This is a genomic window from Haloarcula mannanilytica, assembly GCF_005406125.1.
Taxonomy (GTDB): domain Archaea; phylum Halobacteriota; class Halobacteria; order Halobacteriales; family Haloarculaceae; genus Haloarcula; species Haloarcula mannanilytica.
Genome location: NZ_BIXZ01000008.1, coordinates 57,672 through 158,458, shown reverse-complemented (window position 1 = coordinate 158,458; position 100,787 = coordinate 57,672). Strand labels below are relative to the sequence as shown.

Here is a 100,787-nt window from a genome sequence, read left to right as displayed (position 1 = left end):
GCCACAGCGGTGGGGTTGCCTCCCGTACCCATCCCGAACACGGAAGATAAGCCCACCAGCGTTCCGGGGAGTACTGGAGTGCGCGAGCCTCTGGGAAATCCGGTTCGCCGCCACCATTCATATCTTACAGCTCACTCAGGAGAGTCATCTCTCCTGAGTGGGCTTTCCGTATTTATACAGAGCGACAGCCACGGCAGTACCACAGCAGTGGCCATCCCCAGTAGTCACAACGCGGTCCGATATGAATTCTTAATACTACACCGGTGCTGAGTTAATATATGGGCGTAGTCAGCATCTCGATGCCGGACGAACTGGAGGAGCGAATCGACACGTTTGCGGACGAACACGGGTACACGGGCCGTAGCGAGGTCGTGCGGGAAGCGGTCCGGAACCTGATGGGCGAGTTCGAAGACAAGCGACTGGAGGACCGGGAACTGATGGCGGTCGTCACCGTGTTGTTCGATTACGAGACGACCACGGTCGAGGAAAAGATGATGCATCTGCGCCATGACCACGAATCCATTGTCGCGTCAAACTTCCACAGTCACGTCGGGGATCGGTACTGTATGGAGCTGTTCGTACTGGAGGGCCAGCTAGAGGACATCTCCGCGTTCGTCGGCAAGGTCCGGGCCACGAAGGACACGCTGTCGGTGGATTACTCGGTCTTGCCGGTCGACGACATTAACATGTTCTCGTGAAACGGCATCGACGGCGGAAAACCCTGCCGAGAGTCTGGAGTCCACGAACCGTTTGGGCCCTTCAGTAGGCGTTTAAGTCGGGCGCGCGTAGCCGGCGGCGATGAAAGACTCTATTCTCGATACAATCGGGTCCCCGCTGGTCTCGGTTCGTGCGCCGGAGGGGGCGACGGTCGCAGCGAAGGTTGAGTCGTTCAACCCCGGTGGGTCCGCGAAGGACCGGCCGGCGAAGTACATGATCGACGACGCCGAGCGAACCGGCTCGCTCGAACCGGGTGATACGCTCGTCGAACCGACGAGTGGCAACACCGGCATCGGGATGGCGATGGTCGGGGCGACGAAGGGATACGACGTTGTGCTGGTGATGCCGTCCTCGAAGTCCCCCGAGCGCCGCCAGATCATGAAGGCCTACGGGGCGGAGATCGAACTCGTCGAGGGCGACATCTCCGATGCGAAAGAGCGCGCTGACGAACTGAGCGAGCGCGACGACTACGTCCAGTTGCGGCAGTTCGACAACCCGGCGAATCCGAAGGCACACTACGAGACGACGGGCGAGGAGATCATCGAACAGATCGGCGATCGAACGGTCGACGCGTTGGTGGCGGGCGTCGGAACGGGCGGCACGATCACCGGCACCGGCCGCCGACTGCGCGAGGCGTTCCCCGAGATGGACATCATCGCCGTCGAACCGGCAGACAACGCCGTTCTCTCCGGGATGGAACCGGGTACCGGCGAGGACAGTTTCCAGGGGATGGGACCGGGCTTCGTTAGCAACAACTTGGACACCGACCTGCTTGACGACGTGATTACGGTCGAACTCGCGGACGCGGAAGACGAGTGCCGCCGACTCGCCCACGAGGAGGGTATCCTCGTCGGGCAGTCTTCGGGTGCGTCGAATCTCGCCGCGAGAGACGTAGCCGAACAGCTCGTCGCGGACGGCGTTGACGACCCGCTCGTGGTCACAGTGTACTGGGACAGCGGCGAGCGGTACATGTCGACCGGGATGTTCGACTGAGAACGTATTCGTTCTATGCGCGCGGGAGCGTGGCCCGAGTCAGGCCCCGAACTCCGATTCGGTCACTCTAACGACGAGCGTGTCGTCCACGTCCCGCAGGTCGTAGTCGGGAATCGTCTCGCCGGTCCGCGTCAGGAGCATCGGCTCGACGAGTTCGGGTGGCTGCTCGGTTTCCACAGCCTGTGTGTCGGGCGCTCGGTCCGTATCCGCTACTGATGAGGCTTCGTCGTCACTGTCGCCGTCTACGTCCGACTCGACGATACCGTACACCTTGAGAAAGCGACCGGTGTCCGCGGGCGCAACGTCGTCGTCCCGGATCGCCGCGGCGAGGTCCCGGGAGAGCCACTCCGTCTCGCTGATCGATGGGTCACGGACGAACGCGGCGTCGGCGAACCGGACGAGATACCAGTTCAGGTCGTTCAAGAGTGCTACCGCCGAACCGAGGCTCACGGTGTCGACGGCGACAGTGTTCGCGAACGGCTCCTGCAGGTCGTAGGTGGCGAGTGCGTTCCGTGCGGTCTCGCGCGAGAGGAGTTCGTACCGGAGGTTCACGCCCTCGCTCCCGACGAGACAGACCTGCGTCATGGCTCAACCCTGGCCCGCCCCGGAAATTTAGCTTTCGATGGGGACCACGACGCGGTCCCGAGCACAGGACTCGGCGCGCTCGAACAGGTCGTCGGGCTCGGCCGCTTGAACCGCTTCGAGCGAGGCATTGGTTTCCGGATGTGACGGCGCAACGCGGTTACAGCCGGTGTCAATTGTCGAGTCCTCGAACGTCCCGATTTCCCGGGCGTGGCCGGTGATCTCGGACTTGTCGACGGTGAGGTTCGGCCGGTGTACCGGGAGCGTCGTCGCGGCGTCCGTGACGGCGATGTTCGCGCTCGTCTGGCTGGATTTCTGTCCGATGGATTCACCGGTGACGATGCCGACGGCATCACATTCGTGCGCGATAGCTTCGGCGACCGCGAGCATGAACCGGCGGAGCACGAGCATCCGGAGCGCCCCGAGGTCTTGCGAGAGGTCGGCGACGACATCGCCGGCGTCGACGACGTTGACGGACAGGTCGTGACCGGGCGCGTACGACGCGAGTTCGGAGACGGTCGAGAGCGCGCGCGCCCGATGGTCGGGGCCGCCGTAGTCCCCGAGGTCGGCGTAGACGGGGATCACGGGTGCGCCGCGTTTCATCAGCTTCCAGGCGGCGACGGGCGAGTCGATGCCGCCGCTGACCAGCGCGACGACGGGTCGCTGGGTACCAAGCGGGAGGCCGCCGGGGCCGGCACGTTTCTCAGAGAAGACGTACGCTTCGTCGGCGCGACACTCGACGAACAGCTCGAAATCCGGGTTGTCGAGGTCAACGGTGGGTTCACCACCCAGTTCCTCGATAACTTCCCAGACGGCGGTGCCACCGTCGGATTCGATGTCCGTACTGGAGAAGGGGTGTGCCTCGGCTGGCCCCGCTCGGCGGGCGTTGACGGCGAAAGCGCCGCCGTCGTACTCTGCCCGCGCGGTCGCGGCCAGAGTCTCTTCGATCGCAGACAGCGTCGGGTCGACAGTGGTAACGGCCGACGCGGAGGTGACGCCGAACGTGTCGGCTGCGGCCGCGGTCACGCCCTCGGGCTGGTCGGTATGGACGAACAGCCGGTTCCGGCGCTGTTCGATGTCACCGGTCAGGCTGCGCGCGTCGAGCATCGCACGGATGTTGTCCGCCAGTTGCCCCTCCATCTTCCGGCGGACCTGTTCGCTCTTGACGCCGAGTTCGCCGTGGCGGACGAGCACGCTGTCGGCGTCTGGCGGGTGCATGCCCGCGAGTTGACTGCCGGCGAGTAAAGGGGTGTCGCCTCGCTGCCTCAGAACGTCGAGAGGTTGCCCTCGATGACCTGTCGCGTGATGTCGGTCACGTCGGCCAGTTCGTCGTCGATTGCGGCCTGGATGTCCGCTTCGACATCGCCGACCGCGACGCCGTCTTCGGTGACGACCGTCGCGTCGGCGACGTGGGGTTCGTCGATGGGCGACCCGATCTGTGAGAGCAGGCGCATCTGGACTTGCCGGATGCCGTCGACCTCGCTTGCGACGGACTGGGCGATCTCCGTCGACAGGAGGTTGTATATCTTCCCGATGTGGTTGACGGGGTTCTTCCCGGATGTCGCCTCCATGCTCATCGGACGGTTCGGTGTAATGAGGCCGTTCGCGCGGTTCCCGCGGCCGACGGAGCCGTCGTCACCCTGCTCGGCGCTGGTGCCGGTGGTCGTGAGATAGATCGATTCGGCGTCGTAGTCATCAGCCGTGTTGACGTGGACCGTCACGTCCCGGTCGGTGTACTCCTCGGCGAGGTCGGTGACGAATGCTTCCACGTCCGAGACAGCGGTCTTGTATGCGTCGAGGTCGGGAACGTGTTTGTCGACCATCGCGACGGCGACGGTCACGTCGATGTGGTCGCCCTCGCGCTTGCCCATCACCTTCACGTCCTGGCCGACAACGGGGTTCGCCTCGGCGTAGTCGCCGGTTAGCTCCTGTTCGGTGTTCCGGACGATCTGTTCGGTTTCGGTCAGCGGCGCGTGGCCGACGCCGTAGCTGGTGTCGTTTGCCATCGGGACCGCTTCGTCCTCACCGAACACGGTCTGGAGGTCGCCCGACCCCTCGCCGAGTTGCACGTCGACGATAACGTCGGAGCCGAGATCGAGATGGGGGAACTGCTCGTCGAGATAGTCGCGGGCGGCCTGGAGAGCGATGCTTTCGGCAGGGATGCGCTCGCCATCGTACTCCTTGGTCGCACGGCCGACCACGAGGAGGTAGATTGGTTCGAGCACTTCGCCGCCGCCGTAGGCGGGCGCGGCGGTCCCGGCGACGAGCTGGGTCTCGTCGGTGTTGTAGTGCAACACCGTGCCGAACCGGTCGATGTACGTCTGGGCCAGCGCCCGCGACACTGTCTCTGCAACCCCGTCACAGATGGAGTCCGGATGGCCGATGCCCTTGCGCTCTACGACTTCGATGTCCTGATCTTCGACGGCGAGTCCGCTCGCGGGTTGGACGTGGATGTTCCGCTCAGTCATTACCTCGACTTCGGTTGGCCGGGTTCTATAACTTACGGGAACAGATGCGTGTGAAATGATTACTCGCTCGCATCACCGAGCAGCATCCCGAGGTAGGAGGTCCGCTGTTGGTCGTTCGGATCGAGGTCGAGATCCCGAAGTACCTCGTAGGCACCTTCCCGCACCGACTCGATCTCGTCGTCGGTTTCCCGTTCGACTTCGACGAACTCGCCAACGTCGTCGACGGCGTCGAGCGTGACGTGGTACCCGCGGACCTCGTACACTCGGCGGTTCTTCCGGACCGTGGCCGCCGGCTCGAAGCCGAGATATTGGACAATAGCGTCGATGTCGTCACCGTCTTCCACGCCGGTTTCGAACTCCTCGCGGCTCTTGGACTCCGCTTCGAGAAGCGGCCCCTTGTAGGTGATTTTCGCCGTCGTTTCTCCTTTCCTGGTCTCGCGACGGACCCGAAACGCCTCGTCGGTCTCGGCGAAATCCCGGTGGGGTGCATCATAATACGTGTCCTCCTGAATGACCGTATCCACCTGCACGGCCCCGAGTTCGTCGAGTCGGTCCGCGACGGCCTTGATGTCCGCTGGCACTTTCACCTCGACTTCGTACATACCCTGTGGCTTGGTCGGACCGTTGAAAAGCGCTCCCGTCGACCGCGTCATTTACTGTGTCCGCTCTCCCGGGTAGTAGTATGGCCGGTCGCTACGCACCGATCGACTCTCCGGACGAGACGACCCTCTTCCCGTATCACGACCTGACGCCGCCGACGGTGGCGGCGGTCGCACGCGCCCGGCGACGTATCCGCCAGCACCTCCCCGAAACGCCTTTGGTCCGAAGTGAATCACTCTCCGAAGCCCTCGGCGCAGAGGTACTGCTCAAGCGGGAGGACACCCTCCCGACCGGCGCGTTCAAGGTCCGCGGTGGCGTGAACCTCGTCGCGTCCCTGGACGAGGAGTTCCGAGACGCCGGGCTGCTCGCCGCGAGCACAGGGAACCACGGGCTATCTATCGCCTGGGCCGGGCGCGAGTTCGACGTGCCCGTCACTATCGGTGTCCCGGAAGACGCAAACGCCGGCAAAGTCGACGCACTGGAGCAACTCGGCGCAGAGGTCATTCCCTACGGCGAGGACTACGACGAGGCCCGCGAACACATTGAGGAACTGGCCGTCGAGCGCGAGGCGCGCTACGTCCATTCGGGCAACGAACCGAAACTGATCGCCGGGGTCGGAACAGCGGGCCTCGAAATCCTTGACGAGCGGCCCGATGTCGACCGCGTCTTCTGTCCGGTCGGCGGCGGCTCCGCCGCAGCCGGGTACTGTCTCACGCTGGGCGCGATGACCAACGCATCCGTCGTCGGCGTCCAGGCCGAGGGTGCACCGGCGATGTACCGCGCCTGGCATGAGGAGACGCTGGAGGGACTCGACAGCGTCGACACTATCGCCGAGGGCGTCGCGACCCGGGTCCCGTTCGCTGTGCCCACGGACATACTGCAGGAGGGGCTCGCCGATTTCCGGCTCGTCTCCGACGACGCCATCGCTGACGCCGTCGCTCGCCTGTTCGAGACGGATCGCATTGTCATGGAAGGAGCCTGTGCGACCGCGGTCGCCGCGGCGCTTCAGGCCGGCGACGAACTCCGCGGTGAAACAGTAGTGCTCCCCGTTTCTGGCCGGAACATCGACCGCGAGAAGTTCGCCCGGCTGCTCGCCGAGCGCGAGTACTAGCCGAGCGTCAGGAACTTGCTTGTCCGCTGCTGGCCGGGAAACGTTGTCCTTAAGAGTGCCACGACTGACGAACAGGGTATGAGCAACGAGTCCGAGACTGAAGTCGATGAGGAAACCGCAGACGAAGAAGAGCAGGCAGAAGGCCTGCAGAAAGGCGATGTCATCAAGCTCGCCTACACCGCCCGCACCGTCGACGGCGGTCAGCTTGTCGACACGACTGACGAGGAAATCGCCGAGGACGACGGTATCGACACCGAACAGCAGGATTTCGGCCCGCGAACCATCGTGCTGGGCGAGAACCACATCTTCCCGGATGTCGAGCAGGACATCTACGGCAAGGCGGTCGGCGACGAGGGGACGGTAACCGTCGCCGCCGCCGACGCCTTCGGCGAGTACGACGAGGAAGAGGTCCGAACGGTCTCGAAGGACAAGATCCCCGAGGACGACCGCTACCCCGGCGCACACGTCGACATCGAGGGCGAGCACGGTCACGTCGAGACCATCATCGGCGGCCGCGCGCGAGTGGACTTCAACCACCCGCTGGCCGGCGAAGATGTCGAGTACGACTACGAAATCCTCGAAGAGGTCACGGACCGCGAGGAGAAGGCCCAGGGCATCATCAAGATGATGCTCGACATGGAACTCGACGTGTGGTTCGAAACCGACACCGTCGAGGAAGAGCAGCTCGTCGAGAGCGAGGACGAAGACGAAGATGAGGAGTCCGAGCCCGAGTACGAGACCGTCGAAGTCGAGAAGGACACCCTCTACATCGAGGCGACGCCGCAGCTGACGATGAACCAGCAGTGGATGATGGGCAAACAGCAGATCGCCCAGCAGCTCACCCAACTGCTCGACATCGACCGCATCATCGTGCAAGAGGAAATCGGTGGCGGCGGCATGGGCATGCCCGGCATGATGGGTGGCATGGGCGGTGCCGGCGGTGCTGACATCGAGGACGCGCTCGAAGACGCGGACGTGGACGCCGAGGAGATCGTCGAAGAGATCGAAGGCGCTGAAGAGTAACGCCGCAATCTCGCCGGCGATTCAGCGGTAGTAAACGACTGCGGGCGGTTCAGCGGTACCGAGCGGGAGCAACAGCTATTTTCTGACGGCTGTACGGGAGCAACGATTATACGCTCGACACGCTATCACTACCCATGCGTGTGTCGCTGGTGTACCCGTCGTTGCTCGCGGTCCCGCCCGGAATCGCGTTCGGCGTCGGGACGTACGTGCTGACTGCAAGCGCCGCACTTGGACTAGCGGCGGGCGTCGGTGTCGGACTCGGACTGTTCCTGTTGATACTCGTCGGCACAGAGTTCGGGTCGACAGATAGAGAGCCACAGCCCGGCCGCGAATAGAATCAAGCGATGTCGCGGCTGGTGTCGATGCTGACCTCTTCGACGAGGTTGAGCTTGATAACGTCGGTGGGGGCGCGCCCGCCGCGGAACTTCGGAATCGCAAGGCGGTTCTCCACCTCGTCACCGGTCGTCGTCGTATCGAGCTGGAATACCACGTCGGCGAAGTGTTCGGTCGTATCTCGAAGCGGCGGCACGTCACGGCCGTCCAGGCAGTGAACGATAGCGAGGCTGCCGGTGTTGACGATGTGGTTCTGCAGGTCGTTCATGAACGCACGGAACCGCGAATGTGGCTCCTGCGCCTCCAGTACGTCGAGCGGGTCAACGATGAGGTTTGAGGTCTCCGGGAGCGCCGAGACGAGCTTGCCAGCGTTGTCAAGCGGCGCTTCGCCGGAGATGTGTCGTACCGTCGGGTCGCCGGTGTTGGCCGGTGTCTGCTCGATGCTCGCGATGACCGACTCGGCGGTCCGGTCGAGCGAGAGCCACAGGGTCCCGCGCGTGGCGGTGAGTTCGTACAGGAACAGCTCCGCCTGGCTAGCCGGCTGGGCAGACAGCACGACGATGCTCCCGGCAGGGATGCCACCGTCGAGCTTTCTGTCGAGGACATCGATGCCCGTTCGCAACCGGTTGACCATGCCATTGAAAATTCATTCATCCACGAGATTAAGTATTCCGCTTGGTGAGAACGTTCGCTATATCGATGTATTTTGGCGTCGTTAGGTCAGATGCCAGCGGTCTCGACACTGCTGGAATGTGGACCGTTCTGGGACAAGAAAGCAGGTTCGAGGGGTCGACGGACCCATCACTGCTGACGAGTACCGTCAGGACGGGTGGTGCATCGAGCATCCGAGCCATCGCCGCTGTTTTAGCGGTGTCGGTGAGGCTCTGCCGGCGTGGCTCGCTCACGAGCACTGTCCTGTCAGCCGCCCGCAGCGGGCGGGCGGTGTCCGGGCCAGCGCCCGCGGGACAATCGAGGAGGACAGGGCGATCACATCGGGAGAGGCTGTCGAGAGCGCTCCCGATAGCTGCCGCAGATGCGGTCTGACACGGAAGTACGTCGACGTTCTCGACGGTTGCGGCGCGCTGGGCAACCGCCGTCGGCCCAGTCGCAGACGTGATATCGTCGATTCCGGGTGTCGGGTCGACGCCGGCACGGTGATGGAGGTTCGGCATGTCGCGGTCGGTGTCGACGACTAGCGGCCGTCTGCCCATCGTCCCCAGTGCCTGTGCGACCCCGAGGGCCACCGTCGTCTTCCCACAGCCGCCTTTGCCGCCAGCGATTGCGAGCATACCGTGGCTGGCCTCGCTATCGCTTTTGAACCTACGTGTGCGGTACGAATCGAGACTTCGACGCCCGAAAGCGAGCGAGAAGGGCCGACTTATCGTGGTTGCCCGTCGCCTACTTTTCATACCGCGTACTGTGCTATCTTTAGCAAGGTGGTATTTTTGCGTGCCATCGCTCCGGTGGGGACTTATCAAAGACAGTCCCTACGAAGGGGGATTGTAGACAGTGATGCGGTCGCCGTCAGTCGATGTTAGCCCGGCTATAACAATACCGGTAGACGCGAACGGCTGGGACATGAACTTACAGCACGAGCGCATCGAAGCCTCGCCGCCAGCGAGTACGATGAGCTTCTGTCTCACGACCGACCTCACGGGGAACGGTCGGCCGGATGTCATCGTCGGCGCGCTCGGTGACAAACACGAGGTCCAGTTCCCGCTCGTCGACAAGTCAGTCGATTTGCTGTCCGTCTTCGGCATGGGGCCGGTGGCCCGCCGGCTCCAGACGAACGTGTTCTGGTACGAAAACCCCGGGTGGGAGCGCCACGACGTTGCCAAGGCACCGAAGCTCTCCGTCGGCGGTTCGCTCGGCGACATCACGGGGAACGGACGGCCGGATCTGGTCGCCGGGCAAAACATCCACAAGCACAACCTGTGGTGGTTCGAGATACCGGACGACCCGCGAAAGCAGTGGCCGCGTCGCCTCATCACCGACGACTTCGAGAAGTATCACGACACCGCCGTAGCGGACGTGGACGGCGACGGCGAAAACGAGGTCGTCGGGCTGTCACAGGAGTCAGAGACCGTGTTCTACTACGATATTCCCGACGACCCGACACGAGAGCCGTGGCCCGCGGCGAACCGCCACATCGTCGCTGAGAACCTCGACGTTGAGGGTGTCGCTGTCGAAGATGTCGACGGCGACGGCGAGGTCGAAATCGTCGCCGGCCCCAACATCTTCCACCGGATGGCTGACGGCTGGGACCGGGAATCGATTGCCCCGGACTGGAAGTGTACCCGCATCGCCATCGAGGACTTCGACGGCGACGGCGACCTGGAGATCGCCCTGGTCGAGGGCGACGAACCGTATCTCGACGACCGTCCGGCCCGACTGGGCATATTCGACCCGCCCGAGTGGGATCTGACGCTGCTCCACGATGACCTCTCGAACCCCCACAGCCTCGACGTGGCGGACTTCGACGGCGACGGCAACCCCGACATCTTCGTCGCAGAGATGGGCCTGGAGCCGGGACACGAACCGCGACAGTTCGTGTTCCACAACGACGGCGCGGGGAACTTCGAGCGGAAAGAACTGGACACCGCTATCCCGACCCACGAAGCGAAGGTCGTCGACCTCGACGGAGACGGTATCCCTGACATCGTCGGCAAGGCATACACGGAACCCCGTGTCGATGTCTGGCAGAGCAGCCCCTGACGAGTCGCCCTGTAACGGGGTCTGCAGCTACTTCTGCCGCTGCGCCCTTCGTGACCCTGTTTTCGAACCTGTGCAGCTGTTTTCTAAACAGAACATGACGCTGAAGACGACGGTCCTGTTCCCGTGTCGGGGGATTCAAGACCGTCCGGAGCGCGGTACCGAGTGAAATGCGGCACGATCACATCATCAGCGCGAAACAACTCTCGCGGGGCGACATCGAGACGGTGCTCGACCACGCGGCCGACATCGCGGCTGACCCGGGGGCGTTCGCGGACCGGCACAGCGACACGCTGCTTGGCATGCTCTTTTTCGAGCCGAGCACCCGGACGAAAATGAGCTTCACCACGGCGATGAAGCGCCTCGGCGGCGACATCGTCGACATGGGTTCGGTGGAGTCCTCAAGCGTGAAGAAAGGCGAGTCACTGGCCGACACCGTCCGCGTCGTCGAGGGCTACACCGACGCGCTCGTGCTCCGCCACCCCATGGAGGGATCGGCGAAGATGGCGAGCGAGTTCGTCGACGTGCCGCTGGTCAACGCTGGCGACGGGGCCGGCCAGCACCCGACACAGACGCTGCTCGACCTCTATACCATCCGGGAAAACGCCGGCTTCGACGACCTGACTATCGGTATCATGGGCGACCTGAAGTACGGGCGGACGGTCCACTCGCTGGCCCACGCGCTTACGACCGTCGACGCCAGACAGCACTTCATCAGCCCCGAATCACTCCAGTTGCCACGATCGGTCCGCTACGACCTCCACGAGGCCGGCGCTGGCATCCGCGAGCACACCGAACTCGACGAGGTGCTTCCGGAACTGGACGTACTCTACGTAACGCGAATCCAGGCCGAGCGCTTCCCTGACGAGAGCGAGTACCGCGAGGTCGCGGGCCAGTACCAGATCGACGCCGAAACGCTGGAGGCGGCGAAGGACGACCTGACCGTGATGCACCCGCTCCCGCGCGTCGACGAGATCGCCCACGATGTCGACGAGACCACCCACGCCAAATACTTCCAGCAGGCCCACAACGGCGTCCCGGTGCGGATGGCCCTGCTGGACCTGATGCTCGGAGGCGACCAATGAGCGACAACGACCAGCAACTCCGCGTTTCGAAGATCCGCAACGGTACCGTCATCGACCACATCGCGGGCGGGCAGGCGCTGAACGTCCTGGCGATTCTCGGCATCGACGGGACTAGCGGCGACTCCGTCTCCGTCGCGATGAACATGCCCTCGGACCGCTTGGGCCACAAGGACGTGGTCAAGGTCGAGGGCCGGGAACTCTCCCAAGACGAGGTCGACGTACTCTCGCTCATCGCGCCCGCGGCGACGATCAACATTATCCGTGACTACGATGTTATCGAAAAGCGCCGCGTCGAGCGCCCCGCTGTCGTCGAGGGCGTCCTCGAATGCCCGAACCACAACTGCATCACCACCGAGGACGAACCCGTCGCCTCGCGCTTTGCCGTCGGCGACGACGGCGTCCGCTGTGAGTACTGCGATACGATTATCCGCGACAACCTGCCGGCCCACATTCTCGCAGAGTAGGCCGTCCCCGTTCCCGGCCTGTCCCATCCAGACTACTGCAGCCAGATGCTCGCAAACGAGTCGAAGTAGTCTTCGCCGGTATCGACCAGTACGTGGTCCGCACCGAGCGCGGTGACACGGTTCGACACCGAGTCGATGTGGGCGTCGAGCCGCGACTGGTACGTCTCGGCCAGCGAGCCGCTGAAGTATGACCGGCGTTTCTCGTCGCTCTCGGGGTCGGCAAACAGCACGTCGCCGACCACGCCGGGGTCGCGCTCAGTCGGTGCCACGACCCGAACGAGCAATACGTCGACATCGTTGCGCGCGAGCGCGGCGATACCCGACTCCAGTTCTTCCGGGTCGGTCAGACAGTCGCTGAACACGACGACGAGCGAGCGCGAGCGGATACGCTTCGCATAGGCCTCAAGCGACGACTCGAAGTCCGCCGTCCCCTCCGGCGTCACCTCGTTCAATTGGTCGATGAGCGAGAGGAGTTCGCCCCGATTCGACTGGCCCGTGTCGATGCGGTCTACCCGGTCACGGAACGTACAGAACTGGAAGTCGTTGTTCTCCTCGGCGGTGAGGTAGGCGAAGCCGAGCCCGAGCTTGGCGGCGTACTCGAACTTGTGGATCTCCGCCTCACCGTAGTCCATCGACGCACTCGTATCGACAAGCAGGTGGACGGTCAGGCTCCGCTCCTCCTCGTACTGCTTGATGAAATACTCCTCGGTGCGGGCGAACAGCTTCCAGTCGATGCGGCGCGTGTCGTCACCCGGCGAGTACCGCCGATAGTCGCTGAACGTGAGTCCCTCGCCGACCCGCGGGGACTCCTGGTCGCCCTGCCGAATCGAGGTCGTCTGGCGATTGAGCGCTGCGGTGAACCGCCCGAGTTCGTCGAGGAAGTCCGGTTCGATAGTCACGGCTGTCCCTCCAACTGCCGCTTCCCCGCGCGCCGAACCGCGGTCACCGGATGGCTCATTCCAGCAGTGCGGCGATGAGGTCGTCGGCCGTCCGGCCCTCCCGCTCGGCCCGGAAGTCCACGATAATCCGGTGCCGGAGGACGGGCGCGGCTAGCGCCTCGATGTCCTCGCCGGTGACGTGCGAGCGGCCCCGGAGGAACGCCCGCGCCTTCGCCGTCTGGACGAGCGCCATGCTCGCCCGCGGACTGGCACCGAACTCGATGTCGTCGGCCTCGCGGGTTCGGCGGACGAGCTGGACCGCCCGGTCGCGCAGGTCGTCGGCGATAGGCATCTCCCGGACGAGCTGCTGTATCTCCTGTATCTCCGAGCGGGTCAGCGAGCGCTCGACGGGGACTTGTTCCGCACCAGCGGTGTACATGTCGACGATGGTCCGCTCTTCCTCGTAATCGGGGTAGTCGACCAGCAGCTTCAGCATGAAGCGGTCAGTCTGGGCCTCCGGGAGCGCGTAGGTCCCGGACTGATCGATGGGGTTCTGGGTTGCCAGAATGAAGAACGGGCGCGGCAGTTCGTAGGTCTCGCCCGCGGCGGTCACCTGCTTCTCCTGCATCGCTTCCAGCAAGGCGGCCTGTGTCTTCGGCGTCGCCCGGTTGATCTCGTCGGCCAGCACGACGTTGGCAAACACCGGCCCCTTCTCGAAGACGAACTCGCGGCCGCTGTCGGTCTCGCGGATGATTTCGGTCCCTGTGATGTCGGAGGGCATCAGGTCGGGGGTGTTCTGGATGCGGGAGAACTGGAGGTCGGTCACCTCCGCGACCGTCCGGACCATCGTCGTTTTCCCCAGTCCGGGGTTCGATTCGAGCAGGGCGTTGCCGTCGGCCAGGATACAGACGAGCAGTTGCTCCAGTACCTCCTTCTGGCCGACGATCCGCGTGCCGATCTGTTCGCGTGCCTTCGCGATTTTGTTCTGTAGCGCGTCGATGTCTTGCTCTGGGCTCATGGGTCGGTGTCTGAGTCGTCTGCGTCTTGCTCTCGGATTCTGAGATTGTACTCGCGGATGAGATCAGCGTCTTCGACTTCTTCCTGGGGTGCGAAGCCAGCCTGTTGGCTGTCGACTGTGCCGCTCCCGCTCCCCGGACCGCCGGTGTCAGACGACGGGAACTCCTGGCTGCGGTCAATCTCTTCATCGCCCCCCGTCGAATCGATCTCGGCGGTGAGGTTCTCGTCGCCGGCCTGCACGTCCTCGCTGTCACCGAGGATCGCGTCGCCGTCTTCGAGCCCCTCGTATTCGCTGGGCCGGTCGTTCGGCGACTCGGTCTCCGCCGGGCCGCGGTCGAGCAGGCCGATGTCGACGACGGCCACCTGCACCGTCGCCAGGCTCAGCAGGACGATGACGACGAGGGTCCCGATGAGCCGCCGGCTGTCGACGAGCGCGACGCTCGAACTCTGTTTCAGGCCATCGAGCACGTCCTCGTAAAGCCGGGCCGCCATCCGCGTTTCCGCCCCGTCATCGACCGCGTCCCGCGCCGTTCGGAGCGCGTCGGTGATGTTCGCGTTTGCCGCCTCGAACTGCTCGACGAGCGGCTGTCGGACCCGGTACAGATACTCCCCGAACAACCAGAACAGGCCGACGGCGATGCCGGCGACTGCACCCATCGGGAACGAGGCTCTCGGGATCGAGCGGCCGACGGCCGCACCGATCCGCTCCGTCACCGCTGTGGGAACCGACAACTGCGTCGGGAGTTCGGCCGGTGCGAGGACCGTCAGGAGGACATTCATCACGAGAAAGAGGAGCACCGCATCAACGACGGCGTAAATGAACGCGGCCTTCTTGCCCTCACGTCTGACCTCGGCGAGGGCGTCGGCCATGCGCTCACGTGCTTGCGCCCGTTCGCCCGTGGACGGGTCCTCGTCGCCGGTCTCTTTCTCAGTGTCTGGCTCCGCCATCAGTAGTCCTCGCAGGTCGGGTCCGGCGTTTCCATCCGGTTGCAGATCGTGTTGATATCGTCTCTAAGCTCCTCGTTCTGGGACTCTAACTCGTCGATGTCGCTTTCGAGCGTGTCGATCTCTGACTCCAGGTCGTCGATATCGTCTTCGAGGTTCGACACCTGGTCTTCCAGTTCATCACGCTCTTCTTCCAGGTCCTCATTCTCGGACTCCAGATCGTCAACCGTTGATTCGAGGTCCTCGACATCGTCTTGGAGATTGTCGCGCTCGTTTCGGAGGTCACTGACAGTCCCCTCCAGTTCCTGGACTCGGTTCTGGCTCTCGCGGAGTGACTGGCGGGTCTCCGCCAGCTGGCTCTCCGTGGCGTTCAACTGCGACTCCGTCTGGTTCAGATTGGTTGCGACTTGATCTACGTCTTCCGACCGCGTCTCCAGTTGCTCTTCGAGGTCGCTGACGCGTGTCCGCGTGGCTTCGAGATTGCTTCTGGTCTCATCGAGGTTCTGCCGGAGTTCGGCGTTTTCCTGCCGGAGATTCTCGTTCTGGGTCCGCAGTTCGCTTGCGGAGTCCTGATACAGCACCGTCGCGCCGCTGGCTCCGACCATCGAGAGGACGATGCACACCACGAGTCCGATGTTGATACGGCGGCCGATTGCGCTCACGGGAGACCACTCTCCAGGGAGGTGCGACCGCGGTACACTTGAACACGGCGGGCAACCACCTCGCCGGTGAACAACAGGAGCGCGCCGAGCAGCGCGACCCAGTCCCAGGTGTCCCGGACCGTGCGGACGCGGGTGGATTTCTGGCGGGCCTGTCTGGCGATCTGTTCGCCCTGGCTCGGACTGAACGCCCGCCCGCCCGTCGTTTCGACGAGCGAATCGAGGCTGTCGCTCGGGCCGAACGTACCGTACTCGACGGGGTAGTTCGCCGCGTATTCGGTGTCGAGTATCGTCTGATACCCCGCCTCCCGTGGCGTGAACTCGCCGCGGTACCGACCGTCGCCGACCTGGCGGAAGGACACGTTCGACGCATCCGGTCGGGCATCGCCCTGGTAGGTCAGCGTCGCCGGGCTTCCCACTCTGGCATCGCTGACCGCTGTGACGCCGGTCTGCGTGCGCATGGGGTCGCCCACCGCGTAGTTGACGGACTTCGTGACGACCAGCGAGTCCGGCCGTTCGAGCAGTCCGCCCATCGTGTTGTCGTCGTCGTAGGCGGTGATCGAGACGACGCGGCCCAGCCCGAACCGCCAGGAGGCGATGGCCGGCTTCCCGTCGGCGGTGGCGACCTGGTAGTCGGCCCCGGGCTTGACCTGGACGTTGTTGGCCTGGCCGGGGTTTGCCGTCAACTCGACGCCGGAGGTGATGAACGTGTCCTCGGTGACGATGGTGAGGTTCTCCCCCTGGTAGCGCCGCGAGGAGCCGCCAAACAGGAGCCGGAGCCGCTCGGTCTCGTCGGCGGCGAAGTACGAGCCACCGGACTCGCTTGCGATCTGGCGCATCGTCGGGACACCGACCCGCTTGCCGACGCCGACCGAGACGACCCGTGTCCCCTCGCGGCCCAGTTGGTTGGCGACAGCCGCGGGCGGGCCGAGCTGGTCCTGGCCGTCACTGAGCAGGATGATCGTCCCCTCGCGGTCGCCAAGCAGTTCGTCGGCCCCCTGGAGGCCGACGGCGATGTCCGTCGCGCCGCCGCTTTCCAGCCGGCGTATCTTGTCTTCCGTGTCCGGCCGGTTCTGCCCGAGCGCCTGCATCTCCGAAACGCGGTAGGCCCTGTGGTTGAACGCGACGACCCCGACCTGGTTCTCGTCGCCCAGTTGGTCGAGCACGTCCAGCGCGACGGCTTTCTGTATCGACAGGCCGCCCTCGGCGCTGCCGGAGACATCGACGAGGATGACGATGTTCGACTCGCCGCCGGTGGCGTTCCCGACCCGGACCGGGAGCATCGAGCCCACCGGCGACGTTTCGTAGCCGCCGTTCTCGTAGGCGTTGTCGCCGCCGGCAACGACCAGCCCGCCGCCGTTGATGACGAAGTCCTGCAGGGCGGTGGCGTTCCCGATGTTGCCCGACGGCGTGTCCTGCATAACGACAGCCGAGTAGTCGTCGAGGTCCGCCGGCACCGACGAGGCCGTCGAGACGTTGTACAGCGAGTCGAGGTAGTTTCGCAGTGGGTACTGACCCTGTGAGACGTACAGCACGTCGGGTTGTTCGACGACGCGGACGCTCGTGTAGAACACGTCGTTTCGCGCGTACTCGTCGTCGCCGGATAGCGTCGCCGTCACGCGGTGTGAACCGAGTTCTTCGAACGTGTGGTCGACGGTGAGCGTCCCGTCGGGCTGGAGTTCGCTTTCAGTGACCGTCTCGCCGTCGATGGTCACCTCGACGGGCACGGGTTCGCGGACGTTCACGCCCTGCATCGAGACGGTGTACTGGGACTGGACGCCGCGACTCACCGTCGACGGTCCCGTTATCGCTACGGCTCGCTCGGTGCGTGGGGACTGCGGGGTGACGCTGTGGACGGTCGCGTTGAGCGAGGCGGCTTCCTCCGCCGCCATCGCCAGACTCCGGCCTTCCGTGACCCGGCCGTCGGAGGCGAGGACGACCGTCCCGTTTTCTCGAAGGTTTGCCGCGACGCCGTCGCCGATCCGCGAGTTCGATCCGCTGCCGATCGTCGCTCGCGTCACGGGAACGCCCTCGCCTTCGATGTCCTGTACCAGTTCGTCGGTCGTGTTCGGATAGATACCCATGCTCGCGGATTCATCGGTCAGTAGCGTCACGCCCGGCTCGCCCGGCGTCTCACGGGTCTGGACGGTGTACGGCTCCATCGCGGCGAAGACGAGCAGGCAGACGATGAGGACGCGGCTGGCGAGCAGGAGCCGGCGGCTCCGGTTCGACGCCGACCGCGACCCGCCCTCGCCACGCCGGATGAGATACGCGAGGACGCCGACTGCGACCGGCAGGGCCAGCAGCGGCCAGAGGTGTTCGACGCCGACGGTGAGTCCCTCCGTGAGCGTGTAAGAAACCGCCATCAGAGGTCACCCCGCCGGCGCAGATAGCCGACCTCGACCAGTGCAAGCACCAGCCCGGCCAGCGCGAAGTACTCGGTCAACGGCTGTGGCACCGACCGCTGTTCGGTCCGGGTCAGGTTCCCGGCCGTTCCCGAGCGCTGGTCGAGTGCGTCGACGTTGGTGCTTGACTCGCCCTCGTCCAGCAGCGAGGCGCTCACCTGTCGGCTCTCGGTCCGGTAGAAGCCCGCTCGCTGGAGCGGCACCGAGGTCCCGGTGACGGAGCCGGACGGTCCTTCGACGGTACTGTTGCCGAATCGGACGGTCTCGCCGGTCTCGTGGTTCAGCGCCGGGAGCTGCTCCCTGTCGGCCAGGTAATACACCGCCCGCTTCCAGAACACGGGGTACTGGTAGTTGAACTTGAAGCTGGACCGGTCTTCGATGTAGCCGTAGTACATGATTCGCCCGCCGTTTCGCTCCTCGGTCGCGATCAGGGGCGTCCCGTCGCCCAGTTGCACCTGGGCCGATCCGGAGCGCAGCGAACCCGACACGTACTCGTCCGGGGGCTGGAAGTCGATGCCGCGGGTGAGCTGTGTCTGTGCGGTCTGGCCCACTGTCGCGCCCGTCCGGATTTCGCCGGGCTCGATGAGCAGGAGGTCCTGGTACCGCTGTGGGAGTTCGTCCTGTGCGAGTACCGCCACACCGCCGCCCTCTTCGACCAGTTCGCGCCCGCTCTCGACGTTACCAGGGAGCAGCGAGCTCTGCTCGACGTTGCTGTAGAGGATCACGTCGTAGTCGCCCTGTATTGTCGTCGGCGGTTGCCTGACCGTCACGTTCACCCGGTCGACCACCGACAGTGCGGTGATCAGGTACCGGTTCCGGTCGTTTGTCAGCACCAGCACGTCGACTGCTGTATCCTCCGGTGCGGCGACGTAGACGCTGTTGTCGGTGGCGAAACTGTCGCCCGGGCTGAGCTGGGCTTCGCTGCCCCCGGCCGGAACCGGCATTGTCACCGAACCCACGTCGTCGGGACCGAGCTGAATCTCCTGTTGGGTATTGCCGAGCCGAACGGTCCGGGTGACGGCCGAGTCGCCGTAGTTTTTCACCGATAGCGTCACTTCCGAGCCGGAGAACCGACGGTCGATGAAGCCGACGTTCCCGTCGCCCCCGCCGTTGAACTGCTGGAGGTCGACAGAGAGCCCGCGCCCGCGCGCCGTCGTGACCGCGGTAGTCCACTCCTCGCCCGCGAAGTCACTCAGGATGACGATTCTGGCGTTCTCGCCGGCGAGCGAGGCCGCCTGCGAGATAGCGCCGCTGAGCTCTCCCGGCGCGTCTGTCGGGCTGAGTCCGTCCAGTGTTCCCCGAGCCGCTGTCGGCGTGCCGCGCTGGAGCACCACCTCGCCGCCGTTCGTCGTCGTGACGATAGAGGTCGTTCCCGTCACCTCCTCTCGGGCGGCTGTGAGGGCCCGCTGGAAGCGCGTCTGGCCGTCGGCGTCGGTCCCCATGGACGCGCTCGTGTCGACGACGATGACCGTCTCCTCAACTGTCGCTCGCTCGGAAACGGTGACGTAGGGCGACGCCAGCCCGACAGCGAGCACTAACACGACAAGCACCTGCAACAGCAGGAGCAGGCTGCGGGAAATCCGTTCGAGAAACGGCGTCGACGACTGCTGGCGCTCTTCGGCGACGAGAAACTGAAACGTCGGCAAGGTGAGTTCCCGCGGATCCGGTCGGATCAGGTACAGCACCACTATCGGCACCGCAAGGAGGAGGGCCGCCAGTCCCAAGGGGGCGAGCAAAACGTCCGAGAGGACCATTGTCTGTGTATCAGGCGGGGGTGGCATTTATCTTGTGACTCCGATGACACCACTGTGCGGGCATCCGTCGACGCCGTCTATTTGCGTCCCGGTGGCGAACGGTCCGTATGCCTTTCAGTCGCGCCCGCTCCGAGGAAATTCTGCGGGCACTCGTTCACGAGGTCAGAGCGGAACGGCTCACGTTCATGGCGGGGTCGATAGCCTACCACGCGTTCCTGTCGATCCTCCCGCTGTTGTTGCTGGTGCTGACGTTCGTCCAGCGGACGGAGAACGTCACGCTGCGGGCCTCCATTGTCGGCATCATGGAGGCCGTCCTCACTGCACAGGCCAGCGGCGTCATCCAGCAGGGGCTGACCGAGGCCGATGCGTCGGTATCACTGCTTGGCGTGGGCTTTCTCCTCTGGGGGTCGCTGCGTATCTTCCGCGGGCTTGACACGGCCTTCTCGGACATTTACGAGACAGGCGCGTCGAACACCTTCCTCGACCAACTCGGCGACGGATTGCTCCTCCTCGTAACCGTCGCCGTGGCGATACTTAGCGCCAGCGCGCTCGGCAGCGTTCTGCCGAATGCAGGGAGCGGTCTGCTGTGGACGGTCGTGGGCGGGCTGGTCCGGGCCGCCGGGCTGTTCGTCGTCTTCTACCCGATGTACTACATCTTCCCGGACACCGATGTCTCACCGCTCGAAGTCGTCCCCGGCGTCGCCTTCGCCGCCGTCGGCCTCACGATTGCACAGGTCCTCTTTACGACGTTCAAATCCGGGTCGACAGGCGGGAACATCATCGCCTCTATCCTCGTCCTGCTGACCTGGCTGTATATCATCGGGCTCGTGATACTGCTCGGGGCGGCTATCAACGCTGTCCTCTCGAACCGCTCGGAGGATGTCGACATCGACCCTCTCGTCGGCGGTGTCGCCCAGCAAAACACCGACCGAGAGACGACCATCTCCCGCGGGGCGCTGCTTGCGGAACTGGATGTACTCTCCGAGCGACTCTAGAAGGGGAGCGGTGACCTCACAGTGGAAATAGACGACAAACGAACCACCGTCGACTGCCCGGAAACAGCCGTCGTCGACCGTTCGTCGGACGTGTTTGGGCTCGACCAGTCCGTCGCACTCACGCTCCGATGGTGGCCGGAGGAAGAGTAATCGAAGCCTGCGAGTCAGGGCTTCACCGTCTCCAGCACCCACGCCTCGGGCGTTTCCCGACGGACCTCGAACGGGTCGAAGGCCTCCCGCGGGGCCTCGGCGAGTCGGCCGAGGAACTGCCCGACCGGCGTCGGGTCGCGGTCGCTGACGAGGACGAACGACTCGCCGCTGTCCAGCGTGGTGAATCGCTCCCGGACCCGGTCCTTGCGCTCCTGTGGCGGTAGGTCGCGGATATCGACAGTCGGATCGACCGTCACCTCGCCGGCGGTGTCGAGAGCCGACTCGACGGCATCGCCAAGGTCGGCGACTGAAGCGGGTACGTCGCCGGGCGCTGGCGTCCCCTGCAGGTCATGCGAGAACGGCAGTTCGGCCAGCACATCGGCGTCGAGGTCCGCCAGTGCGTCCCCCGTGAACAGGTCGTTCGGCTCGCCACAGCAGTCACAGACGTACTCGGCCATGTTGACGACGGTCCCCAGCACCGGTACGTCGTTGTCCCGGAACAGCTCCACCGTCCGGCTGGTGTCGCTGACGCTCGCGTGAAACGGCGTCGTCACGACGACCACGCCGTCGACCGGAACCTCCTGGAGCGTCGTCAGCACCACGTCGCCGGTCCCCGGCGGCAGGTCGAGCACCAGTACGTCGTCGTTGCGCCAGGCGGTGTTCTCGAACAAATCGTCGAGCGCGTCGTGGGCCATCGCGCCGCGCCAGGCCAGCGGCGCGCCGCTTTCCATCAGGCCGACGCTCATCACGTCCATATCGCCAGTCCGAACCGGGAGCGGGTCGCCTTCCTCGCTGGAGTGGACCGGACCGCTCACGTCCAGCAGTTCGGGGACGTTCGGGCCGTGGATGTCGGCGTCGAACAGCGCCACGTCGCTGTCGGCGGCCAGCGCACAGGCCAGATGCGTGGCGACTGTTGACTTGCCGACGCCGCCTTTCGCGCTGGCGACGGCGATGACGTGGTCGAACGACGCGACGCTCGCGTGGTCCTCGCTCGTCGGTGTCGTCCGTTCGACGTGGACGCTCTCGACGCCGTCCACGTCATCGACCGCGTGGAGCATCGCCTGGACGACCTGCGTGCTCGTCTGGCCGTCCAGCGCGGTCAGGTCGGCCTCGATTGTCACCTCGCCGTCGGCCGCGTCGATGTTCTCGACGAAGCCCGCGTCGAACACGGAGAGGTCGGCGTTCGGGTCGCGCACGTCTCGCAGTGCGGTTTCGATGCGGTCGGTCAGTGTGGTGGGCGTTCCATCAGTCATCGTCAGAGGTCGGGCATCCGGTTGAGTCTGTCTTCGCCGGGCAACAGTCGGGCATCGTTTTCCAGCGCACCGCCGAACTGCCGGCGGAACCGTCCGGGGTCCGCTTCGAGGGAGCGCTCGGCGGTCTGGCGAACGACGGTCGCGGGGTCGTCGGTGAGTTCACGCAGTCGCTCGCGGGCACGGTCTTCGTCGACGCCGCCGAGCATGTGGGCGGCCCACTCGCGGACCCGCTCGCTGTCGTCGCGGCTCTGTTCCAACAGCAGGTCGGCCATCGCCTCACCGCGGAGTTTGAACAGCGAGATGGCCGCGTTGCGCCGGACGGCGTGGTGGTCGTCGTGGACCGCGTCTTCGATGTCGTCCTCGTGGGCCTCGCGGTCGACGTTGTCCAGCGTGACGACGGCCTCCGCCCGGACCCAGGGGTCGGGATCGTCGAGTAGTTCCACCGCGACCGCCGCGGCTCGTTCGCCGCCGTGGGCCGTCAGCGCTTCGACGGCGAACTGGCGCACGTCGCTGTCGTCGTCGGTCGTCGCGGCGCGGGCCAGCGCCGCAACGATCTTGTCGGTGGTCGCGCGGTCTTTCAGTTCGAGGGCGGCCCGCCGGCGGTCGGTCTTCGCGCCGTGCTCGATATCGGACAGCAGCGACGCCACTGCGTCGTCTTCGACGGGTTCGGTGTCGCTGGCGGCCAGTTCCTCCGGCGTGGCCTCGCCGATGGTCACGTCCTCGCGGGACACCTCGATGTCCTCAAGCGCCTCGATGTCGGTGTGCAGGCCCGGGCTGCGCTCGGGGTCTAGCTGCGGGTCCGGGTCTTCTTCGAGGTGCTTCTCGAACTCGTCGTCGTCGTGACAGCCCGTCATTGCTGTCCCTCCTGGACGAGTGCGGCGATGCCGAGCGCGAACGGCAGCGCCCGCGGGAGCGACGCCGGGACGCCGGCGAACGCGACCAGCGCGACGCCGGCCAGCAGCGGCCAGCGTCGGGTTCGACTGGCTGCGCTGGCCGTCGTCACCGCACCGGCAGCCGCCAGCCCGACGACCGGGAGGCTCGTCCCGACGACGCCAGTGCCGGTGAGCGTGACCGCGCCGGTGACGAACGGGACGGCGCGGCCGACGGCGACGACGACGGCGAACGCAGCGAGTCCGCCGATAATCGCGCCCCAGTCAGCCGTCGACAGCGACCGCCAGTCCGTCGCCGCAAAGGCCGGCGTCGATGCGATAGCGAGCAGTGCCGCGGTCGAGGCCACCGGCCGGAGACCGGTCCAGCCGCCGACGCCGCTCGCCAAGCCGATGCTGAGTGCGGCAACGAGCAGCGCGGTTGCGCTGGCCGAGACGAGGTCCAGCCGCTGACCCGCAACGGCCGCGACGGTCGCCGTCCCGAGAACGATTGCGACGGCCGCCGGTAGCGCCGCTGCGCTACTGACAAGCGACAGCAGGCCGAACACGCCGACGAACAGCAGTCCGGTGCCGGTGAGCGGGTCGGCGTCGGTGACAGCCACGGCAATCGCCGCGACTGCGACGACAGCCGTGGACGCGACCGTTGCCAGGCCGGGCGAGACCGGGACGCCCCCGTACCCTGGGGCGTTGACGAACAGGACAGCGAGGTAGCGGGCGGCGACCGCGACGGCCCCAGCGCCGACCGCGATGTCCGCAAGCGAGTGCCGCCCGCCGGAAAGCAACGGCCTGACCCGTTGCTGAAGTGCCGCCGTCATCACTGGTCCTCCAACCGCGTTGCGAGGTCGTTGCGGTCAGCCCGGACGAACGCCTCCAGCAGTTCGCCGAAGCCGCCGTAGATGTCGGTCCCGGGTTCGTCGGCCAGTCGGTCGGCTACGCCCGCGGCCGCGTGCCCGAGGTGGCGGTCGTGGAAGTCCAGCCGAGCGATTGCGGCGTCCTCGCCGACGGCGGCTTCCCGGCGGGCCAGGTAGCCCGCGAACTCCAGTTCGTAGGTCAGGGCGTCGTGGTTGTCCCGCTCCTCTTGATCGATCTCCAGGCCGTAGTGGCTGTAGGCCCGCGAGAGGTCGAGGTTCACGTCGTTCCAGGAGTGGTCCGGCCGGTACTTGGACTCGTACAGCGGGACCGGCGGCCCCTCCGATTCCAGCGAGCCGTCGGTGCGGTCCGTGTACTCGCTGTAGCCCAGTTCGAAGATATCGTTGTAGCGGGCCGCGAGCGTCTCGTAGTCATCGTCGGTGGTCAGCGACGGGACGGATACGTCCAGACTCGTCCGGTCGAAACACGCCCGGAGGTCAGCCTCAAGCGTCCCGTCGGCCGCCGCGCCGTGGAACGACTCCTCGGGGTACTCGAACGCCTTGGCGAGCGTGGCGTACACCGCACCGCGGGCGGCTGCGTCCTCGTCGATGTCGTCCATCGGGTCAGTGGGCGTCGTCGCCATCACTCGGCCCCCCGCGTGCGGTAGATGCCGAAGCTGGTGACGCCGATCACGGCGACGATGGCGATGCCGGCGACGGTCCACAGCAGCGTCTCGTAGGGTGGGCCTTCCGGGCCACCGCCGAACGGGTAGTAGTGCCACTCGCTGACGGCTTTCTGGCCGGAGCGCTCGCCGTTGGAGCCGTTCCAGACGGCGAAGGACACGTCGAGGTCGCCGTCGGTCCGCAGGTCAGTCCGGTTCTCGCTCGGCGCTTCGAGCGAGCGCGAGTAGACCACTGTCCAGGTGGCGTTCCCGCCCGTGCCCTGGTGCGTCGCGTTCGCCTCCACGGCAGGGTTTTGGAACGGCGTGGTCGAGCCAGCCCCGCCGGCGAGCAGTTCCTGGGTCCCGGTCGCTCCGCTCCAGTACCAGACGTTGACGCGGTTGTCCGGGCCGCCCATCGCTATCGGCGGCCGTGAACTCGTGTTCGCCGGGAACTGGACCGCGACTGCGTCGGCGAACTCCCGCGTACTGTTCGCGTTCATGTCCCGGGTCGCGTCCTGCCACTCCAGCCGGACGTACAGGCGCTGGTCAGTGCGGACCGCCTGCACGTCGACTGTCTCGACGGTCGTGTCGTCGGCGTTCGGGACGCTGCTCGGGGCGCTCGAAAGCGGCACGTCCGAGGCCGGGACTTCCTCCCAGCCGTCGGCGGTCGGCTCGGCGAGGTTGGCGTCCGATACGTCCCTGACCGGAATCTCGTGTGCTGGCCGGGCGCTGGCCATCGGTGCGGCCACGGTCGAGACGAGGACGAGCGCCGCCAGTACTGTCGTGAGTGCGATTGTGCGTCGGTGGTCAGCCATCGTTGACCACCCCCCGAGTACGCTCCGGGGCGGCCAACTCGGGCCGCTCGCGGGCATCGCCCGCTCGCGTTTCCGAGCCGCGTAGCGGCTCGCTACTCATCGTCGAACACCTCCAGTCGGTACTGTTTAGCCGGGTTCTTGTCCTGGAGCAGTTCCATCAGTTCGCTCTCTCCACCCTGTCGGACGCGCTGTCGGTGGGCGTCGATGGTGTCGAGCGCCTCGTCGACGCCGTCGCCGAACAGATTCCGGAGGTACTGCCGGGGAATCCGGTCGATGTCGACCGTCTCCCCGTCCTCCGTGTGCTGGCCGGGAGCGAAGGGCGGAATGTAGTAGACGTTAGGCTGCGTGCGGAACTCCGGATGCAGCGGCAGCGCCACCTCGTACTCGTTGACGAGCTTGTGGATTGGCCCCTCCTCGTCGTCGAGGAAGCCGACCAGTCGGAGCTGTGGCGGGCACTCCTCGGCACAGGCCGGGGCGAACGTCTCCCCGTCCGGGCCTTCGCCCTCGATGCGAGGATAACAGAAGATGCACTTCTCGGACTTCTTCGAGACGGTGTTGTAGTACACCTTCTTGTACGGACACCCCTCGACGCAGTAGCGGTAGCCCCGACAGCGGTCCTGGTCGACGAGGACGATACCGTCCTCCTGGCGCTTGTACAGCGCCGAGCGCGGGCAGGCCTCGACACAGGAGGGGTGGGTGCAGTGGTTACAGATGCGTGGGAGGTAGAAGTAGTAGCTGTTGGGGTACTCGCCGGCCCCCTGGTCCTCGTCCCAGTTTGGCCCCCATTCCGCGCCGTCGCGGGGCCGCAGCGGCTCGTCGCTGCCCTCGTACATGATCTCCTCGTGGTTGAACTCCCAGGCGCGGCCGTAGTCCTCTTCGTCGGGAATTTCGCCGGGCGAGCGGTCCGAATGCTCCTCGGACTCCCAGCCGCCGCCGGAGTCCTCCCAGCCACGGGGGTAGCCCTCGCCGGGCTTGGTCTCGACGTTGTTCCAGTACATGTACTCGCTGCCGCCGTCCTCCGTCCAGAGGTTCTTGCAGGCGATCGTACACGTCTGGCAGCCGATGCACTTGTTCAGGTCCATCACCATCGCGACCTGGTGGTCGACGCCGTCGGCGACGTTGACCAGCGTGTCCTCGTCTCCTTGGTCGTCCTGTTGGTCAGTACTCATTCGGTGTCACCTCCGGCGGGCCGCACGTCCACGCGCACGTCGCTGTTGACCCCGGTCGGCCCCCAGTAGTTCGGGAAGAAGTACAGGTGCTCCCCCGTGTCCTCTGGGTACTGCACCAACTGGGTCGGCTTCATGTACATCGGGACGAGCGTGTTGAAGTTGTCCCGGTCGGGGTACTGGAACTTCTCCCAGGAGAAGAAGTGCCGGACGGTCCCCGGTTCGCTGGAGGGGTATATCTTCGCCTGCACCTCCACCGCACCGAGGTCGTTGTACACCTCCACGGTGTCGCCGTCCTCGATGCCCCGCTCCGCGGCGTCCTCGGGGTTCAGATACACCACGGGCTCACCGCGCTGGAGCCTGAGCATCTTGGTGTCGTCGCGCCACGTCGAGTGGATGGACCACCGACCGTGGGGCGTGTTGTACGACAGCGGGTAGTCCCCGCCGGTGTCTTCGGGTCCTTCCTTGTGGGTCGGAAGCTCCTCGCCGAGTTCGAGATACCAGTCGTGGTCGATGTAGTACTGCTGGCGGCCGGTGAAGGTCGGCCAGGGGTTCTTGTCGTGGACGTAATCCTGCCACGGGACGTACGCCTCGCCGTCTTTGATGTCCGAACTCCAGTGGTCGCCGGCAGTGAGGAACCGCTGTGGCTGCTCGTCGATGTCGTCGAAGGTAATCTGCTCGTCGCTGTCCTCGGGGTTGGTCTCCTCGGAGTGTTCGAGGATGAACTCCGCGGCGGCCCGGTCCTCGACGAGTGCTTCCTCCTCGTCGGTCTCCCAGTCGCGGACGTAGTCATCGTGGATAGTCGTGAGGTCGATAGTCCGGTCGAACTGCCGGTCCTCGATCGGTTCGACGCCACGCTCCTGGGCACGCTCCTGTATCTTCTCGGCGAGCAGGCGGAATATCTCCCAGTCGGTCTTGGCCTCGCCGAGCGGTTCGACGGCCGGCGTGAACGGGTGCACGTAGGTGTGCATGTCCGTCTCCGAGAGGTCGTGTTTCTCGTAGTGGCTGGCCGCCGGCAGGACGATGTCGGAGTACATCGCCGTCGAGTCCATCCGGAAGTTGATGTCGACGACGAGGTCGAGTTTGGGCCAGAGCTGCTCCTCGACGGCGACGTTGCCCTTGGCCTGGTTGAAGTAGTTCCCGCGCCAGACGAACATCGTGGACGGGTCCGGTCGGCTCCCGTCCTCGCGCTCACTGGGGTAGACCGGCATCCAGCCGTTGTCGATGGACTCGCGGATCTTCTCGGCGGTGTCCGGGTCGGTGTTGTCGAGGATACCCGCGTGGAAGTAGGTCCACAGCGTCGTCGGGACGCCGCGGACGTTCCCGGTCGGGAACGAGAGCACCTGCCAGCCGTGGAACGACCAGATCTTCTCCTGGCCGACGTAGTGGTCCAGCCCGGTCCCGGGGTCGCCGAGGTTCCCGGTCAGCGTCACGAGCAACTGGATGGCGCGGTTGCCCAGGTCGTTGTGGTACCAGTCGTTGACGCCCTTGCCGTGGATGATCTTGGCCGCGTCGGCCTCGGCGAACTCGCGGGCGACCCGCTGGTAGGTGTTCTCGCCGACGCCGGTCTCTTCGTGGACGACCTCCGGCGTGTACTGGCTGAGTTCGTCGGTGAGGTTCTCCCAGACCGACCGGACCGCGACGCTGCCCCCGTCGGTGTCGACACTGCGCTCGACCGACAACTGCGGGTCGAAGTCGAGTTCGATGCTCACCGAGTGGTCGTTCTGCCCGTCTCGTTCGCCGAGCGACCCCGGCGCACGCCGGAGGTTCCCGTCGGCGTCAACCATGACGAACACCTTCTCCGGGTCGTCGGCGTCCTCGGCGAGGCCGACCTCGCTCGCCCGGAGGAACTTCCCGGTGTCCTCCCGGACGAGCAGCGGCATGTCGGTCTGCTCTTTGAGGTGTTCCTCGTCGTACAGCCCCTCGTCGACGATGGTCTGGGCCATGCCCAGGGCGAGCGCAGTGTCGCTGCCGCCGTGGGGCGAGAGCCACTCGTCGGTGTGGATGGCCGTCTGGGAGTAGTCCGTGAAGATACCGACCCGTTTCGCGCCCTCGTAGCCGGCGTCGAGGAAGTACTTCGCGTCCGGGATGCGCGTGACGTTGATATTCGACCCCCAGGCGATGATGTAATCCGAGTTGTGCCAGTCGGCAGATTCGGCGTTGTCCGTCTGGGTGCCCCAGGTAATCGGCTGGCCCGGCGGCAGGTCCGAGTACCAGTCGTAGAAGCTGTGCGAGACACCGCCGAGCAGATTGACGAGCCGGCTCCCGCTGGCGAAGGAGACAGGGGACATCGCCGGAATGGGCGTGAACCCGGAGATCGCGTCGTAGCGGCCCGCCTGCACCTCGTCGATGACGTGGTCCGCGATTTCGGTCAGCGCCTCGTCCCAGCTAATGCGCTCCCACTGACCCTCGCCACGCTCACCGGTGCGGCGCAGCGGGTGGAGCACACGCTGGTCGGCGTTGACGTAGTCCGTGTAACAGGCCCCCTTCTGACAGCCGCGCGGATTGGGGTCGGGCAGGCTCTCGTCAAAGGTCGGGTAGTCGCCGGCCTGTTCCTCGCGCCAGACCTGGCCGTCCTTGACGTAGACGTTCCACGAGCAGGAACCGGTGCAGTTGACGCTGTGGGTCGAGCGGGCCACGGAATCCCAGTCCCACTCGTCCCGATAGAGGTCCTCCCAGTCCCGGTAGGGATAGTTCCCGATGGGGTCGTCGACGGCCTCCAGACCGTCCATGCCGTTGTCGGCGAAGGACAGCCCCGTCGCGCCCAGCAGCGACGCGGCTCCGAGGCCGCGCACGAAGTCGCGGCGACTGATTCCCGCACTGTCCGTCTCGTCGTCGGTCAGGTCGTTTCTACTCATTGGTGATGAACACAGTCCCAGTCGCGCAGGCAGCGCCAGCGATAGCCAGCACGATGCCGGTCGGCGTGCTGCCCCCGACCTCAAGGCCGGTTGCGACCAGCCCGAGGCCGACCAGCTTGCTCGTCGTATCCAGCAGGCGATACTGTCGTTCGGTGAGTTCGACGGTCGCGGTCATCCATCTCCCTCCGGTTCGGAACGCTCCGTTTCATCGGCTTCTGGGCCGCCGTCCGCGGCCACGTCGCCCTCCCGGGACGGCGACGGTTCGCCATCGCGCAACAGCAGGTACGTGATGCCGCCGAAGACGGGCGGGACGATGAGCAACGCGGCCGTCAGGATGGGGTTGACCACGTTCGTCGTCGTCCCGAGCACCTGGTCCGCGAGGATGTTGTTCATCCCCGCTATCGAGGCGATCATGATGAACGCGACGGCGGCCACACCCACGCCGGTCTGCCAGGCCCGGTCCAGCGGGTCCGCGGTGAAGTGGGTCGGCTCCGTTCGGTCGATAAAGGGCCAGGCGGCGACGGCGGCAAACACCAGTCCCGGGAGGACGATGCCGCCGACGAACTCCCCGTTGATGTGGGCCGGGCCGATGTTGAAGCTGATCTGTGGCAGGAGCTTCAGGAAGCCGTACACCCACATCAGGAACCAGTCCGGCATGATGAGCTCAGGCGTGGACGCAGGGTTGTTCGGGCCGTACTCGGCGACGTTGTGGACGGGCAACAGGCCCGAAAGCGCCGACAGCGTCGCCGCCGTAACGAAGAACACGACGGCCGACACTGCGGCCTGGTTCGGGAACGCGGGCAGGCCGATGATGATGTCGTCGTTGTCCTCGTCGACGGGCTGGCGGCCGCCCGTCACGTCGCCCTCGCGCGGGGCCTCGGTGTGTTTCTGCCGGATGAGGATGGCCATGTGGACGGCCAGGCCCACGGCGATGGCCGCCGGTATCACGAGGACGTGCAGGAAGTACAGCCGCGGGATGGTGGCGCTTGAGGGGAACTCACCCCCGAACACCACTTGGCCGAGGAAATCACCTGCCAATGGTATTGATATCGTGAGGTTGTAGCCGATGCTCGTGGCCGTGGCGGCGAACTCGTCGAACGGCAGGGCGTAGCCGGTGTAGGCCGCGCCCATCGAGAGGGCCGCGAGGCCGGTCCCGACGATCCAGTTCGGCTCCCGCGGGTTGCGGTACGCACCGGTGAAAAACACCCGTAACATGTGCAACCCGATAGAGGCGACAAAGAGGTGGGCCGCCCAGTGGTGGAGCCGACGGATGAACATCCCGAAGGGCACGTCGTAGGTGATGTGTAACACCGAAACGAACGCCTCGGGCATCTCCTGGCCCTGGAACTTCTGGACGCTGCCGTCGTACTCCACGTCGGAGGTCGAGGGCTCGAAGAAGAAGCCGAGGAAAATACCCGACAGGACGAGCAGGAGGAAACAGAACAGTGCCACCTCGCCCAGCAGGAACGAGTCCTCGGCCGGGAACGCCTTGCCGAGGAACTTCTGGCCATTCTCCAGGTCCAGCCGCGTGTCGAACCAGTCGTAGACGGCTTTGGCGCGGGACATTATCCACCTCCGGGGCCGACTGGCCCCTCAAAGTCGCCGGTGGCGACGAGGAATCCGTCGCTGGTCACCGTGATCGGCAATTGTGGGAGCGGTCGCCCCGGCGGACCGCCGCTGACCGCCGCCCCTTCCAGCACGTTGAATTTCCCGAAGTGGCAGGGACAGACGACCAGGTCCTCCTCGCGGTCAGAGACCATACAGCCGGCGTGGGTACACACCTTCGAGAACGCGGCGTAGCCGCTGACGGTGAACCCTTCCGAGATATCGCTGCCGTAGTCGGACTCGGCGTAGCGCACCAGCAGCGTCGGCGCGTCCTCGATCCCGGGCCGTGGCTCCGGAAACACGGTAATGTGCTCGCCTTCGGAAAGCCGGTCCTCGGTGATGCGCTCGCCCTCGCCGTCGACGAGGTGGATACCGTCGGAGTACACCGGCCCGCTGTATCCCCGCTCGAACACCTGCGTGGTGCTGGCAAGCGGGGCGGCGAGGCTGGCCACAGCGGTCAGGCCGCCGACGGTCGCGAGGAACTTCGCGAAGTCCCGGCGTCGGAGTTCCGCGCGGGCGTCCCCGTACAGCGTCGGGGACGTGCTGGCCCCGTCACACGAGCAGTCGTCGCCCTGTTCCTCGTCGTCGTCATCGGGTTTCGGATACTCGATCATTCGTGCCCCCTGAGTTCGGCGACCTCGACGTGTGGCATGAACCAGGCGTAGTACGCGACCGTCGAGAGCGCGAGCGAGAGGAACATCCCGGTCGCGTACAGCCCGAAGTACTGGGTCCGGGCGAGCGTGAGGTACTCGCCGGTGAACAACGCCGCGAAGACGATAGACAGGACTGTCAGCCCGCTCATAGCGACGAGCCCTTCGATGGCGTCCGAGGCGTCGTGGTACTCGACGACCCAGCGACTCTCCGTGTCGAGCCACGGCAGCGAGACGGTCCCCCCGTCAGTGACCGGCTCGGCGTCGTCCGGCGGTCGAACCGCTCTGTTCATGAACTGATGGGCGGCTGTCAGGACGCCCACCAGGACGAACAGTGCGACCCAGACGACGACACCGACCTGGCTCGGCGATAGTTTGTTCGGCGTCTCTACCGGGCTATCTAGCGGCCGGATGTCGCTGACGCTCTCGTCGATAGCGATCTCTTCCGATGGTGGCTCGCCGTGCATGGCGACGTACCACATCGGCAGCAACACCGCTGTTATCAACAGACCGATGAGTATCGTGTTGCGTCTCATAATCTTGTGGTATCTCGGTTCGTCAGCGATTCAATCGGCTGCGGCGTGTCGCTGTATTCGGGGTTTGTCCCAGGACCCCGATGAACTGCCAGCCCGACATCTTAGGCCCATTATATGGCGGCTTTTTATGCGAACATGTTCGCATTGACCTTCTTATGGGAGCCGAACCATCCACAAAACATGTCGGGCCGAATGCTCGCCGAGGTCGAAGTGTTCGGTCCTCGGTCGTGTCAAGTGCAACCGCACGCTGACGACGAGTGGTCAGTGTCGTCGGTCTCCCGGAGCGTACGGAGTGGTGGTACCAACCGTGTTCTCGAAGAGTTCACTCTGAAGGGTGGTCATGACTCTCCGAGAGTGCTACAGAGCGAACGCCAGACTGTGGACCACATCTTCGCGTACGACCAGCGACACGTCTTCCAACTGTCTCGGGCGGCCGAACAGGGCTGTGTGTGTGAACGTATCGAAGCGGCCGGCTGCGTCGTTCAGGAGTTCTCGGCTGACACCGAATCTATCGTTGTTACGTTTCTCGTCGAGGATATGCCGACCCTACGGGAGATTGTCGCCGATCTCAAGTCGGAAGGTGAGACCGTCAAACTCCGGCGACTGCTGGAAGACGCGTCCTCGGAGACGGACCGGCCAGTCGTGCTCGACCGTGCGAAACTGACCGAGCGCCAGCGCGAGGTCCTCGGTCGGGCCCACGAGATGGGCTACTTCGAGCACCCGCGCGAGGCGACCGCCGGCGACGTGGCCGACGCGCTGGATATCTCCACTTCAACGTTCACAGAACATCTCGCTGCCGCCCAGCGGAAGCTTCTCGATGACTTGCTTGACACCTGCTGATTGGGCCGTCTCCACTCGTGTCAACGAACGAGGGTCATTTCACAGCAGTTATCCCAGCCGGCGAGCGAGGTGCCACCGCCGCCGATGACACAGGAATTGGTACCTCTTGCACGAACGCTGTCGCTGCCGTACTACGAAAACGCCCTCCCAGCACACGATCAGTTTCACGCCAAACGGGTCCGAGATGTCGCGCTTCGGTTAGCGGACACCTGTGACCGACCGGTCGACCGGGGGGTCCTCGCCGCCGCGGCGTGGCTCCACGATATCGGCCGGCCCCGCGAGCGCTCGGGCGAAATCGACGACCACGACGAGTGGGCCACCGCGGAAGCCGCGGGGCTCCTCACGGCCGAGTCGGTGCCCACCGACCGCATCGAGGCTATCAAACACTGCATCCGAACGCACAGTATCCGGTCCAGTTCCCCGTAACCGGAAACGCTCGAAGCGAAACTCCTCTTCGATGCCGACAAACTGGACGCCGCCGGGGCACGCGGGCTCGTTCGCATGGCCTGTATCGTCGGCGAGCGGTCGGGACGAACGGGCGAGAAATACGCCATCATCGATGACGCGGCAGGTGCCGAACTGCCCTCGTCGGATGTCCCGGATATCGAACTCCTGCGGGAGTGGGCACGGGAACGCCTGGATAGGCTGTATACGCCGCCCGGTCAGCGGCTCGGTCGAACCCGACGAGAGTTCATGGACGACTTTTTCACGCAGTTCGCCGCCGAAACCGGGGTTACGGGCGACCGGTGACACACCGTTCGTAACCGGTGGCTCTGGAAGCTAGAACCCTTTACCTTCGCCCGGCGACATTGCAGCCATGACCGAGTTCGACGCCGAAAAGTTCGAGGAGAAATACGTCCACTACTTCGAAGAGCTCGAAACGGCGTACTCGAACGCATATCAGGAGCTGCACGGCCAGTACGACTCCGAGATTCTCCGCGGGATCGACCGGCAGATTCTCAGCGAGAGCGAGCCGGTGTACGAGGGCGACGGGACGTTCCACATCCGACTCCCGGACGATACCGCGACCCGCGCACAGTCCCTGCCGGGCGACGAAGCGAGCTTCGAGACGGTTCTGTCGGCGTTCACTGACGCCATCGAACGCGAACTCCGTCGACTGTTCGAGTTCGAATAGTCGTCGCTCAAAGTAGTCGGATACGATCCTCCGATCAGAGACCATGCGCGGCCTGTCCCGGCCAGCACACGCCACCGGTTACTGGCGGATCGAAAACACCAGAATCAATGCAGTTCCGGTGCTAGTTTAACTAATTATAGAAATGGCGACCGATTCAGATCTTCACTGTCTCTTTACCGCACCCGTCGAGGAGCACGACGACTCGTACGTGATCGAGATTCCGAAACAGGAGGTCGAGCTGGGAACGCTGGCCCCTGAGACCCTGTACCGGATCGCACTGTTCCACTCCGATGTCGTGCCGCCCCAGTCCGAATCCGAGTCCCGGTCACAGCCCCAATCCCGCTCCGAGTCCGAGCCTCAGCCACAGGCCCGACCCGAACAGTCCGAATCCCGCTCCGACGAGCCGACCGGCGAGCCGGAGTTTGCCCCTACAGGCCCGCCGGTTGCCGAGGGCGAGACGCGCGTGGTCGAGATCGACAACATCGGCGACAAAGGCGACGGCGTCGCGCGCATTGACGGCGGCTACGTCGTCATCGTCTCCGATGCAGAGGTCGGCGAGCGCCTCCGCGTCGAGATGGAGCAGGTCCGCGAGAACGTCGCCTTCGCGGAGGTCGTCGAGCGCCTGCCGTACTACGAGTGAGACGCTGGGGTCGCTAATTCGGCTATCGAGCCGTCGCGGGTCCTCGTGAGTCGCCAGCCACGCAGCCGAGGGTATATTTCCACGCCGGCTGTCATACCGGGTATGGGACACGATCACGACGGGGACGCCAGTCACGGCGAAGGAGGTCACAGCCACGCGGACCACGACAATGGTCACGACCACGGCCATGGAGGCCACGACCACAGCCACGAGGACCACGCCCACGATGACCACCATGCTCACGACGCCGAAGGGGTTGGAATCGGCGTTCTCACGGTCTCCTCCTCGCGAACGCTGGACGACGACCCGGCCGGTGATGTCATCGCCGAGGCCTGTGAGGACGCGGGCCACGAAATCGTCGAGCGCCGTCTCGTCGCCGACGAGATGGATGCCATCGAGGATGCCGTCGCCGCGCTGCTCGATGACGGCGTCGACGTGGTCCTGACGACCGGCGGGACCGGACTCACGCCCGACGACGTGACCGTCGATGCCATCGAACCGCTGTTCGACCGGCCGATACCCGGCTTCGGCGAGCTGTTCCGCTGGCTCTCCTACGAGGAGGTCGGGCCGATGGCGATGGCCTCGCGGGCGACCGCCGGCGTCGTCGACGACCGCCTGGTGTTCTGTCTGCCTGGGAGCGAGAACGCCGCCCGGACGGGCGCGGAGAAACTGGTCGCACCGGCCGTGGGCCACCTGCTGGGACTCGTCCGGCGGTAACGCGGACCCGCACGGTTTTGGGCCGGGGTCGGCTACGGGTAGCTATGTCCGAGGAGTTCACGCACGTCGACGAGGAGGGGGACGCCCAGATGGTCGATGTCGGCGACAAGGCCGAGAGCCAGCGCCGCGCGGTCGCGCGCGGCCAGATTCGACTCACTGAGTCCACGCTGGCAGCCATTGACGCCGACGAGGTGGAGAAAGGCGACGTGCTGACGACGGCACGCATCGGCGCGATACAGGCGGTCAAACACACCTGGGAGACCGTGCCGATGTGCCACCAGATACCGATCACGAACGTCGAAGTCGAGTTCACCGTCGGCGATGAGGCCGTCGAAATAACGGTCGCCGTCGAGACGGTCGGGAAGACCGGCTGCGAGATGGAGGCGCTGGAGGGCGTGACGACCGGTCTCAACGTGGTCTGGGACATGGTGAAGGCCAACGAAAAGGACGAGGACGGCGAGTATCCGACGACGGCAATTCAGGACATTCGTGTTGTCGAGAAGACCGTCGAGCGCTGAGTCCCGCGGAGCGGGCCACAGCCAGCCCGGTTACTCGGGTAGGGACACCCGCTGTACGTACACCGTCGCCGGGCTCTGCAGGACGATATCCATCCCAGCGAACTCGAACGACACCGTCAGGTCGCTGTCCGGCGCGGGGAACAGCGCTTCCAGCACGTCCGCGTCCACAGTTTCTGCCAGCGGGGGCAGGTCGATGGGGTCACAGTCGCTTGCTGTCGAGACGGCTCGGACGAGGACTTCGGTGATAGATTCGTACGGCTCGGTCACCGAGTCCACGACTTCGCCGCCGTCTTCGGTACCTGACATCTCCTCGTATCAGTCGCTCGTCTGTCTTTCACCGTCCTGGGCTGCGGTCGCCGAGGCGGTCGTGATGGCTCCGACGGGGAGTTGGTACGCGAGCGGTGTCTCCCGGACTGTGTCCTGGTCGCGGCTCCAGGTGATGAGTCCCGCGGCGCTGAGCTTCGGGAGGTGGATGTGGTGCAGGTGGACGCGCGCCCGGTGGACCGCGTCGGCGTCGTCCTCGTCGACTGCGAGGTGTGTGGCCACGTCGGTTATCGATACCTGGCCACCCTCGTCGAGTAGGAAGCTCAGGACGGTCCGCCGTTCGTCGTTCGCTAGGCAGTCGAATACCGAGCTCCAGTTCAGTGTGTCTCTCTTGGACATCTGTTAGGGAGACGGACCGGAAGGGTAAGGCGATATTACCTGTTATTTCACCCATTTATATGCGGATGCCTGTTATCCGCGCCACTTCGGCGAGTCGAACATGACCGCGCGGAGTACCTTGTTCGTCGCGCGGCGGATGCTCTCCGAGACGGACTGTTCCGAGACGCCGAGTTCCGCTCCGAGTTCGCCCAGCGTCGTCCCCCGTGGTACTTCGAAGTAGCCCGATTCGACGGCCAGGACGAGCGCCCGCCGCTGTGACTCGGTCAGGTCGAACACGTACCCGTCGTCGTGTTCCTCGGCGAGCGTGTACACGCGCTCCAGCTGGAACACGATGCCGTTTTCGGTACAGAAGTTGTGGAAGTTCGTGAGCCCGCTGTGGTCGTCGAACCGGATGCGGAAGAACCACTGGTCATTGCCCCTGGCCTCCAGAATCGTGGCGTTCGTCTCCGACATGCCGTAGATGAGGCTCTCCACGTCCTCGGCCCACTCGACGCGGTAGAGGGCGCTTTCCCCGACGCGGTCCAGCGAGCGGAGCTCGTGGACGTACGTACTCGACTCGACGGCGGCTTCGAACTCGTCGAACGCCCCGCCGTGGACCCAGATGTACGGCATCACCCGCCCCGATGCAGGCACCACCCGCTCCATCTCTACGTGTGTGTTGTCTCCTCTGGCCAGCACCTTCCCGAGAATGAATTCGTCCGAGTCGATTGTGAACTCGGCGACCACGGTCATAGCGCCGCTATGCTCCAGGCGGTAATCAATGTAAGGTCGCCGTCCGTCGCCCGCCCACGCCGTACCGTGGGAGCCAGACACTGCGTCGGCTACTGCCCAGCGGTGGCGCTTTGGCCCTGCGGTCAGGAACAAGGCCTATCTACGTTCCTGTGTTAGAGCCGCCCATGCACGTGCTGGGAATCGTCGGCCACTCCGAGACGGGGAAGACCACGCTGGTCGAGCGGCTGACCGAGCGCCTCGCTCCGTCCGGCCGCGTCGCGACGGTGAAACACTGTACGCACCCGCCGGACGTGGACACGGACGGGAAGGACACCGCGCGCCACCGTGACGCCGGCGCTGCCGAGACGGTCGCGCTCACCGACGACGGCGAGTGGTACGCCACCGGCGAGTCGCGGACGCTCGATGAGACGCTGGACGCGCTCGCACCGGACTACGACTACGCGCTCGTCGAGGGGTATTCGGACGCGGCGATACCGAAGGTCGTCCTGGGCGACCGCGAGGCAGCCGACCCCGTTGTCCACCGCGCACCCCACGGCGCGGACGCTGACCTCGATGAAATCGTCGTGGCGCTGGAGGAACGGGACCCCTACATCACGCTGGAGACGCTCGTCGCAGATATCAAGCGGGACCCGGACGAAGCCTACTCCGGCGCGATTGCGACCTTCACCGGGCGCGTCCGCGCACAGGAGGAGCCGGAGGACCCGCCCACAGAGTTTCTGGAGTTCGAGCGCTACGACGAGGTCGCCGCTGAGAAGATGGCCGCGCTCCGCCGGGACCTCGAAGCGCGTGACGGCGTCTACGCGGTCCGCCTGCACCACAAGACCGGCGTGGTCGAGGCCGGCGAGGACATCGTCTTCGTCGTCATCCTGGCCGGGCACCGGGGCGAGGCGTTCCGCGCGGTCGAGGACGGCATCAACCGTCTCAAGGAGGAAGTGCCGCTGTTCAAGAAGGAGGTCACTGTCGACGAGGAGTTCTGGGCGCACGAGCGGTAAGTCGGCCCTTTTACTGGAATTAGGCGCTAAGTCCCCTTCCTCAAGGAGCAACGCAGGGAGCGAAGCGACCGAGTAGCGCAGTAGGGAGGGGATACAGCGCTGCACGATTCTCAAACACGTTCGTCGCCCGGCCCACGCAATCACAACTCTTATTTATGTATTTTGTGTATAATATGTTGTGACAACTCGCAAAAACATCTCCATCCGCGACGACCAAGAGGAGTGGATTCAGGACAATCACCTGAATCTCTCCTCATTCGTTCAAGAGAAACTGGACGAACTTATCGAGGCACGAGAATCATAGATGCACTACAACTACAAGTATCGGCTTGACCCACCGGAAGCCCTCGCGGAGACGCTTCTGCACCACGTCGATACTTGTAGGCAACTGTATAACCACGTCCTCTACAAACTCAACGAGTCAGACGAGATTCCCGCCCGCTACAAGGTACAGGGCACACTCCCCGACCTGAAATCATGGTGGGACGACCTCGGAGACGTTCACTCGAAAGTGTTGCAAATGGTTGTCAAGCGCGTCTACGACAACCTCTCCACACTGAAAGCGCAGAAAGAGAACGGACGCGCCGTGGGGATGCTCAAGTGGAAACTGCCCCGAGAGTATCGGTCGTTCACCTACAACCAGTCCGGCTTCAAACTCAAGAATACGAGTGGTCGGCCCGTGTTGTGGTTGAGCAAAATCGGAGAAATACCGATTCACCTCCACCGAGACATTCCCGAGAACGCGACCATCAAGCAAGTCTCGGTCAAGCAAGAATCTACGGGCGAGTGGTATGCCACGTTCGGCATTGACGTGGAAGAATCCACGCCCGAGAAACCAGAGACACCCGAGAAAGTCGTCGGGATTGACGTAGGCATCCTGAAGTACGCTCACGACACCGACGGGTACGCTATCGAGAGTCCTGACTTCAGCGACGAGCGCGAGCGGTTGGAACGCGCACAGCGCAACCTTTCGCGGAAACAGCACGGCTCTGCGAATTGGGAGAAACAACGCCGGGTCGTGGCCGAACGACACGCCGAGTTGAAGAACAAGCGCCGTGACTTCCTCCACAAACTCTCGAACTACTACGCCCGCGAATACGATTTTGTGGCCGTAGAGAATTTGGACGCGAAGGGTTTGGTGGAACTACCGGGCAACTCGCGCAACCGTGCGGGTGCGGCGTGGGGGATGTTCCTGCGGATGCTCGAATACAAGTGCGAGCGCGAAGGAACGCACTTCGTCGCCGTGAACCCCCGTGGAACGACGAAAGAGTGTGCATCCTGCGGCGTTTCGACTGAGAAACCGCTGTGGGTGCGCGAACATTCATGTCCGTCGTGTGGGTTCGAGGCGGACAGAGATGCGAACGCGGCGTGGAACATTCTTTCTCGCGGCCTCGAAGACGTAGGAGTGGGATACTCCGAATCAACGCCTGTGGAGACTGCGCTCCCTGTGGACACCGTTGTGTCTACAAAGTGCGTCGTGGAAGCAGGAAGCCCCTGCCTCAAGGAGCCGCCGAAGGCGGCGAGTAGGCAGGGGTAGTTCACTCGGTCCCTACCGCCACGGCGTCGCTCGCAGTGCGTGGACTATCAACAGCGTCCCGAGCGCAACGCCGAGCAGGACGACAGCTACGGGCAGCGCCGCGTCAAGGCCGTCCGAGATGAACGAGGCCCAAATCTGGACGGGGAGCGTCCGCGGGTAGTATGCAAGCATCATTGTCGCGCCGAACTCGCCCATCGCACGCGCGAAAGTCAGCACGAGGCCGGCAAGCAGGCCGGGCTTTGCGAGCGGAATCGTCACCGAGCGCATCGTCCCCACCCAGTCGCGCCCGAGCGACCGGGAGGCCTCTTCGAGGTGGTCGTCGATGCCATCAAAGGCCGCCTTGGCGGTGACGACGAAAAACGGCGACGCGACGAACGTCTGGGCGGCGACGACGCCCAGCAGCGACCGCGTCAGCGCCAGGTCGGTGAGGCCGCCGAGGCCGTTCGGGCCGACGACGGTCAGCAGCAACATCCCGCTGACGACCGGCGGGAGGACGAGCGGCAGGACGACGGCCCCCATCGCGGCGGTCGCCAGCGCGCCGGTGTTCTTCGAGAGCCAGTAGGCCAGCGGCAGGCCGAACACGACGGCGATGGTGGTACTGCCGAGCGCGGCGACGAGAGAGGTGATTGCGGCGTTGATGACGTACGTCTCCGTCAGACTCGAAAACAGCGCCGTCGGGGAGTACGTGAGCACGAGCACCGCCACCGGGACGACGAAGTACAGCAGCAGCACCGCTCCCAGGACGGGGACGAGTTCGCGTACCCCGACCGTGTGGCCGGCCCTGGTCTCACTGCGTGACAGTGCTCGGGACATCTCCCACTAGTCGAGGATACGCCTCGCGGACGGTAAATCCGTGTGGTGCGAGCCAGTCACTGGCGAGGACTGTCTCGAAGGCTGTACGCGCTGCTCCGTCGTCGTCACGCCGGACGGCACCGTACTCGATGGGGCTGCCGGTGAGTGTCGTGCCATCCGACAGTTCGTAGCTCGCGGCCTGATACCGCTCTGCGTGAGCGGGGTCGCCCAGGTGTATCTCCGGCGTGAACTCCCGGAAGGGATAGTCCCGCTCGATAGCCATGCTCCGGTAGACGAAGGCGGCGTCGACGGCCCCGGTCTCGAACTGCGCGAGCAGTTGCGTCTCGGGGTAGGTCTGGTCCGGCGAGAGAACCGCGTCGGCCAGTCCCGGTTCGTCGTAGTAGTCGGCGGCCAGATCGAGCACGAACAGCGTCCGGTAGCCCAGCGGGTCGAGCGTCGGGTCGGTCCGGCCCAGTGATACGTCGTCCCCCCGGAGCGGGCCGTACCACGGGTCCGCGTCCGCGACGCGCGCACCGCCGTCCGTCTGTGGATTGTACGCCAGCACCAGCTCGTTGCTGGCGACCACGGCGTGCCAATCGGTGTCCATGACCCGGTCGAATAGGGCCGGGTCCGCCAGCGCGACGATGGCCGGGTCGCGCTTCCCGTCGGCGACCAGGCGCGCGGCCTGCACCGAGCCCCGGGCTTCGACAGCGAGACTGACATCCGTCCCGGACTGGAGCGTTTCGCTGGCCGCGTTCTGTAGACTCCCCGCGACCAGCACGTCTACGCGCTCCTGCCCGAACGCCCCACAGCCCGCCGTCGCGGCGATACCGCTCCCCAGTGCCGCCAGCACCGCGCGACGGGTCCGTTGGGCCATTGTTCGCTTATTTCTCGTTGGCGTACATCGGTGTTTGGGTCGGTCCCAGTATTGACAGGGTGTCTTTACCGTCACCGCTCACCGCAAATTTATAACTAAGTAGTATTACCTAGTGATTATGACGCAGATAGCAGCCGCCCGAAACGGGACCGTCACTGAGGAGATGGCGCGAGTCGCCGAGCGGGAGGGCGTCGACCCGGAGTTCGTCCGCCAGCAGGTCGCCAACGGACAGGCGGTTATCCCGTCGAACGTCGGCCACGACGCGCTCGACCCGATGATTATCGGTCGGGAGTTTGCGACGAAGGTCAACGCAAACATCGGCAACAGCGAGGAAACAAGCGACATCGAGGGCGAACTGGAGAAGCTCCACACCGCCGTCCACTACGGCACGGACACGGTGATGGACCTCTCGACCGGCAGCAATCTCGACGAAATTCGGTCGGCTAACGTCGAGCATTCCCCGGTCCCAATCGGAACGGTCCCCATCTACGAAGCAGTGAAACGCGCCGGCGATGCGAGTGACATCACCCACGAACTACTGCTGGATGTCATTGCGAAGCAGGCGAAACAGGGCGTCGATTACATGACCATCCACGCTGGCGTCCGGATGGGACACCTGCCCCTGACCGACGGCCGGAAGACGGGCATCGTCTCCCGCGGCGGCTCCATCCTCGCACAGTGGATGGAGGAAAACGGAATGGAAAACCCCCTGTACGCGAACTTTGAGGACATCTGCGAGATATTCCGCGAGTACGACGTGACCTTCAGCCTCGGCGACGGGCTCCGCCCGGGCTGTCTCGCCGACGCCGGCGACGACGCACAGTTCGCCGAACTGGACACGCTCGGAGAACTCACCCGAACGGCTTGGGACCACGACGTGCAGGTGATGGTCGAGGGGCCGGGCCACGTCCCGATGGACCAGGTCGCCGAGCAGGTCACGCGCCAGCAGGAAGTCTGTGACGGCGCCCCGTTCTACGTGCTCGGCCCGCTCGTGACCGACGTTGCGCCCGGCTATGACCACATCACGAGCGCCATCGGCGCGACGGAAGCGGCGCGGGCCGGTGCGGCGATGCTCTGTTACGTGACTCCCAAAGAGCACCTCGGCCTCCCGGAGCAATCCGACGTGCGGGACGGCCTCGCGGCCTACCGCATCGCCGCCCACGCTGCCGACGTAGCCAACGGGCGAGAGGGCGCGCGGGACTGGGACGACGCGCTCTCGGAAGCGCGGTACGCCTTCGACTGGCGCGAGCAGTTCGACCTGGCGCTTGATCCCGAACGCGCCCGGGAGTACCACGACCAGACGCTTCCCGGTGACAACTACAAGGAGGCACGCTTTTGCTCGATGTGTGGCGCGGAGTTCTGCTCGATGCGTATCGACCAGGATGCGCGCGAGGACGGCGAGATGGACGCAATTGAGGCTGACGCCGACGACCGAACTGACCCCGCCGACTCCCCTGCAGCGGAGGTGAACCGACCGCCGGTCGGCACCCATGACGGGGCGGATATTCCCGACCCTGACGGCGAGACACCCACTGACACAGAGGGCCGTGCCGACGATTAGCACGGCGATAGTTCTTTATAACTGGTATTCGTTTATTGAAACGATGCAAAAGAAACTCATCGCCCTGGTCGCGGTCATGGCGCTTGCCCTCGCGTACTACGTCAAGCGGTAAGCCTGCTCGTATCGGCTGTATCGCCCCTGAAATGTACTGTCGGCCGCCCTGCCCGCTGGTCCTCTGTGGCATCGCGGGGGTGGAATCGAACCCCGCCGGTCGGCGGTATTTTTTCGGCTTCTGCGCCCCCAGCGACAGCGCCGTCGCTTTCCGAACCCTTACCCGGCGAACCGCCGTACCAGCGTGTATGTACGGCGTCGTCACCCGTAACGAGGAGGAGACGGAGTGGTCCGAGTTCGACCGGGCGTTCTACGAGGTCAAGGACGTGACCGGCCGCGCTGTCGAACCGATCGAAGGCGCGGTGAACATGGTGTCCTGCTTCGGCGACAACGCGGTCGAGAGCGAGGAGGACCTGCTCGCGTTCGACGACGAGGGGACACCGGCGACCCGGAACCAGCCGTACTTCGACTGGACGTACGTCTGCCCGACCCACGACCGCTACCGCGAGGGCCTGCTCGATATCATTGAGGAGGCAGCGGCCGTCAACGAGGACGTTCGCCTCGACGACGTTGGGTTCCCACGAGACGAGTACTGCCACTGCGACCGCTGCGAGCAGCGCTTCGCCGACAGCGAATTTGAGGACTGGTCGGCCTGGCGCAGTAACGTCATCACGGAGTTCGTCGCCGCGGCCCGCGACCGCGTTCCCGGCGACCTGTATCTCACGCTGTATCCCGACCCCTACCCCGGCCACCTCGAAGCCCGCTCGGGCGTCGCCGTTGACGACATCGCCGAGTACGTCGACGAGTTCGTCGTCCCCATCTACGACATGGCGTACTCGACGACCTACTGGCTGGAGATTCTCGCCAAGGGGTGGCAGGACCGGCTCTCGACGCCCTTTAGCATCGAACTGTACGCCGTCGATGTGGACGTGGACGACCTCTCGAAGGCCGTCGAGGTGGCCGAAGAGTACGCCGAGACCGTGCTGTTCGGCTACGATGCCAGCAACGCCCGCGCGACCATCCGGCGGATGAACGCCGACGCGCGTGAGGGGCAGTCGTTCGGGCCAGAATAGATACCCGAAACGAATATAGTAGTGTATACTTGACATATACGCATGAGTACGACGATCCGGGTTTCCGAGGATACCAAGGCCCTTCTCGAACGGCTGAAGCGAGAGGGAGAATCGTACGACGAGCTTCTGGCACGGTTGGCTCGTGATGGCGATTCGATGGAATCCGGGGTGTGGAGTTCGGAAAAAGCCGATGCCGCACGCGAACGGCTCAAAGAGTCAAAGGATAGCTTCGGGCGGGATAGATGACGTTTCTGGACACGTCGGTTATTATCGATTATCTCGAAGGCGTCGACTCGGTCGTGACCTTCGTCGACGACCAAGACACTCTTTTCACCGCCTCGATCTGTGTCTACGAGGTTTTAGAGGGAGAAGTATTCGGACCCGGGAAGACGGACGTATTTCAGACCCGGCAGGCCTTTGGGCGCGTTCAAGCACTCGATTTCACGGAATCGATAGCAATTGAGGCAGCGAATCTCCAGGCGGACCTCTTGGACGCAGGAACGCCAGTGTCGCCCAGAGATACGATGATAGCCGCGACTGCGCAGTCGACAGGCGACATACTTGTGACCGTTGACGATGATTTCGAGGCTTTCAGCGATACGATGGACGTTGTTACGCTTTCCTGACGAAAGACTACGCCCCGCCGCCGAATCGCTGTCCGCGCCACGTCAGAATCTCCTCGCGGTCGCGCGTATCGGCCGGCAGTTCATCGAACCACCGGGCCTCGCTGATCTCCTGATCGGGGTCGTCGACGGCGATGTCGGTCGTCTCCGCCCGCGCCTCGTACACCGGCAGGACGCCCCAGGCCATGTTGCCGTCGCAGTAGAACTCGACCCGTCCGAGCATCGCCAGCCCCTCGATGCTCGCCTCGATGCCGCTTTCCTCGCCTAACTCCCGCAGTGCGGCCTCCTGAAAGGACTCGTCGCTGTCGAGTTCGCCGCCGGGGAGAACCCACATGTCGACGCCTTCGTGGCGGACGAGCAGGAGTTCGCCGGAGGGTCTGTAGGCGAGCGTGTGTGCACCGTAGGGCGCGCCGTGGTCCCGTGCGGCCATGGCAACGTCCCGAAACCGGTTTCGCGGGACGTTGCGGTGGCGCGTGAACTCGACGTAGCCGCTGTAGCCCTCCCGGAGCTGGTGATACGTCTGCTCGGCAGTCTGGCACGCGCCGTCGGCGAGAAACCACAGGTCGTCGACGCTCGTCATCTGTCCGAACGCTGTGTCAGCGCCCGTGGTGAGGGCGACGAGTATCCGGGGACCCCTGCCGTGCTGCTCATGGCAAGCAGTTGGCGCGAGGTGCCTATAAGCCTTCGACACGGAATCAGTCCCTTTTTGACGAGCCACCGAGTACCGCCGGGTATGGCATTCGAAGAGGACGACAGCGTTATTCTCCACGACGAGCACAGCGATTACGACGGCCAGGAAGGCACCATCACGCAGGTCGTCGAAACCATGTTCGGCGACGCCAACTACACGGTTTCCTTCGAGGACGGCCAGGAGCAGGGCGTCCCCGAGGACAACCTCGAAGCCGCCGAGGACGAGTAGGGCCTCGATGTCGTCGGTTCCGTTCCACTACGTCGACCTCCGGACCTTCTGCTACGCGACAGAGGACGGCAAGCGTGTCGAGGGAGCGCTCCGGACGTTCCTGCCGGAGGACTACCCCATCGAACGCGCACAGAGCGAGGGGCACTACGGCGACCGCATCGTCGTCCTCTCGGCCCGCGTCGAGAACGCGGACGACATTCGCCACGTGCTCACGCAGGTAGCGTCAGCGCCGGACATCGACGCCGTGCGTGCGGAACTTGACGACCGGGTCGACGACAACTGTTCGTTCTTTCTCACTTTCGACAAACAGACCGCGTTTGGCGGCGATGTCGAACGCGGGGACGGCATCACGCTCCGGGCAAAAGTCGAGGCCTACCCCGCAAAGCGGGAGAAAGCCGTGGCGAACGCTCGCGAACTCCTAGAGGAGTTGTGATGTACGAGGCCGTCTACGCCCACCCCGACGGCGACAGCACCGTCGCCCGGCACGTGCTGACGGCCGCCGACTCGGGCTATGACGGCATCGTCGTCAGGAACCACGGCGACGCACAAGCGGACTACGACGCCGACGAAATCAGCGACGCGTACGACATCGACGTTGCGGCCGGCGTCGAGGTCCGGGCCGAGGACCCCTCGCGGGCGAGCGGCTTCGTCGGGAACTACCGGAGCGACCGGACGGTTGTCGTCGTCCACGGCGGCGACCGCCGCATCAACCGGTTCGCGGTCGAGCAACCGACCGTCGACGTACTCGCTCACCCGATGCGCGAGGACGGCGATTTCAACCACGTGCTGGCGAACGCGGCAGCCGACAACGGCGTCCGCGTCGAGTTTGATTTCGGCCCAGTGCTCCGGGCCTCCGGGGGCAGTCGCGTCCGGGCCATCAAGGAACTCCGGAAGCTCAGGGAACTGGTCGAGGATGCGGGTGCGCCTTTTGTCATCTCAGCGTCGCCGACCAATCACCTGCAAATCCGTGCGCCGCGGGACATCATCGCCGTGGGCGAGACGATCGGTTTCGACGCCGACACCGTGCGCGAGGGGCTGGCAGAGTGGGGTCGGGTCGTGGAGCGCAACCGCGAACGCCAGAGCGACGCCGTCATCGAACCGGGCGTTCGGTTGGAGGACGGCCCAGACGAAGTCGGTGATAACGGGGAGTAGCTACGCTGTCGATCTGTTGACCACAAGGACTGCAAGTAGCCACATCGCACCGCTCATTGTCCTCCGCCCCAATCCCGGCGTATGAAACACCTCCCGAAACATCTCCGGCCCCGATGGCGCTATCTCGCCGTCGGCATCGAGACGTGGCCGACGGCGTCACTCGACCGCCGGGCGTTCCAGCGGGCGGTGTGGTACGCCGCACAGAATCTGCTGGGTGACACCGGTAGCGCCGAGACGGATATGACAGTCCTCCAGTTCCACGACTACGACGGCACGGCTGAGGCAATCGTCCGGACCAGACGCGGCCAAACGGACCCGGCCCGCGCGGCGCTTGCCTGTGTCGACAGCATCGACGACGACGAGGTTCGGGTCCGTGTCCGGGGGATTAGCGGCACCGTGCGCGCCTGTGAAGAAAAGTATATACGCGGGCCGCCGGAACCCACTGAACAGAGACACGTCGTGTTCGAGAACGCAGACCGGGGGGCTACGGTTCGGCCGCCGCGCTACGATGTCGAAACGGCCTCCGACGGCGCGTTCGTCGGCGCGACAGCACTCGATTTCCGATAACTATGCAGGGACAAAACCAACAGCAGGCCTACGACCGCGGGATCACTATCTTCTCCCCGGACGGACGCCTTTACCAGGTCGAATACGCCCGCGAAGCGGTCAAACGCGGCACAGCAAGCATCGGCGTCAGAACGAGTGACGGCGTCGTTCTCGCCGTGGATAAGCGCATCCGGTCGCCGCTGATGGAGCGCTCCTCCGTCGAGAAGATCCACAAGGCCGACGACCACATCGGCATCGCCTCGGCCGGCCACGTCGCCGACGCTCGACAGCTCATCGACTTCGCCCGCCGGCAGGCACAGGTGAACCAGCTGCGCTACGGCGAGCCGGTCGGCGTCGAGACCCTCACCAAGGAAATCACCGACTACATCCAGCAGTACACGCAGGTCGGGGGCGCGCGCCCGTTCGGCGTCGCGCTCATCATCGGCGGCATCGTCAACGGCGAGCCGCGCCTGTTCGAGACCGACCCCTCCGGGACGCCCTACGAGTGGAAGGCCCTCGCCGTCGGGGCCGACCGCGGCGACATCCGGGACTATCTTGAAGAGCACTACGACGAGGGCATGGACCTCGACGAGGGCGTCGACCTCGCGCTGGCCGCTCTCGCCTCGGTCAACGAGGACGGACTCACGCCGGAAGGCATCGGCGTCGCGACGGTCGATGCCGACACGGAGACCTTCGGTCAGCTGACCGACGAGGAGAAGGAAGCCCACCTCGCGGAGGCCGACCTACTTGACACTGGCGAGGAGGAGGTCGACGCGGACGACGAAGACGACGACACCGAAGAGTAACGCTTCCGACGGCCCTCGCGGGCGACTGGACTTTCTCCGTCACGCAGTAAGGCCTTTAACTGGCCCACTGCTACCAACGGGTATGATATCGCTTGACGAGGCGGTGACGGCGCGCCTCGAATCCCACGGTCAGCGGTTCGAGGTACTGGTGGATCCGGACGCTGCGCTAGCGATAAAACGTGATGACTTCGACGGGGACCTCGAAGATGTCATCGCGGCAGAGGACGTGTTCGAAGACGCCTCGCGGGGGGACCGACCGCCCGAGAACATGCTCGAAGAGGTGTTCGACACTACCGATCCGATGGCGATTATCCCCGAAGTCATCAAACGGGGCGAAATCCAGATCACGGCCGACCAGCGCCGCGAGATGCAAGAGCAAAAGCACAAACAGCTCATCCAGCGGATCACGCGCAACGCGGTCAACCCACAGATGGACGACGCGCCACACCCACCGGAGCGCATCGAGTCTGCGCTCGAAGAGACGGACTTCAGGGTCGACCCGATGGAGCCCGTCGAGGCACAGGTCGACGACGCCCTCGATGCGCTCCGGCCGGTCATTCCCATCCGGTTCGACGAGGTCACCGTCGCCGTACAGGTCCCAGCGGACTACGCCGGGAGCGCCCAGGCACAGATCCGGCAGTTCGGCGACCTCGAACGCGAGGAGTGGCAGTCCGACGGGTCGTGGGTCGGCGTCATGACGTTCCCAGCCGGCCTGCAAAACGACTTCTACGACGTGGTGAACGAACACACCAGTGGCGAGGCAGAGACCCAAATAATCAAAGACGAAGACGACATCAGTACGCGCGGCTGACGCCGCGGCGTCGCGTTACCCCTTCTTGAACCCCACCAGGAAGCCGGCGGTGAATCCGGCACTGACGGGTAGTGCCGAGAGCAGCGACATGACCCAGGACGGCGGCTGGGCCGCCGCCGCGTCCCCGGCCGTGCCGGTCGCGTTCTGTGCGGCCCCACCTATCGCGTTCCAGTTCACTTCGAGGATACCACGCGTCTCCAGGAACTTGAACAGCGCCAACTCGATGCCGACGATGACGGCGATGAGTTTGGCGACTTTCTTCGCGGCGAACCCGATGATGCCGCCGATGAGGCCGCCACCACCGAATTCGAGGCCCATCTGCTGGAGGCCCAACCCATCTAGTTGCAGTACGAACTCACCCATACCGCGTACCTGACTGCCTGTTTTTAAATCCTTTGTGCTCCCCTGGAACTCTCTTTTTATACTCAGGTACGAACCAGGGGGAACCGAACCACTGCTAATAGGATTCTCCCGTAGAACTCGGGGAAATATTTTCCACACGATGCCATTTCTTTACTCATAACCAAAGATTTGTATGCGACGGACGAATCCTTCTTATTGTTCAGAGATGGCAGACGAAACACCCAACGACGATATGGACGACGGGGATGCGGGGACGATTACCGGGGATGCGGAGAGGATTACGTCGCGGAACAACCACGAGTGGTGGCCGAACAAGCTGGATTTAGATATTCTCGACGACAACACCAGCGACATCGGTCCCTACGGTGAGGACTTCGATTACGCCGAGGAGTTCCAGAAGCTCGACCTCGAAGAGGTGAAAGCGGACCTCAAAGACCTGATGACGAGTTCACAGGACTGGTGGCCCGCCGACTACGGCCACTACGGGCCGCTGTTCATCCGGATGGCCTGGCACAGCGCCGGGACGTATCGAACCACTGACGGTCGCGGCGGCGCGGCCGGCGGGACACAGCGCTTTGCGCCGCTCAACAGCTGGCCAGACAACGGAAACCTCGACAAGGCGCGCCGGCTACTCGAACCGATCAAACAGAAGTACGGCCGAAAACTCTCGTGGGCTGACCTCATCATACTCGCAGGGAACACCGCTCTCGAATCGATGGGCATGGACACGCTTGGCTGGGCTGGCGGCCGCGAGGACGCATTCAAGCCCGACGAAGCCGTCTACTGGGGGCCCGAAGACGAGTGGGAAGCTCCCCAGGACCAGCGCATCGACGAGGACGACGAACTCAAAGAGCCGATGGGCGCCACCGTGATGGGGCTTATTTACGTCGACCCCGAGGGACCGAACGGCAACCCTGACCCGCTCAAGTCGGCCAAGCGGATCCGGCAGGCGTTCGGCCGCATGGCGATGAGCGACAAGGAGACGGCCGCGCTCATCGCCGGCGGGCACACGTTCGGTAAATCTCACGGTGCCACCGACGACGACATGGGTCCCGAGCCCGAGGCCGCTCCCATCGAGGAGATGGGGCTGGGCTGGCAGGACTCCGGACGCGGTTCGGAGACGACCACGAGCGGTATCGAAGGGGCCTGGAACCAGTGGCCGACGATGTGGGACACCTCCTATCTCGACAACCTGCTCGACTACGAGTGGCAGCTCACGGAGAGTCCCGCCGGCGCGAAGCAGTGGGAACCGGTCGACGAGGAGGCATACGACACCGTCCCGGACGCCCACGACCCGTCCGAGAAGCACGCGCCGATGATGATGACGACGGACGTTGCTCTCAAGCGCGACCCCGAGTTCCGCGAGATCATCGAGGGCTTCCGCGGGAACCCCGCCGAGTTCCTCGACGCCTTCGCGCATGCGTGGTACAAGCTGATCCACCGCGACATGGGGCCGCCCGAGCGGTTCCTCGGCCCGGACGTTCCCGAGGAGACGTTCATCTGGCAGGACCCGCTCCCCGATGCTGACTACGACCTGATCGACGACGAGCAGGCTGAGGACCTCAAAGCGGAGGTTCTCGACTCGGACCTGTCCGTCTCACAGCTTGTCAAGACCGCCTGGGCGTCGGCGTCGACGTACCGCGACAGCGACAAGCGCGGCGGCGCAAACGGCGCTCGCATCCGGCTAGAGCCACAGAATAGCTGGGAAGTGAACGAGCCGGCGGAGCTGGAGACGGTGCTGTCGACCCTGGAAGACATTCAGGATGAGTTCAACAGCTCCCAGCCCGGCGAGACGCGAGTCTCACTTGCCGACCTCATCGTGCTTGGTGGCAACGCGGCCGTCGAGCAGGCAGCGGCCGACGCCGGGTACGACGTGACGGTGCCGTTCGAACCAGGCCGGACGGACGCCACGCAGGAACAGACTGACGTTGATTCCTTCGAGGCACTCAAGCCGGACGTGGACGCCTTCCGGAACTACTACGGGGGCGAGTACAACGCGCCGGTCGAGGAACTTCTCGTGGACAAGGCCGACCTGCTGGACCTGTCAGCCTCCGAGATGACGGTCCTTGTCGGCGGACTGCGCACGCTGGGCGCGACCTACCAGGGGTCGGACCTGGGTGTCTTCACCGACCAGCCGGAGACGCTGACCAACGACTTCTTCGTGAACCTGCTCGACATGGACACGACGTGGGAGCCGGTCTCGGGCGAGCGAAACGTCTACGAGGGCCGCGACCGCGAGACGGGAGAAGTCAAATGGAAGGGGACCCGCGCAGACCTAATCTTCGGCTCGAACTCCCGCCTTCGCACGATTGCGGATGTCTACGGCAGCGAGGACGAGGAAGAGACGTTCGTCCAGGACTTCGTGGACGCCTGGAGCAAGGTCATGAAGCTCGACCGCTACGACCTGGAGTAATCGCGGCTGCGACCCGGTTTTGCGGTTTTTGCGTGCGTATTGAATCAGCTATCGGAGCCACCCCGGGGGTTAAATAATCGGACACCGTAGTTTTCCAACGAGTGACGGCGACACACACCACGGAACGAGCGGTCATCGCGAAACGTGTCGACAGTGGCACCGCCGACACCGAAGAGATTCGGGACCTCGCGCGGGCGGCGGGGTACGAGGTCGTCGACGAGATCACACAGACCAGGACGGAGGACCCGGCGTACCACCTCGGCGAGGGGAAGGTAACGCGATTGAGCAACGCGGTCGCCCGCGAAGGGGTCGCTGTCGTCATCTTCGATAATCAGCTCGGCCCGTACCAGACGTACAACATCGGGAACGAACTCCCCGAGCGGGTGCGCGTCATCGACCGCTTCCGGCTCATCCTCGAAATATTCGGCCAGCGGGCCCAGACGCGGAAGGCCCAGCTCCAGGTCGAACTCGCGGAGCTTCGCTACGAACTCCCGCGGGCCGAGGCCAAAGCGAGCCTGGCCAAACGCGACGAGCGACCGGGGTTCATGGGCCTCGGCGAGTACGACGAGTCCCGCGAAGAGGACATCAAAAAGCAGATCGCCAACATCCGGGACGAACTGGAGTCCATCGAGGAGACCGAGCGCCACCGCCGGGAGCAGCGCCGGGAGTCCGGCTTCGACCTCGTGGCCCTCGCGGGCTACACCAATGCCGGGAAGTCGACGCTCCTGCGACGCCTCGCCGACGACCTCGATGTCGACGAGAACGACGACTTGCATCCCGACCTCGATACGACGGCCGAGAGCGAGGACCGTCTGTTCACGACCCTCGGGACGACCACGCGACGCGCCGAGGTCGGCAAGCGCGAGGTCCTTGTCACCGACACTGTCGGGTTCATCCAGGATCTCCCCCACTGGCTCGTCGAGTCGTTCAAGTCCACGCTCGGGTCGGTGTACCACGCCGACCTCGTCTTGCTCGTCGTCGACATCTCCGAATCAGTCGAGGAGATCCGGGAGAAACTGGTGACGAGCCACGACACGCTGTACGAGCGCAACGAGGCCCCCATCGTCACGGTCCTCAACAAGACCGACATGGTTGACGACGAGGAAATCCGCCGGAAGAAAGACGCCCTCTCCTCGCTGGCCCCGAACCCCGTTGCCGTCAGCGCAAAGCAGGGGCTGAACATCGATGACCTGGCGGACCGCATCGACCACGAACTGCCGGATTACGAGCGTGAGCGCCTCGTGCTCCCGATGACCGACGACACGATGAGTCTGGTCTCATGGATTCACGACCACGCCAGCGTCGACACGGTCGATTACGGCGACCAAGTGGTCATCGAGTTCGAGGCGCGGCCGGCCATCATCGAGCAGTCCCGGTCGAGAGCTGGGGAACTGGTCGGTGCGTCGGCCTGACTGCGGTCACTCCGCCGTTGCTTCTCGCTGCCACAGCACCTGCGGGATGCCGTCCAGCAGGTCCGTTGCGACCAGTCCGTAGCCGCGGTCATCGACGACGCGGTCGCCGACGCTGCCGACGGTGTAGGCGGCGATGGCGGCCGCGTCGATCGGGTCTTGAACGCAGGCGAGTGCGCCCGTCACGCCGGCGAGTACGTCGCCGGTCCCGCCTACCGTCATGCCCGGATTGCCCGTGCGGCTGACGCGGGTCCGCTCGCCGTCGGAAATGATGTCGTAGGGGCCTTTGACCAGGAGCGTCTGGTCGAGGTCCGCCGCGAAGGACTCGACGAGATCTGCGCGGTCCCGCCAGTCGTCGGCGGTCTCACCGCCCATATCTCGGAGTTCGCCTTGGTGGGGCGTGCAGATGAGTTCTGCGTCCGTTTCGATATTCGGCACCACCGACAGCGCGTCGGCATCGACGACCGCTGTCCCCTCGAACTCGGCCAGCAGGTCTCCGACCGCCTCCAGCGTCGCGTCCGCGTCGCCCAGTCCCGGTCCGAGAAGAAGGGTGTCGTGGTCGGCCGCCAGGTCGGCGAGGCGGTCGACGTGTGGCGGTGCGAGGTGGTCACCGTCGAACGGTCGCAGGATAAGGTTCTCGCTGTAGGACTGGATTTCGCGGGCCACAACCGTCGGACAGGCGACCCGGACGAGGTCGGCCCCGCCCCTGAGTGCAGCCTGCGCCGCGAGCGCTGGCGCGCCGGTGTAGGGGCCGCCACCGACGACCAGCACTTCGCCGTTGTCGCCTTTGTGGCTCGCGGGGTCCCGTTCGAGGCGCGTGAGGTCGCCCCGCTCGACGAACAGCTCCGCCGCGTCGGGGATGCCGATGTCGGCCACGGTGACCGGCACGTCGAGGTCCGGCAGGCCGGGCTTCGTGTCGTGGAACGTGACGACGTGGTCGGTGTCGACGGCGTTGTCGGCCAACCGTCCCGTCTCCGCGTCGAGACCGGACGGGACATCGACCGAGAGTACGGTCGCGTCGCTCTCGCTCATCGCCGCAGCGGCCGTCGCTTCCGGTTCCCGGAGGTCACCGGCGATTCCTGTCCCGAGCATCGCGTCGACGACCACGTCGGGCGTTCCGAGTTCGAACGCCGAGGCATCTTTGACTGTTTCCGTAGGGTACTCGGCGTGCTGGAGTGCTTCCCAGTTCTCCCGGGCAATCGTCGTCGAGATGGCGTCAGGGCGGCCCAGCAAGAGCACGTGGAGGTCGTAGTCGTCGAGAAAGCGGGCGGTGACGAGCGCGTCCCCGCCGTTGTTCCCCCGCCCGGCGACGACGGTGACCGCATCGCCCGGGTCCGCGAGGGCACGGACCGCTCGTGCGACGGCGTGACCGGACGACTCCATCAGCTGTTTGCGCGGGACGCCGAGGGCGGCGGCGTTCTCGTCGACGACACCCATTTCGGAGCCAGTGAGCATACTCGCGGCTTCGGTCGCCAGTGAAGTAATGCTACGGGACGGCGGCCTACCAGCGGACCTCGAAGCCGTCGATGCCGTCGGGGTCCTCGTACTCTACTTCGACATCGGTCACGTCTGCACGGTCGCTTCCTTCGTGGCAGAACTCGACCATCGCGTCCACATCGTCTTCGGGGCCTTCGAACACCGCTTCGACGCGGCCGTCGTCGAGGTTCCGGACCCACCCGTCGACGCCCTGGTCCTGTGCGCGCTCCCGCGTGGTCGCTCTGTAGTAGACGCCCTGAACACGACCGGAGACGAACACGTGTGCTCGCGTGCGAGCCATATCCGGGGGTTTGCCGTCGTGCTCTGTTATACTATCGCTCCACCACACCGCGTCAGTTCTCGTCACTACCCGTTCGGAGATAATGGAAGAGGTACGTCTGCGTGTAGCCGGCGTACTCGCCGCCGAGTGCATCTCGGATGGCCCGGGACGTGTCGGTGTAGTTCCCCCGATCACACTCCGGGTAGTACTCCTCGATGGTCGAACGGATCCACGTGTCTAGCGGGACCGCTTCGAGGTAGCCAAGCGAGAACAGCAAGATGCAGTCCGCGACCTTGTCGCCGACGCCGACGAACCGGGTGAGCGACTTCCTGGCGTCCTCGTAGCTGAGGCCCACGGTTTCCTCGGGGTCAGCCTCGCCGGTTGCGACCATTTCCGCAGTGCGCTGGACGTACGGCGCGCGGTAGCCCAGTCCGAGGTCCCGAAGCCGCTCCTCCGTCGTTTCGGCCAGCGCATCGGCCGTCGGATAGGCGTTGTACGTCCGGCCGTCGAATTCGACCGCTTCGCCGAACGCATCCCGGAGCGACTGCTGCATGCTGTGGATCCGCGCGACCCGCATCTGGGCCGAACAGATGAACGAGATGAGGGTCCCGAACGGCGGGTCCTGCACCAGCCGCATCCCCCAGAACGTATCATAGGCCGACTGGACCACGTCATCCTCTGGCGCTGTCTCCCTTATTGCAGGGAGGTCATCATCGAGGCGAAGCAGGCGTCTGAGGTCCCGCTCGGCGTCAACTGTCGACTCCCATTCGAGGTCCCCGTTTCGTTGGCGGACGCGGAGGACCGCTGGCGACCCGTCACGGCGGACCGTCGTCCAGTACCACGCGTCGCTGCCGGTCGCCCCGTCGCGCTGATACATTGTGCCGTCCTCCCGGTTCCAAAGGTAGGACTGTCCGCTCTCGACAGTTGCCTGCAAATCGATACCGCCGGCCAGTGACCCGACATCGATGACGCCCTGTTCCATTGTCTGTTCGGAACGGTCCCGCAGGTAATGGCGTTACGAGTTCCGTTCACACGCTTGGTGGCATCTCTCCACCAGCAGTCTTTATATCTGTTCCATCTGTCACTGATTTTTGCCGTTGTGATGTCTCGCGTCGCTCGCGCCTGTGGTACTCAACGGTGCTTTCCGTCCTTCTATACCACGATATATGGGGTGTGGGGTGATCCCCGATTCAGGGCTAACCTTCATTATATTGGAAAACGAACATGCGTGTATGAATTGCCGAGTTGTCGTCGAGGCCGCAGTCCCAGTGTACGACGTGGCGTCCGCGGACGAGGCAGTTCGCATCGCCATCTCGAAGACGGGGGAGATGCTGAATCCCGATCTCAACTACGTCGAGATCAACATGGGTGATCGCCACTGCCCGCACTGCGGTGAGACGCTCGAACCGGCCTTCCTCGCTGCAGACGAGAGCCTCGTCGCACTGGAACTGGAGATGACTGTGTTCAACGTCGAACGGGACGAACACGCTGCCCGAATCGCCCGCAAGGAGATCGGGCAACGGCTCGAAAACATCCCGCTCGACGTGCTCGAAATCGAGGAGATCCCGGAGGAATCCGACGAGGGCGAGTCGTCCACGGAGACAGCGTCGGCTGAGGACTCGTCGTCGAGCCAATCCGAGGACGAGTCGGACGACGTGTTGCCCGAGTTTGAGGAACTGATCGACGAGTAAGCGGGACCGACGGGGAGCGTCGTGTAGCTTCGTTCCTCTTGAGCGTATGGCGGTTCTGATACGAGCCTGACAGTAGTTATCCAGTCACTAATGGCGTCGCTCTCCGGGGAACACTGCGTAGAAACTACGGACGAGCGTTAGTCCGCGGCGGCAGAAACAGGCTCTTTAGCTTCGTCAGACATTTCAGATGCAATTCCATCAGCAATCGCAAAGACAGCGGCCTTGTGGTCAGTTTTCGACTTGTGAATCGATGTCGGCTTGACGCCCAGTTCCTCGTATTCGTCGTGGTCTACTTCTGTCCCGGATTCGGCTTCGTAGTGGTTCTGTACCTGTGCAAGCAGGCCGTGAAGGTGGATGAGCTCCTGCTTTTTCATAGTCAACCCAAGGTAGCAACTCGAAGGTTATAGTACTACTCTGATGAAGGTTAACACACGACTCTGCCTTTACTCCGTAATAGTTTATGGATATTTCCTGCAACGAAATATATTGTGAACAGTTGTGTCTGAATTTTATTATCCTTATAACAGCGTGTCCACGTGGTCTCTCGACCTGAACCGCGATGATAGACCAGTCTGGTGCGAGACTGCTGCGTTCTTCCACTGCTGATTGGGCGGCTGTCACCCAGGATTATAGGCTGTCTACACCTACTATCGGTATGGACAAATCCTCTCTCCCGTCGGAATCCGACATCGGACGGGTGGCGCTGACCGTCGCTGAGTCGTCCCCGGTCGTTGATTTCTATCGTGATGTCGTGGGGCTGACTGTTCTGGATTCGGGCAGAGACCGGACGGTACTCGGTGTGGGCGACCGGGAGCTTCTGGTACTGATCCATCGGCCGGACGCACCGGCGAGAGGTCCGGCAGGGACCGGGCTGTACCACATCGCCTTCCGCGTTCCGTCGCGATCCGCATTGGGTGATGCACTCCGCCGTATCGAATCGGTGTGGACGCTCTCCGGTGCGTCCGATCACGGCGTTAGCGAGGCGCTGTATCTATCGGACCCGGCCGGAAACGGCGTCGAGATATACCGGGACCGGCCCAAGGAGTCGTGGACTGAGACGCCGTCCGAGCATGTCGAGATGGGGACAGAACCGCTTGATATGCAGTCCGTTTCCGCCGTTGGGACCGGCGAGCAGTCGATGCCCGCCGGGTCCGATATCGGACACGTGCATCTGGAGGTCTCGTCTGTTGCGGCCGCCCGGTCATTCTACGCCGACGCACTCGGATTGCGAGTCAGAGCTACGTACGACGGTGCGGTGTTTCTGGCGGCCGGCGACTACCACCATCATATCGGCGCCAACGTCTGGCAGGGGCGATCTGAGCCCCATCACGGGCAGGGACTGGCTTGGTTCGAGGTTCGGCTGCCCGACCGAACGAGCCTTGATGCGGTACGCGAGCGTCTCCGCCGGTCCGACTACGCCGTCTCTGAAACCGACACCGGCATCGCGGTGCGGGATGGCGACGACATCGAACTCCGACTGCGAACCTGAAATCGGGACGTTTCGGCACACTGATCGATGTGCCAAGTCAAGTATCTCCGCCCGCTACCTGGGGTATGCACACAGCACGGCGGCTTGCTTCAGAGGATGGACGAATGGGAACAGAACCAGATCGGGAAATATTGACAGGACGCAGCCACCAACTGGGAGAAAAACGATGAGCGGCCCACACCAGGACCAACAGCTCGTAACCGCGGGAACTGCGCTGTCAGAGGCCAGCGCGGCCGCGATACTGGTCCACGGCCGAGGTGCGACTGCCCGAAGTATCGTCCAGATGGGGGCGGAGTTCCAGCAGGAGGGGCTGGCACTGCTTGCACCCCAGGCCGCGCGCAACACCTGGTACCCCAACTCCTTCCTCTCGCCGGTCGAGCAGAACGAACCCGGTCGGACATCGGGACTGCAAACCATCGAGGACGCTATCACCGAAGCAGAGCAAGCCGGAATCCCGACCAAGCAAGTCCTCGTCTTGGGCTTCTCACAAGGTGCCTGTCTCGCAAGCGAGTTCGTCGCCCGCAACCCACAACGCTACGGCGGCCTGGTGGCCCTCAGTGGCGGTCTCATCGGCGAAACCATCGACGAAAGTGAGTACGAGGGTGACATCGAGGAGACGCCGGTGTTTCTGGGCTGTAGCGACGTTGATCCGCATATCCCCGAGGAACGCGTTCATGTCACCGCTTCGGTCTTCGAACAACTGAACGGAGACGTAGAGGAACGCATCTACGAGGGAATGGGCCATGGCGTAAACGAGGACGAAATGGAATACGTCTCATCGCTTGTCGCTGACCTCGTCAGCTAGATGGTTCGGCCGCGGTACTTGCCGCGGTGAGCGGACAGACAGGGAGTTACCGGCCCCTCACCGCGAGACTTAGTGGTTGGCAAACTCACACACTGTATGGGGCTCTCCCGTCGGCAACTTCTCGTTACGTTCGGTACCGGTGTGACTCTCGGCAGCGCCGGCTGTGTGGGAGACGACAATTCGGGTGCTGAATCCGCTGGGACCGGTTCCGCGTCCGGAGCCGATACCGGGCCCAGCGCAGTGTCGACGGCAACCGACCAGTCCGACGGGTCCAAACCGCCGACAGCTGACAGCCGACTGTATCTGGACTACGACATTAGGACTCTCGAAGAGAGCATTGTCAGCGGCGGCGTTCCCAAGGACGGGATCCCGGCCATCGACGACCCGACGTTTGCCGACACGCCACCGGAAACGCTCGATCCGGACGACCCAGTGTTCGGCGTGGTCCGCGATGGGGAAGCGAAAGCGTACCCGCAGTACATTCTTGTCCACCACGAGATCGTCAACGACACTATCGCCGGCGATTCTGTCGCCATCACCTACTGCCCGCTGACGGGCACTGCACAGGGGTTCGAACGCGGCCCGACAGAGTTCGGCGTCTCCGGACGGCTGGTGAACTCGAATCTGACGATGTACGACCGGGGCACCGATAGCTGGTGGCCACAGATGCTGGCGACGGCGATTAAAGGCCCACTAACGGGCGAGTCGCTGCAGGAGTTCCGAGTGATTTGGACGACGTGGAAACGCTGGTCCAGCGCCTTTCCGGAAACCGCTGTCCTGACCGAAGACACCGGCTTCTCACGGCGGTATGGTGTCGATCCGTACGGCCAGTACAACGAGACGCGTGGCTACTATTCGAGTACTCGGACGCTGTTCGAACCGCTGCAAAGCGATGGGCGTGCCCATCCGAAGGCCGTCGTTATCGGGTCCCGGACAGCGGTCGGGGCGATTGCGTTCGACAAGGAGACGCTGCTCAGGCAGCGTGTGCTGACCGGCCGCATCGAGGACACACCGTACGTGGCCGTTGCCGACACCGCCTTAGAGACTGGCTACGTCTACGCGAACCCGGGGTCGGTGACGGTCGAAGCGACAGATGGCGGCTACGTGATTGACGGAACGACACACGACGCCGATTCACTGCCGCTGGACCGCTCACTGGCCTTCGATGCGATGTGGTTCGCCTGGGCTGGCTTCTATCCGGGGAGTGCGTATGTCGACTGACAGCACGCCGAGTGAGCCCGGTATAGCCGCCAGAATCGAAGGCTTGCTTCGGAGGACGGCTATCGCGCTCCGGGGGGCACTCACCCGCAACGACGGGCGAGTAACGCTGGGCGTGACGGGACTGTCGTACTTCCTGTCGTATCTCGTCGGCCTCAGACACCTCGGGTTCGGCCAGCCTGGATACGAGATCTCAGTCGTCAGTAACCCCCTCACTCGTGCGTTCCGGCAGGTCGGACCGTTCCAGTGGGAACCGGTCGCGCTGGTAGTCGCCGGCCCGGTCGAACTGCTCGTCGCGCCGCTGAACATCCTGCTTGGCGGCGTCCTGGCAACCCTGGTCGGACTCAACTTGGCCGTCTCCGTCGTTGCGTGGCGCGGCCCGTCAGCCTGCCGTCTCGGCCCAGGCGCAGGGGCCGCGGCGGGCCTGCCGGGTCTGCTCTCTGGATTCGCCTGCTGTGGTCCGACCGTTCTGCTTGTCGTCGGTGTTCAGGCGAGCGCTGGAATCCTCTCGCTGTTTCAGTGGCTCCTCCCTATCACTGTCGTGGCACTGCTCGGCACACTTCTCTGGGTCGGGAATCGAGTCGAGACAGGTGATGTAGGTAGCACCTACTACTGAGAGACAGCTGGTAGCTACAGACTACCGGCCCGAGTAGCGGGTGGACCTTTTTTCCCTCGATTTGAGGGAAACATATAATTACTCCGTATGACCCAACTAACAGTATGACCGCTACCCTCGTGAGTGAGGTCAACCGACCCTACGTGCCGACGGGTGGGGCGAAACTGACCGCTGAAATCGAAGTCGAACCCGGACGGCTGGAGGAACAACCCACGCGACAGATCGCTCTCTGCATCGACGCGAGCGGGTCGATGGCGGGCGACGACATCAAGCAGGCGCGCGCGGGCGCTGAGTGGGTGTTCGGACTGCTCGACGAGGACGACTACATCTCGATCATCGCCTTCGACAACGAGGTCACGACGGTACTGGAGCCGACGCGGTGGGGGACGCTTTCACGCGAGACGGCAGTGGACGCGGTCGCCGATATCTCCGCCGGCGGCGGCACCGACATGTACAGCGGCCTGCTGGAAGCGAAGGCATCGCTGCGTGATTTGCCCAGCGACGACAGCACGGCCCGGCGGGTCCTGCTCCTCTCTGACGGGAAAGACAACTCCCACGACCCGGAGGCGTTTGGCGAACTGGCCCGCGAAATCGACAGCGAGGGCATCCGAATAAAGGCGGCCGGCATCGGGAGCGACTACCGCGAGGAGACCATCCGGACGCTCGGGACCGTGGCCCGCGGCGAATGGACCCATCTGGATGCCGCCGGTGACATCGAGTCGTTCTTCGGCGACGCGGTCGAAGAGGCCGGTACCGTCGTCGCGCCCGACGCCCGCCTCGAACTTGACGTGGCCGACGGCGTCGAGGTCAGCGAGGTGTATCGGTCGCTCCCACAGACCCAGTCCGTGGACCCTGACTGGGAGGACAACGCGGCCGTCGTGCCGCTGCCCGACCTCCTCGAACGGGAGACACAGCGGGTCGTACTGAAGATCCACGCACCAGCCCACGACCTTCGGGACTCGGTGTCCCTGGCCGATGTCACGCTGAATGCCGGTGGTGAGACGACCAGGGAATCCATCACGGTTGATTACACCGAAGACGAGGCGAAACTGGCCGAACACAACGAACAGGTCGACGTGGACCACCGCCAGACGGTCATCAAGACCGAACTCGGCAAGGGCAACGTCGCCGAGGCACAGACCCAGCTAGAGCGGATGACGCGCATCCACGGCGAGGACACCGAGGCCGTCCAAACGGCCGAGCGGGAGACACAGATTGTGATGGAAGGTGGCCGCAAGGAACAGAACAAGGCGACGAAGATCGTCACTGACGACGGCATCCAGAAGTGACTCCAACAGCCCACGGGGTCGGCAGCGGCGTCGCAGGTTGGAGCGACAACTGACGCATGACCTGGGAACCTGAAAGCGGTGATGTCATCGCCGGCCGGTACGAACTCGGTGAGTTCCTCGGCAAAGGCGGGTTCGCGAAGGCGTTCCGCGCCAGAGACATCGAGACGGGCGAGACGGTTGCCGTTAAATACCCCAACTACACCGAGTCCCAGAACGACCCCGACATCATCGAGGAGTACTTCAAAAAGGAGGTCGGTTCGCTTGAGCGCATCCGTCGGGCCGGCGGCCACGAGAACGTGATGGACTACTACGACCAGGTCACGGAGCGCGACGTTCCGTTCCTGGTCGTCCAGCTAATCGTCGACGGGATCGAACTCGACGAGGTCATCGACCAGCACGGGCCAATCGACGACAGCGAGCAGGTCCGCCAGATCGGCATCGACCTCTGTGACGCGATGGGCTTTCTCCACGAGAATGAAATCGTCTATCGGGATCTGAAACCCGAGAACGTGATGCTTACGCCGGATATCACACCCACGCTCATCGATTTCAACACGGCGACGGGGTTCGACGCGACGGGAGACCCGTCTTCCGGGAACACTGGGACGACGATTCTGGGGCCGTTCAAGCCCCGCGAAGTCGCCGAGGCCAGCCGGACCGACGTTCGGCAGGGACCGTGGTCGGACGTGTATTCCATCGGGAAGATACTCCTGTTCCTGCTCAAGGGCAGCGTCCCGAAGAAAGACGGCGTGAACCCCCAAAATTTCGGGGCCGACTGCGAGGACTACCTGGCGGAAATCGTCGAACGGGCCACGCAGACGCATTACCGGGACCGATACCGGAACGCGACAGTTCTCAAACAGGTTCTCGAACGGCGCGACCCCACGCCGCCCGCGACGGCGTCGGTGACGTATATCCAGGCTGACCGGCAGTTCACGGTTGAACCCGGTGATACCATCGGCCGAGAAGGGGCGAACGGTCCCCCCGCATCGATAACAATTGAGGACCCACAGGGGGAGTACATCTCCTCTGTGCAGGTCCAGTTCGACATCGAGGACGGCGACTGGTACCTCCACGACCGGAGCCTCAACGGCACGTTCGTCCAGAAAGGGGCCGGCTGGCAACGGGTTCTTTCGACACCCGGGCGCGACCGCCTGCGCTCCGAGGGCGAGGACCCGACCGACAGGCACGGCAACGTCCCGCCGGAGTCGGTCGAACTCACGGACGGTGACCTGGTGTCGCTCGTCCATCCGACCTACGGCGTCACGTTCGAGTTCCATCCGGAGGAGTCATGAGATACAGCACGAATTACGACATCGGTGACAGGAAGCGAGGACAGGGTATCAACGAGGACAGCGTCTCACTGGTGGTGTTCGAGGAGGGACACCGGGACGGGTACCGCGGCCAGGACAGGTCACGGTCCCCGAACGCGCCTACAGCGGGCGACGGGACAGCCGACGCTGCGATAGCGGCGGACGCTGCTGATACAGAAACGTCTGAGACGGACAATACGGATACGTCTGAGACGGATGAGACAGATACGCCCGACACTGACGGCGACAGTCGGCCGATGAACCGCTCGGCCGGCGTGTTTGTGGTCGCCGACGGTGCCGGCGGGCACGACGCGGGCGACATCGCGTCGTACATCACGACCACTATCGTAGCTGAACACCTTGCTCCTGTGGCGATCCGGACAGCCCGGAGCTATCCTGGCGGCTTCGACGTAGATGTGGCCCGTGATGTCCTCCCGGACCCGCCCGGTGAGCAGGAACTCGAAACCGCGGTGTCCGAGGCGATCACGGCGGCCCACCGGGAGATCATCCGGTACGCCGACGAGACCGGGACTCAATCCTACACGACGGTTGTCGCGGGGATCTACGCCGACGGCAAACTCCACTACGGCTGGGTCGGTGACAGCCGGGCCTACGTCGTCAACGGGGCGCGTGGAACGATTTCGCCACTGACCAGGGACCACGCTGTCGTCCAGGAGTGGGCCGACAGCGACGAAATCGACTCCGTCGAGGCCCACGTCCATCCGAACGGCAACGAGATCACGCGCGCGTTAGGCGGGTCCGGCTACGAGGACCCCGACGAGGCGACCGTCGAGGTGGATACACGGACGGTCAGGCTGTACGCCGAAGACACGGTGCTTGCGACCAGCGACGGACTCATCGACGCACAGACCGATGCGCCGGAGCTGTACGAGGAGTACGTCGACTCAGACCACGCCGACGCGGTGGCCGAACGGATCCGCGAACGGGTCGTCACCGACGACGAAATCCGGGACGTTGTCCTCGATGCCCCATCGCTCGATGCGGCGAGTCGTGAGTTCGTGTCACTGGCAAACGACCGCGGCGGGAAGGACAACATCTCTGTGCTCATGTTTGCCGACAGCGCTCTCCCTGAAACGCCGGAAAGCGGCGGGATGCCGGTTCGGAATATCGACCCTGATATCGACGTGTCCGAACGCGATACGGTTATTATGACAGACGAATAGAGAGAAAGTTTCGTGGGGCAAGTATTTTATTTCTTGGCTCTTTAGAGCCTAACGAAACCCATGCCTGAACCCGACCGCACCGTAAAATGCCCTATATGCGACGAGGATTTCGATCCGACTGTCGCCGGTGGGTGGTGTACGAACCCGGACTGTGGCGAGTGGCAACACACTGACAACACCGCCACTGAGTTCGACGCTGACGACGGGGGTCCGAGCGATGCCGACCTGATAGCGGAAGGCGCGGACGACACACCCTCATCAGAAGGCGCGAGTGATGCAGCCACCGACGTAGATGAGTCCACTGGTGACGCTGACGGAAACGAGGACATGTCGGCGGCCGAGGCATTTTCTTCGGACACTGCAACAGCCGAACGCACGGACGAGACGGCAACAGAGGGCAAAGCGGAAGACAACGCCGAGGATATCCACCGGACCGAACCGGCCGCTGACGGGGATACTGACCAACTCACCGAAACCGGCGATGACTCTGACAGTGCTGGCAACGATGACGAGGCCGACGGCGTTGACGAAACCGGCGAGGCTGACGAGGCCGACGGGGCTGAGGAGACCGACGAGGCTGACAAAACCGGCGAGAGCCCCACATCTACTGACGAGGATCCGGAAACAGACGACGAAGCGACGATCACCTGTCCGGACTGCGAACGGGAACTCGACGCCGACGCGAATTTCTGCATCGATTGCGGTGCCGACGTACAAGACATCACGCCAGGTGACGACGGATCACTCGACGCCTGCCCGTCCTGTGACACCCCTGTCGACGACGATGCGAGCTTCTGTGTCAACTGTGGGGAGGACCTAGACGCTCACCGCGGCGAGAGTGACACGCCGACGGCCGATTCGGCGTCCAGCCCGTCGACGACCGACGAGACGGCGGCTGAGCCAGCGACCGCTGGCAACGCTGTCGAGACGCTTGCGTCACAGTCAGACGACGAACCGGTGCCTGACACACTCGTTCTCTCCGTCGAAGGTCGAGACATCGCCGTCGAAGACGGGGACCGTATCGGCAGAGAAATCCGGGCCGCGCTGCTTGACGCCGGGCGGCCGGAAGACGAAGCGGTTCGGATCCACCGTGAACACGTCCGGTTCGACCGCCAGCCGGAGGGGTTCTACTTAGTCGACCTGGGTGACAATCCGACGCGGCTGAACGGAACCCCGATGCAGAAAGGCGACCGGGAGCCGGTCGAACTGGGCGACGAACTCGAACTGTCCGGTGTCGTCACGATGACGATTCGGGCGGCGTAACCACCCATAGTTAAGCGGCCGGTCGGGAAACATCAGACCGATGGAGCGTGGTCGACTGGGGTCGGAACTCCGCGAGTCCGCCGCACTACTGCGAGCCGAAACCTGGCTGTTCGTCGGCATGGGTTTGGCATGGGTCGCCTACGGCGGCTGGGTGATCGCAACTGGACGAGTATTGGGTGCTCTCGGGCTTGACGGACCTGTTTTCTCGACGGGGGGTGCCCTCTCGTTTTGCACTGTTCTTGCTGTCGGTCTCTGGCTCGTCGGTCCGGGGCTGGTGAGTGTCGCGCTGATCAATCGTCGGCTCCGGAACAGGCACGGGAACCTCGTCGGCGCGTACCGGTTGGACCACCCCAGCCTGTTGCTCGCTGTTCCCGGGTGTGTCCTTCTGGGCTGTCTCCTGTTGCGTGTCATTCTCGGCCAGTGGCTGCCGCTTACGGTACTTGCGGTGGTCGGGTCAGTGCATCTGGTCGTTCGGACCGTCGCATACGGACACCGCGTGTACACGCTTTCGTCCCCGCCGTTCCTGTCGCTGCTGGTGTTCGTGAGCGCGGTTTCGTTCGGGGTTGCGTGGCTCGTCCATGCGATGACGGAACCCGGCCTGTCCCCATGGATAGCGGACGCTGGGGTCGGTCCCGTGGTCGAAACGATGCTGCAACTGTTCGGTCTCCCGGCAGCACAGGTCGGCGCTGTCTGCATCGCCGTTCCCGGTGTGCTGGCGAGTGTGTACCTTCTGGTCCAACTGCTGGCCGGGGCCGTCGTCAGAGCCCGTGCGCCGCTTGCGAACCCGCAGCGTCGCCCGGACCAGCGGTTTCCGATCATGCCACCGGTCGACAGTCCGCGGGACGCTGACGAGACCGCGGTTGTCGAGCGTGCTGCCGACACTGAACCCCGTGAACAGCCTGTGGACGAGACCGACACAGCGGACGAGGCCGACGACGACGCCACGCCGGCACACACCGGGACGCGCGTGTTCTCGCCCGATGAGGTTGCACAGACGCAACCGCCTGCTCACGAATCAACACAGGGCGACGGTCAGTCTCCGGAGGACGCCACAGCGGAACCAACGGCTGTGAAGGGCGAGACCGATACGGAGGCGTCGACGGCCACGAAGGACGATAGTGACGCGGCCGACACCGCCGACGGTGATGTTGAAGAAGACGCCGCCGACGAGGAGTGGATCGACGACACGGCCGTTTTCACGCCGGGCGGGCGCGACGACGGCCCGTCTTACTGTGGCGAGTGTGGCGAGTCGCTCCCGCCTGCTGCTGACACCTGTCCGTCCTGTGGTGACCCAATCGATGGGTGAGACGGCTAGCGGTTCGAGATGGGGATATCACCGAGTGCAACGGTGTACTGTGTCGACTGGGCTGTGCCATCGTCTGGATACACGAGCACAGTCGTAGTGACGGTGTCAGGTCGTTCCCCCGGCGGAAGCAGCCACGACTTTGTCACCGCTCCCGTCTGATTCGTCGCTAACCGCTCGGTGCTTGCACCTTCGTTGAGTGTTTGTCCGTTACGGGTAGTGACGCTGTCGAGACGAACGGCCGCGGCATCGGACGCGGTGTTCGTCACGTTCACCGTGAGCGTGAACCGCCACCCATCGTCCGCTGTGACGACAGATGCGGACTCGATACGGGCCGTTACCGCTGACTCTTCGAGAATCGGATCACCGACGCCGGCACCGGTCGGTTCCGCCGTCGGGGTCCCGGCGGCCGTTTCGCCGCCAGCGTCGCCCGTCAGATGATGCCCCATCATACTCCCGAAGGTAACGACCTCGATGAGGATCGGCAGGCCGATCCCGACGATGATGAGGAGTCGTAGTAGCGTTTTCTGCTCAGGACCGTCAACGTCGTCAAACATGATGAGAGTGGTTGTGAAGTAGTGTTAGACGGGAATCGGCGGACTACCGGGAGCGAACAGGCCGTCAGCGACCATACTGGCCAGCGGCGGCCCATAGGCGATGACGATGAGTAGGAGTGCGATAGCCGTCCAGAGCTTGTAGTTGTCGAGGATACGCGGGCTGTGGTCCGGGCCGGACAGCGGCTCCGGGATATTGCTGTTGACCGACAGCGTCCCGCCGCGTCGAGCCAGCAGGGTGTCGGCCATCACGATGAGGAACATCGCAGCGCCGACAAACAGCAGGAAGCCGCCGATGGCGATCTGGAGACGCATTTCGCCGACCGTTCCGGCGACGCCCTCAAACGCGAACTCGTCGTACGTTGGCTCCGCAGTCCGCCGCGGGATGCCGGCCAGACCAGCACGGTGCATCGCGTTCGACATCAGCGCCATGCCCACGAACCAGACGTAGGGCTGGAGCGTAGCGATACTGCGCTGTCGGAGTTTCTTCCCGGTGATCTGTGGGACCAGCCAGTAGCTGATGGCCATGGCCGTCAGCGCAAACGCAGTTCCGACGGTGAGGTGGAAGTGGCCGGGCACCCAGATCGTGTTGTGAATGAGGTAGTTGATGTTCATCCCGGCGTTGATCATGCCGGAGAAGCCGCCTGCGGCGAACATCAGACCGGCGAGCATACAGCCGGAGAAGGCCGGTTTGTCCCAGGGCAGGTCCCGGAGCCAGGAGAGGTAGCCGCTCGCACCCCGCTGGCGAGCACCGTGTTCAACCGAGGCGACCACGGTGAACGCGGTCAGCAGTGACGGCAACAGCAGGAACATCGTGTTCGTCATTGCGATGAATTTGTAGCCCGAGGGGATGCCAGGGTCGGTGTACTGGTGGTGGAAGCCGACTGGGGTCGAGAGCAGCAGGAAGGCGACGAACACGACGCGAGCCAGCGGGTCACTGAACAGTCGCCCACCGGCCAGCTTCGGCAGGATTGTGTACCAGACGAGGTACGCTGGCATGAGCCAGAAGTACACGACCGGGTGGCCGAAGTACCAGAACAGCGTCCGCGTCAGCAGCGGGTCGATGTTCTGGATGAGTCCGAGCGACCACGGGATGAGGAAGACGACGACCTCGACGGCGACGCCGATGGTGGAGATGTACCACATCAGCATCGTCGTCAGGACCATGAACGTCTGCAGGGGAATGCGTTCGCCGGGGTTCTCCGAGCGCCAGTCCCACAGCGCCTTGAAGTACGCTAGCCCCGCGACCCACGAGCCGACGATGATGAGCGCGGCCCCGATGTAGAACGCCGGGTGCGCTTTCATCGGCGCATAGAAGGTAAACAGTACGTCGGCTTCGAGGTCGTGCCCCAGAATCGACGGCGAGCCAACGATGCCGCCGATGATGGACACGGCCGCGAGCACCGTCCCCGTGAGCATTATCCAGAAAGCCGACCAGGCGATGCGATGTGGCAGTTCGCGTTCGAGACTGTTGGCGACAGCCCAGGTGAACAGTCCCGCGATGAAGAAGGTGGTAAACACGAGCGCCAGCAGGACGCCGTGGCCCGTCAGAATCGTGTAGTAGTCAGCCGAGCTGACGAAGCCCCGGAACACGCCGGTGCGATGAAGCGCCTGTATGACGCCGAACAACGCACCGATACCGAGGGCGGCAAACGCCACGAGGAACTCGCTACGGACGAGCTTCGACGTTTTCGGATAGGAGTCGACGAACACCATTACTGATCCGCCTCCTCTTGGGCCTGTGCATCATCTTCGGGTTGCTCGATTTCCTGTTGCTGCATATCGTACTCCTCTGGCGGGACGACTTCGACGGAACCACCCATCGTGTGATGGGCCGCACCGCAGTATTCGTGACAGACGAGCCCGTAGGTTCCGGGTTCGTTGAACCGGGCCGAGACTTCGGAGACCTGCCCCGGAATGACCATCGTGTTGATGTTGGTTTCAACCACGGAGAAACCGTGTGTCACGTCTGCACTGGTTACTTTGAACGTCACGTTCGCACCAGCGGGCACGCGAATCGGCGTGTCCCCGCTGCCGGGCACGAACTGGAACTGCCGGGCGACGACGTAGACGGTGTACTGGTCCTCGCCCTCCCTGACGACGCCGGGGTCGTCGAACGGGGTTCCGGTGTTCCCGTTCTGGACCGCCTGTGCGCTTATCTGTCCGCCCGAGTCGTCGACCATTCCGACGCCGACGCCGACCGACCCGTACGCGATGGTCGCGATGAACCCGACGATGAGCAGTATCGCTGCACCGAGCCAGACTTTTTCGAATCTATGAACCTGCATGGTATCACCCGATGATTGAGACACGGCCGAGGAACTCGACGAAGTACATGAACACCCACAGCAGGCCGATCAACACGAAGTAGAAGGCGACCAGTGCCGCCGTTCCCTTCGGGTCGTACTCGTCGTGTCCCAGTTCGACAGCCGGTTCGGTTTCCGCAGCCTCCTCAACAGGCTCCGGGCCGGTCGCCCGCCGCAGTTCGCCACCGCCACCCGTCTGTGGCGGCCGTCCGTTCTGGCGGCGTCGCATCGCGACTGCGAACAACAGCGGCGAAAAGAACGCGAGCAGAACCGACCCCGAGAGAAGCCACTGCGGGCCGGAGAGTTCGATATCGCCACCCTCCTGCCCGCCTCCGCCGCTACTGCCGCCACCGCTGCCGTCGAGCGGGCCACCGACAACGACAGCGCCCTTCATGCCGAGCGATGCGTGGGGCGTACAGACGTACTTGTAGATGCCCGTCTCTTCGAAGGTGTGGCTGTAGGTCGTGCCGGCTTCGCTGACCGGGTCACCGGAACTGAGCGGCCCGTCGCCGTCCGAGACAACGTTGTGGCCGCCGCCCTCGCCAGTCCAGGACCACGTCACCTCGGTTCCGGGCGTCACCCGCACTGCGGGCGGGTCGAAGGCGAACGCACCGTTGTTGCCCTGTGCGCCGACCGATATCTCGACGCTGTCGGCGTCGGTTCTGTCGACCGTGGTCCCGTCGAAGTTCGACACGTTGTCGAACCAGCCGCCGTAGTCCGGGTTCGCCGGCGGGCCTTGCTGCTGTTGGCCGCCGGAGCCACTGCTGCCGGAGCTACCGCCGCCGGGCCGAACGACGACGGCCCCTTTCATACCGAGCGCTTCGTGGGGCGTACAGACGTACTTGAAAATCCCCTCCGACTCGAACGTGTAGCTGTAGGTCGTGCCGGCCTCGCTGACCGCACCGCCGGAGTCGAGGGGGCCGTCGCCGTCGGAGACGACGTTGTGGCCGCCGCCCTCGCCGGTCCACTCCCAGACGACCTCCGTGCCGGGATTTACCATCACCGCCGCCGGGTCGAAGGCGAACGCGCCGTTGTTGCCCTGTGCGCCGACGGAGATAGTGACGGTGTCCTCGCCACGGCGGTCGACAGTGCCGTCGTAGTTCGATACGTCGTCGAACCAGCCGCCGTAGTCCGGTTCCTCCTGTGCCGTTGCCGTGCCGGTCGCGGCCAGCGCCGCTGTCCCGGCCGCGGCACCGACGAACTGTCGCCGGTTCAGCGCCATCTTCGCACCCCCAGTACTTTGGGCGAAGTTGGCAGCGCGGTGCCACGAGTTTCGTACTGTACCATGTCTGGATGGACCGATTATCAGCCAAAAAAGCCCCAACCGTTTTTTCAGCCGCCAGGAACGGCCCACTGATTTTTATATGCCCTCTAACCTACGGCCGTGTATGTCTGCCTCAAGCCCCCGAATCGTCACATTACTGGCGCTGCTCGGACTCGCGCCGGTTGCGTACTACATGCAGGGAACCGGGCGCTCAATCGTTGCACTTTCGCTGGTCAGCGTCGTCATCATCGCCGGTAGCCTGTTCTGGATGACAAAACCATCAGAGTCGAGTACGGTCTGACATGGTGTTCGGGACGGCGGGGCTGAGCTCCGGTGAGACTGCCGGAATCGCGGCGTTCGTCGGGTTGGGACTCGTCGGCAGTGTCCACTGCCTCGGGATGTGTGGCCCGTTAGTCACCACCTACGCCGAGAGACTGGATGACGGCGGATCGGTCTCCGGCCACGAAATACGCCAGCACGCTTTGTTCAATGTTGGCCGGACGCTGAGCTACGCGCTTGTCGGAACTGTGCTTGGCGGTGCTGGGAGTGTTCTGTACGATGTCGCCGGGCTGGCACGCCTCGGGACCGCCGTCCGGGGGGTCGTGGGAGTGGTCGTCGGGCTCGTTATCATCACCGTCGGCCTGGGGTATCTCTCGCGTGGCCGCGCCGTCGACGTGGCCCGGTCGCTGCCGCTGGTCGGCGACCTGTTCCAGCGACTCTCCGCGTCGCTCGTCGACAGAGTCGACCGGTGGGTCGACGGTCCGGGGATGGTCGCGCTGGGCGCGATGCACGGCCTGCTCCCCTGTCCGTTGCTGTACCCGGCGTTCCTGTACGCGTTCGCGACAGGCTCCGCGCTCACCGGCGGGCTCTCGCTGACCGCGCTCGGTCTCGGGACGTTTCCGCTAGTGTTTGCCTACGGGACCGCCTTCGGCACGCTGTCGCCGGGCCATCGCACAACGCTGCACCGGGCGCTTGGCGTCGTCTTCATCGTACTCTCGCTCGTTCCACTGTCGAACGGGCTGGCGGCGTTCGGTATCGCTGTCCCGAAACCACCCCTGCCGATGCCCTGGACATGACCCACTGCACGCTCTGTGACCTGCCGGTCGACACGCCCGTTACTGACGAAGCAGTCGAGGGGACGTTCTGTTGTCGCGGCTGTCTGGAAGTCGCCCGGACGCTTGATGATCCGGCGAACCAGGACCGCGACGCGGCCGATACTGGACCCGACCCGGACGACGCTGACGGCGAAACGGCCTTCCTCTCCGTCGACGGGATGCACTGTGCGACCTGTGAGGCGTTCCTAGAAGCACGAGCCACGGACCACGACGGCGTCGCCGCTGCAGCCGCCAGCTACCCGACGGGGACGATGAAGCTCACCTACGACCCGGACGCGCTCTCCGAGTCGGACCTTCCGGACGTGGTCGCGGGCACCGGCTACGACGCCAGCCCCCAGGCCACGGAGAGCGACGACGAGTACGAACAGGAGGGGCGTCTCATCGTCGGCGGCTTCTTCGGGATGATGACGATGCTGTGGTACGTCCTCTTTCTCTACCCCGCGTATCTCGGTGTCGACCAGTCCCTGTTGCTGTTTGACCCGGCGGGACAGGCGGGCGACTACCTGCTGTGGAACATGGCCGTGATGACCGGCGTCGTGGTCGGATACACCGGCTGGCCGTTGCTTCGGGGGGCGTACGTCAGTTTGCGCGCTGGCCGGCCGAACATGGACCTGCTGGTGGCGATGGCCGCCGGGACCGCCTTCCTCTACAGCCTCGTCGCCGTCATCCTGGGCCACATTGAGGTGTACTTCGACGTGGCGACGGTCATCGTCATGGCCGTCTCCGTCGGCGACTACTATCAGGACCGGGTCCGGCGTGGCGCGCTTGACCGCCTCACGGAGTTCACGACACAGCGGGCCGACAGCGCCAGGCGTCGCACCAACGCGGGTCACGAAGCGGTCGACGTGGGGGCGCTGTCTGCCGGTGACGAAGTCGTCGTTCGCTCCGGCGAGCGAATCCCCGTCGACGGGACTGTCGTCGAGGGGACCGCTGCCGTCGACGAGTCGCTCGTCACCGGCGAGTCCCTGGCTGTCCGGACGACCGTCGGCGACGAGGTCATCGGAGGGTCGCTGGTGACCCAGGGCGGGGTCGTCGTCCGGGTCGGGCCGGACGCAGAGAGCACCATCGACCGGCTCACGAACCTGCTGTGGGAAGTCCAGTCCACTCGCGGCGGCGTCCAGCGACTGGTCGACCGCATCGCCGCCGTCTTCGTGCCGCTGGTGGTCATCCTGGCAGTCCTCGCCACCGGCGGCCACCTCGTCTTCGGAGCGACACCCACGGACGCGATGCTGACCGGGCTGGCGGTGCTCGTGGTCTCCTGTCCCTGCGCGCTGGGGTTGGCGACGCCGCTGGCGACCGCGGCCGGCATCCGCCGGGCGCTGGACGGCGGGACCGTCGTCACCGGTGACGCGGTGTTCGAGACGGCGACCGACGCGGACGTGGTCGCCTTCGACAAGACGGGCACGCTGACGACCGGCGACATGGACCTGCTGGAGCGGGCCGACGAGCGGGCGATGGCTCGGGCGGCCGCGGTCGAGCAGTTCGCGGACCACCCCGTCGCCGAGGCAGTGACAGACGCCGTCCCGGTTCCCGACGCGTCAGTCTCCGGGTTCGAGCAACACCCGGGTCGGGGCGTCAGCGCGACGGTAGACGGCGAGCGCGTCGCCGTCGGGTCGACGGCACTGTTCGATGACCTCGGCCTTGACGTACCAGCCGTCCTCCAGAAGCGGTGCGAGCGTGCGATAGAGAACGGGCGTGTCCCGGCGCTCGTCGGCTGGGACGGCGAGGCGCGAGACGTGTTCGTCGCAGGCGACAGGCTCCGCCCGCACTGGGAATCAGTCGTCTCGACGCTCGCCCGGGACCGCGATGTCGTCGTCATCACCGGCGACAGCCCTGAAGCCGCCACGCCGTTCGAGCGCCACGAGGGAGTTGAGGAAGTGTTCGCCGGCGTCCCGCCGGAGGCGAAAGCCGAGGTCGTCGAGCGACTGCAGTCCCGTGGGACCGTCGCGATGGTCGGCGACGGGAGCAACGACGCTCCGGCACTCGCTACCGCTGACGTGGGCATCGCTATGGCCTCGGGCACGTCATTGGCCGCTGATGCAGCAGATGCAGTCGTCACGGCGGACGACCTGCGGGCCGTCCCGGACGTGTTCGCGGTGACGGCTGCGACGCGCTCGCGGGTCCGCCAGAACCTCGCGTGGGCGTTCTGTTACAACGCCGTGGCGCTCCCGCTTGCGCTGCTTGGCGTCCTGAATCCCCTGTTTGCGGCCCTGGCGATGACGGCCAGTAGCTTGCTCGTTGTCGGGAACTCCACGCGGACACTGGCTGGCACAGCCTCCTACAGCGATTCGGGTTTCGAGAACCCGGCCACGACACAACACCCGGCAGCGGCCGACTAACACTACACTGTCGACCGATAGCGTGGCATCGACCGCCGTTATTGCCTGTCGTTTGGTAGCACGTCTGAAACAGATTTAATATATCACCGGTTCAGGTTATATTTACGTCGCATTCACCGACGTGGTGACCCATGACCTACGCAATTCCCGTTCCCGCGCCAACGTCGTTCGCTCGCTGGCTCTACAGCGGGCGGTCGGCTATCGAACGTAGCCTCGCCGCTACGGTCGACTATGCACCCCTTATTGGGGGACGGGCCGCCGCGGACACCCGCTCGGTGAAGATCCCGTTCGTGGCATCATAGCCCAGTTCGCCGCCGTGGGACCGGCGTCCCACTCACGGACGCCGCACTGCGGCAGCGATTCGACCTGATCACCGTCGAGCGGTGAGCCTCTGCTTCCCGCTCGGCCGCTCCACCTGAGAGGCCCACACCGTCCAGTGTGGTCTGGCGGCGTTTCGCCACTCGTCCCGGAGCCTGTACTGTCCCGTTTAGCCATCTCGCTGTCCAGCCGTCGGGTTCCCCATCGTCCCGATGCGGGAATCCTCGACCGGCCTCGCAGGCCGGACGCACGCGCCCGCCACCCGCGCAGTCCCCGACCGACGCGACTCGACCGGCGAGTGCCCTCCGGGTCCGGTTCGACTCCGGCCGTCGGCGTTATGTCGCTGCAAGCGACTTCCCCGACCGAGGTATCGGCCGACGTATCACTGCGCGTCCCGCGTGGCGGGTCCGAGACCCTCGAAGCCGGTGTCGCTGGCGTCCTCGCGGCCGTCGACGGCGTCGAAGACGTGACCGTCGACCGGGTGACGAGCGTGCGGCCGACCTGGACCGACATCCGGGTCGACGCCGACGTGTCGCTGACGCTGCGGGTCGACGACGACCGGAACACCGCCGACGCCCGCACCGAACTCCTCCAGGCGGGGTTCGGCGTGATGGCGGTCAATCGCGTCGACGTGACCGGTGACGCGTAAGCACGGCCTCCACCCCATTCCTTCCCGAAACCAGCAACAGAAGCCGGGTCCCCGGTCGGCGCAGGTTCGACAGCTTCTGGACAACGTCGCCGAGGCAGTCGAAGGGAAAGCACAGCCAACCGCCGGTACGGCGTAACGCTACTCGTCGGTCCAGAGCGCGTCAGAAAGGGTTCGCTGGACCGCTTCCTCGCCGACGGCCGTGGCGAGCGTTTCGAACCCGTTGCGCTCGACGGGGTCGTTCGCGTTGGCGACGAGGCGGGAGACGATGAACTCCGGGGTGGACTTCCCGACGGTGCCAAAGCGTGGCTGGTAGTCGACCTGCAGATCGAGGTCCTGATTCAGTCCTTCGGCGAAGATGCCGTCGACGCGGGCTTCAGTCGGGAGGGGTTCGAGGTCGTCGGCGAGGTGGGTGACGAACACGCCCAGCGCGTCGCGGTCGACGGTTAGCGTCACCAGCCCATGCAGCAGGTCAGCAGCGGAGCCGGGTTCGGTGATAGCCTCGAACTCGTCGACGAGCATCAGCGTCCGGTCGCTCTCGGTCAGGGGCGGCACGACCGACCGCAGCGTAGATTCGAGCACGCCGGCGTTGAACGATGCGTGCCGGCGGTGGAACACGACGGTGTCGACGACGCCCACCTCGGCGGCCTCGGCGGGGACCGGCAGCCCCATCTGTGCGAGTAATTGCACCTGACACAGCGTCTCCAGCAGGGTCGTCTTCCCGCCGGAGTTCGCGCCGGTCAGGACGGCTACGCGGTCGCCGCTTGGCGGCTGGTTCGCCCGGTCTAACTCCAGCGTGTGGTCGCCGATGGCGTACGTAATCGGCTGGACGCTCTCCATGTCGGCGATAGTCAGATTCCGGGCCCGCTTCACCGCGATGGTCTTGCGGTCCTCGACAAAGGTGGGCCGCGTCAGGTCGAAGGCGATGGCAAAGCGCGCCAGCGACACTGAAAAGGCGATGTCGTCCACCGCCTCGACGGCGGCGTCGATGTCCTCGCGGGCGTCCGCGAGGTCGTCTTCCAGCCGGTCGGCGACGGCCTGTTCGCGCTCCTGTACGTCGCTTCGGAGGCCACTCCGGAGTTCTCGGAGCGCCACGTCAACGAAATCGCGGGCGTCGGTCGCCTCGCGGGGCATCGCGTCCCGGACCCTTGCGGCGTCAATGCCCGTCTCGCCCGTGACGTGCCGGAACAGCGCGTCTTGGAACTCGTCGGGCCGACGTGCGCCGTCCTGGACGGCCTCGACGACCTCCATCGAGGCGGCCGCGAGGTCCTCGATCTGTCCCAGTTGGTCGCGCAGACGGTCGAGTTCCTCGTCGGCTCCCTCACCGACCGATTCCCCGTCGCCAGCGAGGCCGGCAAGCGCCGCTCGGCCAGCCGACAGTGACTCGCGGTCGATTGTCGCCAGCGGTTCGAATACGCCGCGTTCGATGCCGGTGTCCCGGAGCGCGAGCGCCACGTCGACCGCGGCCAGTTCGCCCCCGGCGGCGTCGTAGGCGTCGAACGCGTCGAGAACGGCCCGCTGGTCGTCCTCGGAGAGGTCGGCCCACGTGTCCCGCGCTTCGAGTACGTCGTCGAGCCGCTCGTCCATCGCCTCGCGGGTCGGCAGCGGCGTCAGCACCCGGATGCTGTCAGCCGCGCCCTCGGTGACCGCGTACTCCTCGGCGAGGTCGAGCAGTTCCTTGTACACGTCGCGGGTGTCTCTGGTGGCGAGCAGGTCCATCGACTCGGCCCCGGTCGCCCGCCGGAGGATGCGCGTCGCTCGCCCCCGGGAGAGGCCGGCCGTGGTTAGCGCGCGTGTATCCGCCGACTCGATGGCTTCGATGGCCCGCTCGACGCCCAGCTCCTCGGAGAGCAGCTCGGACGTTTTCGGGCCGATGCCCCAGTACTCCTCCAGTCGCATGGGCGGGTGGAGAACGGCGGCCCGCTTAGGCGTTTTCAGTTACCGGGCTCGTCGTCGTCGATACTGAACCGCTCGTGCAGCGGCCCCGGCTCGCCCCGGGCCTGTCGGTCAGCCCGGCGGGCCGCACGGCGTGCTATAAGCACCCCGAGTACAGCCGGAATTGCGAGGACGAGCGACACGAGTGCCGTCTGTTCGGAGACGACCGACGGCCCGTCCGACAGGAGCACCTCGTATCCAACGGCGAGAACGACGACAGCAACGCCGGCCACGACGAGATACAGCCCGCGGGCCAGCACTTCACTGGGGTTGCGCAGCCGCGAGAGATACGCCGCCGGACCGAGCCAGCCGGTTAAAAGGACGCCGACGGCCACGCCGAGTGAAAGGTCCCCCACGACGATGACGACGGCGTACAGCACGAGGGGCGCGATAGCGACGCCGAGCGAGAGGCCGGTAAGCGCGACGGCCCACGTCGGCGTGCCGGAGTCCATCGATTCAAGCGTCTCAGTCAGTTGTTCGTCCAGCATCTCGGCCTGCTCATCTGTGAGTAGTGACGCCTCACAATGTGGGCAGGCCATCGCTGTCGGCTCCAGCGACTCGCCACACTCCGGGCAGGCGGGCTCGGACGCCTTGCGCCAGTCGGCCATATCTCCCGTTGCGTGTGAAGGGGCTTGAGTCTCTCGGCAGTCGTCGATTCTTTCGGTACTATCCCGCCCTGAACTTTATACCACAGGATGGGCGAATTACACAATAATGAAAGACGTGCTCTCCAGAATCGGTATCGGGTCAGCGACAGTCGAGACGATACTGCCGACGGATACTGTCAGGGCCGGCGAATCGGTACAGGCTGATATCCACGTCGAGGGCGGGTCGACGGCGCAGGACATCGACGCGGTCTACTTCGCCTTGGAAACAGAGTACAAGTCCGACGAGGGGTACAAGGACGCTATCATCGACCAGTGGCAACTCACCGAGCCGTTCACCATCGCGGCCGACGAGGAACGCCGCTTCGAGACCACCATCGACATCCCGCGCGAGACCCCGGTAACCACGCGCTCGACGGCCGTCGAAATCGAGACCGGCCTCGACATCTCGATGGCCGTCGACCCCGGCGACGAGGATTACATCGAGGTCGAACCGACCCACCGCACGCAGGCGGTGTTCGACGCGCTGGATTCGCTCGGCTTCACGCTTCACTCCTCGTCCTGTGAGGCGACGGCCGGGAGCCTGTTTACTTCTTCGGCGAGCTTTGTTCAGGAGTTCGAGTTCCGGCCACAACACGGCGAGTTCGCCGGGGAAGTCGATGAGGTCGAAATTGTCCCGGTGTTCGACGACGATGACCGGCTCACGGTGTACGTCGAGGTCGACCGCAGCGGCGGGCTGCTCTCGGAGATGACCGACACCGACGAGCGCCACACGAAACTGACCATCGAAGCACCAAAGCCCGACGCCGACGCGGTCGAGCCACAGCTGGAAGACCGGATTCGAGAACTGAGCTAAGTTGGCGTCGCGGCTGCCGTCAACCCCAGAACGAGTGCGTGCGTGCGTACTCCCGCTCCTGCCGGAGGATGTCCCGGTAGAACTCGTCTTCGTCCTCTCGCAGGCGGTTGATGATGCGGGCGGCGTTGTGCGGGCCGACGCCGCGGGCGGCCAGCGCGACCACTGCCCGCTTCCCGTGGCTCTGGACCAGCGAGCCCGAGCGATAGGCCCGTTCGGTCATTTTCTCCTGTTCCTCGTCCTTGTCGTCGGTCCGGACCGCCGAGACGACTTCCTCGGCCCAGGGGTTCAGCGCGGCGATGCGGGTGGAACCACATTGTGGACAGGACGGCTGGTCGCGCACCCGCTTGACCTGCTGTTTCCGGTCCCAGTCCTTGCAGTGCAGGCACATGAGGATAACGCGGTCGCTCTGGATGCGCTCCTTGACGGTCTTGATGACGCTGGCGTCGGCGTTCTCCGGCGAGAGGAGTTCCCGCCCGGAGGAGTTTCCGCCGGTTCCAATCGGCGTGTGCTCGCCCACCGTTTCAAGCGCCACGTCGCCGCGCTGGATGTCTCGGAGGAGGTCGGCCGTCGCTTCGATAGCCAGGTCCTCGTGGCGCACCTCTCGCAGGGCTTCGTCGTACATCGGCGTGTCCTCCAGGGCCGCCAGCAGGCGGTCGCGGCCGAAGTCCGTCGACCCGCGGCCGCGCCAGCGCTTGAGCGAGCCGAACTTCGTCGCGACCTGCGCGAGCTTGAACTTCAGCGCGTCGGCGTTCTTGAGGCTCAGTTCGATCAGCGCCGGGAGGTGGTCGGGGTCGGTCTCCTCGATGACCTCGATAACGTCGCCGGCGGTGATACGCCGCGGGACCTCAAGCGTAATCCGGTAGGGGTCGACATCCATCGCCACGGACGACCCCGCACGCTGGCCGAGCAACGCTGAGAGCACCCGACCCAGCGTTTCGTTGATTTTGTGGCCGTAACAGGCGTTGACGATGACCTCCCGGCCGTGGAACTCCACCACGATGGTCGTGTCGTCGGGAATCGGCCCCTCGTGTTTTTCGACCTGCGAGAGGCCGTCAGCGACGGTCTCTGGCCCGGCGGCGTAGCGAGTCGCCACGTCCTTGGCGACGGCAGCAGTCTCGGCTCCGTCCTGTAGCTGTCGACCAGCCACGCGGCGGAGTTCACCGACCTCCGCGGCGACAGCTCTTGGAACGGGTATCTCCTGGCCGACCCACGAGGGAACCTCACCGGCAGGGTCCTCGATGGGCGAGACGGTCACGACTTCCTCCTCCTCGTCGATATTCGTGATGCGCCACATCTCGCCGCGCTGGACGAACACCTCGCCGGGCGTGGCGAAGTTGACGACGAACTTCTCGTCGAGCGTTCCGACCTGCTGGCCCGAGGCCACGTCCTCCACGTCATAGGTGGCTTCGTCGGGAATCATCGAGAGATTCTGATAGAAGTACTGCCAGGTGCCGCGGCGCTTCTCCAGGGTGTCCCGGTCCTCATCGAGCCAGATGACGTTGTTCGCCGCCAGCTCCTCGATGACTTGCTTGAACTGGGCCTCATCGAGATCCCGGAACGGGTACGCGCGGGTCAGTATTTCGAAGGCCCGCATCGCCCGTATCTCGCCGGTGTCCATCACCAGTCCGGCGATCTGGTTGGCAACGGTGTCGAGGCTGCCGTCGTGGATTTCGGCCGGCTCGACGTCGCCGGCTTCGGCTTGCCGCGCTATCGCCAGTGCCTCCAGCGTGTCGTCGGTGTCCGTCGTGACGACTGTGCCCGAGGACACGAGGTCCCGACGGTGGCCGGCGCGGCCGACCCGCTGGACGAGGCGGGACACCTGCCGGGGGCTGCCGTACTGGACGACGTGGTCGACGTGACCCACGTCGATGCCCAGTTCCATCGAGGAGGTACACAGCAGGGCGTCGAGGTCACCGGCCTTGAAGCGGTCCTCCACGTCGATTCGCGCTTCTTTCGACAGCGAGCCGTGGTGGACGCCCAAGTCGGTCCCGAGTTCCTTGAACCGCGAGCCAAGCGCTTCGGCGGTCTGGCGGGTGTTGACGAACAGTAGGACCGACTCGTGGTCGTCGATGCGGTCCGCGATGTAGCGGACGTGGCTGGCCGTTCCCGCGTCGGTGACGAGCGTGCTCGATAGTTCCTCGTCACGGTCGGTAATCTGCGGTCGAACCACTTCGATATCCAGCCGGCTGCCGATGTCCACCTCCACGATGGCACACGTCCGGCCGCCGGTGAGAAAGCGGCCGACCTCGTTGGGGTCGCCGACAGTCGCCGAGAGCCCGATGCGCTGGAACTGCCCGGACAGTTCTCGGAGCCGTTCGAGCCCGACCGTCAACTGTGCGCCCCGCTTGGATGCAGCGAGTTCGTGGACCTCGTCGATGACGATATGTTCGACATCTTCCAGCGCGGTCCGGAGCTTCGACCCCGTCAGCATCGCCTGCAGCGTCTCGGGCGTGGTCACGAGCACGTCCGGCGGGTCGTTGGCCTGTTTCTGGCGCTGGTAGTCCGTGGTATCGCCGTGGCGAACGTCCACTTCCAGCCCCAGCGTCTCGCCCCACCAGTCCAGTCGCTGGCGCATATCGCGGTTGAGCGCCCGCAGCGGCGTGATGTACAGCGCGCCGATGCCAAAGCGATCCTCGGACTCGGCCAGCGCGTCGAAGACCGGCAACATCGCCGTCTCGGTTTTCCCGGTTCCGGTGGGCGCGACCACCAGCGCGTCCCGCCCGGCGGCCAGGGTCGGAATCGCCTTCCGCTGGGGGTCGGTCGGCGTCGTGAAGCCGCGCTCGGAGAGGGCGCTCCGCACCGCTGGCCCGAGCGCAGTAAAGGCGTCGTCGCCGCGTGCGACCCCGTCAGTCATCGCCCCTTTCTAGCGACTACACCGGGTTAAACACGTTGTGTCACCCCTTCTCGCACACCGTCGGTAACCGACACTGTGGGCGGTGTGGGAGAGCGGCGGGTACAGCCTTATACCGTTGCCCGGAGATATGCGGAACCATGATGGACGCCTCTGCCACTTCGGCCGGTGATGGCCTGTGAACACGCTCGATGAAATCGAACGGGCGGTCAAGGATACGGCCCATTACGTCAGCGGCAACCTGGCGAACTACGCCAACAGATCGGCCGGTGAGAACCCGAGCGGCGAGCAGCAGGTCGGCGGGGACGTGTGGGCGGATGACCTGTTTTTCGATGCGCTGGCCCACATTGACGGCGTGGGTGCGTACGCGAGCGAGGAACGCACTGACATTGTTGACTGCGGCGAGGGCTACAGCGTCGCTATCGACCCGCTCGACGGGTCTTCGAATCTCGCCTCGAACAACTCCGTCGGGACGATAATCGGCATCTACGACGCCGAACTGCCGGCCCCGGGGCGCGAGATGGTCGCGTCGGTGATGGTCCTGTACGGGCCGTACACGACGCTGACAATCGCCCGCGCCGACCGCGATGTCGTCCAGGAGTACCTCCTCCGTGACGGCCACAGCGAGCGCTGGGGCCAGTTCGTCCTGCCCGACGAAGCGACGGTGGTCGGCTTAGCGGGCAAGACCGGCGAACGCAGCGACGCGTTCAACGACATCGCGCAATCGTTCGAGCAGGACCTGAAGCTCCGCTACGGCGGGGCGACCGTCGCCGACCTGGCGCAGGTACTCGAATACGGCGGGCTGTTCGGTTATCCAGCGACGACGGCCTATCCCGACGGCAAACTCCGGGTTCACTTCGAATCAGCGCCGCTCGCGTACCTCGTGGAAGCGGCCGGCGGGGCCTCCAGCGACGGCTCGCAGTCCTTGCTCGATGTCGAACCCGACGGCATCCACGACCGCACGCCAACCTTCCTCGGCAACAGCGAACTGATAGATAAACTCGAAACGGCGCTGTCGGAAGCGTAAGCGGGAATAGATGCCCGGATCAGACCTGCTGGTAGGCTCCCAACCGCGTGCCATCGAGCAGGAACGCCTCAACATCTACCATCCCCTCGGGCAGGAACGGGGCCAGGAACGCCTGACCATCGACGTTGACCCAGGTTCCCCCGGAGCGGTCGTTAAAGGCCGGGAAGACGACGATATCCGGCGAGTCCTGGACCGCCCGGTCGAACCGTTCGACGAACGGGTCGGTCACGAGCGCGCCGCGGAGCCAGGCCCGCTCCTTCTGTGTCCCGCCGACGCTGTCCTCCAGCCGGACGACCGGATGCTCGTGGCCGACACAGAGAACGTCGGCGTTGAGCACGTCCGGCGCGGGCCAGGTGTGGCCGTGGGCGAACCCGACAGCGCCGATCCGGGTCCCGTGTCCCGGCGTCACCTCGATATCGGCGTCGAAGTCGGCCAGGACCGGCTCCAGGTCGCTGTCGTGGTTCCCCTTCACCAGGGTCACGGGCACGTCGAGGGCGTCGAACAGTGCTTCGAGTTCCGCCCGCTCGTCCTCGAAGGGGTCGCCTATGGCGTGACCCAGGTCACCAATGACCACCAGCCGGTCGGCACGGGCGCGCTCTAGGCACTCCAGCAATCGCTCCCGGCGGTCCGCGGCGGCCGACTGGAGTTCGACGCCCTCGTATCTGAGCCCCGCCTCGATGCCGGCGTGGTAGTCGGCCACCGCCAGCAGTCGCTCCCCGTCAGTATCAACTGTGGCCGCTGGAACGCCGGGAAGCGGTTCGACACGCATCGCTATTGCGTTAGCTGTGGGGCGAGAAAAGCACCGCGGTGACGGCGTCGGCTCCGCTCCGGTCCCGCCGTCCTATATCGGCGTGAGCTTCCCGTCGTCGGGTTCGTAACACCGACCGCCCATCAGGGCGTCTTGAATGGCGTCGTCTACCGCATCGGCATCGGCCCCGTAGCGGTCGACGACCGCGGCCAAGAGCTCCTCGCGGTCGGCCCCGCTGCCGTCGTCGAGTTCGTCCATAACCGCCATGACGGCGTCTTCGAGGTCCACGTCCTCGGCCGAGTCCGCAGCGTCGTCAGCCGTCCCATCGGCACTGCCCGCGGATTCACCGGCCGTGGTTTCGTCGGCTCCAACCTCTGTTGCCGTCTCCGGCGTCTCTGCCGGCGCGTCGCTCGTGGCCGCATCGGCGTCCGGCTCCGGTGACTCGTCGCCGGCCGGAGCCCCTGGTGACTCCTGGGCCGGCTCGGCGTCGGCGGCGTCAGCGGGCGCACCTGCATCTGCCGCGTCGGCCACCTCCTCCGGGTCCGGCGTCTCGATGCCGGCTTCGCCCGGTTCCTCGACCTCCGTCCCTGTCTGGAAGTCAGTGCCGTACTCCTGCTCGATTTCCTCGCGTTCGTCCTCGTCCAGTTCGAACTCGGGGTCGAATTCGCCGAGGTCGTCGTCCGATTCGGGTTCTGACGACGATTCCGGCTCGTCTGGTACCGTCTCATCTGCGGTCGCCGGCTCGCTCGTTGCCGGAGATTCGTCCACGGACTCGCCCGGAGCGGGCGTCGAGGGGGCGTCCTCGCCCGCGGACTCGCCGGCGGTCGTCTCGTCGGCTCCGGCGTCGGTCGCGGTTTCCGGCGTCTCTGCCGGGGCGTCGCTCGTGGCCGCCTCGGCGTCGGGATCCAGCGCTTCGTCGCCGGCCGGCGCGCCCGATGATCCAGGGGCCGGCTCGGCGTCGGCGGCGTCAGCGGGCGCACCGGCGTCCGCCGCTTCGGCTGCGTTGTCGTCCGGTTCGCTACTGACCATCCCGCTGGACTCGTCTATCTCCACATCGTCGGCTGTCGTTTCAGGCGTGGACTCGTCATCTATCGCCGCGTCGATGTCTTCGCCGGTTGTCTCCGGTGTGGAAACGTCAGTATCGAGGTCGAGGGATGCAAGCAGCGGAATCGGGTCGTCGGACCCGTCGTCCGGTGACAGCGACAGCCCCGTCGCTTCGTCCGTGTCACCGGCGACGACACGAGCGGCGTCGAGCGCCGTCGTGCGCAGTGCGTCGAGATAGTCGCCGGTCGTGCCGTAGTGGTCCAGTGCGAGCGTGATGCCGGCCGCTGCGCTCTCGTCGATGCCCTGATCGAGCAGCGACAGTCTGAGCTCGTCGCCCGTCAGGCCGGCCTGTTTCGCGCTTGCCATTCGGCCGATGCGCGAGACGGTCTGTTCGGCCGCCTGGACGACCCAGCGGTCCCGCGTGTCCGCGTCGACTTCGCTGATACTCTCGGGCCGGACCGAGGTGAACACCCGGTCGCTGTCGTCGGGCTGGAAGGTGCGGGCCTTGCCCGTGACGGCGACAAACATCGGCGGGTCGGCGGCTTCGAGGAAGGCCAGTTCGTCGGGCTGGTACTGGCCGGCATAGATTACAAACGGGCCGGTCGGGTCCACGACGCGGGCGCGCAACACGTCGTCGTTGACCTGTTCGAGTTCGGTGAGGACGCCGACGAGGAACAGGCGGTTGACCCGCGCGCCGGTCGGCGTGACGACGTAGTTCGGGGCGCGCTCCTCGTCGGATTCGGAATAGGAGAAGTCGGCGTCGTCGAACTCCGCGGCGAACAGACGATGGGCAACTTCCCGGCGGCCGGGGCCGCTGTCTCCGGATTCGCTCATGTGTCCGCCTCCTGAAGCAGGGTCCGGGCACGCGTCGCCGGGTCGTCGTCTGCCTCGGTAAATGTCGAGGCGGTGAGGTTCGCACCGTACTCGTCGACCGACAGCGACCCGCGGATGACGTACTCGCGGCCGACGATGCGCTCGCTGATGCGCTCGGCGACCACTTCTTTATCCATCGCGTCGCGGGCGTGCTCGCGGGCGTCATCAAGGTCACCGCCGTACACCCGGGCGGTCAGTTCGTCGTTGAGCACCGCGGTGACGGTGTCCGTACCGTCGTCGAGAATGGCCTTCGTCCGCAGGTCGTCCTCGCCCTCGACGGCGCCGTGGGAGCGACACTGGCCGTTCTGGATGACGCGGCCACACTCCGGACAGCGCTCGATGAGGCCGGAGCCGTCCCGGACCTCGATGACGTTGCCGGCCAGTTCCACGTCGAACAGGCCGCCACTCTCGACGGCTTCGCGGATTGACATCCGAGGGGCGTCTTCGGCGACTTCGACCGTGCGGTCCAGCGCGGTCACCGTCGAAAACTCCGAGACGTTCACCGAGGGCGCGCCGCGGAACTCCCGGACGAACGTCTCTTCGAGGCGAGCGGACGCTCCTTCCTTGATTTCCTCGTGGGGTTCCCAGTCAGTGAAGGGGAGCCGCCCACTCTCGTCGCCGAGAACACCGCTGAGAATCGTCGTCTCGCCGTCGCGGCCGTCGATGACCTTCTGCTCGCACTCCAACACTTGCACCTCGACGGTGATGCCGCGGTCGCCCGGCGCGAGGTCCTGCAGCGCGGCGTGGCCGCCGACCTCGTAGTCGATGTCGAGGGTCTCGTCGACCACCTCGGGGTCGGTGCTGTCGCCCAGATTGAGCTCCGGCTTGCCGTCCCACTCGCGGACGCCGGCGTTGCCCAGCTGGACGGTCTGGCCGGGCTGGAGATCGCCCGAGAAGCCGTCCCAGGCGGTGTAGGATATCTTCCCCGTCTCATCGGCGAGTTCGCCCTCGCGGATGACGTGTTGTTCCCCGTTGTACTGGATGGACCGGCGGCCCGACGTGAGTACCACGGCGGTGACCGTCACGTTCGAGTCGTCGGTCGAGACCTCGCTGATGGCCTTGCTCGACGGCGTGCTATCGCCGCCGGAACCGCCATCGCCGTACTTCCGTCTGAGGCTCTGCTTTGCCTCGTCCATCGGGACGGAGTAGTTTACGAGGTTCTCCAGGTCGCGTGTGACCTCCTCTTTGTCAACACCGAGGTCGGAGGCGAGCTCCTCGGCATGGTCTTCGAGAGACATCGACCGACGGTTCGGCGGGAGCACTCAAAAGCGTTTTCGGCCGGCCGCGCATGACACGGTACTTCACACCAGGGTAAAATCGCCCACAATTCTTATTTATGATACTGTAATCTCTCAGGATATGAGCGCTGACTGTGTTGGACTGTTTCGAGCGGCTATTACGACTGGTATTAGAGCTATTCGACTGATCGGGATTGAGAATGTCAAGAGAAATAATTCAACCAATACCCCGGAGGTCTGAACATGGGTAGCATGTTCGGGTCGAAGCCATCGGAGTCCCACGTCATCTGGCGGAGCGGCCGGAACAACGACGGCACGAAGAAGTTCGACTTCGAGTACCTGGAGCTGTGGGCCGCTCATTTCGGCGTCGACTTCGAGCAGTTGACCCGCGTCGACCACGACCGCGGGGACGAACCCCGCGAGCAGTTCGCCTGCGTGTTCCGCTGGTCGAAAACCGGCGGACAGGAACTCTCCGTCGGCGACGAGGAGTGGACGATGGGCTCTCAGCGCAAGCCCCGCACGTTCCTCGAAATCGACGAGGAAGGGATGGTCAGACTCCGGGGCTGGAGCACGGAGACGACGCTCGACGTGGACGAGCTGGTACTGAAAAAGACGGTGCTGAAGCTGAAAACTGCCGACGGCACCGTCAAGAAACTCGACGTTCGGAAGCTCTCGAAGCAGCCTGAGACCACCTCCTCCTGATCGTAACCCGCAAACCGTTTGGCCGGCCAGTGGCACGAACGAGTATGCACGTCGTCGTCAACGCCGCCATGAGTGTCGACGGGAAGCTCTCCTCGCGCCGCCGCGAACAGATCGCTATCTCCGGCCCGGACGACTTCGACCGCGTCGACCAGCTCCGCGCCGATAGCGACGCCGTGATGGTCGGCGTCGGTACGATTCTCGCCGACGACCCCTCGCTGACCGTCGACGACGCCGACCGCCGCGCCGCCCGGACGGACCGCGGCGACCCGGAAAACCCAGCGCGCGTCGTGGCCGACTCCCGCATCCGCACACCACCGGACGCCACAGTACTGGACGACCGCGCCCAGACCTACCTCCTCGTCAGCGAAGCCGCACCGCCGGATTTCATCGAGGAGATGGAAGACGCCGGCGCGTACGTCATCGCCGCCGGACAGGACCGGGTCGACCTCACGACCACACTCGCAAAACTGGAGGGCGACGGTATCGACCAGCTCATGGTCGAAGGCGGCGGCGAGCTCATCTTCGGCCTGCTAGCGGAGGCGCTGGTCGACGAACTGTTCGTCTACATCGGCCCGAAGGTCATCGGCGGTCGGGACGCGCCGACGCTGGCCGACGGCGACGGCTTCATCGAGGACTTCCCGGAGCCGGAGCTGGCCGGCGTCGAACAGCTCGACGACGGCGTCTTGCTTCACTGGGAGCTCTAGAACTGGCCGGCAGAATTAGTGGTCGTGGCCGGTCAGTTCGGCGAAGGACTGCCCGAATCGTTCCTCGAACAGTTCGCTCGTCTCTTCTTCGAGTGCGACGATCTCTTCGTCGGGCTCGCCCTGGGCGTGGTGGACGGCACTGTGAATCCGCTGGGTCATGCCGAACATCGCGATGTCGCCGACGACCTGGGCGTCCGTCTCCTCGGGTGACTCCCGGAGAATATCTACGAGTTCGCTCGGGACTGTGAGTTCGTCGCTCTCCTCGCCGTCGTCGATAGTCAGCGTGACAGTGTCGGTTGCCATGCCGGAGAGTCGGTCGTCCCCACTAAAGGGTCTGTGGATGTAGCGATGGACAGAGAAACAGACGCCTAGTCGTCGGCTTCCGCGGCGGCTTCGGACTCCGCCTGGGCGGCGGCTTCGGCCTGCGATTCGAGGTACTCGTCGGCGTCGATGGCGGCCTTACAGCCCATCCCGGCGGCGGTGACGGCCTGCTGGTAGTGGTAGTCGACCACGTCGCCGGCACCGAAGATGCCATCCACGTCGGTCGCGGTCTGGTCGCCGCCGGTGCCGCCGTGGGTCTGGATGTAGCCGGTGTCGTCCAGTTCGACGCCGGTGTCTTCGAGGTAGTCGGTGTTCGGCGTGTGGCCGATGGCCACGAAGACGGCTCCCACGTCGAAGTCGTAGGTCTCGGTGTCGGGGTCGTCGAGTTTCTCCGAGGGATGCCCTTCGTCGTTTTCCGCCAGCGTGACGTGATCGACGCCCTCCTCGGCCGAGCCGTGGATCTCAAGCAGTTCGGTGTTACGGAGGATTTCGATTTCGCCGTCGTCGACCTTCTGCTGGACGCGGTCGATCCAGTAGTCCTCGGCGCGGAACTCCTCGCGGCGGTGGGCCAGATAAACGGTGTCGGCGAACTTCGTGAGGAAGTGGGCCTCCTCGAAGGCGGCGTCGCCGCCGCCGACGACGAGCATGTCTTCGCCGCGGAAGAACGCGCCGTCGCAAGTCGCACACGTCGAGACGCCGTAGCCCATCAGGTCGTCCTCGCCGGGGACGCCAAGTGTCCGGGCGCTGGCCCCGGAGGCAGCGATGAAGGCGTCGCAGGTGTACACGTCACCATTGGACAGTTCCACGCGGAACGGCCGCTCGCTGTCGTCGATGTCGGCGACGATCCCGTGTTCGAGTTCGGCTCCGAACCGTTCGGCCTGCTCCTTCATATTATTGATAAGTTCCGGTCCGGAGAGGCCTTCGGGAAAGCCGGGGAAGTTCTCGACTTCGCTCGTCAGCGTGAGCTGTCCGCCCGGTTCGTCCCCCTCCAGAACGAGGGGGTCGTTGTTGCTTCTGGCGGCATAGATAGCTGCTGTCAGTCCCGCTGCGCCGGTGCCAGCGACGATAAGTCGTCGGTGTTCGACCGATTCTGTCATTAACTGAGTTAGACTATCTGGCCGTATTTAGCTTGTGTTGTCGTGCGCCGAACCCGAGACGGGACGACACGCTTAGGCCCTTGCCGTCGCTCCCTGGGGATATGGCCGCCGACCTCGAAGAGAAGACCGACCGTTATGAGGGACTGCTCGCGGAGGCACTCGATGCGGCATCAGTTGCACCGCCGGACGGGACACCGATGCACGACGCCGCCCTGGAGTGTGAGGAGATGGCGGCGTCGTATCTGGAGGACGGTCGCCACTTCCGGGACGACGACGATCTGGTCAACGCCCTGGCGTCGTTCTCGTACGGACACGCGTGGCTGGACGCGGGCGCTCGTATCGGCCTGTTCGACGTGCCGACCGAGGGACACCTGTTTACGGTCTGAAACTATGGTCGAATTTGGGTCCCAGTTCGGAAACCGATTAAGTGTCAATAGTCCTCCGAATCGCCTGGGTTTCCATGAAACCGACCAGACGCAGTATCCTGCGGAGTATCGGTGCCGGAACAGCAGTCGCAGTCGGTGGCGTCGGTGCCGTTAGCGCCGCACCGCCGAGTGAGGGCGAGACGATTGTCGACATTGCTTCGAGTGACCGCCGGTTTACAATCCTCGTTGAAGCGCTCGGGGAAGCAGGCCTTGTCGGGGCACTCGACGGAAACAGACAGCTAACAGTGGTCGCACCGACGAACGAGGCGTTCAGAGCCCTGCTGCACGAACTCGGTGTTTCCAAGACGGAACTCCTGCATAAAGACAACCTCGCGGATATCCTCTTGTACCACGTGATACCGGGCCGCCGCAAAGCGAACTCTATCGCCAACGTCTCCCGGTTGCCGACACTCAACGGCGAAAACATTGAGGTCGATAACGTGGATGGAGCCGTACGCCTTGATGACCGAGCCGATATCGTCGACACGAACAATGAGGCCTCCAACGGCTTCGTCCACGCCATCGACGGCGTGTTGCTGCCGTAACCCGGCCTACCCAACATCCTGAGTACGGACGTGACGGCCGGCCAGAACTGCCGCTCCCACCGACTACCTTGCCCGACCGCGGCCAGGTCGACTCGGGTCCCCGATGCTCTCCGCTGACGGATAGCTATCGCAGTTGCGTTCGGAGGCAGCTACCATGCATTCGGCCAGTGGATATACCTATGCCCGGAGAGTGTAGGGAATTGATGGAGGGTGTCCTCTGGTACGTTCTCTCCGGGACCCGCGGCGGGCCGAACAGAGCCCGTATCCTCAAGGCCCTAAAGCAACGGCCCCGGAACGCCAACCAACTGGCAGAGGATCTTGACCTCGACTACAAGACGGTCCGCCATCACCTCGACGTGCTGCTTGACAACGGCGTCGTCGACAACACCGGCGGCGACTACGGGTCCGTCTACACGCTGACGGACAGGACCGAACAGTACTGGGACACCATCGAGGAAATCATCGTGGAGATCGAGTGACAATGGCTGAAAACGGCAACGGAGTCTTACAACGGGCCGGCATAGGGGGGCACAGATGGCAGTCTGGATGACCGCGGCGAGTGTTGCGTCCGCGCTCAACGTCGTCGTGCTGGTCGTGTTGCTGTCGGTCTGGGCGCGGAACTACCTGGCGGTGCGCTCGAAACACGCCCTTGGACTGACCGTCTTCGGGCTCCTGTTGCTCGCCGAGAACTGCTTGTCCGTCTACTACTACGTACTCGACCCGCAGGTCGCTGTCCTGTTGCGAAGCGCCGCCCCCGTCGCCGGACGTGCGATGACACTCGTTGCCGTCCTCGAACTCGGTGGTCTGGTGTTTCTGGCGTGGATTGCCCTCGATTGAGCGGCCGAAGGGACACTCCACGAATGGGGCCTATCTACCCAGGGCCGTTTGTATCTGGAATGTAACTGTAGTCAAACTGTGCCGACTGGTAACATCGCTTTTTATAACACATCATCCCCCAACGGTGTGCGGAACCACACGCTGACTCCCCCTGATTCGGGACTCATTGGACGGTCCCGGTCGCGTTCAGGCGGTGGCAAACCGCGGCGAGGGCCGGCCGTCCGAAGGGCCGCTGGCTGGCCCACCCAGCGCCGGAATCCCACATATACGTGTTGCGCACGAGAAGTCGGTTACTACCAACAAGATTATATACTACTGCCGAGGGCCGTGTTATCTCCTATCACGGCTTCGTCCGGCGATTCTTGCGAAAAATCGGCGAAAGGTTTATATACTTTACGGACTAACTATAGGGTAAGACAGTTTCCCCAAACGGTCTTAAGATTTCTGCACCCGGCAGAACAGGACTTCAAATCATGAGTGAATCAACAACGCGGACCAGTACGCGAGAACGAGACGAGCAGCTAACAGAACAGTCGACCGAGCAAGAGGCCGTAGAGGCCTGTCCGGAATGTAGCGGCAACGTCGTGACTGACACCGAACACGGCGAAACAGTCTGTGAGGACTGTGGCCTGGTCGTCGAAGAGGACGAGATCGACCACGGCCCGGAGTGGCGCGCCTTTAATTCCGCCGAGAAGGACCGCAAGTCCCGCGTCGGCGCGCCGACGACAAACATGATGCACGACAAGGGCCTCTCGACAAACATCGGCTGGCAGAACAAGGACGCCTACGGGCGCTCCCTCTCCAGCGAGCAGCGCCAGAAGATGCAGCGGCTCCGCACCTGGAACGAGCGGTTCCGCACCCGCGACTCCAAGGAGCGCAACCTCAAGCAGGCGCTGGGCGAGATCGACCGGATGGCCTCCGCACTGGGACTCCCCCAGAACGTCCGCGAGACGGCAAGCGTCATCTACCGCCGCGCGCTCGGTGACGACCTGCTTCCGGGCCGGTCCATCGAAGGTGTAGCGACATCTGCGCTGTACGCGGCCGCCCGCATGGCTGGGAACCCCCGGTCGCTCGATGAGATGGCCCGCGTCTCCCGCGTCGAGAAGATGGAGCTCACCCGGACCTACCGGTACATCGTCCGTGAACTCAGCCTCGAAGTCCAGCCGGCGGACCCGGAACACTACCTGCCGCGGTTCATCTCCGACCTCGGACTCAGCGAGGAGACCCAGCGACAGGCCCGGGACCTCGTCGAGGGCGCTCGCCAGTCGGGGATGCTCTCCGGCAAGTCCCCGGTCGGCATCGCCGCCGCGGCCGTCTACGCCGCCGCACTGCTGACGAACGAGAAGGTCACACAGAGCCAGGTCAGCGACGTGGCCGACATCTCCGAAGTGACCATCCGAAACCGGTACAAGGAGCTCCTCGAAGCCGAGGACCTTCCGGCCTAACATCTGGGTGAAGGCAGACCGGTGGGGAAACGCCAAGGCTTTTTATCATTGATAGTGTGTGTCAGTAACATACATGGAGGAAGCGTATGTGCGGTTACTCTGTCCTGAGTGCAAGAAAGACTGGGAGTCGACGCCGACGAACCTCCCGCGACACGACACGACCTATCACTGTCCGAACTGTCACGCGAGCCATCGGCTCGCCGTTTTCACCCGCACGGAAAACGACTTGCAGACGCTGAAAGGCCTGCAGTAGCTACTCGCTCGTCGCCGAGCGTGCGCCACACGCCTCACAGCGGAGCAACAGCGCGCCCTGCTCTCGTTCCAGTTGGGTGTCCGGTAGGCCACACTCAGAACAGAGCACGAACTCATCGACGTAGTCATCGATAGATGCCGCGATGCGGTCGGCGTCGAACTCGCCGGTCAGGCGCGCCCGGCCGCTCTCGTCGATGTGACCGCTCGTCCCCAGGTCGTTCTGGAGGAACTTCATCACGTGGTCGTCCTCGCGCCCAAGTCGGGAACACGTCGACTGGAAGTTCTCGTAGACGGTGGCGTTGCCCTCCTGGCGCACATCCGGATCGGGGACCTCGAAGCGTTCGCTCGTGCCGTCGATCTCGGGTGTTTCCTCCATCGCCCGGTCAAGCATGTCGTCGTATTCCATACGCGTACGTCACGGAGCAGTCGACAAAAACTTTTCATACGGATTGTTGTAGATTATCCCCGGAACGTGTCGACTCTGGGGTCGACACGTACGGTAAATTGCTCCAACAATCCGTATCAGCCGGCGGCCGTCCGTTATCGCCAGGCGGTAAGTGTACAGGTCTCGTCCGCTACCATCGAAATCCAGCTGTCATCGTGGGCAATATCGGCGATGACGAACCGCTGTTGGCCGTCGACATCGTCGACAGCACACATCACATCAGACGCAGTTCCCGACCGACGGGTGGGACGTTCAACCTCGTAAGACACAATTGTTTATCTAGGATGTGCTGTAATGAATGTGTCGTACTGGTTTCGTCTTTTGATACTCTGAGACCTGAGTGCTCACCACATGGAACAGCTCTCATCCGGCTATTTCCGTTGTGGGTATCAAGGATTCTCGAAGTCCACGGGTAGAAACGGCTGTTCTGCACTGCCGTCAGAAGTGACTGGTCCGGTCAGGGGGCGAGCCGGTTCTTGCGCCCTTTCATCTCTCGCTCATAGTACTCGAAGGTCTTGGGACACCAGTCCGCGGCCAGGTCGAGCATCTCCTCGGTCATCTGCCGTATCTCCCACTGGGCGTCCGCCGCGGCCCGCATGTCCGCGACGTGCATCAGCATCCGGGCGTTCATCGACATCACGATGTTCACCTTGGTGCCGATGGGGAGTACGAACCGGGCGTCTTCGGGGGGCATTCCCAGTTCAAGCAGTTCCTGATAGGACTCGACGGCCTGCTCGATAGTGTCTTTGAAAATTTCCGTGCGCTTCTCGAACTCCGCCTCGGAGATGTCTGATTTCTTCTGGTTCCGGCCGACCCAGTCCGGGTCCGTCGCGGACGGCGGCGTCACGACCAGTTCACCCTCGCGGACGGCCTCGGGGTCAACGTCGTCAAAGGAGACGTACCGCATCGACTGCACGTCGAAGGAGACGTGTCGGTGGCGGGTGATCTGTGCCATACAGGAGCGGGAGACACCTTTGACTGCGAAGGTCGCCTGTGCGTGCTCGAACGGGCCGAAGTGGCCGTGGCTGAGCAGATGGCCGATGAGCGTCTCTTTCTTTTCGTCGATGGTGTCGCCCTCGATGTCGGCCATCGTCTCTTCGAGCGATTGGCCGCCGACGAACTCGTCACTGTAGTCGTTGCGGGCCGCTTTGCAGATGAGGTCCTCGGGGTCGTCTGTGGCTTCAAGCAGCGTTACGTCCATATCGGGTGGGTGACCCCGAGCGGCAAAATACTTCCTCACCGGACCGGCGAGACAGCGGTCGAACTCCCTGTGGTGTCAGATTTGCTGCCAGTCGGTCGGCTCGCCGGCAAGGCCGAGGACGCGGGCCTCGCGGCCACCGCCTTCGGCGTCACGTACGTCGACCATCCCGTCGAAGGCCTGCTTGATGACCTGGAGCGTCTGGTCGTCGTGAGCGCCGGAATCGATAGTGAACACGCCGATGTAGCCCGCGGAGTCCAGCCGCGAGGACAGCACGTGACAGAACTTGAAGACGGTCTTCTTGTCGGTGTAGGTCAGCATCGTCGACAGCGACACGAGCGCCAGACGGCCCTGTTCGTTGCCGGCGTTGTGCAGCCCCTCCAACGCTTTCGTGATGCCGATCCCGATCCCGGTCAGGTCGCCGGGCGAGGAGACGTGATGGACGTGGGCGTTCCCGATTGCGTCCTCGTTCGTGCCACCCTCGCCTCGGCAGTCGATGACGCCGAGTTGAGAGTCATCGAGGTCGGGAACAAGGGATCGGAACTCCTCGACGACGCTACCCGCGCCGTCACCGGTCGTCACGACCACTGCGCCGTCCCCCTTGCGCAGCCCGTCGGCAAGTATGTCGTGTGCGAGTCGTTCCTTCCCGCTCATTGCCGGCCCGGAGATCAGGATGCTGGACCCTGGCCGGACCTCACTGAGCGCATCGAACTCTAGTACTGAGGTGAGATCATACATTGTTTGTCGCTCAGTTGTCGTCATCGTCGCTCAGTCCGCGAAGCGTTGCGATGAAATCGGAATCGTCTTCGATGCCACCCAGCGTCTCCGAGAGGTCGTCTCGCATCTCCGCGACGCGTTCGGTTAATTCGTCATACTGGTCGCTTTCCGCCAGTTCCGCGCTCGATTTCGTCGCTTCGAGTGTCGCCTGCTTCTCGACGAGTGCGTAGTACTCCTGTAGCAGGGAGTCGTACTCGGAACGGTCGAGCAGATTGTCGACCGTCTCGTGGAGCTGTTCGCTGCGAATCGGCTTCGATAGGTAGGCGTCAAAGCCCATCTCCAGAATGTCGAAGTCCGGTTCGACGGCGGTGACCATCGCTACTCGACAGCCCAGATCCCGCTCGCGAATCCGTTCGAGCACTTCGTCCCCGGAGAGCCCGGGCATCATCCGGTCGAGTAACACCACGTCGACATCCGCGTCCAGTTGCTCCAGGCCCTCGTCACCGTTCTGTGCCATGCGGACCTCATACTCCTGTTGCAGCCACAGTTTGTACGTCTCGGCAACATCTGGTTCGTCTTCGACAATAAGCACCACAGGTAGGTCCGAATCTGACATAATGTTCTACTATCCCCCGTTTGCATATCCACGTACATAGCCCTGTGGGTGCGTCATTGCGGCCGGTGACAGAACGATACCCACATCCGGGACGACGGCCAACAGACGGCTAATGATTCGAAACCTCGCCCGCGGCCAACAGGTGTTCACGAGTAACGTCTTCCTCATCACCGGGGACCGCACTGTTCTTGTGGATGTCGGCAACGAGTTCGACGTGGTGTCGGCCGTTGCGGACCACACTGACGACCTTGACGCCGTCATCGTCACCCACACGCACTACGACCACGTCAATAATCTCGACAGCGTCGTCGATGCCTTCGACGTGCCGGTGTACGGCTACGACACCGACCAGGACGGTATCGAGCACGCCATCGCCGACGACGAGACGGTCCAGTTGGGCGACCACGACTACCGGGCGCTGCACACCCCCGGCCACAAGGACGACCACCTCTGCTTCTACTCGGACGCTGCGGGGGTCCTGTTTGCCGGCGATCTCGTGTTCGCCAACGGAAGCTTCGGCCGGACTGACCTCGAAGAGGGCGACCGGGACCTGCTCGTCGACAGCATCGAGCGGGTGCTGTCCGTTGTCGACGAGGACTTACAGGCGATGCACACCGGCCACGGGCCGAGCGTCACCGACGCGCCGTATCAGGACATCGAACTGGCGTTGCAGGCCGCGCAGTTCTGACGACAGCGCAGAAAGGACAGTGTTTCATAGTGATTATTGTAGATTATTTCCGGATAGCGCCGCCCACGGGGCCGGCGCATACCGGTAAATCGCTACAATAATCACTATCACTCGAACGCACAGGCCAGTAACGCGTCGTAGGCGTGGTCGTACGCATCGGCGACAGCCGCCGGGTCGCTGCGCTGCTCGCTGTCGAGGGCGGGGAGTCGCACCGCGGCGGCCTGCTCGATGAGGTCGACGACCTTCGGCACCCGCTCCTCCAGTTGGCCGTCGCCGGGGCCGCCGGTGGCTATCTGGCAGGCCTTGCTGTACCGGTCGCCGTCGTAGATACGGGCACGGCCCGGTTCGACGACGGCCACGGCGTCCGGTTCGATCCCAGACAGCGGCCGGGCCACGTCGCCGTAGGACTCGACGACCGCCCGGTCCGTCGCCTCGATGTCCGCGGCCAGTGACTCAAGTGCCTCGACGTGCATCACGCGCATCAGGTCGTTGAAGTCCGGGACCGACGTGACCCGCGGCGCGTCGGAAACCGGGAGCCGCTCGGCGACGGAGTCGGGCAGGTCGACAGTTCCGTTGACGACGTACTCGACGCCCGTTTCGGAACTCGGCCGGCCAACCCGGTCGACGACGAACTGCTGGTCGTCCTTGCCGAGCAGGCCGGCTTCGGCTCCCGGCGACGGGTGCCAGAGCCGATGGATGGGATTGATCTCTTCCGGGGCCACGTCGCCCGGGGACGCGGCGGCGAGGCGCTTGGCGTCCTTGCCGTACAGCCGCCCCTCGCTCGTCGCCCGCTGGTAATCGTCGTGGTCGAACCAGTAGTTGTTGCCCGCTCTGGGCTTGAACCCCTGTGCGCTGGTCCGCTCCAGCAGACCGACACTGAACGTAGTCTTGCCCGCGTCGACGCGGTCGCTGCCGGCGACGAGTAGTTTCATGACTCAGCGAGGCCGTACAGCCCGACTACGTCGTCGTCCTGCGGGTCGGCGATCACGAGGTCGTCCTGATTGAATATCATCCACGGAATCGCCCAGTCGATGAACACCGACTCGTTGGCCTCGCTGAGTTCGGCGTCCGCCGGGAGGCCCTGCAGGAGACGGGCCAGTTCCGGGATGGTGTACAGTTTGTCGGGGTCGAGAATGTCCGCTGGTTCGTGGAGTTCGAACGACAGTATCTCGTCGAACTCTGCTCTGTCGACAGGCATACCCCCCGGTATGCCGAGCGAGTGGGTAAATCCCTCGAACTGGCCGGAACTGCTTTACAGAGGGAGATGAACATATGGGTGATGGTTTCGCTGTTTGTCGGGTACGCCTTTCTGCTGCTTGTGGTAGCAGTGATCCTCGGGGCGCTGTCGGCGTTCGCCTGGACTCGTCGGGATTCCGCTGGTGGGACGGCCCTGTCTGTCCTGCTGGCCGGGCTCACGATCTGGTGTTTCTGCGAAGCGGCTGGCATTCTGACCCGCGGCAGCGAGTTGGCCGTTCTCTTTGCGTACGGTGTGTTTGTCGGTGTGATGCCAGCGATGGCCGGCCTGTTCGTGTTCGCGCTGGCGTACACTGACCGGGAGCGTTTCCTCAGTAACTGGACCTACGGACTCTTGACTGTCGAACCAATCGTGTTCTTTGCCGCACTCGTTGTCGGTCCTGACGGGCTGATATACAGCGTGTCCGGCCCGACGGGGGCGGGCATGTACGGTTGGGAGTTCACTCTCGGGTCAGTGTTCTGGGGGCACCTCGTGTACTCCTACGCGCTCGTCGCCGTTTCGAGTGCACTCATCATCCATTATGCGCTCGTCTCCGGCAGCCTCTACAGAAAGCAGGTGTACGCGATCCTGCTGTCGATCTTCCTCCCGTGGTTCGGCAGTGTCCTCAGCGTCTTCGGCGACACGCGAATCGAACTCACCCCGCTGTTGCTTGCAGGTACCGGACTGGTCCTCTCGTGGGCGTTTTTCAGGGGCCGACTGCTCGACATTTCGCCGGTCGCCTACCGAGAGGTGGTCGAGTCCCTCAACAGCGCCGTGTTCGTCGTCGACACGAAGGATACGATAATCGATGCCAACGACGCCGGCCGTCGGCTACTCGGAGCGGAGTCCATTGTCGGACAATCCGTCGAGAACGTGCTCGAAACGTCGCCGGAGCTACTCGAACAGTTCCGCGGGCTGGGCGACGAAACCGAAGAAACCCAGGCCGTTGTCGAACAGAACGACCGGTTTTTCGACGTGCATCTCTCGCCACTGTATGACTCCCGCGACGCGCTGGTCGGGCGCGTGTTCCTCGTCCACGAAATCACCGAACAGAAAGAGCGCGAGCGCGAGTTAGAACGCCGGAACCAGCAGCTCGACCAGTTCGCTGCCGTTCTCTCACACGACCTGCGGAACCCGCTGAACGTGGCCTCCGGTCGGCTGGCGCTAGCCCGGGAGCGCAACGACCCGGAGGAGTTCGACCGCGTCGAGGCGGCCCACGACCGGATGAGTAGTCTCATCGATGAGGTGCTTGCCTTCGCCCGCGATGAGAAGTCGACCGACCGGGTTGAGTTACGGCTCGCCGCCCTGGCAAAGGCGGCCTGGGCCCACGTTGACACCGCCGAGGCGACGCTGCAGATCGACGGCGACCGCGAAATCGTCGGCGACCGCGACCAGCTCCTTCAGCTGTTCGAGAACGTGTTCCGAAATGCCGTGGAACACGGCGGCTCCGCGGTGACGGTACGGGTCGACGCCGCCGATGACGGATTTATAGTCAGCGACGACGGCCCCGGCGTGCCGCCCGAGGAGCGCGAGGACGTGTTCGAACACGGCGTGACCAGTTCCGAATCGGGGACCGGCCTCGGTCTGGCCATCGTCAGGCACGTCATTGATTCACACGGGTGGGAGATTGAGATGGCTGCAAGCCAGTCCGGCGGTGCGAAACTCGTCGTTACCGGGCTGGAGCCGGAACCGACGGTGACTGTCTGATCGGATTGTTGGCCGGTCCGTGCATCCGCCGTCGGTCACTCCGGTACAACTCCGTACGAAACACTGGTTTTCCGGTTGCCACCCGTCTGAAAACGCGGATTCGTGGCCGGGGATTTCAAGCCCCCTGAATACATATAGCCAGCTATGAGTCAGACGCTCGAAACCATGGAGCCGAATCCGGTGTGGGTCGAAGACGCCTACTCCGACACTGTCGACGTTCTCACACGCTACGCTGACGAGCTCGAATACAAGATCTGGGGCGGCGACTGGTGTAAGGACTGCCGGGCGCAACTCCCCGACTTCGGGGCGGCCCTGAAAGCCGCCGGCGTGCCGGACGCCCAGATTCACCACTACCCCGTCGAGAAGGAAGAGGACGGCTCGAAGACCGGCCCGAAGGTCGAGGAGTACGACATCGAACTCATCCCGACCGTCGTCGTCGAACACGACGGCGAGGAGATCGCCCGCTTCGTCGAGGAAGAACCGGTCCCCATCGCCGTGTATCTGGCCGACCAGATCGAAGACGCGATGGCGTGAGACTACACTGATTCGTCGGTTGCTGCACCCCATTCTAACGCCGTCCCGAGGTCGTGTTTCGGCGGCGAACAGGCGAAGTTCCGGCAGGCGTACACCGTCGGATCGCCGTCGACCTGCTCGCGGCCGGCCCAGATGGGCGGCGACTCGTCCAGATCCAGCGCGTCGAGCCACTGCTCGAATTCGCTATCGTCAGCCGGTCGGTGGGCCACCAGGCGGCGCGAAACGTAGCGTTCGGCGAGCGTTGCCGTCCATTCGTTCGGGTACGCCGACTGGTCGCCGACCAGCGTGAGTTCCAGCGCGCCCTGCTCGTAGGTGTCCGTCGCCAGCGTGAGC

The 100,787-nt window shown here is 64.5% G+C and carries 110 protein-coding genes, 1 rRNA gene and 2 pseudogenes (1 of these 113 only partly in view); 59 read left to right on the top strand and 54 right to left on the bottom strand.

Features of this window, described 5'->3' with window-relative positions; all coding sequences use genetic code 11:
• The 3 genes from rrf to Harman_RS17460 form a co-directional block, all read left to right on the top strand.
• Positions 1–116 (top strand): 5S ribosomal RNA (rrf, locus tag Harman_RS17470); the annotation flags it as partial.
• A 162-nt stretch (positions 117–278) separates the two neighbouring features.
• Positions 279–698: a CopG family ribbon-helix-helix protein gene (locus Harman_RS17465; RefSeq protein WP_053969282.1), complete on the top strand. Its 420-nt coding sequence runs from the start codon at positions 279–281 to the stop codon at positions 696–698.
• Positions 699–798: 100 nt separating this feature from the next.
• On the top strand, positions 799–1,710 hold the full coding sequence (locus Harman_RS17460) for a PLP-dependent cysteine synthase family protein (protein WP_137685058.1): 912 nt from the start codon (positions 799–801) through the stop codon (positions 1,708–1,710).
• Positions 1,711–1,749: 39 nt separating this feature from the next.
• Here Harman_RS17460 and Harman_RS17455 read toward each other — a convergent pair whose 3' ends face one another.
• Genes Harman_RS17455 through cyaB form a run of 4 tightly spaced genes read right to left on the bottom strand, consistent with a single transcriptional unit; the run spans position 1,750 to position 5,362 of the window.
• Positions 1,750–2,295, bottom strand: coding sequence for a DUF5804 family protein (locus Harman_RS17455; protein WP_137685057.1), 546 nt, complete (start codon positions 2,293–2,295; stop codon positions 1,750–1,752).
• A gap of 27 nt (positions 2,296–2,322) precedes the next feature.
• Positions 2,323–3,510 (bottom strand): tRNA sulfurtransferase, encoded by a 1,188-nt coding sequence (locus tag Harman_RS17450; protein WP_137685056.1) that lies wholly within the window; start codon positions 3,508–3,510, stop codon positions 2,323–2,325.
• A 47-nt stretch (positions 3,511–3,557) separates the two neighbouring features.
• Positions 3,558–4,760: a methionine adenosyltransferase gene (locus Harman_RS17445; protein ID WP_137685055.1), complete on the bottom strand. Its 1,203-nt coding sequence runs from the start codon at positions 4,758–4,760 to the stop codon at positions 3,558–3,560.
• A gap of 59 nt (positions 4,761–4,819) precedes the next feature.
• Positions 4,820–5,362, bottom strand: coding sequence for a class IV adenylate cyclase (gene cyaB, locus Harman_RS17440; protein ID WP_200830969.1), 543 nt, complete (start codon positions 5,360–5,362; stop codon positions 4,820–4,822).
• Positions 5,363–5,442: 80 nt separating this feature from the next.
• Here cyaB and Harman_RS17435 point away from each other — a divergent pair, with 80 nt between their 5' ends.
• The 3 genes from Harman_RS17435 (at position 5,443) to Harman_RS17425 (ending at position 7,829) form a co-directional block, all read left to right on the top strand.
• A complete protein-coding gene (locus Harman_RS17435) occupies positions 5,443–6,471 on the top strand; it encodes a threonine ammonia-lyase (protein WP_137685053.1) in 1,029 nt (342 codons plus the stop codon).
• Positions 6,472–6,549: 78 nt separating this feature from the next.
• Positions 6,550–7,494 carry an FKBP-type peptidyl-prolyl cis-trans isomerase gene (locus Harman_RS17430; RefSeq protein WP_137685052.1) on the top strand — a complete coding sequence of 315 codons (945 nt, stop codon included), beginning with the start codon at positions 6,550–6,552 and terminating at the stop codon, positions 7,492–7,494.
• A gap of 134 nt (positions 7,495–7,628) precedes the next feature.
• Positions 7,629–7,829: a hypothetical protein gene (locus Harman_RS17425; RefSeq protein WP_137685051.1), complete on the top strand. Its 201-nt coding sequence runs from the start codon at positions 7,629–7,631 to the stop codon at positions 7,827–7,829.
• A gap of 2 nt (positions 7,830–7,831) precedes the next feature.
• Here Harman_RS17425 and Harman_RS17420 read toward each other — a convergent pair whose 3' ends face one another.
• Complete coding sequence (locus Harman_RS17420) at positions 7,832–8,461, bottom strand: RAD55 family ATPase (RefSeq protein ID WP_137685050.1); 630 nt, start codon at positions 8,459–8,461, stop codon at positions 7,832–7,834.
• A 28-nt stretch (positions 8,462–8,489) separates the two neighbouring features.
• Positions 8,490–9,116, bottom strand: a complete 627-nt coding sequence (locus Harman_RS17415; RefSeq protein ID WP_137685049.1) for a MinD/ParA family ATP-binding protein — start codon at positions 9,114–9,116, stop codon at positions 8,490–8,492.
• Positions 9,117–9,405: 289 nt separating this feature from the next.
• Between Harman_RS17415 and Harman_RS17410 the strand changes: the two genes are divergently transcribed.
• The 3 genes from Harman_RS17410 to pyrI all read left to right on the top strand — a co-directional run bounded on the left by Harman_RS17410 (position 9,406) and on the right by pyrI (position 12,088).
• On the top strand, positions 9,406–10,542 hold the full coding sequence (locus Harman_RS17410; RefSeq protein WP_137685048.1) for an FG-GAP repeat domain-containing protein: 1,137 nt from the start codon (positions 9,406–9,408) through the stop codon (positions 10,540–10,542).
• Positions 10,543–10,709: 167 nt separating this feature from the next.
• A complete protein-coding gene (gene pyrB / locus Harman_RS17405) occupies positions 10,710–11,624 on the top strand; it encodes an aspartate carbamoyltransferase (protein WP_137685047.1) in 915 nt (304 codons plus the stop codon).
• Positions 11,621–12,088: an aspartate carbamoyltransferase regulatory subunit gene (gene pyrI, locus Harman_RS17400; RefSeq protein ID WP_137685046.1), complete on the top strand. Its 468-nt coding sequence runs from the start codon at positions 11,621–11,623 to the stop codon at positions 12,086–12,088. Before pyrB ends, pyrI begins: the two co-directional genes overlap by 4 nt.
• A 32-nt stretch (positions 12,089–12,120) precedes the next feature.
• Here pyrI and Harman_RS17395 read toward each other — a convergent pair whose 3' ends face one another.
• From Harman_RS17395 to Harman_RS17370, 6 genes are read right to left on the bottom strand one after another with little or no spacing between them, the layout of a single operon-like run.
• Positions 12,121–12,987: a DUF58 domain-containing protein gene (locus Harman_RS17395; protein ID WP_137685045.1), complete on the bottom strand. Its 867-nt coding sequence runs from the start codon at positions 12,985–12,987 to the stop codon at positions 12,121–12,123.
• Between the two features lie 55 nt (positions 12,988–13,042).
• Positions 13,043–13,984: an AAA family ATPase gene (locus tag Harman_RS17390; protein ID WP_137685044.1), complete on the bottom strand. Its 942-nt coding sequence runs from the start codon at positions 13,982–13,984 to the stop codon at positions 13,043–13,045.
• Positions 13,981–14,931: a DUF7502 family protein gene (locus tag Harman_RS17385; protein ID WP_137685043.1), complete on the bottom strand. Its 951-nt coding sequence runs from the start codon at positions 14,929–14,931 to the stop codon at positions 13,981–13,983. The genes Harman_RS17390 and Harman_RS17385 overlap by 4 nt, the downstream gene beginning before the upstream one ends.
• Positions 14,931–15,590 carry a chromosome partitioning protein gene (locus tag Harman_RS17380; RefSeq protein WP_137685042.1) on the bottom strand — a complete coding sequence of 220 codons (660 nt, stop codon included), beginning with the start codon at positions 15,588–15,590 and terminating at the stop codon, positions 14,931–14,933. Before Harman_RS17380 ends, Harman_RS17385 begins: the two co-directional genes overlap by 1 nt.
• Entirely contained in the window at positions 15,587–17,953 is a 2,367-nt protein-coding gene (locus Harman_RS17375; RefSeq protein ID WP_137685041.1) for a vWA domain-containing protein, read from the bottom strand. Before Harman_RS17375 ends, Harman_RS17380 begins: the two co-directional genes overlap by 4 nt.
• Positions 17,953–19,746 carry a vWA domain-containing protein gene (locus Harman_RS17370; RefSeq protein WP_137685040.1) on the bottom strand — a complete coding sequence of 598 codons (1,794 nt, stop codon included), beginning with the start codon at positions 19,744–19,746 and terminating at the stop codon, positions 17,953–17,955. The genes Harman_RS17375 and Harman_RS17370 overlap by 1 nt, the downstream gene beginning before the upstream one ends.
• A gap of 107 nt (positions 19,747–19,853) precedes the next feature.
• Here Harman_RS17370 and Harman_RS17365 point away from each other — a divergent pair.
• A pseudogene (locus tag Harman_RS17365) lies at positions 19,854–20,891 on the top strand (YihY/virulence factor BrkB family protein).
• 14 nt (positions 20,892–20,905) lie between these two features.
• Here Harman_RS17365 and Harman_RS17360 read toward each other — a convergent pair.
• The 11 genes from Harman_RS17360 to Harman_RS17310 form a co-directional block, all read right to left on the bottom strand.
• Complete coding sequence (locus tag Harman_RS17360) at positions 20,906–22,144, bottom strand: P-loop NTPase (RefSeq protein WP_137685039.1); 1,239 nt, start codon at positions 22,142–22,144, stop codon at positions 20,906–20,908.
• Positions 22,145–22,146: 2 nt separating this feature from the next.
• Positions 22,147–22,998, bottom strand: a complete 852-nt coding sequence (locus Harman_RS17355) for a HEAT repeat domain-containing protein (protein WP_137685038.1) — start codon at positions 22,996–22,998, stop codon at positions 22,147–22,149.
• Positions 22,995–23,846: a phosphate ABC transporter permease gene (locus Harman_RS17350; protein WP_137685037.1), complete on the bottom strand. Its 852-nt coding sequence runs from the start codon at positions 23,844–23,846 to the stop codon at positions 22,995–22,997. Before Harman_RS17350 ends, Harman_RS17355 begins: the two co-directional genes overlap by 4 nt.
• Entirely contained in the window at positions 23,846–24,523 is a 678-nt protein-coding gene (locus Harman_RS17345; protein ID WP_137685036.1) for a molecular chaperone TorD family protein, read from the bottom strand. Before Harman_RS17345 ends, Harman_RS17350 begins: the two co-directional genes overlap by 1 nt.
• Positions 24,523–25,356: an ethylbenzene dehydrogenase-related protein gene (locus Harman_RS17340; protein WP_137685035.1), complete on the bottom strand. Its 834-nt coding sequence runs from the start codon at positions 25,354–25,356 to the stop codon at positions 24,523–24,525. The genes Harman_RS17345 and Harman_RS17340 overlap by 1 nt, the downstream gene beginning before the upstream one ends.
• Positions 25,357–25,448: 92 nt before the next feature.
• Positions 25,449–26,525 carry a nitrate reductase subunit beta gene (narH, locus tag Harman_RS17335; RefSeq protein WP_137685034.1) on the bottom strand — a complete coding sequence of 359 codons (1,077 nt, stop codon included), beginning with the start codon at positions 26,523–26,525 and terminating at the stop codon, positions 25,449–25,451.
• Positions 26,522–29,380, bottom strand: coding sequence for a nitrate reductase subunit alpha (locus Harman_RS17330; protein ID WP_137685033.1), 2,859 nt, complete (start codon positions 29,378–29,380; stop codon positions 26,522–26,524). Before Harman_RS17330 ends, narH begins: the two co-directional genes overlap by 4 nt.
• On the bottom strand, positions 29,373–29,555 hold the full coding sequence (locus Harman_RS17325; protein WP_137685032.1) for a hypothetical protein: 183 nt from the start codon (positions 29,553–29,555) through the stop codon (positions 29,373–29,375). Before Harman_RS17325 ends, Harman_RS17330 begins: the two co-directional genes overlap by 8 nt.
• The gene (locus Harman_RS17320; protein ID WP_137685031.1) at positions 29,552–30,946 is read right to left on the bottom strand and encodes a cytochrome b; all 1,395 of its coding nucleotides are present in this window, start codon (positions 30,944–30,946) and stop codon (positions 29,552–29,554) included. The genes Harman_RS17325 and Harman_RS17320 overlap by 4 nt, the downstream gene beginning before the upstream one ends.
• Entirely contained in the window at positions 30,946–31,599 is a 654-nt protein-coding gene (locus Harman_RS17315) for a QcrA and Rieske domain-containing protein (RefSeq protein WP_137685030.1), read from the bottom strand. The genes Harman_RS17320 and Harman_RS17315 overlap by 1 nt, the downstream gene beginning before the upstream one ends.
• Positions 31,596–32,171: a hypothetical protein gene (locus tag Harman_RS17310; RefSeq protein WP_137685029.1), complete on the bottom strand. Its 576-nt coding sequence runs from the start codon at positions 32,169–32,171 to the stop codon at positions 31,596–31,598. Before Harman_RS17310 ends, Harman_RS17315 begins: the two co-directional genes overlap by 4 nt.
• A gap of 180 nt (positions 32,172–32,351) precedes the next feature.
• Here Harman_RS17310 and Harman_RS17305 point away from each other — a divergent pair, with 180 nt between their 5' ends.
• The 6 genes and pseudogenes from Harman_RS17305 to moaC all read left to right on the top strand — a co-directional run bounded on the left by Harman_RS17305 (position 32,352) and on the right by moaC (position 36,021).
• On the top strand, positions 32,352–33,011 hold the full coding sequence (locus tag Harman_RS17305) for a helix-turn-helix domain-containing protein (RefSeq protein WP_137685028.1): 660 nt from the start codon (positions 32,352–32,354) through the stop codon (positions 33,009–33,011).
• An 84-nt stretch (positions 33,012–33,095) separates the two neighbouring features.
• A pseudogene (locus Harman_RS17300) lies at positions 33,096–33,761 on the top strand (HD domain-containing protein).
• A gap of 67 nt (positions 33,762–33,828) precedes the next feature.
• Positions 33,829–34,146, top strand: coding sequence for a DUF5783 family protein (locus Harman_RS17295; RefSeq protein ID WP_137685027.1), 318 nt, complete (start codon positions 33,829–33,831; stop codon positions 34,144–34,146).
• A gap of 142 nt (positions 34,147–34,288) precedes the next feature.
• Complete coding sequence (locus Harman_RS17290; protein ID WP_137685026.1) at positions 34,289–34,786, top strand: TRAM domain-containing protein; 498 nt, start codon at positions 34,289–34,291, stop codon at positions 34,784–34,786.
• A gap of 102 nt (positions 34,787–34,888) precedes the next feature.
• A complete protein-coding gene (locus Harman_RS17285) occupies positions 34,889–35,503 on the top strand; it encodes a MogA/MoaB family molybdenum cofactor biosynthesis protein (protein ID WP_137685025.1) in 615 nt (204 codons plus the stop codon).
• A gap of 44 nt (positions 35,504–35,547) precedes the next feature.
• Entirely contained in the window at positions 35,548–36,021 is a 474-nt protein-coding gene (moaC, locus tag Harman_RS17280; RefSeq protein WP_137685024.1) for a cyclic pyranopterin monophosphate synthase MoaC, read from the top strand.
• A 30-nt stretch (positions 36,022–36,051) separates the two neighbouring features.
• On the opposite strand, the gene Harman_RS17275 is transcribed toward moaC, so the two are convergent.
• From Harman_RS17275 to Harman_RS17265, 3 genes are all read right to left on the bottom strand, one after another.
• Positions 36,052–36,327, bottom strand: coding sequence for a HalOD1 output domain-containing protein (locus Harman_RS17275; RefSeq protein ID WP_160140709.1), 276 nt, complete (start codon positions 36,325–36,327; stop codon positions 36,052–36,054).
• 9 nt (positions 36,328–36,336) lie between these two features.
• Positions 36,337–36,684 carry a DUF7344 domain-containing protein gene (locus tag Harman_RS17270; RefSeq protein ID WP_137685023.1) on the bottom strand — a complete coding sequence of 116 codons (348 nt, stop codon included), beginning with the start codon at positions 36,682–36,684 and terminating at the stop codon, positions 36,337–36,339.
• A gap of 72 nt (positions 36,685–36,756) precedes the next feature.
• The gene (locus Harman_RS17265; protein ID WP_137685022.1) at positions 36,757–37,416 is read right to left on the bottom strand and encodes a helix-turn-helix domain-containing protein; all 660 of its coding nucleotides are present in this window, start codon (positions 37,414–37,416) and stop codon (positions 36,757–36,759) included.
• 164 nt (positions 37,417–37,580) lie between these two features.
• Between Harman_RS17265 and Harman_RS17260 the strand changes: the two genes are divergently transcribed.
• The 3 genes from Harman_RS17260 to Harman_RS17255 all read left to right on the top strand — a co-directional run bounded on the left by Harman_RS17260 (position 37,581) and on the right by Harman_RS17255 (position 39,945).
• Complete coding sequence (locus Harman_RS17260) at positions 37,581–38,408, top strand: molybdopterin synthase (protein ID WP_137685021.1); 828 nt, start codon at positions 37,581–37,583, stop codon at positions 38,406–38,408.
• A gap of 178 nt (positions 38,409–38,586) precedes the next feature.
• Positions 38,587–38,712 (top strand): hypothetical protein, encoded by a 126-nt coding sequence (locus tag Harman_RS22010; protein WP_268812810.1) that lies wholly within the window; start codon positions 38,587–38,589, stop codon positions 38,710–38,712.
• Positions 38,713–39,945: an RNA-guided endonuclease InsQ/TnpB family protein gene (locus Harman_RS17255; RefSeq protein ID WP_137685020.1), complete on the top strand. Its 1,233-nt coding sequence runs from the start codon at positions 38,713–38,715 to the stop codon at positions 39,943–39,945.
• A 12-nt stretch (positions 39,946–39,957) separates the two neighbouring features.
• Here the strand turns inward: Harman_RS17255 and Harman_RS17250 are convergent, their stop codons facing one another.
• Both Harman_RS17250 and Harman_RS17245 read right to left on the bottom strand, forming a co-directional pair.
• Entirely contained in the window at positions 39,958–40,758 is an 801-nt protein-coding gene (locus Harman_RS17250; RefSeq protein ID WP_137685019.1) for an ABC transporter permease, read from the bottom strand.
• Entirely contained in the window at positions 40,733–41,614 is an 882-nt protein-coding gene (locus tag Harman_RS17245) for an extracellular solute-binding protein (RefSeq protein WP_137685018.1), read from the bottom strand. The genes Harman_RS17250 and Harman_RS17245 overlap by 26 nt, the downstream gene beginning before the upstream one ends.
• A 118-nt stretch (positions 41,615–41,732) precedes the next feature.
• Between Harman_RS17245 and thiC the strand changes: the two genes are divergently transcribed.
• The 4 genes from thiC (at position 41,733) to Harman_RS17225 (ending at position 44,925) form a co-directional block, all read left to right on the top strand.
• Positions 41,733–43,175, top strand: coding sequence for a phosphomethylpyrimidine synthase ThiC (gene thiC / locus Harman_RS17240; RefSeq protein WP_137685017.1), 1,443 nt, complete (start codon positions 41,733–41,735; stop codon positions 43,173–43,175).
• Between the two features lie 299 nt (positions 43,176–43,474).
• Positions 43,475–44,299 carry a hypothetical protein gene (locus Harman_RS17235; protein ID WP_137685016.1) on the top strand — a complete coding sequence of 275 codons (825 nt, stop codon included), beginning with the start codon at positions 43,475–43,477 and terminating at the stop codon, positions 44,297–44,299.
• 42 nt (positions 44,300–44,341) lie between these two features.
• Positions 44,342–44,545: a DUF7557 family protein gene (locus Harman_RS17230; RefSeq protein WP_137685015.1), complete on the top strand. Its 204-nt coding sequence runs from the start codon at positions 44,342–44,344 to the stop codon at positions 44,543–44,545.
• A complete protein-coding gene (locus tag Harman_RS17225) occupies positions 44,542–44,925 on the top strand; it encodes a PIN domain-containing protein (RefSeq protein ID WP_137685014.1) in 384 nt (127 codons plus the stop codon). Before Harman_RS17230 ends, Harman_RS17225 begins: the two co-directional genes overlap by 4 nt.
• A gap of 7 nt (positions 44,926–44,932) precedes the next feature.
• On the opposite strand, the gene Harman_RS17220 is transcribed toward Harman_RS17225, so the two are convergent.
• Positions 44,933–45,502 (bottom strand): NUDIX hydrolase, encoded by a 570-nt coding sequence (locus Harman_RS17220; protein WP_137685013.1) that lies wholly within the window; start codon positions 45,500–45,502, stop codon positions 44,933–44,935.
• A gap of 153 nt (positions 45,503–45,655) precedes the next feature.
• Here Harman_RS17220 and Harman_RS17215 point away from each other — a divergent pair, with 153 nt between their 5' ends.
• The 6 genes from Harman_RS17215 (at position 45,656) to Harman_RS17190 (ending at position 49,156) form a co-directional block, all read left to right on the top strand.
• Complete coding sequence (locus tag Harman_RS17215) at positions 45,656–45,841, top strand: DUF1918 domain-containing protein (protein ID WP_137685012.1); 186 nt, start codon at positions 45,656–45,658, stop codon at positions 45,839–45,841.
• A gap of 7 nt (positions 45,842–45,848) precedes the next feature.
• Positions 45,849–46,274 carry an RNA-binding protein gene (locus Harman_RS17210; RefSeq protein ID WP_137685011.1) on the top strand — a complete coding sequence of 142 codons (426 nt, stop codon included), beginning with the start codon at positions 45,849–45,851 and terminating at the stop codon, positions 46,272–46,274.
• Positions 46,274–46,993, top strand: coding sequence for an RNase P subunit p30 family protein (locus Harman_RS17205; protein WP_137685010.1), 720 nt, complete (start codon positions 46,274–46,276; stop codon positions 46,991–46,993). The genes Harman_RS17210 and Harman_RS17205 overlap by 1 nt, the downstream gene beginning before the upstream one ends.
• 81 nt (positions 46,994–47,074) lie before the next feature.
• Complete coding sequence (locus Harman_RS17200) at positions 47,075–47,560, top strand: Rpp14/Pop5 family protein (protein WP_137685009.1); 486 nt, start codon at positions 47,075–47,077, stop codon at positions 47,558–47,560.
• Positions 47,561–47,562: 2 nt separating this feature from the next.
• The gene (gene psmA / locus Harman_RS17195) at positions 47,563–48,345 is read left to right on the top strand and encodes an archaeal proteasome endopeptidase complex subunit alpha (protein ID WP_137685008.1); all 783 of its coding nucleotides are present in this window, start codon (positions 47,563–47,565) and stop codon (positions 48,343–48,345) included.
• 82 nt (positions 48,346–48,427) lie between these two features.
• Entirely contained in the window at positions 48,428–49,156 is a 729-nt protein-coding gene (locus tag Harman_RS17190; protein WP_004592441.1) for a ribosome assembly factor SBDS, read from the top strand.
• Between the two features lie 15 nt (positions 49,157–49,171).
• On the opposite strand, the gene Harman_RS17185 is transcribed toward Harman_RS17190, so the two are convergent.
• Positions 49,172–49,519 carry an FUN14 domain-containing protein gene (locus tag Harman_RS17185; RefSeq protein ID WP_137685007.1) on the bottom strand — a complete coding sequence of 116 codons (348 nt, stop codon included), beginning with the start codon at positions 49,517–49,519 and terminating at the stop codon, positions 49,172–49,174.
• Positions 49,520–49,751: 232 nt separating this feature from the next.
• Between Harman_RS17185 and katG the strand changes: the two genes are divergently transcribed.
• Together katG and hflX are read left to right on the top strand one after the other, a co-directional pair.
• Positions 49,752–51,932: a catalase/peroxidase HPI gene (katG, locus tag Harman_RS17180; protein ID WP_137685066.1), complete on the top strand. Its 2,181-nt coding sequence runs from the start codon at positions 49,752–49,754 to the stop codon at positions 51,930–51,932.
• 101 nt (positions 51,933–52,033) lie between these two features.
• Positions 52,034–53,344: a GTPase HflX gene (hflX, locus tag Harman_RS17175; protein WP_137685006.1), complete on the top strand. Its 1,311-nt coding sequence runs from the start codon at positions 52,034–52,036 to the stop codon at positions 53,342–53,344.
• Between the two features lie 6 nt (positions 53,345–53,350).
• Here hflX and Harman_RS17170 read toward each other — a convergent pair whose 3' ends face one another.
• From Harman_RS17170 to Harman_RS17160, 3 genes are read right to left on the bottom strand one after another with little or no spacing between them, the layout of a single operon-like run.
• Positions 53,351–54,796 carry an NAD(P)H-hydrate dehydratase gene (locus tag Harman_RS17170; protein WP_137685005.1) on the bottom strand — a complete coding sequence of 482 codons (1,446 nt, stop codon included), beginning with the start codon at positions 54,794–54,796 and terminating at the stop codon, positions 53,351–53,353.
• Between the two features lie 46 nt (positions 54,797–54,842).
• On the bottom strand, positions 54,843–55,118 hold the full coding sequence (locus Harman_RS17165; protein ID WP_200830967.1) for an acylphosphatase: 276 nt from the start codon (positions 55,116–55,118) through the stop codon (positions 54,843–54,845).
• Between the two features lie 52 nt (positions 55,119–55,170).
• Positions 55,171–56,079 carry a DNA-3-methyladenine glycosylase family protein gene (locus Harman_RS17160; RefSeq protein ID WP_137685004.1) on the bottom strand — a complete coding sequence of 303 codons (909 nt, stop codon included), beginning with the start codon at positions 56,077–56,079 and terminating at the stop codon, positions 55,171–55,173.
• Positions 56,080–56,329: 250 nt separating this feature from the next.
• On the opposite strand from Harman_RS17160, the gene Harman_RS17155 reads away from it, so the two are divergent.
• Positions 56,330–56,788, top strand: a complete 459-nt coding sequence (locus Harman_RS17155; protein WP_137685003.1) for a DUF555 domain-containing protein — start codon at positions 56,330–56,332, stop codon at positions 56,786–56,788.
• Positions 56,789–56,925: 137 nt separating this feature from the next.
• Here the strand turns inward: Harman_RS17155 and Harman_RS17150 are convergent, their stop codons facing one another.
• Complete coding sequence (locus Harman_RS17150; protein ID WP_137685002.1) at positions 56,926–57,162, bottom strand: UPF0058 family protein; 237 nt, start codon at positions 57,160–57,162, stop codon at positions 56,926–56,928.
• Positions 57,163–57,443: 281 nt separating this feature from the next.
• On the opposite strand from Harman_RS17150, the gene Harman_RS17145 reads away from it, so the two are divergent.
• The 9 genes from Harman_RS17145 (at position 57,444) to Harman_RS17105 (ending at position 67,271) form a co-directional block, all read left to right on the top strand.
• Positions 57,444–58,277, top strand: a complete 834-nt coding sequence (locus Harman_RS17145) for a VOC family protein (protein ID WP_137685001.1) — start codon at positions 57,444–57,446, stop codon at positions 58,275–58,277.
• Positions 58,278–58,443: 166 nt separating this feature from the next.
• Positions 58,444–59,082, top strand: a complete 639-nt coding sequence (locus Harman_RS17140) for an alpha/beta hydrolase (protein ID WP_137685000.1) — start codon at positions 58,444–58,446, stop codon at positions 59,080–59,082.
• Between the two features lie 96 nt (positions 59,083–59,178).
• Entirely contained in the window at positions 59,179–60,303 is a 1,125-nt protein-coding gene (locus Harman_RS17135; protein ID WP_200830966.1) for a DUF3179 domain-containing protein, read from the top strand.
• Positions 60,293–60,916, top strand: coding sequence for a hypothetical protein (locus Harman_RS17130; RefSeq protein ID WP_137684999.1), 624 nt, complete (start codon positions 60,293–60,295; stop codon positions 60,914–60,916). The genes Harman_RS17135 and Harman_RS17130 overlap by 11 nt, the downstream gene beginning before the upstream one ends.
• 104 nt (positions 60,917–61,020) lie before the next feature.
• Positions 61,021–62,205 (top strand): vWA domain-containing protein, encoded by a 1,185-nt coding sequence (locus Harman_RS17125; RefSeq protein ID WP_137684998.1) that lies wholly within the window; start codon positions 61,021–61,023, stop codon positions 62,203–62,205.
• A 56-nt stretch (positions 62,206–62,261) separates the two neighbouring features.
• Positions 62,262–63,500, top strand: a complete 1,239-nt coding sequence (locus Harman_RS17120; RefSeq protein ID WP_137684997.1) for an FHA domain-containing serine/threonine-protein kinase — start codon at positions 62,262–62,264, stop codon at positions 63,498–63,500.
• A complete protein-coding gene (locus tag Harman_RS17115; protein WP_137684996.1) occupies positions 63,497–64,702 on the top strand; it encodes a PP2C family protein-serine/threonine phosphatase in 1,206 nt (401 codons plus the stop codon). Before Harman_RS17120 ends, Harman_RS17115 begins: the two co-directional genes overlap by 4 nt.
• Positions 64,703–64,762: 60 nt before the next feature.
• Positions 64,763–65,965, top strand: a complete 1,203-nt coding sequence (locus Harman_RS17110; protein WP_137684995.1) for a double zinc ribbon domain-containing protein — start codon at positions 64,763–64,765, stop codon at positions 65,963–65,965.
• A gap of 40 nt (positions 65,966–66,005) precedes the next feature.
• Positions 66,006–67,271 carry a zinc ribbon domain-containing protein gene (locus Harman_RS17105; protein WP_137684994.1) on the top strand — a complete coding sequence of 422 codons (1,266 nt, stop codon included), beginning with the start codon at positions 66,006–66,008 and terminating at the stop codon, positions 67,269–67,271.
• Between the two features lie 5 nt (positions 67,272–67,276).
• On the opposite strand, the gene Harman_RS17100 is transcribed toward Harman_RS17105, so the two are convergent.
• The 4 genes from Harman_RS17100 to Harman_RS17085 are packed head-to-tail and all read right to left on the bottom strand — an operon-like array spanning position 67,277 to position 71,350.
• Positions 67,277–67,825 (bottom strand): hypothetical protein, encoded by a 549-nt coding sequence (locus tag Harman_RS17100; RefSeq protein WP_137684993.1) that lies wholly within the window; start codon positions 67,823–67,825, stop codon positions 67,277–67,279.
• Between the two features lie 24 nt (positions 67,826–67,849).
• Entirely contained in the window at positions 67,850–69,538 is a 1,689-nt protein-coding gene (locus tag Harman_RS17095) for a b(o/a)3-type cytochrome-c oxidase subunit 1 (RefSeq protein WP_137684992.1), read from the bottom strand.
• Complete coding sequence (locus Harman_RS17090) at positions 69,538–70,110, bottom strand: cytochrome c oxidase subunit II (RefSeq protein ID WP_137684991.1); 573 nt, start codon at positions 70,108–70,110, stop codon at positions 69,538–69,540. The genes Harman_RS17095 and Harman_RS17090 overlap by 1 nt, the downstream gene beginning before the upstream one ends.
• Before the next feature lie 4 nt (positions 70,111–70,114).
• Positions 70,115–71,350, bottom strand: coding sequence for a halocyanin domain-containing protein (locus Harman_RS17085; RefSeq protein WP_137684990.1), 1,236 nt, complete (start codon positions 71,348–71,350; stop codon positions 70,115–70,117).
• A gap of 166 nt (positions 71,351–71,516) precedes the next feature.
• Here Harman_RS17085 and Harman_RS21645 point away from each other — a divergent pair, with 166 nt between their 5' ends.
• The 5 genes from Harman_RS21645 to Harman_RS17070 all read left to right on the top strand — a co-directional run bounded on the left by Harman_RS21645 (position 71,517) and on the right by Harman_RS17070 (position 75,813).
• Positions 71,517–71,693, top strand: a complete 177-nt coding sequence (locus tag Harman_RS21645) for a hypothetical protein (RefSeq protein WP_200830965.1) — start codon at positions 71,517–71,519, stop codon at positions 71,691–71,693.
• 1 nt (position 71,694) lies between these two features.
• A complete protein-coding gene (locus tag Harman_RS17080) occupies positions 71,695–72,468 on the top strand; it encodes a sulfite exporter TauE/SafE family protein (RefSeq protein ID WP_137684989.1) in 774 nt (257 codons plus the stop codon).
• Positions 72,465–74,846 carry a heavy metal translocating P-type ATPase gene (locus tag Harman_RS17075; protein WP_137684988.1) on the top strand — a complete coding sequence of 794 codons (2,382 nt, stop codon included), beginning with the start codon at positions 72,465–72,467 and terminating at the stop codon, positions 74,844–74,846. Before Harman_RS17080 ends, Harman_RS17075 begins: the two co-directional genes overlap by 4 nt.
• 131 nt (positions 74,847–74,977) lie before the next feature.
• Positions 74,978–75,148, top strand: coding sequence for a hypothetical protein (locus Harman_RS21640; protein WP_200830963.1), 171 nt, complete (start codon positions 74,978–74,980; stop codon positions 75,146–75,148).
• A gap of 353 nt (positions 75,149–75,501) precedes the next feature.
• The gene (locus Harman_RS17070) at positions 75,502–75,813 is read left to right on the top strand and encodes a hypothetical protein (protein ID WP_137684987.1); all 312 of its coding nucleotides are present in this window, start codon (positions 75,502–75,504) and stop codon (positions 75,811–75,813) included.
• Positions 75,814–75,951: 138 nt separating this feature from the next.
• Here the strand turns inward: Harman_RS17070 and Harman_RS17060 are convergent, their stop codons facing one another.
• Together Harman_RS17060 and Harman_RS17055 are read right to left on the bottom strand one after the other, a co-directional pair.
• Positions 75,952–77,709, bottom strand: a complete 1,758-nt coding sequence (locus Harman_RS17060) for a MutS-related protein (protein ID WP_137684986.1) — start codon at positions 77,707–77,709, stop codon at positions 75,952–75,954.
• 35 nt (positions 77,710–77,744) lie between these two features.
• Positions 77,745–78,353: a zinc ribbon domain-containing protein gene (locus tag Harman_RS17055; RefSeq protein WP_137684985.1), complete on the bottom strand. Its 609-nt coding sequence runs from the start codon at positions 78,351–78,353 to the stop codon at positions 77,745–77,747.
• 106 nt (positions 78,354–78,459) lie between these two features.
• Between Harman_RS17055 and Harman_RS17050 the strand changes: the two genes are divergently transcribed.
• The gene (locus Harman_RS17050) at positions 78,460–79,206 is read left to right on the top strand and encodes a sporulation protein (protein WP_137684984.1); all 747 of its coding nucleotides are present in this window, start codon (positions 78,460–78,462) and stop codon (positions 79,204–79,206) included.
• A 19-nt stretch (positions 79,207–79,225) separates the two neighbouring features.
• On the opposite strand, the gene Harman_RS17045 is transcribed toward Harman_RS17050, so the two are convergent.
• Positions 79,226–82,060, bottom strand: a complete 2,835-nt coding sequence (locus tag Harman_RS17045) for a DEAD/DEAH box helicase (RefSeq protein WP_137684983.1) — start codon at positions 82,058–82,060, stop codon at positions 79,226–79,228.
• Between the two features lie 175 nt (positions 82,061–82,235).
• Here Harman_RS17045 and Harman_RS17040 point away from each other — a divergent pair, with 175 nt between their 5' ends.
• On the top strand, positions 82,236–83,084 hold the full coding sequence (locus Harman_RS17040) for a class 1 fructose-bisphosphatase (protein WP_137684982.1): 849 nt from the start codon (positions 82,236–82,238) through the stop codon (positions 83,082–83,084).
• 19 nt (positions 83,085–83,103) lie between these two features.
• On the opposite strand, the gene Harman_RS17035 is transcribed toward Harman_RS17040, so the two are convergent.
• The 3 genes from Harman_RS17035 to Harman_RS17025 all read right to left on the bottom strand — a co-directional run bounded on the left by Harman_RS17035 (position 83,104) and on the right by Harman_RS17025 (position 86,987).
• Complete coding sequence (locus Harman_RS17035; RefSeq protein ID WP_137684981.1) at positions 83,104–83,853, bottom strand: metallophosphoesterase; 750 nt, start codon at positions 83,851–83,853, stop codon at positions 83,104–83,106.
• Between the two features lie 72 nt (positions 83,854–83,925).
• Positions 83,926–85,710, bottom strand: coding sequence for an RPA family protein (locus Harman_RS17030; RefSeq protein WP_137684980.1), 1,785 nt, complete (start codon positions 85,708–85,710; stop codon positions 83,926–83,928).
• Complete coding sequence (locus tag Harman_RS17025) at positions 85,707–86,987, bottom strand: Single-stranded DNA binding protein (RefSeq protein WP_137684979.1); 1,281 nt, start codon at positions 86,985–86,987, stop codon at positions 85,707–85,709. The genes Harman_RS17030 and Harman_RS17025 overlap by 4 nt, the downstream gene beginning before the upstream one ends.
• Before the next feature lie 243 nt (positions 86,988–87,230).
• On the opposite strand from Harman_RS17025, the gene Harman_RS17020 reads away from it, so the two are divergent.
• Positions 87,231–87,689, top strand: coding sequence for a hypothetical protein (locus tag Harman_RS17020; protein WP_137684978.1), 459 nt, complete (start codon positions 87,231–87,233; stop codon positions 87,687–87,689).
• A 44-nt stretch (positions 87,690–87,733) separates the two neighbouring features.
• Positions 87,734–88,393: a 2,5-diamino-6-(ribosylamino)-4(3H)-pyrimidinone 5'-phosphate reductase gene (locus Harman_RS17015; protein ID WP_137684977.1), complete on the top strand. Its 660-nt coding sequence runs from the start codon at positions 87,734–87,736 to the stop codon at positions 88,391–88,393.
• 15 nt (positions 88,394–88,408) lie between these two features.
• On the opposite strand, the gene Harman_RS17010 is transcribed toward Harman_RS17015, so the two are convergent.
• Together Harman_RS17010 and Harman_RS17005 are read right to left on the bottom strand one after the other, a co-directional pair.
• Entirely contained in the window at positions 88,409–88,696 is a 288-nt protein-coding gene (locus tag Harman_RS17010) for a DUF7545 family protein (protein WP_137684976.1), read from the bottom strand.
• Between the two features lie 65 nt (positions 88,697–88,761).
• Positions 88,762–89,811 (bottom strand): NAD(P)/FAD-dependent oxidoreductase, encoded by a 1,050-nt coding sequence (locus tag Harman_RS17005; protein ID WP_137684975.1) that lies wholly within the window; start codon positions 89,809–89,811, stop codon positions 88,762–88,764.
• Positions 89,812–89,912: 101 nt separating this feature from the next.
• On the opposite strand from Harman_RS17005, the gene Harman_RS17000 reads away from it, so the two are divergent.
• From Harman_RS17000 to Harman_RS16975, 6 genes are all read left to right on the top strand, one after another.
• Positions 89,913–90,197, top strand: a complete 285-nt coding sequence (locus Harman_RS17000) for a DUF357 domain-containing protein (RefSeq protein ID WP_137684974.1) — start codon at positions 89,913–89,915, stop codon at positions 90,195–90,197.
• Between the two features lie 74 nt (positions 90,198–90,271).
• Positions 90,272–90,781: a fasciclin domain-containing protein gene (locus tag Harman_RS16995; RefSeq protein WP_200830961.1), complete on the top strand. Its 510-nt coding sequence runs from the start codon at positions 90,272–90,274 to the stop codon at positions 90,779–90,781.
• Between the two features lie 203 nt (positions 90,782–90,984).
• On the top strand, positions 90,985–91,260 hold the full coding sequence (locus tag Harman_RS16990; protein WP_137684973.1) for an ArsR/SmtB family transcription factor: 276 nt from the start codon (positions 90,985–90,987) through the stop codon (positions 91,258–91,260).
• 55 nt (positions 91,261–91,315) lie between these two features.
• A complete protein-coding gene (locus tag Harman_RS16985) occupies positions 91,316–91,618 on the top strand; it encodes a hypothetical protein (RefSeq protein WP_137684972.1) in 303 nt (100 codons plus the stop codon).
• A gap of 473 nt (positions 91,619–92,091) precedes the next feature.
• Positions 92,092–93,063 carry a transcription initiation factor IIB gene (locus Harman_RS16980; protein WP_137684971.1) on the top strand — a complete coding sequence of 324 codons (972 nt, stop codon included), beginning with the start codon at positions 92,092–92,094 and terminating at the stop codon, positions 93,061–93,063.
• A gap of 73 nt (positions 93,064–93,136) precedes the next feature.
• Positions 93,137–93,316 (top strand): DUF7836 family putative zinc-binding protein, encoded by a 180-nt coding sequence (locus Harman_RS16975; RefSeq protein ID WP_137684970.1) that lies wholly within the window; start codon positions 93,137–93,139, stop codon positions 93,314–93,316.
• Here Harman_RS16975 and Harman_RS16970 read toward each other — a convergent pair whose 3' ends face one another.
• From Harman_RS16970 to Harman_RS16955, 5 genes are all read right to left on the bottom strand, one after another.
• Positions 93,317–93,721 (bottom strand): translation initiation factor IF-2 subunit beta, encoded by a 405-nt coding sequence (locus tag Harman_RS16970; RefSeq protein ID WP_137684969.1) that lies wholly within the window; start codon positions 93,719–93,721, stop codon positions 93,317–93,319.
• 134 nt (positions 93,722–93,855) lie between these two features.
• Positions 93,856–94,029 (bottom strand): DUF7556 family protein, encoded by a 174-nt coding sequence (locus Harman_RS21280; RefSeq protein WP_160140708.1) that lies wholly within the window; start codon positions 94,027–94,029, stop codon positions 93,856–93,858.
• Positions 94,030–94,217: 188 nt separating this feature from the next.
• Positions 94,218–94,961 (bottom strand): FAD-dependent thymidylate synthase, encoded by a 744-nt coding sequence (thyX, locus tag Harman_RS16965; RefSeq protein ID WP_137684968.1) that lies wholly within the window; start codon positions 94,959–94,961, stop codon positions 94,218–94,220.
• A gap of 75 nt (positions 94,962–95,036) precedes the next feature.
• Positions 95,037–95,696 carry an RAD55 family ATPase gene (locus tag Harman_RS16960; protein ID WP_137684967.1) on the bottom strand — a complete coding sequence of 220 codons (660 nt, stop codon included), beginning with the start codon at positions 95,694–95,696 and terminating at the stop codon, positions 95,037–95,039.
• Between the two features lie 10 nt (positions 95,697–95,706).
• Positions 95,707–96,291: a response regulator transcription factor gene (locus tag Harman_RS16955; RefSeq protein WP_137684966.1), complete on the bottom strand. Its 585-nt coding sequence runs from the start codon at positions 96,289–96,291 to the stop codon at positions 95,707–95,709.
• A 112-nt stretch (positions 96,292–96,403) separates the two neighbouring features.
• On the opposite strand from Harman_RS16955, the gene Harman_RS16950 reads away from it, so the two are divergent.
• Positions 96,404–96,979, top strand: coding sequence for an MBL fold metallo-hydrolase (locus Harman_RS16950; protein ID WP_137684965.1), 576 nt, complete (start codon positions 96,404–96,406; stop codon positions 96,977–96,979).
• A 107-nt stretch (positions 96,980–97,086) separates the two neighbouring features.
• Here Harman_RS16950 and Harman_RS16945 read toward each other — a convergent pair whose 3' ends face one another.
• The gene (locus Harman_RS16945; protein WP_137684964.1) at positions 97,087–97,911 is read right to left on the bottom strand and encodes an ATPase; all 825 of its coding nucleotides are present in this window, start codon (positions 97,909–97,911) and stop codon (positions 97,087–97,089) included.
• The gene (locus Harman_RS16940; RefSeq protein ID WP_137684963.1) at positions 97,908–98,177 is read right to left on the bottom strand and encodes a DUF5827 family protein; all 270 of its coding nucleotides are present in this window, start codon (positions 98,175–98,177) and stop codon (positions 97,908–97,910) included. Before Harman_RS16940 ends, Harman_RS16945 begins: the two co-directional genes overlap by 4 nt.
• Before the next feature lie 81 nt (positions 98,178–98,258).
• On the opposite strand from Harman_RS16940, the gene Harman_RS16935 reads away from it, so the two are divergent.
• Together Harman_RS16935 and Harman_RS16930 are read left to right on the top strand one after the other, a co-directional pair.
• Positions 98,259–99,920 (top strand): sensor histidine kinase, encoded by a 1,662-nt coding sequence (locus Harman_RS16935; protein ID WP_137684962.1) that lies wholly within the window; start codon positions 98,259–98,261, stop codon positions 99,918–99,920.
• 144 nt (positions 99,921–100,064) lie between these two features.
• Complete coding sequence (locus Harman_RS16930) at positions 100,065–100,454, top strand: thioredoxin family protein (protein WP_137684961.1); 390 nt, start codon at positions 100,065–100,067, stop codon at positions 100,452–100,454.
• 2 nt (positions 100,455–100,456) lie between these two features.
• On the opposite strand, the gene Harman_RS16925 is transcribed toward Harman_RS16930, so the two are convergent.
• Positions 100,457–100,787, bottom strand: the final stretch of a protein-coding gene (locus Harman_RS16925; protein WP_137684960.1) for a thioredoxin domain-containing protein. Its footprint extends 1,871 nt past the window's final position; only the last 331 of its 2,202 coding nucleotides appear in the window; its start codon lies beyond the right edge, outside the window — the gene reads right to left on this strand; its stop codon occupies positions 100,457–100,459.

Coding starts and splice junctions, on each gene's coding strand:
- Harman_RS17055 (WP_137684985.1), bottom strand. CDS start 78,353: ATGGCCGACTGGCGCAAGGCGTCCGAGCCCGCCTGCCCGGAGTGTGGC.
- Harman_RS17375 (WP_137685041.1), bottom strand. CDS start 17,953: ATGGCGGTTTCTTACACGCTCACGGAGGGACTCACCGTCGGCGTCGAA.
- Harman_RS17200 (WP_137685009.1), top strand. CDS start 47,075: ATGAAACACCTCCCGAAACATCTCCGGCCCCGATGGCGCTATCTCGCC.
- Harman_RS17070 (WP_137684987.1), top strand. CDS start 75,502: ATGTCGCTGCAAGCGACTTCCCCGACCGAGGTATCGGCCGACGTATCA.
- Harman_RS21645 (WP_200830965.1), top strand. CDS start 71,517: ATGTCTGCCTCAAGCCCCCGAATCGTCACATTACTGGCGCTGCTCGGA.
- Harman_RS16990 (WP_137684973.1), top strand. CDS start 90,985: ATGGAGGGTGTCCTCTGGTACGTTCTCTCCGGGACCCGCGGCGGGCCG.
- Harman_RS17350 (WP_137685037.1), bottom strand. CDS start 23,846: ATGACGGCGGCACTTCAGCAACGGGTCAGGCCGTTGCTTTCCGGCGGG.
- Harman_RS17330 (WP_137685033.1), bottom strand. CDS start 29,380: ATGAGTAGAAACGACCTGACCGACGACGAGACGGACAGTGCGGGAATC.
- Harman_RS17015 (WP_137684977.1), top strand. CDS start 87,734: ATGCACGTCGTCGTCAACGCCGCCATGAGTGTCGACGGGAAGCTCTCC.
- Harman_RS17145 (WP_137685001.1), top strand. CDS start 57,444: ATGGACAAATCCTCTCTCCCGTCGGAATCCGACATCGGACGGGTGGCG.
- Harman_RS17435 (WP_137685053.1), top strand. CDS start 5,443: ATGGCCGGTCGCTACGCACCGATCGACTCTCCGGACGAGACGACCCTC.
- Harman_RS16960 (WP_137684967.1), bottom strand. CDS start 95,696: ATGTATGATCTCACCTCAGTACTAGAGTTCGATGCGCTCAGTGAGGTC.
- Harman_RS17100 (WP_137684993.1), bottom strand. CDS start 67,825: ATGTTTGACGACGTTGACGGTCCTGAGCAGAAAACGCTACTACGACTC.
- Harman_RS17355 (WP_137685038.1), bottom strand. CDS start 22,998: ATGACGGGCTGTCACGACGACGACGAGTTCGAGAAGCACCTCGAAGAA.
- psmA (WP_137685008.1), top strand. CDS start 47,563: ATGCAGGGACAAAACCAACAGCAGGCCTACGACCGCGGGATCACTATC.
- Harman_RS17165 (WP_200830967.1), bottom strand. CDS start 55,118: ATGGCTCGCACGCGAGCACACGTGTTCGTCTCCGGTCGTGTTCAGGGC.
- Harman_RS17210 (WP_137685011.1), top strand. CDS start 45,849: ATGTCGTCGGTTCCGTTCCACTACGTCGACCTCCGGACCTTCTGCTAC.
- moaC (WP_137685024.1), top strand. CDS start 35,548: ATGTCCGAGGAGTTCACGCACGTCGACGAGGAGGGGGACGCCCAGATG.
- Harman_RS17150 (WP_137685002.1), bottom strand. CDS start 57,162: ATGAAAAAGCAGGAGCTCATCCACCTTCACGGCCTGCTTGCACAGGTA.
- Harman_RS17415 (WP_137685049.1), bottom strand. CDS start 9,116: ATGCTCGCAATCGCTGGCGGCAAAGGCGGCTGTGGGAAGACGACGGTG.
- Harman_RS17190 (WP_004592441.1), top strand. CDS start 48,428: ATGATATCGCTTGACGAGGCGGTGACGGCGCGCCTCGAATCCCACGGT.
- Harman_RS17075 (WP_137684988.1), top strand. CDS start 72,465: ATGACCCACTGCACGCTCTGTGACCTGCCGGTCGACACGCCCGTTACT.
- Harman_RS17120 (WP_137684997.1), top strand. CDS start 62,262: ATGACCTGGGAACCTGAAAGCGGTGATGTCATCGCCGGCCGGTACGAA.
- Harman_RS17225 (WP_137685014.1), top strand. CDS start 44,542: ATGACGTTTCTGGACACGTCGGTTATTATCGATTATCTCGAAGGCGTC.
- Harman_RS17080 (WP_137684989.1), top strand. CDS start 71,695: ATGGTGTTCGGGACGGCGGGGCTGAGCTCCGGTGAGACTGCCGGAATC.
- Harman_RS16935 (WP_137684962.1), top strand. CDS start 98,259: ATGGTTTCGCTGTTTGTCGGGTACGCCTTTCTGCTGCTTGTGGTAGCA.
- Harman_RS16995 (WP_200830961.1), top strand. CDS start 90,272: ATGAAACCGACCAGACGCAGTATCCTGCGGAGTATCGGTGCCGGAACA.
- Harman_RS17140 (WP_137685000.1), top strand. CDS start 58,444: ATGAGCGGCCCACACCAGGACCAACAGCTCGTAACCGCGGGAACTGCG.
- Harman_RS17290 (WP_137685026.1), top strand. CDS start 34,289: ATGGCGACCGATTCAGATCTTCACTGTCTCTTTACCGCACCCGTCGAG.
- Harman_RS17275 (WP_160140709.1), bottom strand. CDS start 36,327: ATGTCAGGTACCGAAGACGGCGGCGAAGTCGTGGACTCGGTGACCGAG.
- Harman_RS17095 (WP_137684992.1), bottom strand. CDS start 69,538: ATGGTGTTCGTCGACTCCTATCCGAAAACGTCGAAGCTCGTCCGTAGC.
- Harman_RS17325 (WP_137685032.1), bottom strand. CDS start 29,555: ATGACCGCGACCGTCGAACTCACCGAACGACAGTATCGCCTGCTGGAT.
- Harman_RS17450 (WP_137685056.1), bottom strand. CDS start 3,510: ATGCACCCGCCAGACGCCGACAGCGTGCTCGTCCGCCACGGCGAACTC.
- Harman_RS17125 (WP_137684998.1), top strand. CDS start 61,021: ATGACCGCTACCCTCGTGAGTGAGGTCAACCGACCCTACGTGCCGACG.
- Harman_RS17255 (WP_137685020.1), top strand. CDS start 38,713: ATGCACTACAACTACAAGTATCGGCTTGACCCACCGGAAGCCCTCGCG.
- Harman_RS17465 (WP_053969282.1), top strand. CDS start 279: ATGGGCGTAGTCAGCATCTCGATGCCGGACGAACTGGAGGAGCGAATC.
- Harman_RS17030 (WP_137684980.1), bottom strand. CDS start 85,710: ATGAGCGAATCCGGAGACAGCGGCCCCGGCCGCCGGGAAGTTGCCCAT.
- Harman_RS17005 (WP_137684975.1), bottom strand. CDS start 89,811: ATGACAGAATCGGTCGAACACCGACGACTTATCGTCGCTGGCACCGGC.
- Harman_RS17430 (WP_137685052.1), top strand. CDS start 6,550: ATGAGCAACGAGTCCGAGACTGAAGTCGATGAGGAAACCGCAGACGAA.
- Harman_RS17215 (WP_137685012.1), top strand. CDS start 45,656: ATGGCATTCGAAGAGGACGACAGCGTTATTCTCCACGACGAGCACAGC.
- Harman_RS17270 (WP_137685023.1), bottom strand. CDS start 36,684: ATGTCCAAGAGAGACACACTGAACTGGAGCTCGGTATTCGACTGCCTA.
- cyaB (WP_200830969.1), bottom strand. CDS start 5,362: ATGTACGAAGTCGAGGTGAAAGTGCCAGCGGACATCAAGGCCGTCGCG.
- Harman_RS17235 (WP_137685016.1), top strand. CDS start 43,475: ATGTACGGCGTCGTCACCCGTAACGAGGAGGAGACGGAGTGGTCCGAG.
- Harman_RS17000 (WP_137684974.1), top strand. CDS start 89,913: ATGGCCGCCGACCTCGAAGAGAAGACCGACCGTTATGAGGGACTGCTC.
- Harman_RS17090 (WP_137684991.1), bottom strand. CDS start 70,110: ATGCAGGTTCATAGATTCGAAAAAGTCTGGCTCGGTGCAGCGATACTG.
- Harman_RS16930 (WP_137684961.1), top strand. CDS start 100,065: ATGAGTCAGACGCTCGAAACCATGGAGCCGAATCCGGTGTGGGTCGAA.
- Harman_RS17205 (WP_137685010.1), top strand. CDS start 46,274: ATGTACGAGGCCGTCTACGCCCACCCCGACGGCGACAGCACCGTCGCC.
- Harman_RS16985 (WP_137684972.1), top strand. CDS start 91,316: ATGGCAGTCTGGATGACCGCGGCGAGTGTTGCGTCCGCGCTCAACGTC.
- Harman_RS17345 (WP_137685036.1), bottom strand. CDS start 24,523: ATGGCGACGACGCCCACTGACCCGATGGACGACATCGACGAGGACGCA.
- Harman_RS17220 (WP_137685013.1), bottom strand. CDS start 45,502: ATGACGAGCGTCGACGACCTGTGGTTTCTCGCCGACGGCGCGTGCCAG.
- Harman_RS16970 (WP_137684969.1), bottom strand. CDS start 93,721: ATGGAATACGACGACATGCTTGACCGGGCGATGGAGGAAACACCCGAG.
- Harman_RS16940 (WP_137684963.1), bottom strand. CDS start 98,177: ATGCCTGTCGACAGAGCAGAGTTCGACGAGATACTGTCGTTCGAACTC.
- Harman_RS17045 (WP_137684983.1), bottom strand. CDS start 82,060: ATGACTGACGGGGTCGCACGCGGCGACGACGCCTTTACTGCGCTCGGG.
- thyX (WP_137684968.1), bottom strand. CDS start 94,961: ATGGACGTAACGCTGCTTGAAGCCACAGACGACCCCGAGGACCTCATC.
- Harman_RS17320 (WP_137685031.1), bottom strand. CDS start 30,946: ATGTCCCGCGCCAAAGCCGTCTACGACTGGTTCGACACGCGGCTGGAC.
- Harman_RS17245 (WP_137685018.1), bottom strand. CDS start 41,614: ATGGCCCAACGGACCCGTCGCGCGGTGCTGGCGGCACTGGGGAGCGGT.
- Harman_RS17110 (WP_137684995.1), top strand. CDS start 64,763: ATGCCTGAACCCGACCGCACCGTAAAATGCCCTATATGCGACGAGGAT.
- Harman_RS16980 (WP_137684971.1), top strand. CDS start 92,092: ATGAGTGAATCAACAACGCGGACCAGTACGCGAGAACGAGACGAGCAG.
- pyrB (WP_137685047.1), top strand. CDS start 10,710: ATGCGGCACGATCACATCATCAGCGCGAAACAACTCTCGCGGGGCGAC.
- Harman_RS17185 (WP_137685007.1), bottom strand. CDS start 49,519: ATGGGTGAGTTCGTACTGCAACTAGATGGGTTGGGCCTCCAGCAGATG.
- Harman_RS17455 (WP_137685057.1), bottom strand. CDS start 2,295: ATGACGCAGGTCTGTCTCGTCGGGAGCGAGGGCGTGAACCTCCGGTAC.
- Harman_RS17305 (WP_137685028.1), top strand. CDS start 32,352: ATGTCGGGCCGAATGCTCGCCGAGGTCGAAGTGTTCGGTCCTCGGTCG.
- Harman_RS21640 (WP_200830963.1), top strand. CDS start 74,978: ATGACCTACGCAATTCCCGTTCCCGCGCCAACGTCGTTCGCTCGCTGG.
- Harman_RS17370 (WP_137685040.1), bottom strand. CDS start 19,746: ATGGTCCTCTCGGACGTTTTGCTCGCCCCCTTGGGACTGGCGGCCCTC.
- Harman_RS17265 (WP_137685022.1), bottom strand. CDS start 37,416: ATGACCGTGGTCGCCGAGTTCACAATCGACTCGGACGAATTCATTCTC.
- Harman_RS17130 (WP_137684999.1), top strand. CDS start 60,293: ATGTCGACTGACAGCACGCCGAGTGAGCCCGGTATAGCCGCCAGAATC.
- Harman_RS17285 (WP_137685025.1), top strand. CDS start 34,889: ATGGGACACGATCACGACGGGGACGCCAGTCACGGCGAAGGAGGTCAC.
- Harman_RS17295 (WP_137685027.1), top strand. CDS start 33,829: ATGACCGAGTTCGACGCCGAAAAGTTCGAGGAGAAATACGTCCACTAC.
- Harman_RS17340 (WP_137685035.1), bottom strand. CDS start 25,356: ATGGCTGACCACCGACGCACAATCGCACTCACGACAGTACTGGCGGCG.
- katG (WP_137685066.1), top strand. CDS start 49,752: ATGGACGACGGGGATGCGGGGACGATTACCGGGGATGCGGAGAGGATT.
- Harman_RS17135 (WP_200830966.1), top strand. CDS start 59,179: ATGGGGCTCTCCCGTCGGCAACTTCTCGTTACGTTCGGTACCGGTGTG.
- Harman_RS16955 (WP_137684966.1), bottom strand. CDS start 96,291: ATGTCAGATTCGGACCTACCTGTGGTGCTTATTGTCGAAGACGAACCA.
- Harman_RS17160 (WP_137685004.1), bottom strand. CDS start 56,079: ATGGAACAGGGCGTCATCGATGTCGGGTCACTGGCCGGCGGTATCGAT.
- Harman_RS17025 (WP_137684979.1), bottom strand. CDS start 86,987: ATGTCTCTCGAAGACCATGCCGAGGAGCTCGCCTCCGACCTCGGTGTT.
- Harman_RS17020 (WP_137684978.1), top strand. CDS start 87,231: ATGGGTAGCATGTTCGGGTCGAAGCCATCGGAGTCCCACGTCATCTGG.
- Harman_RS17115 (WP_137684996.1), top strand. CDS start 63,497: ATGAGATACAGCACGAATTACGACATCGGTGACAGGAAGCGAGGACAG.
- Harman_RS17420 (WP_137685050.1), bottom strand. CDS start 8,461: ATGGTCAACCGGTTGCGAACGGGCATCGATGTCCTCGACAGAAAGCTC.
- narH (WP_137685034.1), bottom strand. CDS start 26,525: ATGAGTACTGACCAACAGGACGACCAAGGAGACGAGGACACGCTGGTC.
- Harman_RS17010 (WP_137684976.1), bottom strand. CDS start 88,696: ATGGCAACCGACACTGTCACGCTGACTATCGACGACGGCGAGGAGAGC.
- Harman_RS17105 (WP_137684994.1), top strand. CDS start 66,006: ATGGAGCGTGGTCGACTGGGGTCGGAACTCCGCGAGTCCGCCGCACTA.
- Harman_RS17425 (WP_137685051.1), top strand. CDS start 7,629: ATGCGTGTGTCGCTGGTGTACCCGTCGTTGCTCGCGGTCCCGCCCGGA.
- pyrI (WP_137685046.1), top strand. CDS start 11,621: ATGAGCGACAACGACCAGCAACTCCGCGTTTCGAAGATCCGCAACGGT.
- Harman_RS17260 (WP_137685021.1), top strand. CDS start 37,581: ATGCACGTGCTGGGAATCGTCGGCCACTCCGAGACGGGGAAGACCACG.
- Harman_RS17170 (WP_137685005.1), bottom strand. CDS start 54,796: ATGCTCACTGGCTCCGAAATGGGTGTCGTCGACGAGAACGCCGCCGCC.
- Harman_RS17445 (WP_137685055.1), bottom strand. CDS start 4,760: ATGACTGAGCGGAACATCCACGTCCAACCCGCGAGCGGACTCGCCGTC.
- Harman_RS16975 (WP_137684970.1), top strand. CDS start 93,137: ATGGAGGAAGCGTATGTGCGGTTACTCTGTCCTGAGTGCAAGAAAGAC.
- Harman_RS16945 (WP_137684964.1), bottom strand. CDS start 97,911: ATGAAACTACTCGTCGCCGGCAGCGACCGCGTCGACGCGGGCAAGACT.
- Harman_RS17410 (WP_137685048.1), top strand. CDS start 9,406: ATGAACTTACAGCACGAGCGCATCGAAGCCTCGCCGCCAGCGAGTACG.
- Harman_RS17060 (WP_137684986.1), bottom strand. CDS start 77,709: ATGCGACTGGAGGAGTACTGGGGCATCGGCCCGAAAACGTCCGAGCTG.
- thiC (WP_137685017.1), top strand. CDS start 41,733: ATGACGCAGATAGCAGCCGCCCGAAACGGGACCGTCACTGAGGAGATG.
- Harman_RS17155 (WP_137685003.1), top strand. CDS start 56,330: ATGAATTGCCGAGTTGTCGTCGAGGCCGCAGTCCCAGTGTACGACGTG.
- Harman_RS17050 (WP_137684984.1), top strand. CDS start 78,460: ATGAAAGACGTGCTCTCCAGAATCGGTATCGGGTCAGCGACAGTCGAG.
- Harman_RS17230 (WP_137685015.1), top strand. CDS start 44,342: ATGAGTACGACGATCCGGGTTTCCGAGGATACCAAGGCCCTTCTCGAA.
- Harman_RS17035 (WP_137684981.1), bottom strand. CDS start 83,853: ATGCGTGTCGAACCGCTTCCCGGCGTTCCAGCGGCCACAGTTGATACT.
- Harman_RS17085 (WP_137684990.1), bottom strand. CDS start 71,350: ATGGCGCTGAACCGGCGACAGTTCGTCGGTGCCGCGGCCGGGACAGCG.
- Harman_RS17315 (WP_137685030.1), bottom strand. CDS start 31,599: ATGATCGAGTATCCGAAACCCGATGACGACGACGAGGAACAGGGCGAC.
- Harman_RS17385 (WP_137685043.1), bottom strand. CDS start 14,931: ATGGCGGAGCCAGACACTGAGAAAGAGACCGGCGACGAGGACCCGTCC.
- Harman_RS17250 (WP_137685019.1), bottom strand. CDS start 40,758: ATGTCCCGAGCACTGTCACGCAGTGAGACCAGGGCCGGCCACACGGTC.
- Harman_RS16950 (WP_137684965.1), top strand. CDS start 96,404: ATGATTCGAAACCTCGCCCGCGGCCAACAGGTGTTCACGAGTAACGTC.
- Harman_RS17310 (WP_137685029.1), bottom strand. CDS start 32,171: ATGAGACGCAACACGATACTCATCGGTCTGTTGATAACAGCGGTGTTG.
- Harman_RS17390 (WP_137685044.1), bottom strand. CDS start 13,984: ATGAGCCCAGAGCAAGACATCGACGCGCTACAGAACAAAATCGCGAAG.
- Harman_RS17360 (WP_137685039.1), bottom strand. CDS start 22,144: ATGACTGATGGAACGCCCACCACACTGACCGACCGCATCGAAACCGCA.
- Harman_RS17460 (WP_137685058.1), top strand. CDS start 799: ATGAAAGACTCTATTCTCGATACAATCGGGTCCCCGCTGGTCTCGGTT.